The 115,343-nt window shown below is 72.4% G+C and carries 93 protein-coding genes, 2 tRNA genes and 1 pseudogene (2 of these 96 cut by a window edge); 62 read left to right on the top strand and 34 right to left on the bottom strand.

From position 1 onward, the window contains the following. The 3 genes from ACGH52_RS13435 to ACGH52_RS13425 all read right to left on the bottom strand — a co-directional run. Positions 1-3,552, bottom strand: the 5' portion of a protein-coding gene (locus ACGH52_RS13435; protein WP_076974300.1) for a bifunctional glycosyltransferase/CDP-glycerol:glycerophosphate glycerophosphotransferase. It extends 12 nt beyond the left edge of the window; 3,552 of the gene's 3,564 nt are visible here — the first part of the coding sequence; the start codon lies at positions 3,550-3,552; its stop codon lies off the left edge, out of view. A gap of 23 nt (positions 3,553-3,575) precedes the next feature. Then, positions 3,576-5,807, bottom strand: coding sequence for a bifunctional glycosyltransferase family 2 protein/CDP-glycerol:glycerophosphate glycerophosphotransferase (locus tag ACGH52_RS13430; RefSeq protein WP_076974299.1), 2,232 nt, complete (start codon positions 5,805-5,807; stop codon positions 3,576-3,578). 586 nt (positions 5,808-6,393) lie between these two features. Further along, a complete protein-coding gene (locus ACGH52_RS13425; RefSeq protein WP_121702955.1) occupies positions 6,394-8,556 on the bottom strand; it encodes a hypothetical protein in 2,163 nt (720 codons plus the stop codon). A gap of 243 nt (positions 8,557-8,799) precedes the next feature. Here ACGH52_RS13425 and proB point away from each other — a divergent pair, with 243 nt between their 5' ends. The 5 genes from proB to ACGH52_RS13400 all read left to right on the top strand — a co-directional run bounded on the left by proB (position 8,800) and on the right by ACGH52_RS13400 (position 13,758). Beyond that, entirely contained in the window at positions 8,800-9,903 is a 1,104-nt protein-coding gene (gene proB, locus ACGH52_RS13420; RefSeq protein ID WP_059302522.1) for a glutamate 5-kinase, read from the top strand. Between the two features lie 135 nt (positions 9,904-10,038). Further along, positions 10,039-10,551, top strand: coding sequence for a hypothetical protein (locus tag ACGH52_RS13415; RefSeq protein WP_076974654.1), 513 nt, complete (start codon positions 10,039-10,041; stop codon positions 10,549-10,551). A gap of 72 nt (positions 10,552-10,623) precedes the next feature. After that, entirely contained in the window at positions 10,624-11,910 is a 1,287-nt protein-coding gene (locus ACGH52_RS13410; protein WP_399939322.1) for a glutamate-5-semialdehyde dehydrogenase, read from the top strand. A 121-nt stretch (positions 11,911-12,031) separates the two neighbouring features. Beyond that, positions 12,032-12,601: a hypothetical protein gene (locus ACGH52_RS13405; protein ID WP_059302525.1), complete on the top strand. Its 570-nt coding sequence runs from the start codon at positions 12,032-12,034 to the stop codon at positions 12,599-12,601. An 86-nt stretch (positions 12,602-12,687) separates the two neighbouring features. Next, positions 12,688-13,758, top strand: a complete 1,071-nt coding sequence (locus ACGH52_RS13400) for a hypothetical protein (RefSeq protein WP_121702957.1) — start codon at positions 12,688-12,690, stop codon at positions 13,756-13,758. Between the two features lie 13 nt (positions 13,759-13,771). On the opposite strand, the gene ACGH52_RS13395 is transcribed toward ACGH52_RS13400, so the two are convergent. Then, positions 13,772-14,950: a M48 family metallopeptidase gene (locus tag ACGH52_RS13395; RefSeq protein WP_399946738.1), complete on the bottom strand. Its 1,179-nt coding sequence runs from the start codon at positions 14,948-14,950 to the stop codon at positions 13,772-13,774. A 141-nt stretch (positions 14,951-15,091) separates the two neighbouring features. Here ACGH52_RS13395 and ACGH52_RS13390 point away from each other — a divergent pair, with 141 nt between their 5' ends. The 9 genes from ACGH52_RS13390 to ACGH52_RS13350 all read left to right on the top strand — a co-directional run bounded on the left by ACGH52_RS13390 (position 15,092) and on the right by ACGH52_RS13350 (position 20,281). After that, a complete protein-coding gene (locus ACGH52_RS13390) occupies positions 15,092-15,253 on the top strand; it encodes a hypothetical protein (protein ID WP_076974294.1) in 162 nt (53 codons plus the stop codon). Between the two features lie 142 nt (positions 15,254-15,395). After that, positions 15,396-15,563: a hypothetical protein gene (locus ACGH52_RS13385; protein WP_063124446.1), complete on the top strand. Its 168-nt coding sequence runs from the start codon at positions 15,396-15,398 to the stop codon at positions 15,561-15,563. A gap of 59 nt (positions 15,564-15,622) precedes the next feature. After that, the gene (nadD, locus tag ACGH52_RS13380) at positions 15,623-16,327 is read left to right on the top strand and encodes a nicotinate-nucleotide adenylyltransferase (protein WP_076974293.1); all 705 of its coding nucleotides are present in this window, start codon (positions 15,623-15,625) and stop codon (positions 16,325-16,327) included. 16 nt (positions 16,328-16,343) lie between these two features. Continuing rightward, positions 16,344-18,122, top strand: coding sequence for a LytR C-terminal domain-containing protein (locus ACGH52_RS13375; protein WP_399939319.1), 1,779 nt, complete (start codon positions 16,344-16,346; stop codon positions 18,120-18,122). 82 nt (positions 18,123-18,204) lie between these two features. Then, positions 18,205-18,651: a ribosome silencing factor gene (rsfS, locus tag ACGH52_RS13370; protein WP_059302530.1), complete on the top strand. Its 447-nt coding sequence runs from the start codon at positions 18,205-18,207 to the stop codon at positions 18,649-18,651. Beyond that, on the top strand, positions 18,648-19,319 hold the full coding sequence (locus tag ACGH52_RS13365) for a histidine phosphatase family protein (RefSeq protein ID WP_121702960.1): 672 nt from the start codon (positions 18,648-18,650) through the stop codon (positions 19,317-19,319). Before rsfS ends, ACGH52_RS13365 begins: the two co-directional genes overlap by 4 nt. 108 nt (positions 19,320-19,427) lie before the next feature. Then, a tRNA-Ala gene (locus ACGH52_RS13360) sits at positions 19,428-19,500 on the top strand. A 378-nt stretch (positions 19,501-19,878) separates the two neighbouring features. Then, positions 19,879-20,112, top strand: a complete 234-nt coding sequence (locus ACGH52_RS13355; RefSeq protein ID WP_003976229.1) for a hypothetical protein — start codon at positions 19,879-19,881, stop codon at positions 20,110-20,112. Positions 20,113-20,208: 96 nt separating this feature from the next. Continuing rightward, positions 20,209-20,281 (top strand) — tRNA-Ala (locus ACGH52_RS13350). 50 nt (positions 20,282-20,331) lie between these two features. On the opposite strand, the gene ACGH52_RS13345 is transcribed toward ACGH52_RS13350, so the two are convergent. Next, positions 20,332-21,942 carry an NADH-quinone oxidoreductase subunit NuoF family protein gene (locus tag ACGH52_RS13345; RefSeq protein WP_059302532.1) on the bottom strand — a complete coding sequence of 537 codons (1,611 nt, stop codon included), beginning with the start codon at positions 21,940-21,942 and terminating at the stop codon, positions 20,332-20,334. Further along, a complete protein-coding gene (locus ACGH52_RS13340; RefSeq protein ID WP_399939315.1) occupies positions 21,939-23,210 on the bottom strand; it encodes a cytochrome b/b6 domain-containing protein in 1,272 nt (423 codons plus the stop codon). The genes ACGH52_RS13345 and ACGH52_RS13340 overlap by 4 nt, the downstream gene beginning before the upstream one ends. A 536-nt stretch (positions 23,211-23,746) precedes the next feature. Here ACGH52_RS13340 and leuS point away from each other — a divergent pair. The 9 genes and pseudogenes from leuS (at position 23,747) to holA (ending at position 36,269) form a co-directional block, all read left to right on the top strand. Beyond that, positions 23,747-26,656 carry a leucine--tRNA ligase gene (gene leuS, locus ACGH52_RS13335; protein WP_399939312.1) on the top strand — a complete coding sequence of 970 codons (2,910 nt, stop codon included), beginning with the start codon at positions 23,747-23,749 and terminating at the stop codon, positions 26,654-26,656. A 163-nt stretch (positions 26,657-26,819) separates the two neighbouring features. Continuing rightward, entirely contained in the window at positions 26,820-27,581 is a 762-nt protein-coding gene (locus tag ACGH52_RS13330) for a hypothetical protein (protein WP_399939310.1), read from the top strand. Between the two features lie 105 nt (positions 27,582-27,686). Then, positions 27,687-28,532 carry a DegV family protein gene (locus tag ACGH52_RS13325; RefSeq protein ID WP_399939307.1) on the top strand — a complete coding sequence of 282 codons (846 nt, stop codon included), beginning with the start codon at positions 27,687-27,689 and terminating at the stop codon, positions 28,530-28,532. Positions 28,533-28,643: 111 nt separating this feature from the next. After that, positions 28,644-29,705, top strand: coding sequence for a helix-hairpin-helix domain-containing protein (locus ACGH52_RS13320; RefSeq protein ID WP_399939304.1), 1,062 nt, complete (start codon positions 28,644-28,646; stop codon positions 29,703-29,705). Positions 29,706-29,905: 200 nt separating this feature from the next. Beyond that, positions 29,906-32,392 (top strand): ComEC/Rec2 family competence protein, encoded by a 2,487-nt coding sequence (locus ACGH52_RS13315; protein ID WP_399946735.1) that lies wholly within the window; start codon positions 29,906-29,908, stop codon positions 32,390-32,392. Between the two features lie 424 nt (positions 32,393-32,816). Then, a pseudogene (locus ACGH52_RS13310) lies at positions 32,817-33,389 on the top strand (N-acetylmuramoyl-L-alanine amidase); the annotation flags it as partial. Positions 33,390-34,017: 628 nt separating this feature from the next. Beyond that, positions 34,018-34,899: a YceI family protein gene (locus tag ACGH52_RS13305; protein ID WP_399939301.1), complete on the top strand. Its 882-nt coding sequence runs from the start codon at positions 34,018-34,020 to the stop codon at positions 34,897-34,899. A 47-nt stretch (positions 34,900-34,946) separates the two neighbouring features. After that, complete coding sequence (locus tag ACGH52_RS13300; RefSeq protein ID WP_121701375.1) at positions 34,947-35,192, top strand: hypothetical protein; 246 nt, start codon at positions 34,947-34,949, stop codon at positions 35,190-35,192. A gap of 87 nt (positions 35,193-35,279) precedes the next feature. After that, positions 35,280-36,269, top strand: coding sequence for a DNA polymerase III subunit delta (gene holA, locus ACGH52_RS13295; protein WP_399939297.1), 990 nt, complete (start codon positions 35,280-35,282; stop codon positions 36,267-36,269). A gap of 273 nt (positions 36,270-36,542) precedes the next feature. Here holA and rpsT read toward each other — a convergent pair whose 3' ends face one another. Continuing rightward, positions 36,543-36,809 carry a 30S ribosomal protein S20 gene (rpsT, locus tag ACGH52_RS13290; protein WP_030180898.1) on the bottom strand — a complete coding sequence of 89 codons (267 nt, stop codon included), beginning with the start codon at positions 36,807-36,809 and terminating at the stop codon, positions 36,543-36,545. A 237-nt stretch (positions 36,810-37,046) separates the two neighbouring features. Here rpsT and lepA point away from each other — a divergent pair, with 237 nt between their 5' ends. From lepA to hemW, 4 genes are all read left to right on the top strand, one after another. Further along, entirely contained in the window at positions 37,047-38,915 is a 1,869-nt protein-coding gene (gene lepA / locus ACGH52_RS13285) for a translation elongation factor 4 (protein WP_121701372.1), read from the top strand. Positions 38,916-39,222: 307 nt separating this feature from the next. Further along, positions 39,223-41,100: an AMP-dependent synthetase/ligase gene (locus ACGH52_RS13280; RefSeq protein WP_399939294.1), complete on the top strand. Its 1,878-nt coding sequence runs from the start codon at positions 39,223-39,225 to the stop codon at positions 41,098-41,100. A 205-nt stretch (positions 41,101-41,305) separates the two neighbouring features. After that, positions 41,306-43,540 (top strand): SpoIIE family protein phosphatase, encoded by a 2,235-nt coding sequence (locus ACGH52_RS13275; protein ID WP_399939291.1) that lies wholly within the window; start codon positions 41,306-41,308, stop codon positions 43,538-43,540. 62 nt (positions 43,541-43,602) lie between these two features. Beyond that, positions 43,603-44,835, top strand: a complete 1,233-nt coding sequence (hemW, locus tag ACGH52_RS13270; protein WP_399939288.1) for a radical SAM family heme chaperone HemW — start codon at positions 43,603-43,605, stop codon at positions 44,833-44,835. 101 nt (positions 44,836-44,936) lie between these two features. Here the strand turns inward: hemW and ACGH52_RS13265 are convergent, their stop codons facing one another. After that, positions 44,937-45,746 (bottom strand): DUF3097 domain-containing protein, encoded by an 810-nt coding sequence (locus tag ACGH52_RS13265; RefSeq protein WP_399939285.1) that lies wholly within the window; start codon positions 45,744-45,746, stop codon positions 44,937-44,939. 33 nt (positions 45,747-45,779) lie between these two features. Further along, positions 45,780-46,523, bottom strand: a complete 744-nt coding sequence (locus ACGH52_RS13260; RefSeq protein WP_399939282.1) for an MBL fold metallo-hydrolase — start codon at positions 46,521-46,523, stop codon at positions 45,780-45,782. A gap of 149 nt (positions 46,524-46,672) precedes the next feature. Between ACGH52_RS13260 and hrcA the strand changes: the two genes are divergently transcribed. The 9 genes from hrcA to ACGH52_RS13215 all read left to right on the top strand — a co-directional run bounded on the left by hrcA (position 46,673) and on the right by ACGH52_RS13215 (position 57,546). Continuing rightward, positions 46,673-47,689 carry a heat-inducible transcriptional repressor HrcA gene (gene hrcA, locus ACGH52_RS13255; protein WP_059302545.1) on the top strand — a complete coding sequence of 339 codons (1,017 nt, stop codon included), beginning with the start codon at positions 46,673-46,675 and terminating at the stop codon, positions 47,687-47,689. Continuing rightward, positions 47,690-48,829, top strand: a complete 1,140-nt coding sequence (gene dnaJ, locus ACGH52_RS13250) for a molecular chaperone DnaJ (RefSeq protein WP_076974280.1) — start codon at positions 47,690-47,692, stop codon at positions 48,827-48,829. Positions 48,830-48,935: 106 nt separating this feature from the next. Next, the gene (locus ACGH52_RS13245) at positions 48,936-50,030 is read left to right on the top strand and encodes a nitronate monooxygenase (protein ID WP_076974279.1); all 1,095 of its coding nucleotides are present in this window, start codon (positions 48,936-48,938) and stop codon (positions 50,028-50,030) included. After that, positions 50,027-50,776: a 16S rRNA (uracil(1498)-N(3))-methyltransferase gene (locus ACGH52_RS13240; protein ID WP_210975590.1), complete on the top strand. Its 750-nt coding sequence runs from the start codon at positions 50,027-50,029 to the stop codon at positions 50,774-50,776. Before ACGH52_RS13245 ends, ACGH52_RS13240 begins: the two co-directional genes overlap by 4 nt. 486 nt (positions 50,777-51,262) lie before the next feature. Further along, the gene (locus ACGH52_RS13235; protein ID WP_171987165.1) at positions 51,263-51,751 is read left to right on the top strand and encodes a hypothetical protein; all 489 of its coding nucleotides are present in this window, start codon (positions 51,263-51,265) and stop codon (positions 51,749-51,751) included. Between the two features lie 82 nt (positions 51,752-51,833). Further along, positions 51,834-55,037 carry a S41 family peptidase gene (locus tag ACGH52_RS13230; protein WP_399939277.1) on the top strand — a complete coding sequence of 1,068 codons (3,204 nt, stop codon included), beginning with the start codon at positions 51,834-51,836 and terminating at the stop codon, positions 55,035-55,037. Positions 55,038-55,252: 215 nt separating this feature from the next. Then, positions 55,253-55,606, top strand: coding sequence for a histidine triad nucleotide-binding protein (locus tag ACGH52_RS13225; protein ID WP_076974275.1), 354 nt, complete (start codon positions 55,253-55,255; stop codon positions 55,604-55,606). A gap of 15 nt (positions 55,607-55,621) precedes the next feature. Further along, the gene (locus ACGH52_RS13220) at positions 55,622-56,527 is read left to right on the top strand and encodes a ribonuclease Z (RefSeq protein ID WP_399939274.1); all 906 of its coding nucleotides are present in this window, start codon (positions 55,622-55,624) and stop codon (positions 56,525-56,527) included. Between the two features lie 20 nt (positions 56,528-56,547). Beyond that, positions 56,548-57,546, top strand: coding sequence for an adenosine deaminase (locus ACGH52_RS13215; protein WP_399939271.1), 999 nt, complete (start codon positions 56,548-56,550; stop codon positions 57,544-57,546). A 3-nt stretch (positions 57,547-57,549) separates the two neighbouring features. Here ACGH52_RS13215 and ACGH52_RS13210 read toward each other — a convergent pair whose 3' ends face one another. Beyond that, positions 57,550-58,899, bottom strand: coding sequence for an MFS transporter (locus ACGH52_RS13210; protein ID WP_399939268.1), 1,350 nt, complete (start codon positions 58,897-58,899; stop codon positions 57,550-57,552). A 371-nt stretch (positions 58,900-59,270) separates the two neighbouring features. Between ACGH52_RS13210 and ACGH52_RS13205 the strand changes: the two genes are divergently transcribed. Both ACGH52_RS13205 and ACGH52_RS13200 read left to right on the top strand, forming a co-directional pair. Beyond that, positions 59,271-60,572, top strand: coding sequence for a glucarate dehydratase family protein (locus ACGH52_RS13205; protein WP_121704706.1), 1,302 nt, complete (start codon positions 59,271-59,273; stop codon positions 60,570-60,572). A gap of 129 nt (positions 60,573-60,701) precedes the next feature. Further along, positions 60,702-61,844 (top strand): carbohydrate kinase family protein, encoded by a 1,143-nt coding sequence (locus ACGH52_RS13200; protein WP_238697026.1) that lies wholly within the window; start codon positions 60,702-60,704, stop codon positions 61,842-61,844. A gap of 207 nt (positions 61,845-62,051) precedes the next feature. Here ACGH52_RS13200 and era read toward each other — a convergent pair whose 3' ends face one another. The 9 genes from era to ACGH52_RS13155 all read right to left on the bottom strand — a co-directional run bounded on the left by era (position 62,052) and on the right by ACGH52_RS13155 (position 69,608). Further along, entirely contained in the window at positions 62,052-63,005 is a 954-nt protein-coding gene (era, locus tag ACGH52_RS13195) for a GTPase Era (protein ID WP_059302590.1), read from the bottom strand. Positions 63,006-63,070: 65 nt separating this feature from the next. Further along, complete coding sequence (locus tag ACGH52_RS13190; RefSeq protein ID WP_059302591.1) at positions 63,071-63,424, bottom strand: cytidine deaminase; 354 nt, start codon at positions 63,422-63,424, stop codon at positions 63,071-63,073. A 59-nt stretch (positions 63,425-63,483) separates the two neighbouring features. Further along, entirely contained in the window at positions 63,484-63,855 is a 372-nt protein-coding gene (locus tag ACGH52_RS13185) for an MmcQ/YjbR family DNA-binding protein (protein WP_059302556.1), read from the bottom strand. Then, on the bottom strand, positions 63,852-65,156 hold the full coding sequence (locus ACGH52_RS13180) for a hemolysin family protein (protein ID WP_121704705.1): 1,305 nt from the start codon (positions 65,154-65,156) through the stop codon (positions 63,852-63,854). Before ACGH52_RS13180 ends, ACGH52_RS13185 begins: the two co-directional genes overlap by 4 nt. Next, a complete protein-coding gene (ybeY, locus tag ACGH52_RS13175) occupies positions 65,153-65,650 on the bottom strand; it encodes an rRNA maturation RNase YbeY (RefSeq protein ID WP_059302558.1) in 498 nt (165 codons plus the stop codon). Before ybeY ends, ACGH52_RS13180 begins: the two co-directional genes overlap by 4 nt. A gap of 12 nt (positions 65,651-65,662) precedes the next feature. Then, positions 65,663-66,742, bottom strand: coding sequence for a PhoH family protein (locus ACGH52_RS13170; protein WP_121704704.1), 1,080 nt, complete (start codon positions 66,740-66,742; stop codon positions 65,663-65,665). A gap of 106 nt (positions 66,743-66,848) precedes the next feature. Continuing rightward, on the bottom strand, positions 66,849-68,192 hold the full coding sequence (locus ACGH52_RS13165) for a GH1 family beta-glucosidase (RefSeq protein WP_399939262.1): 1,344 nt from the start codon (positions 68,190-68,192) through the stop codon (positions 66,849-66,851). A gap of 57 nt (positions 68,193-68,249) precedes the next feature. Then, positions 68,250-68,516, bottom strand: coding sequence for a protealysin inhibitor emfourin (locus ACGH52_RS13160; protein ID WP_030181000.1), 267 nt, complete (start codon positions 68,514-68,516; stop codon positions 68,250-68,252). Between the two features lie 21 nt (positions 68,517-68,537). Then, positions 68,538-69,608: a M4 family metallopeptidase gene (locus ACGH52_RS13155; protein ID WP_059302561.1), complete on the bottom strand. Its 1,071-nt coding sequence runs from the start codon at positions 69,606-69,608 to the stop codon at positions 68,538-68,540. A 352-nt stretch (positions 69,609-69,960) separates the two neighbouring features. Between ACGH52_RS13155 and leuA the strand changes: the two genes are divergently transcribed. Continuing rightward, entirely contained in the window at positions 69,961-71,682 is a 1,722-nt protein-coding gene (gene leuA, locus ACGH52_RS13150; RefSeq protein ID WP_399939258.1) for a 2-isopropylmalate synthase, read from the top strand. Between the two features lie 184 nt (positions 71,683-71,866). Further along, on the top strand, positions 71,867-72,562 hold the full coding sequence (locus ACGH52_RS13145; RefSeq protein ID WP_059302563.1) for a TerB family tellurite resistance protein: 696 nt from the start codon (positions 71,867-71,869) through the stop codon (positions 72,560-72,562). 15 nt (positions 72,563-72,577) lie between these two features. Here ACGH52_RS13145 and ACGH52_RS13140 read toward each other — a convergent pair whose 3' ends face one another. Then, on the bottom strand, positions 72,578-73,123 hold the full coding sequence (locus ACGH52_RS13140) for an N-acetyltransferase (RefSeq protein ID WP_076974267.1): 546 nt from the start codon (positions 73,121-73,123) through the stop codon (positions 72,578-72,580). 252 nt (positions 73,124-73,375) lie between these two features. On the opposite strand from ACGH52_RS13140, the gene ACGH52_RS13135 reads away from it, so the two are divergent. The 9 genes from ACGH52_RS13135 (at position 73,376) to ACGH52_RS13095 (ending at position 84,410) form a co-directional block, all read left to right on the top strand. After that, complete coding sequence (locus tag ACGH52_RS13135) at positions 73,376-74,149, top strand: SCO2525 family SAM-dependent methyltransferase (protein ID WP_059302565.1); 774 nt, start codon at positions 73,376-73,378, stop codon at positions 74,147-74,149. 83 nt (positions 74,150-74,232) lie between these two features. Then, positions 74,233-76,077, top strand: coding sequence for an SCO2524 family protein (locus tag ACGH52_RS13130; RefSeq protein WP_059302566.1), 1,845 nt, complete (start codon positions 74,233-74,235; stop codon positions 76,075-76,077). A 2-nt stretch (positions 76,078-76,079) separates the two neighbouring features. Beyond that, positions 76,080-76,997, top strand: coding sequence for an SCO2523 family variant P-loop protein (locus tag ACGH52_RS13125; protein ID WP_399946731.1), 918 nt, complete (start codon positions 76,080-76,082; stop codon positions 76,995-76,997). Then, positions 76,994-77,959 (top strand): SCO2522 family protein, encoded by a 966-nt coding sequence (locus ACGH52_RS13120; protein WP_193777923.1) that lies wholly within the window; start codon positions 76,994-76,996, stop codon positions 77,957-77,959. The genes ACGH52_RS13125 and ACGH52_RS13120 overlap by 4 nt, the downstream gene beginning before the upstream one ends. A gap of 1 nt (position 77,960) precedes the next feature. Further along, positions 77,961-78,941 carry an SCO2521 family protein gene (locus tag ACGH52_RS13115; protein WP_121704702.1) on the top strand — a complete coding sequence of 327 codons (981 nt, stop codon included), beginning with the start codon at positions 77,961-77,963 and terminating at the stop codon, positions 78,939-78,941. A 99-nt stretch (positions 78,942-79,040) separates the two neighbouring features. After that, entirely contained in the window at positions 79,041-80,174 is a 1,134-nt protein-coding gene (locus tag ACGH52_RS13110) for a hypothetical protein (protein ID WP_121704701.1), read from the top strand. A gap of 147 nt (positions 80,175-80,321) precedes the next feature. Then, positions 80,322-82,400 (top strand): MMPL family transporter, encoded by a 2,079-nt coding sequence (locus ACGH52_RS13105; RefSeq protein ID WP_399939251.1) that lies wholly within the window; start codon positions 80,322-80,324, stop codon positions 82,398-82,400. Positions 82,401-82,467: 67 nt separating this feature from the next. Next, a complete protein-coding gene (locus ACGH52_RS13100) occupies positions 82,468-83,736 on the top strand; it encodes a sensor histidine kinase (protein ID WP_059302572.1) in 1,269 nt (422 codons plus the stop codon). After that, positions 83,733-84,410, top strand: coding sequence for a response regulator transcription factor (locus ACGH52_RS13095; protein ID WP_171987162.1), 678 nt, complete (start codon positions 83,733-83,735; stop codon positions 84,408-84,410). Before ACGH52_RS13100 ends, ACGH52_RS13095 begins: the two co-directional genes overlap by 4 nt. Here ACGH52_RS13095 and ACGH52_RS13090 read toward each other — a convergent pair. The 4 genes from ACGH52_RS13090 to ACGH52_RS13075 all read right to left on the bottom strand — a co-directional run bounded on the left by ACGH52_RS13090 (position 84,398) and on the right by ACGH52_RS13075 (position 87,544). Continuing rightward, positions 84,398-85,897 carry an alpha/beta hydrolase gene (locus ACGH52_RS13090; RefSeq protein ID WP_399939247.1) on the bottom strand — a complete coding sequence of 500 codons (1,500 nt, stop codon included), beginning with the start codon at positions 85,895-85,897 and terminating at the stop codon, positions 84,398-84,400. The genes ACGH52_RS13095 and ACGH52_RS13090 overlap by 13 nt on opposite strands. An 84-nt stretch (positions 85,898-85,981) precedes the next feature. Then, positions 85,982-86,491, bottom strand: coding sequence for a hypothetical protein (locus ACGH52_RS13085; protein WP_399939244.1), 510 nt, complete (start codon positions 86,489-86,491; stop codon positions 85,982-85,984). Positions 86,492-86,519: 28 nt separating this feature from the next. Then, positions 86,520-86,732 carry a DUF397 domain-containing protein gene (locus ACGH52_RS13080; protein WP_210975601.1) on the bottom strand — a complete coding sequence of 71 codons (213 nt, stop codon included), beginning with the start codon at positions 86,730-86,732 and terminating at the stop codon, positions 86,520-86,522. Further along, positions 86,714-87,544, bottom strand: coding sequence for a helix-turn-helix domain-containing protein (locus ACGH52_RS13075; protein ID WP_399939239.1), 831 nt, complete (start codon positions 87,542-87,544; stop codon positions 86,714-86,716). The genes ACGH52_RS13080 and ACGH52_RS13075 overlap by 19 nt, the downstream gene beginning before the upstream one ends. Before the next feature lie 114 nt (positions 87,545-87,658). On the opposite strand from ACGH52_RS13075, the gene ACGH52_RS13070 reads away from it, so the two are divergent. The 4 genes from ACGH52_RS13070 to ACGH52_RS13055 are packed head-to-tail and all read left to right on the top strand — an operon-like array spanning position 87,659 to position 89,698. Further along, a complete protein-coding gene (locus ACGH52_RS13070; protein WP_076974259.1) occupies positions 87,659-87,865 on the top strand; it encodes a hypothetical protein in 207 nt (68 codons plus the stop codon). Next, positions 87,862-88,083, top strand: coding sequence for a hypothetical protein (locus tag ACGH52_RS13065; RefSeq protein ID WP_076974258.1), 222 nt, complete (start codon positions 87,862-87,864; stop codon positions 88,081-88,083). The genes ACGH52_RS13070 and ACGH52_RS13065 overlap by 4 nt, the downstream gene beginning before the upstream one ends. Positions 88,084-88,105: 22 nt before the next feature. Then, complete coding sequence (gene recO / locus ACGH52_RS13060; protein WP_059302592.1) at positions 88,106-88,852, top strand: DNA repair protein RecO; 747 nt, start codon at positions 88,106-88,108, stop codon at positions 88,850-88,852. Between the two features lie 12 nt (positions 88,853-88,864). Continuing rightward, positions 88,865-89,698 (top strand): isoprenyl transferase, encoded by an 834-nt coding sequence (locus tag ACGH52_RS13055; RefSeq protein WP_121704696.1) that lies wholly within the window; start codon positions 88,865-88,867, stop codon positions 89,696-89,698. Positions 89,699-89,714: 16 nt separating this feature from the next. Here the strand turns inward: ACGH52_RS13055 and ACGH52_RS13050 are convergent, their stop codons facing one another. The 4 genes from ACGH52_RS13050 to ACGH52_RS13035 all read right to left on the bottom strand — a co-directional run bounded on the left by ACGH52_RS13050 (position 89,715) and on the right by ACGH52_RS13035 (position 92,899). Then, the gene (locus ACGH52_RS13050; RefSeq protein WP_121704695.1) at positions 89,715-90,128 is read right to left on the bottom strand and encodes a Fur family transcriptional regulator; all 414 of its coding nucleotides are present in this window, start codon (positions 90,126-90,128) and stop codon (positions 89,715-89,717) included. Positions 90,129-90,190: 62 nt separating this feature from the next. Beyond that, positions 90,191-91,093 carry a metal ABC transporter permease gene (locus ACGH52_RS13045; RefSeq protein ID WP_399939234.1) on the bottom strand — a complete coding sequence of 301 codons (903 nt, stop codon included), beginning with the start codon at positions 91,091-91,093 and terminating at the stop codon, positions 90,191-90,193. A gap of 10 nt (positions 91,094-91,103) precedes the next feature. Next, complete coding sequence (locus ACGH52_RS13040; protein WP_399939231.1) at positions 91,104-91,874, bottom strand: metal ABC transporter ATP-binding protein; 771 nt, start codon at positions 91,872-91,874, stop codon at positions 91,104-91,106. Between the two features lie 38 nt (positions 91,875-91,912). After that, positions 91,913-92,899, bottom strand: coding sequence for a zinc ABC transporter substrate-binding protein (locus ACGH52_RS13035; protein WP_399939228.1), 987 nt, complete (start codon positions 92,897-92,899; stop codon positions 91,913-91,915). 216 nt (positions 92,900-93,115) lie between these two features. Here ACGH52_RS13035 and ACGH52_RS13030 point away from each other — a divergent pair, with 216 nt between their 5' ends. Beyond that, entirely contained in the window at positions 93,116-94,498 is a 1,383-nt protein-coding gene (locus ACGH52_RS13030) for a glycine--tRNA ligase (RefSeq protein ID WP_121704691.1), read from the top strand. Between the two features lie 103 nt (positions 94,499-94,601). Here ACGH52_RS13030 and ACGH52_RS13025 read toward each other — a convergent pair whose 3' ends face one another. Both ACGH52_RS13025 and ACGH52_RS13020 read right to left on the bottom strand, forming a co-directional pair. Beyond that, complete coding sequence (locus ACGH52_RS13025; RefSeq protein WP_399939225.1) at positions 94,602-95,678, bottom strand: chitinase; 1,077 nt, start codon at positions 95,676-95,678, stop codon at positions 94,602-94,604. Positions 95,679-95,810: 132 nt separating this feature from the next. Next, a complete protein-coding gene (locus tag ACGH52_RS13020) occupies positions 95,811-97,241 on the bottom strand; it encodes an MFS transporter (RefSeq protein WP_076974252.1) in 1,431 nt (476 codons plus the stop codon). A gap of 110 nt (positions 97,242-97,351) precedes the next feature. Here ACGH52_RS13020 and ACGH52_RS13015 point away from each other — a divergent pair, with 110 nt between their 5' ends. From ACGH52_RS13015 to ACGH52_RS13000, 4 genes are all read left to right on the top strand, one after another. Continuing rightward, positions 97,352-98,248: a helix-turn-helix domain-containing protein gene (locus tag ACGH52_RS13015; RefSeq protein ID WP_059302593.1), complete on the top strand. Its 897-nt coding sequence runs from the start codon at positions 97,352-97,354 to the stop codon at positions 98,246-98,248. A 109-nt stretch (positions 98,249-98,357) separates the two neighbouring features. Continuing rightward, positions 98,358-99,062, top strand: coding sequence for a hypothetical protein (locus tag ACGH52_RS13010; RefSeq protein ID WP_399939222.1), 705 nt, complete (start codon positions 98,358-98,360; stop codon positions 99,060-99,062). 9 nt (positions 99,063-99,071) lie between these two features. Beyond that, on the top strand, positions 99,072-103,478 hold the full coding sequence (locus ACGH52_RS13005) for an HAD-IC family P-type ATPase (RefSeq protein WP_399939219.1): 4,407 nt from the start codon (positions 99,072-99,074) through the stop codon (positions 103,476-103,478). A 37-nt stretch (positions 103,479-103,515) separates the two neighbouring features. Next, complete coding sequence (locus tag ACGH52_RS13000; protein ID WP_399939216.1) at positions 103,516-104,085, top strand: hypothetical protein; 570 nt, start codon at positions 103,516-103,518, stop codon at positions 104,083-104,085. 7 nt (positions 104,086-104,092) lie between these two features. Here the strand turns inward: ACGH52_RS13000 and ACGH52_RS12995 are convergent, their stop codons facing one another. After that, positions 104,093-105,538 (bottom strand): MFS transporter, encoded by a 1,446-nt coding sequence (locus tag ACGH52_RS12995; protein ID WP_399939213.1) that lies wholly within the window; start codon positions 105,536-105,538, stop codon positions 104,093-104,095. 82 nt (positions 105,539-105,620) lie between these two features. On the opposite strand from ACGH52_RS12995, the gene dusB reads away from it, so the two are divergent. Continuing rightward, entirely contained in the window at positions 105,621-106,787 is a 1,167-nt protein-coding gene (dusB, locus tag ACGH52_RS12990; protein ID WP_059299173.1) for a tRNA dihydrouridine synthase DusB, read from the top strand. Here the strand turns inward: dusB and ACGH52_RS12985 are convergent, their stop codons facing one another. Continuing rightward, on the bottom strand, positions 106,788-108,578 hold the full coding sequence (locus ACGH52_RS12985; RefSeq protein ID WP_399939209.1) for a CDP-alcohol phosphatidyltransferase: 1,791 nt from the start codon (positions 108,576-108,578) through the stop codon (positions 106,788-106,790). It abuts the gene before it with no gap. 482 nt (positions 108,579-109,060) lie between these two features. Between ACGH52_RS12985 and ppdK the strand changes: the two genes are divergently transcribed. Next, positions 109,061-111,790: a pyruvate, phosphate dikinase gene (gene ppdK, locus ACGH52_RS12980; RefSeq protein WP_121704683.1), complete on the top strand. Its 2,730-nt coding sequence runs from the start codon at positions 109,061-109,063 to the stop codon at positions 111,788-111,790. 226 nt (positions 111,791-112,016) lie between these two features. After that, complete coding sequence (locus ACGH52_RS12975) at positions 112,017-113,225, top strand: acyltransferase (protein ID WP_121704682.1); 1,209 nt, start codon at positions 112,017-112,019, stop codon at positions 113,223-113,225. 31 nt (positions 113,226-113,256) lie between these two features. Here ACGH52_RS12975 and ACGH52_RS12970 read toward each other — a convergent pair whose 3' ends face one another. Next, positions 113,257-113,730, bottom strand: a complete 474-nt coding sequence (locus ACGH52_RS12970; RefSeq protein ID WP_399939206.1) for an LAETG motif-containing sortase-dependent surface protein — start codon at positions 113,728-113,730, stop codon at positions 113,257-113,259. Between the two features lie 183 nt (positions 113,731-113,913). On the opposite strand from ACGH52_RS12970, the gene ACGH52_RS12965 reads away from it, so the two are divergent. Next, positions 113,914-114,846, top strand: coding sequence for an oxidoreductase (locus ACGH52_RS12965; RefSeq protein WP_399939203.1), 933 nt, complete (start codon positions 113,914-113,916; stop codon positions 114,844-114,846). Between the two features lie 10 nt (positions 114,847-114,856). On the opposite strand, the gene ACGH52_RS12960 is transcribed toward ACGH52_RS12965, so the two are convergent. After that, positions 114,857-115,343: the 3' portion of an SDR family NAD(P)-dependent oxidoreductase gene (locus ACGH52_RS12960; RefSeq protein ID WP_399939200.1), read on the bottom strand. It continues 281 nt past the right edge of the window; the window shows 487 of its 768 coding nt (coding positions 282-768); its start codon lies beyond the right edge, outside the window; the stop codon is at positions 114,857-114,859.

The raw sequence follows: 115,343 nt of genomic DNA, 5'->3' as shown, positions 1-115,343 counted from the left end.
CGCCTGCTCGATCATCCGGTCGACGACCCGCGCGGACGCGTTGCCGTCGTCCAGGTCGCAGAACAGGTGGTGGAAGCGGTCGAACCGCTCCTGGTACTTCTCCCGCACCTGGTCGATGTCACGGATCGCGTCGACCAGTTCCTTGGAGTTGTCGATCAGCGGACCGGGGGAGTCCTGCTCGAAGTCGAAGTAGAACCCGCGCAGCGTGTCCCGGTAGTGCTCCAGGTCGTACGTGAAGAACAGCATCGGCCGCTTCAGGTGCGCGTAGTCGAACATCACCGACGAGTAGTCCGTGATCATGATGTCCGCCGCGATGTAGAGGTCGACGATGTCCGGGTACTCCGAGGCGTCCCACACGAATCCGTTGCCCGCGCCCGGCACCGCGTCCACCACGTTGGAGTGGCGGCGGATCAGCAGCACGTGGTCGTCGCCGAGGCGGCGCTGGGCGTCCTCGAGGTCGATGCGCAGGTCGAACAGGTACTGTCCGGCGCTGTGCGACTGGTCGTCGCGCCAGGTCGGCGCGTACAGGACGACCTTCTTGCCCTCGGGCAGGCCGAGCGCCTCCTTCACCCGCGCGGTGATCGCGTCCCGGTCGGCGGAGTACAGGTAGTCGTTGCGGGGGTAGCCCGCCTCCTGGATCTCACCGTCGTAGGAGAACGCCCGCTTCAGGATCGGCGTGCTGAAGCGGTTGGAGGACACCAGCAGGCTCCACTGCTTGGCCTCCAGCGCCAGCTTCTCCTGGTAGCGCCGGTCGAAGTGCAGGGTGTCGATGTCGTGCCCGATCTTCTTCAGCATCGTGCCGTGCCAGGTCTGCACGATCGACTGGCCCGGCCGGCGCACGATCCAGTCGGGAAGGTGGGCGTTGGTGACGATGTAGCGGCTGGAGGCCAGCGCCTCGTACCACTCCTTGCCCCACATGCGGACCTTCTCGACCCCGTCCGGCAGGTTGACCTGGCCGTCGCGGACCGCCCACAGGTGCTTCAGGTCCGAGCCGCGCCGCACCAGCTCCTCGTACATCGCGCGCGGGCTGTCGGAGAACTGCTTGCCGTTGTAGCTCAGGTAGAAGACCTGGTCCTTGAGCGGCTGCTGGAACAGCGGCTCGTACACCGTCTGGCGCAGCTCCTTCTGGCGGTACGGGCCGCGCTCCAGGTCGCTCAGCTCGGAACGGGCGTTCAGCTGCGGGAAGTCGCCCCAGCGGTTCTCCAGCCAGTAGCGGCGGCCGCCGAGTTCGGCCTGGACCGGGAACGAGTCGGCGGCCAGCCGGTCGGTCACGAAGGGCACGTCGGGCACGCCCTCCTCGTCGGGCCGCAGGAAGAGGTTCCAGCGGCCGGCCCGCAGCGGCAGGTCGCCCTTGCCGCCGAGGCGGGAGGGGTCGAAGGACACCTCGAAGCGTCCGCCGTCGAGCCACCGGGTCTCGACGAAGCGCTCCTCGTAGCGGTTGCGCGGCTTGAGCAGGAAGCGGGAGCCGGACAGGCGCGGGTCGGCGTGGCCGGTCAGGGCGATCGCGCCGTCGCGCACCGTGGCGGTGTCGATCACCGCGCGGCGGGTGCGGCCGGAGAACTTCAGGTACCCGGTGTGCCCCGCCACGACGGCCAGCTCCACCAGGTGCGACTGGCTGCCGAGGGAGGTGGGCAGCGCGAACGCGGCGTCGCTCAGGCCCTCCTGCATCACGGTGCCGAAGCGGCGCTCCGTGCCCGTCGGGCCGGTCGCGACCAGCACCGTGGACCAGGTCCGCTTCTCCGGCTGCGCCTTCTCGTCGACGCCCTCGTGGAAGATCAGCGCCACGTCCGCGACCGGCACCTCGACCGAGAAGGCCTGCCCGGAGCCCGTGCGCTCCACGGTGACGGGGTACTCGAGGGTCTCGGCGCCCTTCTGGTTCTTGACCCGCAGGACCACCTTCTCGTCCGCGGCGAGGGGCTCGCGGATCTCACCGGTGACCTTGATCCGGTCGCCCTCAAGGGTGCGGCCGGTGATCAGGGCGCGGACCTTCTCGATCCGCAGCTTCAGCGCCCCGCGCTCCACGGCGGGCAGCATCCGGAAGTCCGGGCTCAGCCAGTGGTACGGCGGGAAGTTGCAGGCCGCGCCGCCGCTGGAGTGGACCGCGTGGCGCCGCACCAGGCCGGAGGCGAAGATGCCCAGGCCCACGTGCCACACGGCCTCCTGCCACTCGCCGCCCTTGCGGAGCCGGGCGGGGTCGATGGTGACCTCCCAGCCGGCCCACTCGTAGTTGTAGCGGTCCTGGCCGGAGTCGGTGGTGACCGCGGGGCGCGGCAGGTTGCGGGCCGGCAGCAGGATGCGGCGCCGCGAGCGGTCCTTGCGCAGCTGGAGCACCTTGACCGAGGCCTTGCGGGTGGGCAGGTCGATCTTGTCGATCCAGGCGTTGCCCGACAGCACGAGCTTGCCGCCGGACCAGCTGACCTCCTGCAGCGGGGCGCGCATGTTGAGGTGCTGGTCGATGCGCAGCGCCCCCTTGGGCAGGTGCAGATCCGCACCCTCCAGGGAGGGGAAGGAGGCGTACTTGCGGACCAGGCCGCTGACCTCGGGGGTCTCCCGGCGGCGCTGGCCGGCCAGCAGGGCGATCAGCTCCTCCATCTGGTGCTTGCGCACCAGCAGCCACTGCACGCGCAGCTCGGCCGGGAGGTCCATGACGACCTTGGGGTCGATGCTGTCGAGGAAGCGGTTGGCCGACCGCAGGAACTCGGCCCGGTACTCCTCGTCGCCGTCCGGCACCACGTTGAGGAAGAGCCGCAGGTCGTCGCGGAGGACCCGGGTGTCGTACTCGCGCTTGAGGCGGGCGTAGGTCTCGCCCGGCTGCTCGGCGAGGAAGGCGCTGATCTCCATCACGGAGGTGACCCGGTCGCGCACGCCCGCCGGGTCGGTGCGCCGCTGGGTGATCGACGGGGCGGACTCGCCCTCGCGCAGCCGCCAGTAGTAGCAGGGCTCCGAGATGACGTCGACGCTCTCGGCCAGGTAGTGGGCCCGCATGGTGACCGGGGTGTCCTCGTACAGCCGGCCCTCGGGGAAGGCGAAGCCGTGCTTCTCCCAGAAGGTGCGCCGGAAGACCTTGTTGCAGGCGATGCGGTCGGCGACGAGCTTGGCGTAGCGGGATATGTGGGTGCCCAGCCGGGCCTCTCCGGCCAGCATCCGCATCAGCGGCACCTGCCAGGACTTCTCGCCCTTGAGGTGGTAGACGTTGCCGGTGGCGAAGTCCGAGCCGCTCTCGTCGAGGCTGCCGACCATGAGCCGGTAGGCGTCCGGCGGGATCAGGTCGTCGCTGTCGACGAAGGTCAGGAACTCGGACTCGGGCGCCAGGTGGGTCATGCCCGTGTTGCGGGCGGCGCCGAGACCGCCGTTCTCCTTGCGTATGAGCTTGAAGCGCGGGTCGCGGGAGGCGTACTCCTCGGCGATGGCGGCGGAGCCGTCGGGTGAACCGTCGTCCACCATCAGGACCTCGAAGTCACGGAAGGTCTGTGCCGCGAGCGAGTCCAGACAGGCGGGGAGGTAACGCTCCACGTCGTAGATGGGGACGATGACACTGAGCCGAGGGGCCATGGCTTGGTGATCTCCTTTCGGGGTCAGGCCCGCTCGACCAGTTCGAGCGCCTGGGCGGGGGTCGGGGCGTGGTGGCGTTCGTCGAACGGAACGATGGGCGGCAGGCTCTCTTCACCGAGGAAGACGCGTCGCACCACCCGTTCGGCTGCGTGTCCGTCGTCGAATTCGCAGAAACGCCGACGGAAGGTGTCCCGGCGCTCGGTCGTCTCCGGGCTGTCGTACGCGCCGGAGGCGAGCAGCCGCAGCAGCTCCGTCTGCGTGGTGGCCACCGCGCCGGGCGGTTCCTGGAGCAGGTCGAAGTAGGTGCCGCGCACCGCGGAGTAGACGTCCCAGTCGGGGACGTAGCTGATGATCGGGCGGTCGAGGACGGCGTAGTCGAACATCGCCGAGGAGTAGTCCGTGATCAGGGCGTCGGCCGCGAGGTACAGCTCCTCCACCCGGGCGTGCCCGGAGACGTCGACGACGCGGCCGGTGCGGCGCAGTTCGTTGACGTGCGGGGAGTTGCCGTAGAAGTAGTGGCCGCGCACCAGCAGGGTCGCGTCGGGCCCGAGTTCGCGGGCGAACCGGCCCAGGTCCAGGGGCGGGGTGAAGCCCGGCTGGTACTCGCGGTGCGTCGGCATGTACAGGAACACCTTGGCGCCGTCGGCCAGCCCGAGCGCGGCGCGGGCCGCGCGCACCTCCTCGGAACCGGCGTTGACGAGGACGTCGTTGCGCGGGTAGCCGGTCTCCAGCGTGGTGTACGAGCAGGGGTAGACCCGCTCCCAGATCACGGTCGAGAACTGGTTGGCGCTGATGCTGTAGTCCCAGCGGTCGCACCGCTCCAGGAGCTTCTCGAAGTCCATGTCGGTGGAGGCCGGGAACTTCTGCTGGTCCAGGCCCATCGTCTTCAGCGGTGTGCCGTGGTGGGTCTGCACGTGGATCTGGCCCTCGCGCTTGACCACGGAGTCCGCGAAGTTCACGTTGTTCACGAGGTACTTGGCGCGGGCCAGGGCCGACCAGTAGTCCCGCGAGCCCACGCGGACGACCTGCACGCCCTTGGGCACCCGGTCCGCGTTGTCCGCGCGGACCGCCCAGACCCGACGCATGTGCGGGGCCAGCCGGGCCAGTTCGGCGTCGATCGCGGCGGGGTTGCAGGAGACGCTGCGGCTCCAGTAGGCGGAGAACAGCACCAGGTTGTCGTCCAGCGGCAGCCGCAGCTGCGACTGGTAGAAGGCGCCCATCGCACCGCGCTTGGAGCGGTTGAGCGCGGTGCGGGTGCCGGTCCTGACCCGCTGGCGGAACTTCACCGCCGCCAGGGCGCTCACCATGGTGGTGTAGGCGTCGCGCTCCAGCATCCCGTACTTGTGGCCGCGGCCGCCGCCGGGACGGGTGAAGCCCTTGGGCACCCGGGCGCGGTAGTCGGCCGAGGCCCGGTGGAAGAACTCCGCCCGCGCGTCCTGCGGCAGGCGGCCGGGACGCTCCAGGATGGTCAGGTAGTGGTCGACCATCTTGCGGAACAACGGGCCGCGCCACTCGGTGAGTTCCTCGTGCGCGTCGAGGTAGTCGAAGACCCGCCGGTACTGGTCGAAGACGTCGAAGTGCTTGCGGCTGACCGTCTTGAGGATGTTGCCGCCCTCGCGCCGCTGCCGGTAGTGCACGCAGACCCGGTCGAGGACGGCGATCCGCTCGGTGCTGATCAGGGAGCAGAACGTCCAGGGGGCGTCCTCGTAGTACCCGGGCGGGAAGGTGAGTCCGGTCCGGGTGACGAAGTCGCGCCGGTAGGCCTTGTTCCACACGATCTGGAGCAGGTCGAGCAACTGGGGGCGCTCGGCGAGCGAGAAGGTGTCCGGCCCCTTCTCCTTCAGCAGGTCGGCCCGCAGGTTCGGGCGGACGCGGCCGTCCCAGTAGGTGCGCGCGTAGTCGAAGATCAGGATCTCGGGATCGCCCGTGGCCTCGATCCGGTCCCGAATGGCCGAAAGGGCACCGGCGGACAACGTGTCGTCACTGTCCAGGAACAACACGTAATCGCCGGTGGCCTTTTCCAGTCCGGCGTTGCGTGCGCGTCCCAGGCCCACGTTTTCCGTGAGGTGAATCACATGAATCCGGTCGTCGCGTTTCGCGTACTCGTCGAGAATGGCCCCTGACCCGTCCGGCGAGCAGTCGTCGACCGCGATGATCTCGAAGTCCGTGCAGTCCTGCCCGAGTATGGAGTCAAGGCACTCGGGCAGATAGCCCTGCACCTTGTACACGGGGACAACGAGAGAGAGCTTGGGCATCCTTACAACCTGTTCCGAGAACTGACCACGGGACCGCGGGCTGGGACCGGAACGCGCTCCGGGCACCGCTCGGGCCTGGAGCGCGCCGCCGCATCAGCGTAAAGGATTCACGCGGTGTTTCCGCGGGCACGGTAGCCGGACACTCTGTGGCCCGCCACAGCGGGAAATGGCCGGACCGGCCGCCCTAATGGGCCGTGTGGAAGCGGCTGGAGAACTTCCTCACATTCGGACCCCCTGTCCTCTTTACCGACTTGCGTCGCTTTCCGCCCCATGTGCCCGACTCGATCTCCGCGGTGCGGGAAAGGGGCGGCGGCGGGTGTCGCGGGCCCGTACGGGACGGGGGCGAGCTGGCTGGTCACGGGCGGCGCCGTGGTGCGAGGTGCGGGGGTGTCCCGGGGCGGCGCAGGCGTGGGAGTGCATGCCGCGGGGTCCGCGACGTGCGGGACCTGCCCGGCGCGCGGCACCGGCCGTGTGTCCGGTCCGGTGCCGTCGGTGACCGGCGGCGTGCTCAACCGCCCCTCCCCAAGGGCGTGATTCGTGACCATGCTGTGACAGGCGTGGTGCACGCCACGGCCTGGCAGGGGGCTCAGGCGTGGCCGCGCGGTTCCGGGGCCGCGGAGGGGACGGACGGCCGGGCGGGTTCGCGGCGCGGGCCGGGGACGGGGCACTCCGCGGCGAGCCGCTCCGCCATCCTGGCCCGGTGCCGGCCCGCCGCCGCGCACAGGTCCCGTACCGCACCGGCGAAGCGCTCCCGGGACGGCGGCTCGGCCGGACCCAGCAGCCGCAGCGCCAACGCGGCGCGCTCCCCGGCGAGTTCGTCCCGCTCCGGATGGCGCACCGCGTGGAGGAGCGCGGGCACCCCGGACGCGTCCGGGGTCAGCACGGTCGCCGCCGCCACCGTCGGGAACGACTTGCGGAACACGTCCTCGGCCAGCGTGCTGGTGTTGGCGACCGCGTACGGCTTGCCGCTCGCCAGGAAGTCGCTGATCACGCTCGACACATCGCTGATCAGCAGATCGGCCCGGTTGAAGCAGGCGTAGAGCGAGGGCCGGGCCTCCGTGACGACCCGGTGCTCCCACGCGGGCAGCGACGCCCAGTACGCCTCCTCCCACGCGAGGGCCGCCCGCCGCACCGCCTCCGCCCGACCGGGCCGCGGCGCGGGCTGCCGCAGCATCCGCTCCGCCTGGTCCGCCGCCGACCGGAATCCGGCCGCGGTGAGCCGGTCCAGCTCCGCCGCCCGCCGGGCCAGCGCGGTGGCCGCCGCCGCGTCCGGCCGGGGCCCGCCCCGCTCCCGGTTCGCCGCCCGCACCAGCTCGCGGATGCGCAGGTCGGCGGCCCGGGCCCGCGCGTCCACCGACCCCGTCAACGGGTGCGGCTTGTACAGCAGCCGTACGCCCGGGTCCGCGAGCAGCGCCCGCACCAGGTTCTCCCCGGCCTCGACCACCGACGTGTTGCCGGGGTTGCCGTCCCAGCCCTCCCAGGTCGGCGCGTACAGGACGGTCGTGAACGCCCCGGGCGCGGGCGGCCCCGCGTACGGCCGTACGGCGTCCAGCTGCGGGCGGCCGATCTCCACCACGTCCCTGTCGTCGACGCCGACCTCCGCCAGCGCGTACCGCTCGCGCGCCGCGGGTCCCGCCACCCACACCTCGTCGTACGCCTTCGCGTACGGGTTGCACGAGGACAGCTTGTCGCTCTCCCCGTGGTTGACGAAGGCGTGCTTGATGGTCGGGATGCGCAGGACCTGCGAGGTCTTCCCGGAGTTGGAGGGGTGCAGGAGGACACGGAGCGTCGAGTGCTCCAGGCGCATCAGCGTCGACACCTTCGGCAGGCACACCACCGGGATGTCGGTCGCCGCGATCCGCTGCACCATGTGCCGCTCCCGCAGCACGATCACCGGCCGCCCGTCCAGCCGCGCCAGCGGCTCCAGCCACATGTTCGCCTGGTACGCCGAGGAGGCCCCGCCCGAGAAGTACAGGCCGACCGTCGGCCGGTACCGGGTCAGCCACGCCTCGAACCAGTCGAGCACCTCCTGCTCACCGGCGGGCCTGCGCCCCGGCAGCAGCCGCAGCAGCAGCGCGCCCAGACCCGTCAGTGCCAGCGCCAGGGACAGCGCGAGCCCGCCCGCCCCGTACTCCGGCGCGTCGGTCGCCGCCGTCGCCAGCAGCCCGGCCGTCGCGGGCAGCCCGAAGGCCGCCAGCCGGTGCCCGGGGCGACGCAGCAGCACAGGGGGCGCCGGGGTCAGCCGCAGCGCGGAGGCGTCGATGTTCCGGGTCACCACGGGCAGCGTCCGGGTGCGCCGGACCAGGACGGACACCGCCTGGATCGCCCAGTGCACCGCGTAGAAGAGGAGCAGCCCCGCGACCAGCGGCGCGTACGCCCCCTCGCGGTGCTGCTCGCCCAGGCGCAGCAGGCCCACCACCAGCAGCAGGTCGCGCAGCACGTGCCGGACGGTGACATCGGCGTGCGACTTGGCGAACAGCGACACCATGCCCCGCTGCCACCGGTACAGCGCCGCCTCGGCGGCCAGCGAGGCGGCGCTCGCCGCGAGCAGCAGCGGCACGTGCGGCAGCAGCGCACCGAGGGCCTGGGCGGCGAAGGCCGCCGCCAGCACGCCCAGGACCAGCAGCTTCACGGCGGTCCGCCGCCCCGGCAGGCGGAAGCGGGGACCACGGGGCCGCCGGGAGGGCCGGGGCAGACGGCGGCGGGGCAGGGATAGGGGCACTGCGGTCGCTCCAGGCTCGTCACGCATCGGACAACCGGGTTAACGCCCAGTGACCGTCCGACGACACGCGCGTGTTGACGCCGGGCCTTGACGCGACGCGGACCCGGCGGGCCCCGGGCCCGCCGTCCGCAGCGTGAACTCCGGTGCGGCGCGTGTTCGCCTTCGCGTAGATTGCCTGGCGAGCGCAGGGATCGGCGCGTGTCGACGGGAGAGGCGGACGGGGCCGTGGCAGGGGCGAGGCCGGGAACAGGGCCGGAGGCAAGGCAGGCGGTGGGCGAGGCCCGCAGGATCGTCGTCAAGGTCGGTTCCTCCTCGCTGACCACCGCCGCGGGCGGCCTGGACGCCGACCGGGTCGACGCGCTCGTCGACGTGCTGGCCAAGGTGCGCGGGACCGACAAAGAGATCGTCCTCGTCTCCTCCGGCGCCATCGCCGCCGGGCTCGCCCCGCTGGGCCTGCCCCGCCGCCCGAGGGACCTGGCCCGCCAGCAGGCCGCCGCCAGCGTCGGCCAGGGGCTCCTGGTCGCCCGCTACACCGCCTCCTTCGCCCGCTACGGCGTCCGCGTCGGCCAGGTGCTGCTGACCAGCGACGACATGAGCCGCCGCGCCCACCACCGCAACGCCTCCCGCACCCTGGACAAGCTGCTGGCGATGGGCGCCTTCCCGATCGTCAACGAGAACGACACCGTCGCCACCGACGAGATCCGCTTCGGCGACAACGACCGCCTCGCCGCCCTCGTCGCCCACCTGGTCCGCGCCGACCTGCTGGTGCTGCTGTCCGACGTGGACGGCGTCTACGACGGCGACCCGAGCAGGCCCGGCACCTCGCGGCTGGCCGAGGTGCGGGACATGGCCGACCTCGCGGGCGTCGACATCGGCAGCGCGGGCAAGGCCGGGGTCGGCACCGGCGGCATGGTCACCAAGGTCGAGGCGGCCCGGATCGCCGCCGCCGCCGGCATCCCCGTGGTGCTGACCAGCGCGGTGCACGCGGCCGACGCCCTGACCGGCGGCGACACCGGCACCTACTTCCACGCCACCGGCAGGCGCTCCGCCGACCGGCTGCTGTGGCTCCAGCACGCCTCCACCCCGCGGGGAGCGCTCGTCCTCGACGACGGGGCGGTGCGGGCGGTCGTCGAGGGCCGCAAATCGCTGCTGCCGGCCGGGATCGCGGGCGTCGAGGGCGAGTTCGCCGCGGGCGACCCCGTCGAGCTGCGGGACGGCACCGGCCGGGCGGTGGCCCGGGGGGTGGTCAACTTCGACGCCAAGGAGATGCCCCGGCTGATCGGCCGCTCCACCCGGGAACTGGCGCGCGAACTCGGACCCGCGTACGAACGTGAGGTCGTACACAGGGACGATCTGGTGATCCTGCACCCGTAATGGGTCGAAACGTCCCCGAATCGGTGGTGGACGTTCCGCAAAACCGCCCCGCGATCTCGCGCGGCCTGCTCAACTTTCCTCAGGGACAAGCCCGGCCGACCACCGGGCCGAGCCGTGTGCGTGAAGGAGGCCGTCGTGAGCGGAGTACGCCCTGGGACGGCGGCACCCCGCGGTGGTACCGCCTCCCGCGGCGGCACGGGCGCGCGCCCCGGCGGCGCCCGGGGCGCGAACCGCGCGGGCGGCGAGGAGCGCGCCCTGACCAGCGTCGCGGCCGGGGACCGCTTCCACGGCGAGGAGCCCGAGCACACCCCGCGCCTGTGGCACGTCACCCTCAGCGTCTCCGGCGCCCGCGCCCCGCTCACCGAGGTGCGCCGGGCGCTCGAACAGCTCGCTCACGACCACCCCTTCCTGCTGACCAGCCGCTACGCCGACGACCACGCGGAGATCCGGTACTGGGAGGAGGCCCGCGACCTGCACGACGCCGCCGCCGTCGCCCTGCGCCTGTGGGGCGAGCACCGGCAGACCGCCGGGCTGCCGCCCTGGGAGATCGTCGGCCTGGAGGTCATCGACCGGGCCACCTACCACCAGCGCATCGCCGCGGGGTACGGTCCCGCCCCCGCGACGCCCGTCGGTGTTCACCCGTTCTGACCCTTCCCCCGGCCCATCTCGCGGGATGGGACGACGGGTGGCCGCCCGGAGCGCGCGCACTACCCTTCCCCCATGACCACGCTCTCGCCGTACGACTCGATGTCACCGGTCACCCGGGCCGCCTACCGGGCCAAGTCCGCCGCGGCCGACCTCGCGCCGCTGCCGCGGGCCGCCAAGGACGACGCGCTGCTCGCCGTCGCGGACGCGCTGGAGGTCCGCACGAGCGAGATCGTCGAGGCCAACGCCCAGGACGTGGCCAAGGCCCGCGCCGCCGGGACCAGCGAGGCCATCATCGACCGCCTCACCCTGACTCCCGAGCGGGTCCGCGCCATCGCCTCCGACGTGCGCGACGTCGTCGCGCTGCCCGACCCGGTCGGCGAGGTCGTGCGCGGCTCCACCCTCCCCAACGGCATCGACCTGCGCCAGGTCCGGGTGCCGCTCGGCGTGGTCGGCATCATCTACGAGGGCCGGCCCAACGTCACGGTCGACGCCGCCGCCCTGTGCCTGAAGTCCGGCAACGCGGTGCTGCTGCGCGGCTCCTCCTCGGCCTACCAGTCGAACACCGCCCTGGTCCGGGTGGTCCGGGACGCCGTGGGCGGGGCCGGGCTGCCCGCCGACGCCGTGCAGCTGGTGCCCGGCGAGAGCCGCGAGAGCGTGCGCGAGCTGATGCGGGCCCGCGGGCTGGTCGACGTGCTGATCCCGCGCGGCGGCGCCTCGCTGATCAACACGGTCGTCCAGGAGTCCACCGTCCCCGTCATCGAGACCGGCACCGGCAACTGCCACGTCTACGTCGATGCCCAGGCCGACCTCGACATGGCCGTCGACATCCTGGTCAACTCCAAGGCCCAGCGCGTCAGCGTCTGCAACGCCGCCGAGACCCTCCTGGTCCACCAGGACATCGCCGCCGAGTTCCTGCCCCGAGCACTGGCCGCGCTCGCCGAGGCCGGGGTCACCGTGCACGCCGACGAGCGGGTGATGGCGTACGCCAAGGACTCCAAGGTGACAGCCGTCGAGGCCACACCGGAGGACTGGGAGACGGAGTACCTCTCCTACGACATCGCGGCGGCCGTCGTCGACTCCCTCGACAAGGCCGTCGAGCACATCCGGCTGTGGACCTCGGGCCACACCGAGGCCATCGTGACCACCTCGCAGCAGGCCGCCCGGCGCTTCACCCAACTGGTCGACTCCACCACCGTCGCGGTGAACACCTCCACCCGCTTCACCGACGGCGGCCAGTTCGGCTTCGGCGCCGAGATCGGCATCTCCACGCAGAAGCTGCACGCCCGGGGCCCCATGGGGCTGCCGGAGCTGACCAGCACGAAGTACATCGTCACCGGCGACGGGCACGTACGGCGCTGAAGGCGGGCGCGCCCAGGGCGACCGCGGGCGCACGGCGGGCGCACCGATCGGGGCATCTCACCCACTGGATGAATTTCCCCGCCGTCTGCCCAAAACGACCCCCCAGGTCTACTCTGGAGCCGTGCCGGAGGACGTGGGGGGCACGCCGTTCCCGGACGGCAGGGAGCCCGACGACGACCACGACCGCGGGGTGTCGGACGAAGAGTTCGCCTCCGTGGTCTTCGACGAGGCCTTCGTACAGGCGGCCGCGGTGCACGAGCCGACCGCCGTCGAACGCCTCCTGGCCGCCGCGCAGGCCAGAGCCGAGGCCACCGAGGCCGAAGCGGCCCGCCGCGGCCGCAGCAGAGCCGAGCGCTTCGACGACGGATACGGCGATTTCGGCCATGATCCCGACCTGGACGACCCGGACGACGACCGCGACCTCCTCGACCGCCCCTACGGCGCTCCCGCGGCCTACGGCAAGCAGGTCCGCTGGCACCGCCCCGTCGCCTGGCTGCTCGCCCTGGCGATGGGGATCGGCATGGTCGCGCTGGCCTTCGTGGCCGTCTACCGGGGCGCGTCCTCCGGCGGCGGCACGCAGCAGGTGCCGCCTCCCGCCTCCACCGGCCCGGAGCAGGGCGGCGCCGCGCCCCCCTCGGCCTCCGCCGACTACTCCCGGCCGGCCGTCTCGGTGCTCCCGCGCAGCCCCTGACCTGCCCCGGGGGACGGCGCCAAGCTGTCCCAACTTGACCTGTGGCAGCGCGTTTACGCGCCCGTCCCGAGACTCACTCTGAAGGTATGGCAGGGCTTGGCGGTCCGCCCGGAGGAAGGCCCGAGGGCGCTCCCGGAGGCGGAGAGGACGAGTACCGATCCGTCGTCTTCGACGAATCGTTCGTGCGCGCTGCCCGGCTCCAGGAGTTCTCCGCCCAGGAGCGCATCACCGACCACGCGCCCGCCGTGCGCCGCCGGCCGCCCCTGCGCCGGGCCGGACTGTCCCGGCAGGCGCTGATCCTCGTCCTGCTGATCGCCGTCGCCTTCGGCACCGCCATCTACATGGGCGTACGGCACCCCTACCAGAGCCCCGCCGGGCAGCGGGCCGCCGAGCCGGTGCGGATGACCGTCGTCCCGCTCGCCCCCCGGGACCGGGTGCCCGGCGCCGACGACGCCGCGTTCCTGTACGCGCACAGTCCCGCCGCGCACTTCAGGACCGCGGCGCAGGGCATCCCGATGCCGGGGGCCCGGCGTACGGCGCACTTCTCCGAGGACCAGGTGTTCAGCGCGCTCACCACCGCCAAGAACTACATCGTCCGATCGGCGCTCGACCCTGACGTGCTCGACGGCGGGGAGGTCCGCTCGGTGCGGGTGCTGCTGGACCCGGACCAGCTCCACCAGTTCGACGAGAGCTTCGAGAGGCCCGCCGCGGACGGCCGGCACGCCCCCACCGGGTGGTTGATCCGCTTCGACCCGGCCCGGGCGGAGCTGGCCGACCCGGAGATCCGGGTGGACGGCAGCCTGCGCGTCGTGGAGAGCGACGCGTCCACGCTGGAGGTCACCGCCGACCACACCATGGTGTACGCGCTGCGGCCGGCCGACGACGCCCGGGCCGAGGCGTCGCTGTTCACCGTCCGGCGCGAGCTGCACTTCCGCTTCGACCGGGACGCCCTGCGGCTGCACCAGACCCGGCTCGTCGCCTCCTACGTGCAGGCCGGGCCGCTGTCCTGCGCCGACGACTCGGCGAACCACCTCCGCCCGCTGCTGGCCGGGCAGCGGGCCGGGGCCGGTGTCCCGGCCGGCACCGACCCGTACACGTCGGACAACGCCACGGCCCTGTGCGGCAGCCTGGCGACGGGCGCCCAGCCGAAGGCCTGAGCGGGGCGGAAGGTCAGGCGCCGTCGCGCGGTGAGCCGTCCCGCGGAGCCTGCGGACCGTCGCCACCGCGGCCCTCGGGCCCCTCTCCGGGCGTCTCGGGGCCGGGGCCCTTCCCCGGCCCGTCCCCGTCCCCGTCCTCGGGCGGCCTCGGCTGGGAGCCGGTGAAGCCGCCGAAGCCGCGGCGCATCCGGTCGCCGAGGTCACCGGCGCCGCCCGCGATGTCGTTGACCAGCTTCATCAGCGGGTCCTTCGAGCTGCGCACATGCGTGGCGTAGTGGGACGCCGACTCGCGGAAGGAGTCCCGCACCGAGGTGTCCTTGTCCTCGTCCCGCCGCGGGTAGTGGCCGTCCATGATCCGCTGGTGGTCCCGGGAGGCCGCCCACTTCTTCAGCTCGGCGGCCCGCACCGTGGTGAACGGGTGCGAGCGGGGCAGCACGTTCAGGATCTTCAGCACCGAGTCGCGCAGGTCGCCGCCCGCCTCGTACTCCTCGGCCTGCTCCAGGAACGCGTCCACGTTCATCTCGTGCAGGTGGTTGCCGCCCGCGATCTTCATCAGGCCCCGCATGGACGCCTGCGGGTCCTGGCCGACCAGCAGGCCCGCGCGGTCGGCGGACAGCTCCGACTTGCGGAACCACTCGCGCAGCGCGGTCACGATCGCCATGATCGCCACGTTCCCCAGCGGGATCCAGGCGACCCGGACGGCGAGGGATGTCAGGAAGAGCAGGACGGTCCGGTACACCGCGTGCCCGGACAGGGCGTGCCCCACCTCGTGCCCGACGACCGCCCGCATCTCCTCCTCGTCGAGCAGCTCGACCAGGCCCGTGGTGACGACGATGATCGGCTCGTCCAGGCCGATGCACATCGCGTTCGGCGTCGGGTCCTGGTTGACGTACATCGGCGGGACCTTCTCCAGGTCCAGGATGTAGCAGGCGTCGCGCAGCATGACGTTCAGGTGGGCGAACTGCCGGTCCGAGACGCGCACCGAGTCGGACAGGAACAGCAGCCTGAGACTCCGCTCGGGCAGCAGACCGCTGAGCGCCTTGAAGACCGTGTCGAAGCCGCTCAGCTTGCGCAGCGCCACCAGGGCGCTGCGGTCGGCCGGATGCTCGTACGCACGCGAGGAGATCCCGGGGAAGCGCCTGCGCTGCCTGCTCGGCACGTGCTCGTGCCCGTTGTGGTGGCCGTCGGACATCTCTTCCCCCATGCGCGTATGTGTGACCCGGACGTACGTATGGTTTTTACGAACCCTTGTGCGGCCCTTTGCGCCCCCCGAGCCGGGCCCAGCCTAGGCGGAGCTACCGTGGACGGGCAGCACGTCTAAGGAGTCCGCGCCATGCAGCACACCCCCCACCCCGACTGGCTCGCCGGGGCCGCGACCGCCGCCGAGCAGCAGGGGCCGGGGAATCTGCTCCGGATCGTCCTGATCGTCATGGTGGTGGGCTGTGTGCTGACCGCGTGGTTCCTGCTGCGGGGGTACAAGCAGAAGGACGACTGAGGAGATCCGAAGGTTCCCCCGGACCCGCCGCACCCGGTCGTCGCCCGTCCCCAACGGCGGAGTCGGCGTGATCGCCCGCGGGGCGCCCGCATACGATGAGCGGACGTCCAGTCCCGCCCACACCGGATAGGTCCTGCCGAAGATGAGCCTTCCCCTCAGCGCCGCACAGTTCGTCACCCTCGCCGCCGAGGGCGGCGAGGAGCACGGCGGCAACCACGAGAGCCTCAGCCCCTACGTCACCGGCATCGGCGCGTTCGTCATCCTGATGCTCCTGCTGTGGATCACCACCCGGTTCAACCGCGACCGCTGAGCCCGCGGCCCAGTGGGCGCGACCGGGTCGCTCCGGGCGGGCCGGTAGGGTCTGCTCGCATGGGAGAGCACGACACGCCTACCGGCCCGGCGCACGCGCCGGCGCGCGGCACGCAGAACGCGGTGCCCGCCCGCGCCGCCGGACCGGTCAACGGTCCGGGCGACGGCCCGTCGCCGGGCAAGCGACGCCTGGGCGTCATGGGCGGCACCTTCGACCCGATCCACCACGGCCACCTCGTGGCCGCCAGCGAGGTCGCCGCGCAGTTCCAGCTCGACGAGGTGGTGTTCGTACCGACCGGGCAGCCGTGGCAGAAGAGCGACCGCGCGGTCTCCGCCGCCGAGGACCGCTATCTGATGACGGTCGTCGCCACCGTCGAGAACCCGCAGTTCTCCGTCAGCCGCATCGACATCGACCGCGGCGGCCCCACCTACACCGTGGACACCCTGCGCGACCTGCGCGCCCTCAACCCGGACGCGGACCTGTTCTTCATCACCGGGGCCGACGCCCTCGCCCAGATCCTCACCTGGCGCGACAGCGAGGAACTGTTCTCCCTCGCCCACTTCATCGGCGTCACCCGGCCGGGACACACCCTCACGGACGCCGGGCTCCCCAAGGGCGGCGTCTCGCTCGTCGAGGTGCCCGCCCTCGCCATCTCCTCGACGGACTGCCGTGCGAGAGTCGCCAAGGGCGATCCCGTCTGGTACCTGGTGCCCGACGGAGTCGTGCGCTATATCGACAAACGCCACCTGTACCGCGGCGAGTGAGCCGAGAGGGGCACCGGTGAACGACGGATACGACGCGGGACACGGCGACGACCAGTACGAACTCGTCGGCTACGACGAGTACGGCCGCCCCGTGTACCGCCACGCCCAGGGGCAGGCGCAGGGCCAGGGCCACGCCCAGCCCGGCCCCCAGCAGCAGTACGACCCCTACGCGCAGCAGCAGTACGGGCAGCAGGGCTACGGCTACGACCCGTACGCCACGGGCACCCAGCAGCCCGTCCAGCAGCCCTACGACCCCTACGGCTCCCAGGGCGGCTACGACACCGGTCAGCAGCCGGCGCAGCCGCCCGCGCCCGACTACGGCGGCGGCTACGGCGGCCATCCCTCCGGCCCGCACGGGGGCGCCCCGGCCCCGCAGCCGCCGTACGACCCGTACGGGCAGGCCGCGACCAGCGGGCCGCAGCCCCGGGTCGCCGAGCAGACCGCCCACATTCCGCAGCAGGCGGGCCCGCCCGAGGAGCGGGAATACCCGGACACCGCGGGGGCCCATGAAGCCGGCGGGGACTACCGCACCGAGCAGTTCGCCTTCGTCGAGGAGCCGACCGGCGACTCCGAGGACGTCATCGACTGGATGAAGTTCACGGAGAACCGCACCGAGCGCCGCGAGGAGGCCCGGCGGCGCGCCCGCTCGCGCGTCGTCGCCCTGGTCGTCGTCCTGGCGCTGGTCGCGGTCGGCGGCGTCGGTTACCTCTGGTACGCCGGGAAGCTGCCCGGGCTCTCCTCCTCCGACGACAAGACCGGCGCCGCGACGACGGCGGGCGCCCAGAAGCGCGACGTGATCGCCGTCCACCTGCACGACACCAAGGGCGGCGGCACCTCCACCGCGCTGCTCGTGAACAACACCACCACCAAGCAGGGCACCGCCGTGCTGGTGCCCAACGCGCTGGCCCTGAGCGGCGACGACGGCAGCACCACCACGCTCGCCAAGTCCGTCGACGACGAGGGCCCCGACGCGACCCGCACCGCCCTCGACTCCGCCCTGGGCACCGACATCGAGGGCACCTGGCGGCTGGACACGCCCTACCTCCAGATCCTCGTCGACCTGGTCGGCAACATCGACGTCGACACCGACGCCGACGTCCCCGACCCGGAGTCCAAGGACAAGGGCGCCGCGCCCCTCGTGCGCAAGGGCGAGGGCCAGACCCTCAGCGGCAAGATGGCCGTCGCCTACGCCACCTACGGCGCCAAGGGCGAGGACGCGAACGCCCAGCTCCAGCGGTTCGGGCAGGTCATGCAGGGGGTGCTGCGCAAGCTGTCCTCCGACCCGCAGGCCGCGACGACCACCGTCCAGACCATGGGGATGATCCTCGACCCGCCGCTGACCGAGAAGGACCTCGGCACCTTCCTCGCCGGGCTCTCCGACCGCGCCAAGGGCGGCGACTTCAAGACCGCGCTGCTGCCCGTCCAGGACGACGGCGGGCTCAGCGCCGAGACCAGCGACAGCGTCGTCAAGGACGTCCTCGGCGGCACGGCCAAGAGCCCCGACAAGGACGCGGCCGTCAGCGTCTCCGTCCGCAACGCCACCGGCGAGGAGGACCGCACCGGCAAGGCCCGCGTCGTCCTCCTCAACGGCGGCTTCACCTTCGTGTCGGGCGGCACCGCCTCCGGCACCGAGGCCACCTCGGAGGTCGTCTACGCGGAGGCCGCCGACAAGGAGAATGCCGTCCAGGTCGCCAAGACCCTGGGTCTGCCCACCGACGCCGTCTCCCAGGGGAAGGTCTCCGCGAACGCGCGGGTCTCGGTGGTGCTCGGCCAGGACTACAAACCGGCGTCGTAGGGGCGGGGGAATTCCGCGTGGGCCCGTGTCGGCGGTCGTGAGACCCTTGAGGTCAACCGACCGCCGACCCGAAAGCCAGGCAGTGACCGCGACCGACCGCTCCATCGAACTCATCAACGCAGCCGCCCAGGCGGCGGCCGACAAGCTCGCGCACGACATCATCGCCTACGACGTCAGCGACGTGCTGTCGATCACGGACGCCTTCCTGCTGGCGTCCGCGCCCAACGACCGCCAGGTCAAGTCGATCGTCGACGAGATCGAGGAGCGGCTGAACAAGGATCTGGGCGCCAAGCCGGTGCGCCGCGAGGGCGACCGCGAGGCCCGCTGGGTCCTGCTCGACTACGTCGACATCGTCGTCCACGTCCAGCACAGCGAGGAGCGCGTCTTCTACGCCCTGGAGCGGCTGTGGAAGGACTGCCCCGAGCTGGAGCTGCCCGCGGACGCCAAGGAGACCCGCGGCAAGGCGGAGGAGCACGCGAAGCTCCAGGCCGCCGAGGAGGCGACGCGCACCGACGAGGACTGGCGTTGAGCGCCACCGGAGAGGTGACGGCGGGCAGGCCGGGCCGCGGCCGCCGCGTCATCCTGTGGCGGCACGGCCAGACCGCGTGGAACGTGGAGCGCCGCTTCCAGGGCAGCACGGACGTCGAGCTGACCGAGACCGGCGTCGCCCAGGCCCGCCGCGCTGCCGGGCTGCTCGTGCACCTGCGGCCCGACGCGATCGTCGCCTCCGACCTCGTGCGCGCCGCGAACACGGCCGCCGAGCTGTCCGTGCTCACCGGCCTCGAGGTGACCCTGGAGGAGGGCCTGCGGGAGACCTACGCGGGCGTCTGGCAGGGCCTGACCCACGAGGAGATCATCGCCCGGCACGGCGACGAGTACGCGGCCTGGAAGCGCGGCGAGCCGGTGCGCCGGGGCGGTGGCGAGCTGGAGACCGAGGTCGCCGACCGCGCCGCCCCCGTGGTGCTGCGGCACGCCGAGAAGCTCCCCGAGGACGGCACCCTCGTCGTGGTCAGCCACGGCGGCACGATCCGCACCACCATCGGACGTCTGCTGGGCCTGGAGCCGCACAGCTGGGAGAGCCTCGGCGGCCTGACCAACTGCTGCTGGTCGGTCCTCGGCGAGGGCGCCCGCGGCTGGCGCCTGCTGGAGCACAACGCCGGCACCCTGCCGGAACCGGTGATCGGCGACGACGTCTGAACCGCGATTTCACTTTCCGGCAGGTCGCAGGCTAAAGTTCTTCTTGTTCGCCCCGCCGAGCGGAGCGGACGAAGAGCAGGACCATGCGGCTCGGGTCGCGTGGCACCAGGGGCTATAGCTCAGTTGGTAGAGCGCCTGCATGGCATGCAGGAGGTCAGGAGTTCAATTCTCCTTAGCTCCACAGCCCACGGACGAATCCCGTCCCCTTCGGGGGGCGGGATTTTTCGTCTGCGTCCGCTTGAGCAACAGGCGTCCCACAGGCGTATACGTCGGTGGGATTCCGTGTCCGGACCGGTACTGAGGCGTCGCTGACCGGGTCGGCCCGGCCGTGGCAGAATCAAACGGCCGGAAGGGGACCGCGGCCCGACGGGAGGGAGTGGCGATGCCTGGGAGCATCCTCGAGGAGGTCGGTCACCTCCTCGGCGGAGCGGTGGCACGGAACACGGTCACCCGCCTCAGCTGCCCTTCCTGCGGTTCCGGACATGTGGCCCAAGTCCTCGGCGACAACGGCGGGATCTCTTACGTGTGCACGGCCTGCGGCCACAGCTGGAGCTGATCGATGGGTGCACACAGGCGGAAGTGCGACTGGTGCGGCAGCGGCACGCCCATCGTGCGCGACATGGAACCGGTCAACCCCGACTACCAGTACTGGTGCGAGGAATGCGCGCGGGCGCTGATCATAAAAGGCGACCCCATCGAGACGTACCGCGAACTCGAGGGTGAGCCGATCTACGGCCGGCTCCTGGAGGAGCACTGCACGCTCAAGCGCTTCTACTCATTCGTGACGGCATAGGGCGAACCGGACGGAACGGAAACGATTTGGCGTTCGCCCCGGTGGAGCGTGTAATGTTGGCGTCGCCGCCGGGGAGACCGGGCGGACGAAGGGCAAGGGGCTATAGCTCAGTTGGTAGAGCGCCTGCATGGCATGCAGGAGGTCAGGAGTTCAATTCTCCTTAGCTCCACACTTCACAGACAAACCCCCGGATCATCGATCCGGGGGTTTGTTCGTGCCTCAGCGGCCCAGCGCCCGGCGGCCGCGGCCCTGGGACAGCACCGGCAGATTCCCGCGCGAGGACGGCACCTGCCCGCGGGTGTCCTCCTCGATGCGCAGCGCCAGCGCCGGGCAGCGGCGCACCGCGCGCACCGCCTTGGCCTCCGCGAACCGCGGCACCTCGGCCTGCGCGACGGTCGGGAAGCCGTCGGCGCCGAGCTGGAAGACCTCCGGGAGGATGTCCGCGCACAGCCCGTGCCCCCGGCACAGCGTCCAGTCGACGTAGATCTTCTGGCGGCTGGGGCCGTTCTCCTCCCCGCCGCCCGGGACGCCGGTCGGGGTCCTGCCCCCCTCGAAGAGCGGCAGGACGCCCTCCACGGGCCGTCCGCAGCCGTTGCCGAGGACATGGGCGGCCAGGTCGTCCGTGAACGCCTTGACGGTGGACTCCAGGAACATCGCCGAGCCGTCCGGGTGCGAGCAGGCACCGCGCCGCTTCACGTTCTGCGCGACCTGCTTGACCGCCTCCAGGGCCGCCGGGCCACCGCCGTTGAGGATGTCCTCCAGGCCCCGCGCGGCGGCCGGCAGGCCCAGGTAACAGGGCCCGCACTGGCCGGCGCTCTCCTCGGCCAGCCACTGCGCCACCCGCAGCGACTCGCCCAGCGCGCAGGTGTCCTGACTGATCGGCAGGATGGCGCCCGCGCCGAGCGAGCCGCCCACCTGCTGCAGCGAGTTGCGGGAGACGATCGCCTCGTCGACGGTCGCCGCGTCGATCCACTTGCCGTGGTAGCCGCCGGTCAGTACGCCCTGCGGCATCGGCGGGGCGCCCGCCAGCTGGAGCACGTAGCGCAGCGGCACGCCCGTCGGGACCTCGATCACCATCGGGCGGGCCACCGCGCCGGAGACCGTGAGCAGCACGGTGCCCGGCTCGTCGTACAGGCCGGTGTTGCCGTAGCGCTCGGGGCCGATGCGGGCGGCGATGGCCAGCTGGGCGAAGGTCTCGGCGTTGGACAGCAGGGTCGGCGCGCCGCCGACGCCGCTCCTGGAGGCGCTGACCTTGCGGCCGGGCGGGATCGCGGGGCCGCCGTCGATGGAGCGGATCAGCGAGGCCGCCGCGCCGGTGACCATGCGCACCGGGTTGCGCTGCACGCGCGCGCGGAGGGCGGAGCGGCGGCCGTTGCTCAGCCCGCGTTCGGCCAGGGCGGCCTCCATGGAGCGCTGCGTGGACTCTCGGGTGACCCCGATGACCAGCGTGCGGGCGCCCATCGCCTCGGCGCACAGCAGCGCGCCGTCCAGGATCAGGTGCGGGGCGCGGTTGATCAGCACCGTGTCCTTGCGGCAGGCCGGTTCGTCCTCGCTGCCGTTGACGACCACGACCGGGCGTACGCCGCGCTTGATGGCCGCCTCGGCGACCGAGCGCAGCTTCTTGTGGAAGGGGAAGCCCGCGCCGCCGCGGCCCTTCAGGTTGATGCGTTCGGAGAGCTGCGCGAGCTGCTCCCCGCCCATCGGTTCGAGCGGACCGTGCACCTTGAGGTGCATCGGCAGATCCAGGCGCTCGACAAGGTCGAAGCCCGACGTGAGCTGGGGAAGCCCGACCACGCGGACCTCTGGGACGTCGGGCAGGGCCTCGTTCAATTCAAGCCTCCGGAAGGCGTGTTCCAAGGTTCACCGGAACCCGGTGCGTCGAAGTCGTGGGACGGCGACGGCACACCGGGGGTTGGTTCGGGGGCGGGACCGCTGTTGTAGGTGTCGCTGGGGTAGTACGTGTCGTAGACCGCGTTCGTCTCACGGGTGTCGTACACGTCACTCGAGCCGTAGCCGGAGGCGGGGGACGCCGAGTACCGCGCGGAGTAGTCCGCGGCGTCCGTGCCGCCGTAGACCGGGATGGTGTGACCCGTGTCGTTGAGCGGGTCGTAGACCGACGGGGGCGCCTCGCCGACCGGGGGCGGCGACGGTACGGGCCAGCTGCCCGAGGTGCTGCCGCCGCCGTCCATGACCGGCATCGCCCCGGTGGGCCGCAGGTCCGGCGGCAGCTGGGCGGACGCGGCCGGGTCGGCCGTCAGCGGCGCCCGGCGCGTGCCCGAGGGGCCGGACACGGCGCGGTAGGCCGCCGCGAAGCCGCCCGCGGGCTCCGGCGGAGTGAGGCGTTCCGCGGGTTCGTACAGCGGGGCGGACGGGGAGCGGCCCGCGCGCGAGGACGACGCCCCGGCGCGCTCGTAGCCGGGCAGGGCCGCGGTGTCCCCAGGCCGGCTCTCCGCCTGCTCCTCGCGCGCGGGCCGCTCCCCGGTCCCGAGGAGTCCGGCGATCCGGTCGGCGACCTTCCGCTTGACCGGCCGGGGCGCCGCGCGCAGCGCCAGGGCCGCCATGACGCCGACCAGGGACAGCGCGTACAGCACCAGGAAGACCGGCTTCGCCGCGCGACCCGCGTAGAGCCCGTGCAGCAGGGCCAGGCACCACGCCGGGTAGGCCAGCATGTGCATGGCCCGCCAGCGGGCCGCCACGGGGGCCGGGGAGGCGAAGCGGTTGCGCAGGGCTCCGGTGACCCCCACGAAGATCATGAGCATGCTGGCCAGGGTGCCGAAGCCGATGAGGACGGCCCGGCCGCCGAACTCCTCGTCGTCCGTGGCCAGGAGTCCGAACGGGAGGACCGCGGCGACCCAGGTGGTGTGGTCCAGGGCCAGCTTGACCACGATGTGCACCAGCAGGAAGACGACCGAGGCGACCGCGGTGGTCCGGTGCACCGCCTGGGCCAGGATCCGCTGCCGGGTGTCGAGGACGATCCGGTCCTGGGCGAGCAGACCCCAGATCACCGAGCAGCTGAGGAAGACGAGGGAGAGCACGCCCGCGCCGAAGTCCAGGAACTGGGCGAAGGTGTCGTCCACCGTGCTGTCGTTCGTCACCACGGCAGTGCTCCCCACGCCAGGGACGTGAGGGGAGGCGGCGAGCTGGTGTCGCGAGGGTGGATCGGGGGAGGGTTCATGGGGGCAACTCCGGAGCGGTTCGGGAAAGCGGTCCCGCTGCCGCACTCTAAGTGGCGCCATACCCGTGGGTAGGAGGTTTGAGTTATTGCGTTGTTATCAAATGACAGCGCGCTCGTGCTGGTGCCCCTTAGTGGTCGTTACGCGAAGTAACCTTTGACCTTGGTTCAGGTTCGCCTCCGGTCTCCGGATCGCGGGCCCCGGATTCCGGTCGGCCGCACGCCGGCCCGAAGCCCGTCGCGGCCCGATCGGCGACTGCGGTACCCTGACGCCATGCGTGCCGTACGCCTTCTGCTTAGCGAGCCGCGCTGATCAGTCCCGACCCCGGTCGAAGTCCGGTGGCCGGAATCGGCGCGGCGTCCCCTCCTGTGCGAGGGGATTTTTCATTTCCCGGCAATCGCAGCCGCTGGTCATGAATGTCGCAGCCGCTGGCAGAGACGATCGATGGAGCTTTGAGGATCATGAGCGAGACGAACCCCGCGGCGACCGCCCCTGTGTCGGCGGACGCCGCGCCGCACCGCTACACGGCTGCCATGGCCGCCGAGATCGAGGCACGCTGGCAGGACTTCTGGGACGCCGAGGGGACGTACGCCGCGCCGAACCCCAAGGGTGACCTGGCGGGCGACCCGGAGCTGGTCGCCAAGCCCAAGAAGTTCATCATGGACATGTTCCCCTACCCGTCCGGCGCGGGCCTGCACGTCGGCCACCCCCTGGGCTACATCGCCACCGACGTCTTCGCCCGCTTCCAGCGGATGACCGGCCACAACGTCCTGCACACCCTGGGCTTCGACGCCTTCGGCCTGCCCGCCGAGCAGTACGCCGTGCAGACCGGCACGCACCCGCGCGTGTCCACCGAAGCCAACATGAAGAACATGCAGAGCCAGCTGCGGCGGCTGGGCCTGGGCCACGACAAGCGCCGGTCGTTCGCCACGATCGACCCCGAGTACTACAAGTGGACCCAGTGGATCTTCCTGCAGATCTTCAACTCCTGGTACGACGACGAGGCGAGGAAGGCCCGCCCGATCGCCGAGCTGGTCGCGCAGTTCGCCTCCGGTGAGCGGGCGGTCCCGGGCCACCCCGGGCGCGCGTGGAGCACCCTGAGCGAGGCCGAGCGCGCCGACGTCCTGGGCGGGTTCCGGCTGGCCTACGCCTCCGACGCGCCGGTCAACTGGTGCCCCGGGCTGGGCACCGTGCTGGCCAACGAGGAGGTCACCGCCGACGGCCGCTCCGAGCGCGGCAACTTCCCCGTCTTCAAGTCCAAGCTGCGCCAGTGGAACATGCGCATCACGGCCTACGCCGACCGGCTGCTGGACGACCTGGACCAGCTGGACTGGCCCGAGGCCATCAAGCTGCAGCAGCGCAATTGGATCGGCCGCTCCGAGGGCGCCCGCGTCGACTTCCCCGTCGACGGCGAGCGCATCACCGTCTTCACCACCCGCCCCGACACGCTGTTCGGCGCGACCTACATGGTGCTGGCGCCCGAGCACCCGCTGGTCGAGAAGTTCACCCCGGCCGCCTGGCCCAAGGGCACGCACGACGTGTGGACCGGCGGCCACGCCACGCCGACCGAGGCCGTCGCCGCGTACCGCGCGCAGGCCGCGTCCAAGTCCGACGTCGAGCGGCAGGCCGAGGCCAAGGACAAGACCGGCGTCTTCATTGGCGCGTACGCCACCAACCCGGTCAACGGCGAGCAGGTCCCGGTCTTCATCGCCGACTACGTGCTGATGGGCTACGGCACCGGCGCGATCATGGCCGTCCCGGCGGGCGACCAGCGCGACTTCGAGTTCGCCCGCGCCTTCGAGCTGCCGATCCGCTGCATCGTCGAGCCGACCGACGGCCGCGGCACCGACACCTCGACGTGGGAGGACGCCTTCTCCTCCTACGACGCGAAGATCATGAACTCGTCCAGCACCGACTCCTCGGGCAACGGGGTCTGTCTGGACGGCCTGTCCGTCGTCGAGGCCAAGGAGCGCATCACCGAGTGGCTGGAGCGCACCGGCGCCGGTGAGGGCACCGTCAACTTCCGCCTGCGCGACTGGCTGTTCAGCCGCCAGCGCTACTGGGGCGAGCCCTTCCCGATCGTCTACGACGAGGACGGCATCGCCCACGCGCTGCCCGAGTCGATGCTGCCGCTGGAGCTGCCCGAGGTCGAGGACTACTCCCCGCGCACCTTCGACCCGGACGACGCCGACACCAAGCCCGAGACCCCGCTGTCCCGCAACGAGGACTGGGTCAACGTCACCCTGGACCTGGGCGACGGGCCGAAGAAGTACCGCCGCGAGACCAACACGATGCCCAACTGGGCCGGTTCCTGCTGGTACGAGCTGCGTTACCTGGACCCGCACAACAGCGAGCAGCTGGTCGACCCCGAGATCGAGCAGTACTGGATGGGCCCGCGCGAGGGCCTGCCGCACGGCGGCGTCGACCTGTACGTCGGCGGCGCCGAGCACGCCGTGCTGCACCTGCTGTACGCCCGCTTCTGGTCCAAGGTCCTGTTCGACCTGGGGCACGTCTCCTCGGCCGAGCCGTTCCACAAGCTGTTCAACCAGGGCATGATCCAGGCCTACGTCTACCGGGACAGCCGCGGCATCGCCGTGCCGGCCGCCGAGGTGGAGGAGCGCGACGGCGCCTGGTTCTACCAGGGCGAGAAGGTCTCCCGGCTGCTGGGCAAGATGGGCAAGTCCCTGAAGAACGCCGTCACCCCCGACGAGATCTGCGCCGAGTACGGCGCCGACACGCTGCGCCTGTACGAGATGGCGATGGGCCCGCTGGACGTGTCCCGGCCGTGGGACACCCGCGCGGTGGTCGGCCAGTTCCGGCTGCTGCAGCGGCTGTGGCGCAACGTGGTCGACGAGGACACCGGCGAGCTGTCCGTGGCCGACGTCGCGGAGAGCGACATCGACGCCGACACCCTGCGCGCCCTGCACAAGGCCGTCGACGGCGTGCGGCAGGACCTGGAGGGCATGCGGTTCAACACCGCCATCGCCAAGGTCACCGAGCTGAACAACCACCTGACCAAGGCCGGAGGCCCGGTCCCGCGGTCGGTCGCCGAGCGCCTGGTGCTGCTGGTCGCGCCGCTGGCCCCGCACGTCGCCGAGGAGCTGTGGCGCAAGCTGGGGCACACCGATTCGGTGGTGCACCAGGACTTCCCGGTGGCCGACCCGGCGTACGTGGTCGACGAGACGGTGACCTGCGTCGTCCAGATCAAGGGCAAGGTCAAGGCGCGGCTGGAGGTCGCCCCCTCCATCTCCGACGACGACCTGGAGAAGGCCGCGCTGGCCGACGAGAAGGTCGTGGCCGCGCTGGGCGGAGCCGGGATCCGCAAGGTGATCGTGCGGGCGCCGAAGCTGGTGAACATCGTGCCCGCGTAAGCGGTGACCGGGGCGCCCCGGGCGCCCCCTACGGGATGGGTACGGGCAGGTTCGGGGTTCTCGCGGAACCCTGGGCCTGCCCGTTGCGTTTACCGTGGAAGAGCGGCGCGACCCGCGCCGTGGACCGCCGGTGCGCGGGCCGGACGTCCGAAGGAGGAGCCTCGTGGAAGCAGCGCTCACAGTGTTCGCCCTGCTCTTCCTGCTTGCCGTGGTGCTGGGCGTCTACGCCACGGTGAAGGCCGTCGGCGCCGCCAAGCGCAGCGTGGACCGCGGCATCACCCAGGCCCGCCGCACCGTCGAGGACCACACCCTGCGGGCCAAGTCCCTCGTCCAGGTGGGTCCGGCGGGCGAGCTGGCGCAGCTGCGGCTGAAGCTGCGCACCTCCATGCGGGCCACCCAGGACGCGCTGCACGCGCGCGTGGCCGAGGACGAGTCCCTCAAGGAGTCCCTCGCCCTCTTCGAGCGGCTCAGCGCGCACGGTTTCGAGCTGGACGGCGAGCTGCGGCGGCTGGAGTCCGAGCCGGACCGCGCCACCCTCGCCGAGCGCCTGCCCGGGCTGCGTGAGCGCACCGAGCGCGTCATCCGGTCGGCGGACGCCCTGCGCTGGGCGGCCCGCGACCGCGCCCGCCGCTTCGCGGACGACGACCTGGACTCGCTGAGCGCGCAGATCGACGTGGAGGCCGGTGCGCTGCGGCACTGGACGGAGACGGAGCCCGGAGCGGGGCTGGGGGCGGAGCCGGCCGCCGCGCCGCCGTCCTGGCCCGAGGCCCCGTCCGCCGGGGCCCCGTCCACCCGGCAGACCTGGCCGGATCCGCCCGCTCAGGGCCCGGCGGAGGAGGACGCCACGCGTCCCGCCATCACCCCGCCGGCCGCGAGCCCCGTGTACCCCTGGCAGAAGAAGGCCCGCCCGGAGAGCACGACCTGACTTGACCTGCCCCTCGCTGCCCTGCCGAACGGGTCCAGCCCTGTGAACGCCCGGCCGTCGGGGCCGGACTGCCGTACGGGCACTACGCCAGGTAACCTCCAGCTCATGTCCCGCCATGTCGCTATCGTCACGGATTCAACGGCCTACCTTCCGGCCCGGACGATGGAGCGGCACGGCATCACCGCGGTACCCCTGACCGTCGTCCTGGGCGACCGGGCGCTGGAGGAGGGCACCGAGATCTCGACCCGGTCCCTGGCCCAGGCGCTGCAGAAACGGCGGCCGGTCACCACTTCGCGCCCCGGCCCCGAGGTCTTCGCCGAGGCCTACCGCAGGATCGCCGAGTCCGGGGCGGACGGCATCGTCTCCCTCCACCTGTCCGCCGAACTCTCCGGCACCCACGACGCGGCCGTCGTCGCGGCGCGGGAGGCCGCCGTCCCGGTCAGGGTCGTGGACACCGGGATGATCGCGATGGCCCTCGGATTCTGCGCGCTCGCCGCCGCGGAGACGGCGGAGGCGGGCGGCACGGTCGACGAGGCGGTCACGGCCGCGGAGAAGCGCGCCGCGGACACCTCCGCCTACTTCTACGTCGACACCCTCGACTATCTGCGCCGCGGCGGCCGGATCGGGGCGGCCCAGGCGCTGTTCGGCTCCGCGCTCGCCGTGAAGCCGCTGCTGCAGCTGGAGGGCGGCCGCATCGAACCCCTGGAGAAGGTCCGGACGGCGTCCAAGGCCATCGCCCGGCTGGAGGAGATCGCCGCCGACCGGGCGGGCAGCGCGCCCGTCGACATCGCCGTCCACCATCTCGCCGCCCCCGAGCGGGCGTCGGCCTTGGCGGACCGCCTGCGGGACCGGGTGCCCGGGCTGGCCGACCTGCACGTGAGCGAGGTCGGTGCGGTGATCGGCGCGCACACGGGGCCGGGGCTGCTGGGGGTCGTGGTCTCGTCGCGGTGAGGGCGGGCCGGGTAGCCCGTGAGGGGGTCGGAGTTATCCACAACCCGGGGGTAGTCCCCGGGGATTGACCATGATCATCGCGAGGGTGTCGAGATGCCCGATCCTCGTCGCATGGCTCTTCGATCACGCTCACGCACCACGTCCGCGACCAGCGGCCCGGGCCGCGCCCCGGCCTCCGACGGACGCCTCGCGCACCGCCGCGCACCCGGCTCCCGTGCCCACGCCCGCCCGCGCTCCCACGCCCGGCAGGGGCGCCGGCACCCGCCCCCGGAGGAGCTGCGGCGGAGGGCGGAGGCGCTGTTCGCCGAGCGCGCCGAGGGAATCGGCGGCCGGGCCGGACACGAGGGGGCGCGGGGGGAGGCGGGCAAGGGACCGCCGTTGCCCGGTCCTGAGGCTCCCGGCGACGCGGACACCGGTGACTCCGGCGGCACCGCACCGACCTGGCGGGAGCGGAGCGGCCAGGCGCTGCGGGAGCGGATGCCGGTGTGGCTGCAGACGCGATGCGGCCTGGAGCGGCGCAGCGTCGCCGCGCTCTCGGTGCTGCTCGTCCTGGCGGCGGTCTTCGCGGTGCAGCACTTCTGGTCCGGCCGCACCCAGCCGGTGGCGGCGCCCGAGGTGGTGCGGGAGGCGGCGGCGTACGGAGCCGGGGAACCGGAGCCGACGGCCACGGGCCGCGCGACGACGGGCGAGCCCCGGTCCGAGGCCGCGGCCACCAGCACGGCGGGACCCGAGATCGTGGTGGACGTCGGGGGCAAGGTCCGCGAACCCGGCATCCACAGCCTCCCGGCCGGTTCACGTGTCGCGGACGCCCTGCGCGCCGCCGGAGGGGTGCGGCCCGGCACGAAGACCGACGGGCTGAACCGGGCCCGCTTCCTGGTGGACGGCGAACAGGTGATCGTCGGGGCGCCCGCGCCCGCGCCCGCACCGGGACCTGGTCCCGCCCCGGGTGGGTCGACGGGGGCGGCGGGGGCGGGGCCCGCGGCACCGGTCTCCCTCAACACGGCGACCACCGACCAGCTCGACACCCTCCCGGGCGTCGGCCCGGTCCTCGCCCAGCACATCATCGACTACCGCACCCAGCACGGCGGCTTCCGCTCGGTGGACGAACTGCGCGAGGTCAACGGCATCGGCGAGCGCCGCTTCGCGGACCTGCGGGACCTCGTGCGGCCATGAACACGGACGTGACGGGAGCGAACCGGCCGGACGTGACGGGAGCGAACCGGCCGGACGTGACGGTAGCGAACCGGCCGGAGCGGCCGAACCGGTCAGAGGAACTCGACGGACCAGACGGGCTCGACGAGCCGGACGGGCTGGGCGGGGGCGGCGGGCTCGGCGGGCCGGAGGACCGTGGCGCGGGGCCCTCGCGGTCCGCCGTGCACGCCGCCTCCGGACACCGGCTGGGCGCGTCCCACCCCCGGCAGGAGGGCCCCGCGGACCTGCGTCTGGTCCCGCCCGCCCTGGCGGCCTGGGCGACGGCGGCGCTGGTGCTGGACGTGCCGGCCGGCTGGGCGGTGGGCGTGGTGACGAGCGCTTTGCTCCTGGCGGGGGCACTGCTGCTGGGGCCGACGCGCGGACGGACCCACGCGCCGGTGGCCGCCGCTGTGCTCCTCTGCGTCGCCGCGTCCGCCACCTCGGCCGCGCTGTACGGCGCGGACTCGCGCCGGGGACCCGTGCCGGAGCTGGCGCGGCGGTACGCCACGGTCACCGCGGAGGTGGAGGTCACGGCCGATCCCCGCCTCACCCGGCCGCGGGTCCGGGGCAACCGTGCCGTGCCGCCCACGGTGCTGATCGAGGCCGACGTGCGGCGGCTGAGCGAGTCGGGCGGGACGGCGGTGACGACCCGAACGCCGGTGCTCGTCCTCGTCGACGTCGGTGAGGAGGGCAGGCAGTCCCTGGCACGGGCCGCACCCTCCCGCTGGCTGAAGCTCCTGCCGACCGCGAGGTTCCGCGTCACCGCCCGGCTGTCACCCCCACGGGAGGGCGGTGACCGGATCGCCGCGGTGCTGCGCGTTCGGGCGGGGCGACAGCCTCCGGAGTCGCTGGCGGAGCCTACGGCGGCGCAACGGCTGGCGGGACGGCTGCGGGACGGACTGCGCGAGGCGACCGATGACCTGTCGGCGGACGCGCGGGCGCTGCTGCCCGGCCTGGTGGTGGGGGACACCTCGCGCGTCACGCCCGAGCTGGAGGAGGCGTTCAAGGAGACCGACCTGACACACACGCTGGCCGTTTCGGGCGCCAACTTCACGATCGTGCTCGCGCTGCTCCTCGGCCCGCCGGGTCTGGCCCAGCGCAGTGAGCGCCGGGGACTGGCGCCCCGCCTCGGCCTGCACCTGCGGACGACCGCGCTGCTCGGCGGGCTGCTCGCGCTCGCCTTCGTCGTCGTGTGCAGACCCGACCCGAGCGTGCTGCGGGCGGCGGCCTTCGGTTCCGTCGCCCTGCTCGCCCTCGCCACCGGCCGCCGCAGATCACTGCTCCCGGCCCTGGCGACGACGGTCCTGCTCCTGGTGCTCTACGACCCCTGGCTGGCCCGCAGTTACGGCTTCCTGCTCTCCGTGCTGGCCACAGGGGCGCTGCTCACGATCGCCCCACGGTGGAGCGCGGCGTTGCGCAGGCGCCGGGTACCGCCCCGGCTCGCGGAGGCGCTGGCCGCCGCGGCTGCCGCGCAGGCCCTGTGCGCGCCGGTCGTCGTCGTGCTGTCGCAGCGGGTGAGTCTGGTGGGGGTGCCGTGCAACCTGTTGGCGGAGTTCGCGGTGGCCCCGGCCACGGTGCTCGGCTTCGCGGCGCTGGCGACGGCGCCCGCGGCGATGCCGCTGGCCAAGAGCCTGGCATGGTGCGGGGGCTGGCCGGCCGGGTGGATCGCGGGGATCGCCCGCGCCGGGGCCGCGCTGCCCGGCGCGGGAGTGGACTGGCCGGGCGGCTGGGCCGGGGCGGCGCTGCTCGCCCTGGTCACGGTGGCGGTGCTGCTCGCCGGCCGACGCCTGTTGCGGCACCCGTGGTGGTGCGGGGCCTGCGCCCTGCTGCTGCTCCTTGTCGTGACGCAGCCGCCCCCGCTGGCGCGGGTGATCAAGGGGTGGCCCCCGCCGGGCTGGCGGATGGTGATGTGCGACGTGGGCCAGGGCGACGCGCTGGTGCTCGCGGCGGGAGAGGGGACGGCCGTGGTCGTGGACGCGGGTCCCGATCCCACCCTGGTCGACCACTGCCTACGGACCCTCGGCATCACCCGCGTGCCCCTCGTCCTGCTGACCCATCTGCACGCCGACCACGTGGCCGGGCTGCCCGGGGTGCTGCGGGGCCGCTCGGTGGGCGCGATCGAGACAACCGCCCTCCAAGAACCGGCCGACCAGGCTGAGTTCGTCCACCGGCAGGCAGCGACCCGGCACATCCCTCTGCGGCACGCCGCCGCCGGAGAACGGCGACGCTCCGGCCCGCTGTCCTGGCAGGTGGTGTGGCCCCCGGCGAGCCCGCCGGCCACCACCGCACCGGGCACCGAAGGCGGCCCCAACGACGCCAGCGTCACCCTCCTGGTCCGGACGGCCGGCATACGCCTGCTCCTCCTCGGCGACCTGGAGCCCCCGGCCCAGCGGGAGCTGGCCCGCTCCCCGGCGGCGGCACGGCTGGAGGGCGTCGACGTGGTGAAGGTGGCCCACCACGGCTCCGCCCACCAGGACTTCGCCTTCCTGCGGAAGGTCGCCCCGCGTCTCGCGCTCATCAGTTGCGGCGAGGACAACACCTACGGGCACCCGGCACCCGGCACCGTCGCGGCACTGCGCGCCCAGGGGGCGACGGTGCTGCGCACGGACCGGGACGGGGCGGTGGCGGTCGCCGGTACGGGGAGGGAGTTGCGGGTGGCGGGGGAGTGAGGACGGGTGGCGGGGGAGTGAGGACGGGTGGCGGGGGGAGTGGGGATGGGAGGCGGGGAGTGAGGACGGGAGGCGGTGTCACGGCCACGAGCACGTCGTCGGCGTCGGCCGTGCCGGTACCCAGGGTGCGGCAGGGGACCCCGTACTGGCCGGATCGTGAGTGGTTCCCGTCCCCGCTGTGCCCTGGGAGGCGTAGCACGGGCGGGCACCGGGAACTTCCAGACCAGCGCGGAAGACGCCACCGTGTCGTGCAGCCGACGCCTCCGCCCACGGTCGGTCGGTCACCCCACACCGAAGGAGAGACCATGCCCCGAACCCCCAGGCCGGGTCACCCCGTTGTGCACCGGCGCGGCGAGGACGATCCGACGCACACCGCCCACCGGCCCGGCCGGTCGTGGCAGGAGTGTGCCTGATGGCCACCCCCATGACCGCGGGCAGCTTCCTCAAGGCGCTGAGGGCGGAGGGGCTCACCGTCGTCGAGGTCGGCGACTGGCGGAACCACAACCGCAACCACAAGGGCGCCTGGGGCCCCGTCAACGGCGTGATGATCCACCACACCGTGACCCGGGGCAGCGCCGCCACCGTCGAGATCTGCCGCAAGGGCTACGCGGGCCTGCCCGGCCCCCTGTGCCACGGCGTCATCACCAAGGACGGCCGCGTGCACCTGGTCGGCTACGGCCGCGCCAACCACGCCGGCCTGGGCGACGACGACGTCCTGCGCGCAGTGATCGCGGAGCAGGCCCTGCCCCGGGACAACGAGGCGAACACCGACGGCAACCGGCACTTCTACGGCTTCGAGTGCGAGAACCTCGGCGACGGCGACGACCCATGGCCCGCAGCCCAACTGGACGCGATCGAGCGGGCCGCCGCGGCCCTGTGCCGCCACCACGGCTGGAACGAGCGCTCGGTGATCGGGCACCTGGAGTGGCAGCCCGGAAAGATCGACCCGCGCGGGTTCACGATGGCGTCGATGCGCGCCCGGGTCGAAGAACGCCTCACCCACCCCGCCGGCTGGACACCCGGCGACTCCGAGGAGGAAGACATGCCGCGAGCGATCAGCCGGTCCGACAGCGACGATCAGCGGATCACGCCCCGGCAGTGGACGACGCTCAGCGTGGACGGCGTGGACCTGCTGACCGGCGCGTCCCACTACCAGGCCACGGCCTACCTCCAGGCCGTCGTGCCACCCGGCTCCACGCTCCAGGGCCGCTTCTACCACCTTCGCCGGGACGGAAGCCGATGGACCGGCCCGACCGTCGAACGGGTGGGCACCGACGGCAGCAGCTTCCCGGACTTCGGGAACAGCGGCTCGATCGTCGCGGACGAACGACTGCGCTTCGAGTTCATCTACTACCCGCCCGACTCCGGCGACCAGGCCCCGATCTCGGTCACGGGGGCGAAGGTCCGCGGCCTGTACTGGGGGCGATGACGAGGCGGAGAACACGCCCGGTGCGCCGATATCGGCCCACACGGGACGACACGTGGCCACACGGGGCCACTCCTGACCACTCCCGGCACATGCGACGGTTTCCCGTGATGTGGTCCCGTGTTGCCTCGAAAGCCACATCGGTGATCGAATGTTTTTCCGTCAACTAGTTTTCGATGTCGTGCAGAGGGTGTCGCAAATGATCGGCCGCTTGCTGGGAAGCCGAACGAAGCGGATGCAAGGGACCGGTCCCCTGGCGGCGGTGCGCACCCCGCCGAACGCCGGAGTGCTGAGCTGCCGCGTCCTCGACCCCGTCAACGACCCGGTGCCGGGTGCGGAGTTCACGGTCAGCGACGCCATGGGGCGCAGGGTGGTCGGCGGCGGTACGGACCCCTTCGGATCGTTCGTGGCGACGGTGCCCGCGGGGGAGTACCGGCTCGCCGTGTCCGCCGAGGGGTACACCCCCTACCGCGCCTCCGCCACGGTCGTCGAGGACGCGCTGGCCTCGCTCGGCGACGTGACGCTTCAGGTGGCCCAGCCGCCGGAGCTGCCCGCGCCGGGTGACTGGGAGATCGAGCCGGCGCACTCCTCGATCGCCTTCACCGCGCGGCACATCGGGCTGGCCCGGATCCACGGCCGGTTCAACTCCTTCGCGGGCGCGGTGCGGATCGCCGACGACATGCAGCACTCCGCGATGCACGTCGTGATCGACGCGGCGTCCATCGACACCAACGTGAAGATGCGCGACGACCACCTGCGCTCGGCCGACTTCCTGGACGTGGAGCGGTTTCCGACCCTGGAGTTCTACAGCGACCGCTTCACGCACCGCGGCGGCAACCGGTGGGCCGTCACCGGGGCGCTGTCCCTGCACGGCGTGACGCGCACGGTCACGCTGGAGACCGAGTACCTCGGACTCGGCAACGGCATGGAGGGCGAGACGCGGGCGGCCTGCCGCGCCACCACCGAGCTGCACCGCGACGACTTCACGGTGAGCTGGCAGACGATGCTGGCCCGCGGCATCGCCGTGGTCGGCCCCAGCATCCGCATCGACCTCGACGTGCAGACCGTGCCCAAGGGCTGACCGTGCCCCGGGACCGACCGTGCCCGGGGCTGACCGACAATGGCACCGTGAGCGACGTGAGACATGTGCTGGTGCTGCCCGACCGCGACGCCGCGGAGGAGGCCGCCCGGGAGCTGGGGGAGCGGTTCGGGATCGACGAGGAACCGCGGATCCTGAGGGACGCCCTGGCCGGCGAGGACGACGCCGAGGACGCCCAGTGGCTCGTCGTGCTGCGCGACGAACGGGAAGCGCTGGACCCCGGTGAGCTGGACGCGTTCGCCGGGGAGTGGGAGGGCTGGCGCGAGGAGCCGTAGCCCGCGTCCGGCAGCGCCCGTCCGGTAGCCGCGCGCGTCCGGCAGTCCCGTCCGGCGTTGTCAGTGGTGCGTGCGATGCTTGTCGCGATGGCCAGGAAGACTGCGAACGACGACCCTCTCGCCCCGGTGACCCTTGCCGTGGGCCAGGAGGACCTCCTGCTCGACCGTGCCGTGCAGGAGGTGGTGGCCGCCGTCAAGGCCACCGACGCCGACACGGACGTACGCGACCTCACCCCCGAGCAGCTGCAGCCCGGCACCCTCGCCGAGCTGACCAGCCCCTCGCTCTTCGCCGAGCGCAAAGTCGTGGTCGTACGCAATGCGCAGGACCTGTCCGCCGACACGGTCAAGGACGTCAAGGCCTACCTCGGCGCCCCCGCCGAGGAGATCACCCTCGTCCTGCTGCACGCGGGCGGCGCCAAGGGCAAGGGCGTGCTCGACGCGGCCCGCAAGGCGGGGGCGCGCGAGGTGGCCTGTCCGAAGATGACGAAGCCCGCCGACCGGCTGGCCTTCGTGCGCGCGGAGTTCCGGACGGCCGGGCGCTCGGCCACCCCGGAGGCCTGCCAGGCCCTCGTCGACGCGATCGGCAGCGACCTGCGGGAGCTGGCCTCGGCGGTGTCCCAGCTGACCGCCGACATCGAGGGGACCATCGACGAAGCGGTCGTCGGGCGGTACTACACCGGACGGGCGGAGGCCTCCAGCTTCACGGTCGCCGACCGGGCGGTCGAGGGACGTGCGGCAGAAGCCTTGGAGGCACTGCGCTGGTCGCTGGCGACCGGAGTGGCACCGGTGCTGATCACCAGCGCGCTGGCGCAGGGCGTACGGGCCATCGGCAAGCTGTCCTCCGCCCGCGGCGGACGCCCCGCCGACCTCGCCCGCGAGCTGGGGATGCCGCCCTGGAAGATCGACCGGGTCCGGCAGCAGATGCGCGGCTGGACCCCGGACGGCGTCTCCGTGGCGCTGCGCGCGGTGGCCGAGGCGGACGCGGGGGTGAAGGGCGCCGGGGACGACCCCGAGTACGCCCTGGAGAAGGCCGTGGTGACCATCGCGCGGGCGGCGCGTTCACGAGGACGGTCGTAAGCTCCACCGGCCTGTAAATCCACCGGCCTGTAAACCCACCGGCCGGTAGGCCCACCGGGCTCGGCCCCGCATCCGGAACACCGCACCCCGGGACACACCGAAGGCCCCGGCGTCCGTCCTGGGGAAGGACGGGCGCCGGGGCCTTCGGATCAAGCTCGCGGATCCATGCCCGCGTGGCGAACGCAGGCCGCGCATGGATCCTGGGTGCCGGACGGGAGCGGATGAGAGAGGGCCCGCTCTGGGTCCTTCCGGCGATCAGACCAGATAAGGGGTTCAGCCCTTGAGGGCGCCGACCTTCTGCGCCAGCGCCGACTTCTTGTTGGCGGCCTGGTTCTTGTGGATGACGCCCTTGGAGACGGCCTTGTCGAGCTGGCGCGAAGCGACGCGCTGGTACTCGGTGGCCTTCTCGACGTCACCCGCGGCAGCGGCCTCACGGGCCTTGCGGATCGCGGTCTTCAGAGAGGACTTGACGGCCTTGTTGCGCAGCCGGGCCTTCTCGTTGGTCTTGTTCCGCTTGATCTGGGACTTGATGTTCGCCACGAATGAGCCTTTGCAGGTTCAGGCACGAGGCCGCGAGGGTCCCGTGCCGGTGATTTCTTGAAGGAGTGCCTCGTGCTGAGAGGGCAAGAGACACAGCCACCCACACTAGCAGCGGGTCGTCGAGGGTCCCAAACCCATACCGGCTCCCCACCCGTGGGACCATGGAGGCTACGTATCGATCCGACCCGAGACCCGAGACCGCAGACACTGCGGACGCCTCAAGAATCAGGACCCTGCGTGCCCGCGATCCCCAGCCATGTGCCCGAGCCGAGCCGTACCGACCCGGCGCTGATCCGCAACTTCTGCATCATCGCGCACATCGACCACGGCAAGTCCACGCTCGCCGACCGGATGCTCCAGCTGACCGGTGTGGTCGAGCAGCGGCAGATGCGCGCCCAGTACCTCGACCGCATGGACATCGAGCGCGAGCGCGGCATCACGATCAAGTCCCAGGCGGTGCGGTTGCCGTGGGCCCCGTCCCACGACAAGGGCGCCACGCACATCCTCAACATGATCGACACCCCGGGGCACGTCGACTTCACCTACGAGGTGTCGCGGTCGCTGGCCGCGTGCGAGGGCACCATCCTCCTCGTCGACGCCGCCCAGGGCATCGAGGCCCAGACCCTCGCCAACCTGTACCTGGCGATGGAGAACGACCTCACGATCATCCCCGTGCTGAACAAGATCGACCTGCCGGCCGCGCAGCCCGAGAAGTTCGCCGAGGAGCTGGCCAACCTGGTCGGCTGCGACCCCGACGACGTGCTCAAGGTCTCCGCCAAGACCGGCCTCGGCGTCGACGTGCTGCTCGACAAGGTCGTCGCCGAGGTCCCGGCCCCGGTCGGTGTCGAGGACGCCCCCGCCCGCGCGATGATCTTCGACTCCGTCTACGACTCCTACCGCGGTGTCGTGACGTACGTCCGTGTCATCGACGGCCAGCTCAACAAGCGCGAGCGGATCCGGATGATGTCCACCGGCGCCACCCACGAGCTGCTGGAGATCGGCACCAACTCGCCGGAGATGCTCTCCGCCGACGGTCTCGGTGTCGGCGAGGTGGGCTACCTGATCACCGGCGTGAAGGACGTCCGCCAGTCCAAGGTCGGTGACACGGTCACCAGCCAGCACAAGGGTGCCGAGGAGGCGCTCGGCGGCTACAAGGACCCCAGGCCCATGGTCTTCTCCGGCCTGTATCCGCTGGACGGCTCCGACTACCCCCTGCTGCGCGAGGCGCTGGACAAGCTCCAGCTCAACGACGCCGCCCTGGTCTACGAACCGGAGACCTCCGCCGCCCTCGGCTTCGGCTTCCGCGTCGGCTTCCTCGGCCTGCTCCACCTCGACGTGATCCGCGAGCGGCTGGAGCGCGAGTTCAACCTCGACCTGATCGCCACCGCCCCCAACGTGGTCTACCGCGTGATCATGGAGGACGGCACCGAGCACACGGTCACCAACCCGAGCGAGTTCCCCGAAGGCAAGATCGACGAGGTCTACGAGCCGGTCGTGCGCGCCACGATCCTCGCGCCGACCGAGTTCATCGGCTCGATCATGGAGCTGTGCCAGACCCGGCGCGGCACCCTGCTCGGCATGGACTACCTCTCCGAGGACCGGGTGGAGATCCGCTACACCCTCCCGCTCGCGGAGATCGTCTTCGACTTCTTCGACCAGCTGAAGTCGAAGACGCGCGGCTACGCCTCGCTGGACTACGAGCCCACCGGCGAGCAGACCTCCAGCCTGGTCAAGGTCGACATCCTGCTGCACGGCGACAAGGTGGACGCCTTCTCCGCGATCACCCACAAGGACGCGGCCTACGCGTACGGCGTGCGGCTCGTCGCCAAGCTGCGCGAGCTGATCCCGCGGCAGGCCTTCGAGGTGCCCATCCAGGCCGCCATCGGCTCCCGGGTCATCGCCCGCGAGACCATCCGCGCCATCCGCAAGGACGTCCTCGCCAAGTGCTACGGCGGTGACATCTCCCGCAAGCGGAAGCTGCTGGAGAAGCAGAAGGAAGGCAAGAAGCGGATGAAGATGGTGGGTTCCGTGGAGGTTCCGCAGGAGGCCTTCATCGCGGTCCTGTCCAGCGATGACAGCGCGGGGTCGGGCAAGGGCAAGAAGTAACCGCCACGCCGCACGCCAAGTCCGGGCGAAACGGACACCGAGGGGCCCGTCGTACGAAAGTGCGGCGGGTCCCTTCGCATGTCACGGGCGCGCATCTGTAGGAAGTGACAGGGCGCGGACTCTTACGCGGGGGCCGGTCGCCCTTTACCCTGATGCCTGCCCCGTAGTTACTCGTGAGTTAAACAAGTGATCGGACAACGGTCCGCGTCACCGCCTCAGCACCGTTGAACACCGCCCGAGAGTGAACCAGCCGCACCTGAGCCAGCCGCAACGAGCCAGCCGCACCGTCGCGGGCCCGGAGGACGTCGTGAGCGACACACAGACACTGATCGAGAACCGTCCGCCCTCCGTGGCGGGACTCTTCCTGGAGCGGGTGGCCGCCACGCCGGACGCCGAGGCGTACCGCTACCCGGTGCCGTCGGCCGCGGGCGAGGGCCCCGACGACTGGAAGTCGCTGACCTGGGCGCAGGCCGCCGAGCGGGTCTACGCGATCGCGGCCGGCCTGATCGAGCTGGGCGTGCTGCCGGAGCAGCGCGTGGCCCTGGCCTCCGCCACCCGCCTGGAGTGGATCCTCGCCGACCTCGGCATCATGTGCGCGGGCGCGGCGACCACCACCGTCTACCCGCAGACCAACGCCGAGGAATCGGCGTACATCCTCTCCGACTCCGAGAGCCGGGTGCTGATCGCGGAGGACGCCGCGCAGCTCGCCAAGGCCAAGGAGAAGAAGGCGGAGCTGCCCGACCTCACCCACGTGGTCGTGGTCGACGCGACCGGCGCGGACACCTCCGAGGACTGGGTCCTCACCCTCGACGAGCTGGAGCGCCGGGGCGCGGCCCGCCTGGAGCAGGACCCCCAGCTGATCAAGGAGCGGGTCGGCGCGCTCACCAAGGACCAGCTCGCCACCCTCATCTACACCTCCGGCACCACCGGCCGCCCCAAGGGCGTCCGGCTCCCGCACGACTGCTGGTCGTACATGGCCAAGGCGATCGCCGCGACCGGCCTGGTCACCAAGGACGACGTCCAGTACCTGTGGCTGCCGCTCGCGCACGTCTTCGGCAAGGTGCTGACCTCCGGGCAGATCGAGGCCGGTCACGTCACCGCCGTCGACGGCCGGGTCGACAAGATCATCGAGAACCTGCCGGTCGTCCAGCCCACCTACATGGCAGCCGTCCCGCGCATCTTCGAGAAGGTCTACAACGGCGTCGCCGCCAAGGCCCGCGCGGGCGGCGGGGCCAAGTACAAGATCTTCCAGTGGGCCGCCGGGATCGCCCGCGAGTACGCCAAGGTCACCCAGGACAACTTCAAGCGCACCGGCACCGCCAGCGCCCCCGCGGGGCTGCGCACCAAGCACGCCGTCGCCGACAAGCTCGTCTACGCCAAGATCCGCGAGGCGTTCGGTGGCAACCTGCGGGCCTGCGTGTCCGGATCGGCCGCCCTCGCGCCGGAGATCGGTTACTTCTTCGCCGGGGCCGGCATCCACATCCTGGAGGGCTACGGCCTCACCGAGTCCTCCGCCGCCTCCTTCGTCAACCCCGGCGAGGCCTACCGCACCGGCACGGTCGGCAAGCCGCTGCCCGGCACCGAGGTGCGCATCGCGGAGGACGGCGAGATCCTGCTGCGCGGCCCGGGCATCATGGAGGGCTACCACAAGCTGCCCGAGAAGACCGCCGAGGTGCTGGAGGCCGACGGCTGGTTCCACACCGGCGACATCGGCGAACTGTCGCCCGACGGCTACCTGCGCATCACCGACCGCAAGAAGGACCTCATCAAGACGTCCGGCGGCAAGTACATCGCGCCGGCCGAGGTCGAGGGCCAGTTCAAGGCGGTCTGCCCCTACGTCTCCAACATCCTGGTGCACGGCGCCGACCGGAACTTCTGCACCGCGCTCATCGCCCTCGACGAGATCGCGATCACCGAGTGGGCCAAGGAGAACGGCCTGGAGGGCAAGCCGTACGCCGAGATCGTCGCGGCGCCCGTGACCGTCGAGATGGTCGACGGCTACGTCCAGCAGCTCAACGAGGGCCTCCAGCGCTGGCAGACCATCAAGAAGTTCCGCCTGCTGCCCCGCGACCTGGACGTCGAGCACGGCGAGATCACCCCGAGCCTGAAGCTGAAGCGGCCGGTGGTGGAGCGGGAGTACAAGCACCTGATCGAGGAGATGTACGAGGGCTCGCGCGAGGCGTAGGGCCCGAGGCGGCGCTCTCCGTGCCGCTGATGTTCGAAGACGGCCGGTTTCCGTTCGGCTTCCGGCCGTCTTCGAACGTTCGCCTAGCACGGTTCTCACCCATCGCGGCCCACTTCGGTAACTCCGTGCTTATGGGCGGGGCCGGTCTGTCACTCTGTCGGCATCGACTGCGAGGAACTCGCACGAACTGCCCGGGGAGACGTCCATGGGGGCCATTCCGACGCAGCGGGAGACCGCCTACCGCGCCGGCGCGGAGCCTGCGCACACCGCCCAGGCGCCCGTCCGGGAAAGCGCGCGGGCGCGTGTGAGCCTGCTCGGCAGCTCCCTGGCGCCGGGCGCCGCCCGCGCGATGGCGCGAGCCGCGCTCGCCGACTGGTCCGCGCTCTGCCTGCCCGGCACGGAACGGCTGACGGAGCACCTCGCCGCGGACGCCCTGGTCGTCGTCAGCGAACTGGTCACCAACGCCGTGGTGCACGCCGGTACCGACGTCGACGTGGTCCTGCGGATGGAGGAGACGGGCGCGCTCGTCGTCGAGGCCACGGACCAGCACCCGTCCCGCGCGCCGAGGAGCACCGACCCCGAGCCGCCGCACGATTGCGCGGAGTACGGGCGCGGCCTGCGACTGGTCGCCGCGCTCGCGGAGGCGTGGGGCATCACGTACCGCCCGGGCGTCAAGACGGTGTGGGCGCGGTTGTCGGCCCCGGGCACGGACACCACCGGACCGACCGAGGCGTACGCCGACGCCGTGGCAGGTGAGGCCGGTGCGTCCCGCGAAGACATGCGGACCGGTCGGGGCGACCGGACGGGTCACATGCCCCAGGGCGGTCAGGGCGGCCAATGCGGCCAGGGCGCCGGTCAGGACGGCTCGCGGACCTCGGACGCCGCGGACGCGGGCGGCCCCGGACGGCCGGAGGACCCGGCCCCGGGTCCGGACCGTCGGCCGGTCGCCGCCGGGCGTGGAGTCGGCCCGGACGCGGACCGGAGTGCCCACCACGACGTGCACGTGAACCGTGGCGGTGGGGAATCCCCCGGCCGGTCGGGGCAACCGCGGTGGCCCGACGCGTGGGACGGCGCGGACGGCACCGCCCGGCGCGGCGTCCGGGACCGCGAGTGGCTGGGACGCGGTGCGCTGTCCTTCCTCGCCGAGGCCTCCGACCTCCTGGCCGGGCAGCTCGACGAGGACCTGGTCGCCTCCCTCACCGGCCAGCTGATCGTGCCCCGGCTCGCCGACTGGTGCGGGGTGTGGCTGGAGGACGAGTCCCTGGGCCGGGGCGCCTGGACCGACGACACCGGGGCGTCCGTGGGCGCCCGGCTGGCCCGCGTGTGGCACGCGGGCGAGGGGCACCTGGACGAGCTGCGCGCCGCCCTGGAGAAGGACCCGCCCCGCCCGCGCGACCCGTGGCGCTCCGGCCCCGTCGGCCACCCCTGGCCCGGCGACGCGCTCGGCCCGGACGGCACGCACGGCACCGCGCTCGCCTACCGCCTGGTCGCCGGAGGCAGGCCACTGGGCACCCTGGTCATCGGCCGGGCCGACAGCCCGGACGCTCCCGGCGCGCGCGGCTTCCCCGACGAGATCACCGGTCTGGTCGAGGATCTCAGCCGCCGGGTGGCGCTCGCCATCGGCGCCGCCCGCCAGTACGCCCGGCAGGCCACCATCAGCGCCGTACTCCAGCGCGGGCTGCTGCCCGGCGCCGTCGCGGAGATCCCGGGCGTGCGCAGCGCCCTCGTCTACGAACCGCGCGACAAGGGCGGCCCCAGCGGCGACTTCTACGACCTCTTCCCGGCCGGTGACGGCCGCTGGTGCTTCGCCGTCGGCGACGTCCAGGGCAAGGGTCCCGAGGCCGCCGTCGTCATCGGGCTCGCCCGGCCCTGGCTGCGCCTGCTGGCCCGCGAGCAGTACGGCGTCCCCGACGTCCTCGACCGCCTCAACCAGCTCCTCCTCGACGACGCCACCGAGGCCGCGGACGCCGCCGCCCGCGCGCTGGTCGCCGCGGGCGGCCCACCGGTTGCCCCGGGCGACGGACCGCAGACCCGCTTCCTCTCCCTGCTCTACGGCGAACTGGTCCCCTTCGACGGCGGGGTCCGCTGCACCCTCGCGTCCGCCGGACACCCGCTGCCGCTGCTCCTCGGGCCCGACGGCACGGTGTCCGCCGTCGCGTGCCCGCAGACCCTGCTCGGCGTCGTCGAGGACGCGACGTACGTCAGCGAGACCTTCGAGCTGCGCTCCGGCGACACCCTGCTGTGCGTCACGGACGGGGTCACGGAGCGGCGCAGCGGCTCCCGCCAGTTCGACGACGGCGACGGGCTCGCCACGGCGCTGGCCGGGTGCACGGGCCTGGACGCCGAGCTGGTCGCCGAGCGCATCAGACGGCTGGTGCACGAGTTCGGCCCTCGGCCCCCGGAGGACGACCTCGCGCTGCTGGTGCTCCAGGCCGAGTAGGCCGAGTAGCGCCCGGTGGCCGGGCGACCGGGCAACCGCGGCCGTACGGGACAATGGAACGCATGCCCTCCGCACTCCCCGACGGCGAGCCCGTCCCCGCCGACGGCGCCCTGCCCGCGTCCGCGCTCGCCGGGGCCGCCGACCGCCCCCTCGGTTTCTACCTGCACGTCCCGTACTGCGCGACCCGCTGCGGCTACTGCGACTTCAACACCTACACCGCGACCGAGCTGCGCGGCACCGGAGGCGTCCTCGCCTCCCGCGACAACTACGCCGACACCCTCGTCGACGAGGTCCGCCTGGCCCGCAAGGTGCTCGGCGACGACCCCCGCGAGGTCCGCACGGTCTTCGTCGGCGGCGGTACGCCCACTCTGCTGGCCGCCGGGGACCTGGTACGGATGCTGCGCGCGATCCGCGACGAGTTCGGCCTGGCGCCGGACGCGGAGATCACCACGGAGGCCAACCCCGAGTCGGTCGACCCGGCGTACCTCGCGGCTCTCCGCGCGGGCGGCTTCAACCGGATCTCCTTCGGCATGCAGAGCGCGAAGCAGCACGTCCTGAAGATCCTGGACCGCACCCACACCCCCGGCCGGCCCGAGGCCTGCGTCGCCGAGGCCCGCGCGGCCGGTTTCGACCACGTCAACCTCGACCTGATCTACGGCACCCCCGGCGAGTCCGACGACGACTGGCGGGCCTCGCTGGACGCCGCGCTCGGCGCCGGGCCCGACCACGTCTCGGCGTACGCCCTGATCGTCGAGGAGGGCACCCAGCTGGCCCGGCGCATCCGGCGCGGCGAGGTCCCGATGACCGACGACGACGTGCACGCCGACCGGTACCTGATCGCCGAGGAGACCCTGTCCGCGGCGGGCTACGACTGGTACGAGGTGTCGAACTGGGCCACCTCCGACGCGGGGCGCTGCCTGCACAACGAGCTGTACTGGCGGGGTGCCGACTGGTGGGGCGCGGGGCCGGGCGCGCACTCCCACGTGGGGGGCGTGCGGTGGTGGAACGTGAAGCATCCGGGGGCGTACGCGGGGGCGCTGGCGGCGGGGAAGTCGCCGGGTGCCGGGCGTGAGGTCCTGACGGACGAGGACCGGCGGGTGGAGCGCGTGCTGCTGGAGCTGCGGCTGCGGGAGGGTGTGCCGCTGGCGCTGCTGCGGGAGGCGGGGCTCGCGGCGGCGCGGCGGGCGCTGTCGGAGGGGCTGCTGGAGGAGGGGCCGTACGAGGCGGGGAGTGCGGTGCTGACGCTGCGCGGGCGATTGCTGGCGGACGCGGTGGTGCGGGACCTGGTGGACTGACGGGAGTTCCTCGCCCCCGCCGCCCCTTCCCGTCCCGACCCCGGGGGCGCTGCCCCCGGACCCCCGCTCCTCAAACGCCGGAGGGGCTGAATCGTGGGCCCCTACGCCGTCACGAAGTCGATCAGCTCCTCAACCCGCCCCAGCAACTCCGGCTCCAGGTCCTTGTAAGACCCGACCCGCGCCAGGATCGCCTGCCACACCGCGCCCGTGTTCTCCGACGGCCAGCCCAGCGCCCGGCACACCCCGGTCTTCCAGTCCTGACCGCGCGGCACCCGGGGCCAGCCCTCGATCCCCAGCGAGGACGGCTTCACCGCCTCCCAGATGTCGATGTACGGGTGGCCCACCACCAGCGCGTGCTCGCTCGTCACCGCCTCCGCGATCCGCCACTCCTTCGAACCCGGGACCAGGTGGTCCACCAGGACGCCCAGCCGTGCGTCCGGGCCCGGGGCGAAGTCGGCGACGATCGACGGGAGGTCGTCCACGCCGCCCAGGTACTCCACGACCACGCCCTCGATGCGCAGGTCGTCGCCCCAGACCTTCTCGACCAGCTCGGCGTCGTGCCGCCCCTCGACGTAGATGCGCCCGGCGCGCGCCACCCGTGCGCGGGCGCCGGGGACGGCGACCGAACCGGACGCCGTACGGGAGGGGGCGGACCGCGCCGGACCGGAGGAGGACGGGCGGACCAGCGTCACCACGCGCCCCTCCAGCAGGAAGCCGCGCGGTTCCATCGGGAAGACCCGGTGCTTGCCGAAGCGGTCCTCCAGGGTCACCGTGCCCGCCTCGCAGCCGATCACGGCGCCGCAGAAACCGGTGCCGGGCTCCTCGACCACCAGGCCGGGATCGGCCGGTACCTCGGGAACGGGCTGCGGTTTCTTCCACGGAGGGGTCAGGTCGGCGGAGTACTGGCGCATTCTGCCGAAGATACGAGGAACGCCCGCCCGTGATCAGCGCGACACGCCGAACCGGGCGGCCAGCGCGTCCCGTTGGGCCCGGACGAAGGCCGCGTCCACCACCGCTCCGTGACCGGGGACGTACAGCGCGTCGTCGCCGCCCAGGTCCAGCAGCCGGTCCAGGGCGGCCGGCCAGCGCGCCGGTACGGCGTCGGGGCCCGCCTGCGGCTCGCCGGACTCCTCGACCAGGTCGCCGCAGAAGACGACCGCCGGGGCGCCCGGCACCAGCACCGCGAGGTCGTGCCCGGTGTGTCCCGGGCCCACGTCGGCCAGCCGGACCCGCCGTCCGCCGCCCAGGTCGAGCCCGCACTCGCCGCGGACCTCGTGCCGGACGGGGACGAGCGCGTCGGCCGCTGCCGCCGCGCGCCGCGCGTCCAGGCCCTCCGCCACCGCGTCCGCGCGCAGCGCCTCGCGCCCCTGTCCGCCCGGCGCGAACAACGCGTCGGTGCCCACCGCGCCGTACGCGCCGTACACCTCCGCGTCCGGGAAGGCCGCCGCGCCGAAGACGTGGTCGAAGTGCGGGTGGGTCAGCGCGAGATGTGTCACACGGCGGCCGGTCAGCCGCTGCGCCTCCTCGCGCAGCCGGGCGCCCTCCTCCAGGCTCGACCCGGCGTCCACCATCAGCGTCGCGTCCGGGCCGAGCACCAGCCCCGCCGTGCAGTCCCACCCCGGCAGCCGGCACCGCCCCACCCCGTCCGCCAGTCGCTCCCAGCCCAGCTCTTCCCAAGTCACCGTCACGGCGACGACGCTAACGGCTTGGTCCCGGCCTTGCCGGGGGCGTACCCCACGGCCGTACACTGGGCCGGGGAAGTCTGGCACTCGCGAGCCATGAGTGCCAGGACAGACAGGCCGGAAACGGGCGGACGGACAGCTGGAGGTGCGCGCCGATGCTCAGTGAACGCAGGCTGAAGGTGCTGCGCGCCATCGTCCAGGACTACGTCGGCACCGAGGAACCGGTCGGTTCCAAGGCCCTCACCGAGCGGCACAACCTCGGCGTCTCCCCGGCCACCGTGCGCAATGACATGGCGGCCCTGGAGGACGAGGGGTTCATCGCCCAGCCGCACACCAGCGCGGGGCGCATCCCGACCGACAAGGGCTACCGGCTCTTCGTCGACAAGCTGGCCGGCGTCAAGCCGATGACCGCGCCCGAGCGGCGTGCCATCCAGAACTTCCTGGAGGGCGCCGTCGACCTCGACGACGTGGTGGCCCGCACGGTGCGGCTGCTCGCGCAGCTCACCCGGCAGGTCGCCGTGGTGCAGTACCCGTCGCTGACCCGCTCGACCGTGCGGCACGTGGAGCTGCTCTCGCTCGCGCCCGCGCGGCTGATGCTCGTGCTGATCACGGACACCGGCCGGGTCGAGCAGCGGATGGTCGACTGCCCGGCGCCGTTCGGCGAGGCGTCGCTGGCCGATCTGCGGGCGCGGCTCAACAGCCGGGTCGCGGGGCGCCGTTTCACGGATGTGCCGTCTTTGGTGGAAGATCTGGCGGAGCCCTTCGAGGCCGAGGATCGCGGTACGGTCTCCACCGTGCTCTCCACTCTCCTGGAGACGCTGGTCGAGGAGAACGAGGAGCGGTTGATGATCGGCGGCACCGCCAATCTGACCCGCTTCGGGCACGACTTCCCCTTGGTGATCCGGCCGGTGCTGGAGGCGCTGGAGGAGCAGGTCGTGCTCCTCAAGCTGCTCGGCGAGGCGAAGGATCCGGGCGTGACCGTACGGATCGGTCATGAGAACGCCCACGAGGGACTCAACTCAACGTCCGTCGTGTCGGTCGGCTACGGTTCGGGCGGCGAGGCGGTTGCCAAGCTCGGCGTGGTCGGACCGACCCGCATGGACTACCCGGGAACGATGGGAGCGGTACGCGCAGTGGCACGGTACGTCGGACAGATCCTGGCGGAGTCGTAGGTGGCCACGGACTACTACGCCGTACTCGGCGTGCGCCGCGACGCTTCCCAGGACGAGATCAAGAAGGCGTTCCGGAGGCTCGCCCGCGAGCTGCACCCGGACGTCAACCCCGATCCGAAGACCCAGGAGCGGTTCAAGGAGATCAACGCCGCCTACGAGGTGTTGTCGGACCCGCAGAAGAAGCAGGTCTACGACCTCGGCGGCGACCCCCTGTCGCAGGCCGCCGGCGGTGGCGCGGGCGGCTTCGGCGCGGGTGGCTTCGGGAACTTCTCGGACATCATGGACGCGTTCTTCGGTACGGCGTCGCAGCGCGGGCCGCGCTCGCGCACCCGCCGGGGCCAGGACGCGATGATCCGCATCGAGGTGGAGCTGGACGAGGCCGCGTTCGGCACGACCAAGGACATCCAGGTCGACACCGCGGTCGTCTGCAACACCTGCAACGGTGAGGGCGCGGCGCCCGGCACGTCGGCCCAGACGTGTGACATGTGCCGCGGCCGCGGTGAGGTCTCGCAGGTCACCCGGTCCTTCCTGGGCCAGGTCATGACCTCGCGCCCCTGCCCGCAGTGCCAGGGCTTCGGCACCGTGGTCCCGACCCCGTGCCCGGAGTGCGCGGGCGACGGCCGGGTCCGCTCCCGGCGCACCCTGACCGTGAAGATCCCGGCCGGTGTCGACAACGGCACCCGGATCCAGCTCGCGGGCGAGGGCGAGGTCGGCCCCGGCGGCGGCCCCGCCGGTGACCTGTACGTCGAGATCCACGAGCTGCCCCACTCGACCTTCCAGCGCCGCGGCGACGACCTGCACTGCACGGTCACCATCCCGATGACGGCGGCGGCCCTCGGCACGAAGGTGCCGTTGGAGACCCTCGACGGCATGGAGGAGGTCGACATCCGCCCGGGCACCCAGTCCGGCCAGTCGATCCCGAAGCACGGCCGGGGCGTCACCCACCTGCGCGGCGGCGGCCGAGGCGACCTCATCGTCCACGTCGAGGTCACCACCCCGGGCAAGCTCGACCCCGAACAGGAACGCCTCCTGCGCGAGCTGGCCAAACTCCGCGGCGAGGAACGCCCGACGGGTCAGTTCCAGCCGGGGCAGCAGGGCTTGTTCTCCCGGCTGAAGGACGCGTTCAACGGGCGGACCTGACGCCTTCGCCGGGCGCTGAGGCCCTTCTGGGGACGCGGATGCTCCTGGCGTATGCCGACGGAAGCCCGGATTCGGACTTGTGTGGAGGACGTGACAACATGCCGTCATGTCCTCCGCACTGACCGATCTCTTCCCCTACCCGATCGTGCAGGCGCCCATGGCGGGCGGCGTCTCCGTGCCACGGCTCGCGGCCGCGGTGTCCGAGGCGGGCGGGCTGGGCTTCCTGGCCGCCGGGTACAAGACCGCGGACGGGATGTACCAGGAGATCAAACAGCTGCGGGGACTGACGAGCCGCCCCTTCGGCGTCAACCTCTTCCTCCCGCAGACGGAGGCGGCCGACCTCGCCGCCGTCGACGTCTACGCCCACCAGCTGGCCGGCGAGGCCGCCTGGTACGAGACGGAGCTGGGCGACCCGGACTGCGGCCGCGACGACGGCTACGACACCAAGCTCGCCGTACTGCTGGACAACCCCGTACCGGTGGTCTCCTTCCACTTCGGCGTCCCGAGCCGTGAGGCCGTCGACTCCCTGCACCGCGTGGGCACCTTCGCGCTGGTGAGCGCGACCACCGTGGACGAGGCCCGGGCCGTCGAGCAGTCCGGCGCCGACGCGGTGATCGCCCAGGGCGTCGAGGCCGGCGGCCACCAGGGCACCCACCGGGACAACCCGGAGACCGGCGGCCTGGGCACCGGCCTGCTGTCGCTGGTCGCCCAGGTCCGGGAGGCGGTGAGCCTGCCGATCGTCGCCGCGGGAGGCATCATGCGCGGCACCCAGATCGCCGCGGTCCTCGCGGCCGGCGCGAGCGCGGCCCAGCTCGGCACCGCCTTCCTCGCCACTCCGGAGTCCGGCGCGCACGACCTGCACAAGCAGGCGCTGACCAACCCCCTGTTCGTCCGCACCGAACTCACCCGGGCCTTCTCCGGCCGCCCCGCCCGCGCCCTGGTCAACCGCTTCCTGCGCGAGCACGGTCCCTACGCCCCCGCCGCCTACCCCGAGGTGCACCACCTCACCGCGCCGGTGCGCAAGGCGTCGGCGAAGGCGGGCGACGCGCAGGGCATGGCCCTGTGGGCGGGACAGGGCCACCGGATGGCCCGGGAACTGCCCGCCGGACAGCTGGTGGAGGTGCTGGCGGCCGAACTCGCCGCCGCCGGGACAGCGTTGTCGGGGTTGTCGGGCTACGCGACGGGAGGCGGCGCCCGATGACGGCACCGGTGTTCGTGGCCGACTCCCTGCGGCCGGAGGACCTGACCGCGGGGGAGTACGTCCTCGACGGCCCGGAGGGGCGGCACGCCGTCTCCGTGAAGCGGCTGCGGGCGGGCGAGGACGTCGTCCTCACCGACGGCAGCGGCCGCTGGGCCGAGGGCGTCGTGCGGGCCGCCGAGGGCAAGGACCGCCTGGTCGTCACCCTCGTGGGCGGCGTGCGCGAGGAGCCCGCCGAGCAGCCCCGCATCACCGTCGTCCAGGCCCTGCCCAAGGGTGACCGCGGTGAGCTGGCCGTCGAGACGATGACCGAGGTCGGGGTCGACGCGATCGTGCCCTGGGCGGCGTCCCGGTGCATCACGCAGTGGAAGGGCGAGCGCGGTCTGAAGGCGCTCGGCAAGTGGCGGGCGACGGCCCGCGAGGCGGGCAAGCAGTCCCGCCGGGTCCGCTTCCCGGACGTCGCGGACGCGGCGACGAGCAAGCAGGTTGCCTCACTTCTGGCCGAGGCCGACTTCGCCGCCGTACTCCACGAGAGCGGCGAGGAACCCCTGTCCGCCGTCGAACTCCCCGCCACCGGTCACATCGTGCTCGTCGTCGGCCCCGAAGGCGGCGTGTCCCCCGAGGAGTTGGCCCTGTTCGCCGAGGCCGGCGCGGCGCCCTACCGGCTGGGCCGCAGCGTCCTGCGCACCTCCACCGCGGGCACCGCCGCGACCGCCGTACTCCTGGCCCGCACCGGCCGCTGGTCCTGACCCGCCCGGTCGGCCGTCGACGGCGGCGGCCACGGCCGCGAACAGGCCCCAGCCGTCCAGTTCCACCGGCCCGCCCCCGCGCCCGGGCAGCAGTCCGCGCCGCCCGGCCTCCGCCACCAGCGCCCGTACGACACCGGGTTCGCGCAGGTTGAGCAGGTTGCCGCGGCCGTCGGCCACGCAGCCCTCGAACCAGAGGTGGCCCTCCGTGGTGCAGCGGCCCGAGCCCGCGGGGCCTGCGAGGAACACGAACCGCACCCGCACGCCGTCGCGGTACAGCGTCAGCGCGTCCCGCCAGATGCCGTCGCGCCCGCGTTTCTGCCGGTGGCTCCACAGCCAGGTGGTGTGTTCGTCCACCACGAGCCTGCGCTGCCTGCGGTCGTTGCCCATGGCGCCCACGGTAGTGAGGAGTGGCCGTATGCGCCCTACCGCTGGTCCCGGTGCGGTGGCAGGCTGCCCTCCATGGGGGCTTTGAGACGGATTCGGCGCATGATTCCGGTGGCCGTCGGCTCGGCGGTGGCCGTCGGTGGTCTCGTCGCGTGCGACCCGGGCGGGCTCAGCTCCGCTTCGGTGGCGTACACGACCGACCAGACCGTCACCCGGGAACTGGAGCGGCAGAAGGCGAAGGTGCGGTGGCTCACCTGCACCGCCTCCTTCGGGGACAAGGGCACCACCGCCTCGGCCTCCGAGGACGCCGTCGCTTCCGTCGACTGCGAGGGCAGGACGGACACCGGCCAGGACATCACCGTCGACGGCAAGGTGACCCGGGTCGTCAACGGCGCCTGTGTGCGCGGGAACCTGACCGCGAAGGTGGACGGCAAGGAGTGGTTCCGGGTCAAGGGACTGGGCGACTGCGACGCCACCAGCGCCCCGCCCGCGAACCGGCCCTCCCAGAACGGGCCCGGGCCCACCGTGACCGTCACCCGGACCATCTGGTGCCCGGACGACCCGCACTGCCGGCCGGTGCAGGGCAAGTAGCCCACCGCCGCTCGGTCATGGGCGGCCGGCGGCCGGGAAGTGATCCAAACCTCTGTCGGCGGGCGGCGCCCCTGCATAGGGTATGGGGGTGACTCAGCCCGCAGCGCCTGCCTACCTCCGCTTTCCGCACCCGCACGGCGAGTTGGTCGCCTTCACCGCCGAGGACGACGTGTGGCTCGCCCCGCTCGACGGCGGCCGGGCCTGGCGGGTCAGCGCCGACAACGTGCCGGTGAACCACCCGCGCATCTCGCCCGACGGCACCACGGTCGCCTGGACCTCCACCCGCGACGGCGCCCCCGAGGTGCACGTCGCGCCCGTCGACGGCGGCCGCGCCGAGCGCCTCACCCACTGGGGCAGCATCAGGACCCAGGTACGCGGCTGGACCGACGACGGCCGCGTCCTCGCCCTGAGCACCTACGGCCAGGCCAGCCTGCGCCGCAGCTGGGCCCGCGCCGTCCCGCTCGACGGCGGACCGGCGGACACCCTGCCCTACGGGCCCGTCGGCGACGTCGCCCAGGGTCCGCACACCGTGCTGCTGTCCGCGCCGATGGGCCGCGAGGCCGCCTGGTGGAAGCGCTACCGGGGTGGCACGGCGGGCAAGCTGTGGATCGACCGCGAGGACGACGGCGAGTTCGTCCGCCTGCACGCCGACCTCGACGGCAACATCGAGTACCCCTTCTGGGTCGGCGACCGGATCGCCTTCCTCTCCGACCACGAGGGCACCGGCGCCCTGTACTCCTCCCTCGCCGACGGCTCCGACCTGCGCCGGCACACGCCTGTCGACGGCTTCTACGCCCGGCACGCCGCCACCGACGGCACCCGCGTCGTCTACTCCTCCGCCGGTGAACTGTGGACGCTGGACGACCTGGACGGCGCCGAGCCGCGACGGCTCGACATCCGGCTCGGCGGCGCCCGCGTCGACCTCCAGCCGTACCCGGTCAACGCCGCCCGCTGGTTCGGCTCCGCGTCCCCCGACCACACCGCGCGCGGCAGCGCCGTCGCCGTGCGCGGCGGCGTGCACTGGGTCACCCACCGCTCCGGTCCCGCCCGCGCGCTCGCGGCCACCCCCGGGGTCCGCAACCGGCTGCCGCGCACCTTCCGCGCCGACGGCGAGGAGTGGGTGGTATGGGTGACGGACGCCGAGGGCGACGACGCCCTGGAGTTCGCGCCCGCCACCGGGCTCGCCCCCGGCGCCACCGCACGGCGCCTGGCCGCCGGACAGCTCGGCCGGGTGCTGAACCTCGCCGTGGCCCCCGACGGCAGCCGCGTCGCCGTCGCCTCGCACGACGGGCGGGTGCTGCTCGTCGAGCGCGAGAGCGGCGAGGTCCGCGAGGTCGACCGCAGCGAGGACGGCGACGCGTCCGGCCTGGTCTTCTCGCCGGACTCGGCCTGGCTCGCCTGGTCCCACCCCGGCCCCGACCCGCTGCGCCAGCTCAAGCTCGCCAACACCACCGACCTGTCGGTGAGCGAGGCGACCCCGCTGCGCTTCAAGGACTACTCGCCCGCCTTCACCCTGGACGGCAAGCACCTCGCCTTCCTCTCCACCCGCTCCTTCGACCCGGTCTACGACGAGCACGTCTTCGACCTGGCCTTCGTCGAGGGCGCCCGGCCCTACCTGATCACCCTCGCCGCGACCACGCCCTCGCCCTTCGGCCCGCAGCGCCACGGCCGCCCCTTCGAGACGCCGGACCGCGAGGAGACCCCCGACAGCGAGGGCACCCCCACCACCCGGATCGACATCGAGGGCCTCGCCGACCGCATCGTGCCCTTCCCGGTGGAGGCCGCCCGCTACTCCCGGCTGCGCGCCGCCAAGGACGGCGTCCTGTGGCTGCGCCACCCGCTCACCGGTGTCCTCGGCGCCTCCCGCGCCACCCCGGAGGACCCCGACCCCCACACCGAGCTGGAGCGGTACGACCTCGCCCAGCAGCGCGTCGAGCACCTCGGCGGCGACGCCGACCACTACGAGGTCAGCGGCGACGGCAAGCGGGTGCTGCTGTGGACCGACGGCCGGCTCAAGGTCGTGCCCAGCGACCGGCGGGCCTCCGGCGACGAGGACAGCGACACCAACGTCACCGTCGACCTGGGCCGGGTCCGCCAGACCGTGGAACCGGCCGCGGAGTGGCGGCAGATGTTCGACGAGACCGGCCGCATCATGCGGGACCACTTCTGGCGGGCCGACATGAACGGCGTCGACTGGGACGGCGTCCTGGACCGCTACCGGCCCGTCCTGGACCGCGTCGCCACCCACGACGACCTGGTCGACCTCCTGTGGGAGGTGCACGGCGAACTCGGCACCTCGCACGCCTACGTCACCCCGCGCGGCGGTCACGGCTCCGGCGCCCGGCAGGGCCTGCTCGGCGCCGACCTCTCCCGGCACGAGGACGGCACCTGGCGCATCGACCGCGTGCTGCCCTCGGAGACCTCCGACCCCGACGCCCGCTCCCCGCTCGCCGCGCCCGGCGTCGCCGTGCGCGCCGGGGACGCGATCGTCGCGGTCGCGGGACAGGCCGTGGACCCGGTCACCGGCCCCGGACCGCTGCTCGTCGGCACGGCGGGCAAACCGGTCGAGCTGACCGTCTCCCCGTCGGGCGGCGGCGAGGTGCGGCACGCCGTCGTCGTCCCGCTCGCCGACGAGGAGCCGCTGCGCTACCACGCCTGGGTCGCCGACCGGCGCGCCTACGTCCACGAGCACTCCGGCGGGCGGCTCGGCTACCTGCACGTCCCGGACATGCAGGCCCCCGGCTGGGCCCAGATCCACCGCGACCTGCGCGTCGAGGTGGCCCGGGAGGGCCTGGTCGTCGACGTCCGGGAGAACCGCGGCGGGCACACCTCCCAGCTGGTGGTGGAGAAGCTGGCCCGGCGCATCGTCGGCTGGGACCTGCCGCGCGGCATGCGGCCGACCAGCTATCCGCTGGACGCGCCCCGCGGACCGGTCGTCGCCGTCGCCAACGAGTTCTCCGGCTCGGACGGGGACATCGTCAACGCGGCGATCAAGGCGCTGGGGATCGGGCCGGTCGTCGGCGTCCGTACCTGGGGCGGCGTCATCGGCATCGACAGCCGCTACCGGCTGGTGGACGGGACGCTGATCACGCAGCCGAAGTACGCGTTCTGGCTGGAGGGGTACGGGTGGGGCGTGGAGAACCACGGCGTCGACCCGGACGTGGAGGTCCCGCAGCGTCCGCAGGACCACGCGGCGGGCCGCGATCCCCAACTGGACGAGGCGATCGCGCTGGCGCTGGCGGCGCTGGAGGAGACTCCGGCGAAGACGCCGCCGAGCCTGCCGTAGTCGGCTGGAGACGGATGTCGCGGCCCGGCGTAGCGGGGTGCCTCCCCCACTCTCGGCTTCGCTCGAGCGGGAGGTACCCCCACCGCCCACCCGTGCCGCCCTGGGGGTACCTCCCAGGCCGTTCAGGCACTGGGGGAGGCACGACTGCCCGCAGCTGGGGCGGCTGGGGCGGATACGATGCCCTCTCAGAAGATCACCGGTGTGAGGAGAGCCAAGTGGCCGGCGAACCCCAGGACGACTGTCTGTTCTGCAAGATCGTCGCAGGGCAGATTCCCGCGACGATCGTCCGTGAGTCGGAGACGACCGTCGCGTTCCGGGACATCAACCCGCAGGCGCCCACCCACGTCCTGGTGATCCCCAAGGCCCACCACAAGGACGCCGCCGCCCTCGCCGCCGAGGCCCCGCAGCTCGCCGCCGACGTGCTGCGCGAGACCCAGGCCGTCGCCGACGACGAGAAGCTGGACAGCTACCGCACCGTCTTCAACACCGGCAGCGGCGCCGGACAGACCGTCTGGCACGCGCACGCCCACGTGCTCGGCGGCCGCGGCCTCGAATGGCCCCCCGGATAGGCCCGGACAGGCACCGTGTCCGTACGTGAACTCGTCGTCCTCGGCACCGCCAGCCAGGTCCCGACCCGGCACCGCAACCACAACGGCTACCTGCTCCGCTGGGACGGCGAGGGCATCCTGTTCGACCCCGGCGAGGGCACGCAGCGCCAGATGCTGCGCGCCGGGGTCGCCGCCCACGACCTGAACCGGATCTGCGTCACGCACTTCCACGGCGACCACAGCCTGGGCCTCGCCGGGGTGATCCAGCGCATCAACCTGGACCAGGTGCCGCACGAGATCACCGCCCACTACCCGCGCGCCGGGCAGCGTTTCTTCGAGCGCCTGCGGTACGCCACCGCCTACCGCGAGACCGTCGCCCTCACCGAGGCCCCGGTCGACACGGACGGCGCCCTCGCGGTCACCCCCGCCTACACCCTGGACGCCCGCAGGCTCTCCCACCCCGTCGAGTCGTACGGCTACCGGCTCACCGAGCCCGACGGCCGCCGCATGCTGCCCGACCGCCTGGCCGCACACGGCATCAAGGGCCCCGACGTCGGCCGCATCCAGCGCGAGGGCTCGCTGAACGGCGTCGCGCTCGACGAGGTCAGCGAGGTCCGCCGCGGCCAGCGGTTCGCGTTCGTCATGGACACCCGGCTCTGCGCGGGCGTGCACGCGCTCGCCGAGGGCTCGGACCTGCTGGTGATCGAGTCCACCTTCCTCGACGAGGACGAGACCCTCGCCACCGACCACGGCCACCTCACCGCCGGTCAGGCCGCGCGGGTCGCCCGGGACGCGGGCGTACGGCACCTGGTCCTCACCCACTTCAGCCAGCGCTACTCCGACCCCGGGGAATTCGAGCGGCAGGCGCGCGCGGCCGGTTACGAGGGCGAGCTGACCGTGGCCCGCGACCTCACCCGCGTACCGGTTCCGAAACGTCGGTGAAACCGCCGTACGATGCTCTGATGCCCCTGCCCAAAGCTGAACTGCACCTCCACATCGAAGGAACCCTGGAACCCGAGCTGGCCTTCGCGCTGGCCGCCCGCAACGGCGTGTCCCTGCCGTACGCGGACGAGGACGCGCTGCGTGAGGCGTACCGCTTCGAGGACCTCCAGTCCTTCCTGAACCTGTACTACGAACTGATGGCCGTCCTGCGCACCGAGCGGGACTTCGAGGACCTGGCCAACGCCTACCTCGCCCGCGCCGCCGCCCAGGGCGTCCGGCACGCCGAGATCTTCTTCGACCCGCAGGCCCACCTCGCCCGGGGCGTGGAGATGGGCACGGTCGTGGAGGGGCTGTGGCGGGCGCTGGGCGCCAGTCGCGAGAACCACGGCGTGTCCACGAGGCTGATCCTCTGCTTCCTGCGCGACGAGTCCGCCGAGTCGGCCCTCGCGACGCTGGACGCGGCCAAGCCGTACCTGGACCGCATCACCGGCGTCGGCCTGGACTCCGCCGAGGTCGGCCACCCGCCCGTGAAGTTCCGCGAGGTGTACGAGGCCGCCGCCGCCCTCGGGCTGCGCCGGGTCGCGCACGCGGGCGAGGAGGGGCCGCCCGCGTACGTCGTCGAGGCCCTCGACGTCCTCGGCGTCGAGCGGATCGACCACGGGCTGCGTTCCGTGGAGGACCCGGCGCTGGTCGAGCGGCTGGTGCGCGAGCGCGTCCCGCTCACCCTGTGCCCGCTCTCCAACGTCCGCCTGCGCACCGTCGACACCCTCGCCGACCACCCGCTGCCCGCGATGCTCGACGCCGGACTGATGTGCACGGTCAACTCCGACGACCCGGCCTACTTCGGCGGCTACGCGGGCGACAACTTCGACGCCGTGCGCGAGGCCCTCGGCCTCACCGAGGAGCGGCTGCGGGAGCTGGCCCGCAACTCCTTCCTCGCCTCCTTCCTGGAGGACGAGGAGGAACTGCGGGCGCGGTACCTCGCGGAGGTCGAGGCGTACGCGTTCCCGACGGCGTAGGGCTCAGCCCGTCCCGGACCCCGGTGTGGCCGCCGCCTGCCGGGGTCCCGCCGTGTCGTAGGCGCCCTGGACGGCCACCGCCGGGGCCGCCATGTCGATCTCCACGACCGGCTGCTCCACGGCACCGACCTCCGGCACCGCACCGCTCGGCGTCCCCGTGGCGGCGGCGACCAGCGCGGCCGGGGTGCCGCCGCGACGGCGGATCGCGCCGGGCAGCAGCGGACGTCCCGCGGTGTGCAGCGCGACGGCGGTCATCGGCGCGGCGACCACCAGCAGCCCGGCGGCCAGCACCAGCCCCATGCCCGCGTAACCGGCCTGCGCCGACAGGACACTGCCGGCCAGCGGCCCGGCCGCCGTGCCCAGCGAGGACGCCGAGCCGACCAGCACCGCCCACCGGCCACGCGCGTCGAGCGAGGCGGCGAGGCCGATGAGGTACGACAGCACGACCGGGTAGACGGTGTTCCAGGCGATCTCCCCGGTAGCGAAGGTCGCCGGGGTCGTCGCCGACGCGCTCACCGCGATGCAGCCCGCGATGAGCACCGTGCCCGCGCCGACGGGCATCGCCCGCCCCAGCCGCGGCCCGAGGGCGCCGGCCACCAGCACCCCGACCAGCCCCGCGCCCAGCGCGACGGCGAAGACCACCCCGAGGGTGGCGTCGCCCAGGCCCGCCTGCGTCAGCCCGATCCGGCCGCTGACGCCCCACAGGGAGTTCTGCGCGAGGGACCAGCACAGCACCGTGAGGGCCAGGACGAGGCCCGAACGGCGGTGGGGGAGCGGGGCGGTGGTGCCGGTGCCGGGCGCGGCGGGGGAGTCGGCCTCCCCGCCCGGCAGGCGGCCGGTCAGCGGCCACACCATCAGTGCCGTCAGGGCGATCGCGGCCAGCGGCAGCCCGTGCCCCCGGCCGAGGTGGGGCACCGTCAGATACACCGCGCCGGCCAGCGCGGACACGCTCAGCAGGCCCATCGTGGAGGCGCGGTGCGGGTCCTTCTCGGCGGCGATCCGGGTCGCGGCGACCGTGGTGGCCGTCCCCGATCCGAAACCGCCCACGACCGCGCCGACGACGACGGCCGGGACGGCGGTGGTGAGCGCGGCGGCGCCGTAACCGAGGACGGCCAGCGCGAGCCCGCAGCGGGCCAGCGTGCGGGCACCGACCCGCTGCACCCGGGAGGCCAGCAGGAAGCCCGCGGTCGCCGAACTCAGCAGCAGCGCGCTGCCGACGGCGCCCGCCTGGGTGGCGGACAGCGCGAGGCCGGTGTCGAGTCTGCCGACGGTGGTGGGCAGCAGGTACGGAGGCAGGTACCCGGCCGTGAAAAGGGCGACGAGGGGCCAGGGGGTGGTGCGGGGGGCGAACACGGGCGTTCCCAGGGCATGCGAAAGGGACGGGAGGGGGAGAGGGGGCGACGACCGTCGACTGACAGGAACGCGCGGGCAATTTGTATCAAGCACGAGGAGGCTCGAAACAGGCGAGGGGGTGTGTTCTGAGTCACATACCCGTTTGGGGGTTTCGGGGCTGGGTAGCAGCGGGCGCCAACGTCGGCGAACCAAGCCGTTTCCACCCGGAATCGTCGCTTGAAGACCTCGTACGGTGCCTCCCGCCGACCCATTGACGCCCCGAGGTCGTCTCTCCGATCATCTTCATACGTGGATGACATCTACATACAGAGACAAGGGGTGCGCGCCCGACCCTGCTCGACCGCCGGACTCGACCTCGTAGGAGCCGCCCTGTGACCCGCGACCGCGACCTCACCCTCACGGCCGTCCGCCTGACGCCGATCCTGGTCGCCGACCCGCCGCTGCTCAACACCCAGGGCGTGCACCAGCCGTACACCCCCCGCCTGATCGTCGAGGTGGAGACCGCCGACGGCGTCACCGGGGTCGGCGAGACCTACGGCGACGCCAAGTACCTGGAGCTGGCCCGTCCGTTCGCCGACAAGCTGGTCGGCCGTCAGGTCTCGGACCTCAACGGTCTGTTCGCCCTAGCCGACGAGGTCGCCGTCGACTCCTCCCGGGTCTCCGGACAGGTCGACGTCGGCGGGCTGCGGGGCGTCCAGACCGCCGACAAGCTGCGGCTGTCCGTCGTCTCCGGCTTCGAGGTCGCCTGCCTCGACGCCCTCGGCAAGGCGCTCGGCCTGCCCGTGCACGCCCTGCTCGGCGGCAAGGTCCGCGACGCCGTCGAGTACAGCGCCTACCTCTTCTACAAGTGGGCCGGCCACCCCGAGGGCGTGGCGGCCGAGAAGGACGACTGGGGCGCCGCCCTCGACCCGGCCGGAGTCGTCGCCCAGGCCCGCGCCTTCACCGAGCGGTACGGCTTCACCTCCTTCAAGCTCAAGGGCGGCGTCTTCCCGCCCAAGGAGGAGATCGCCGCGATCAGGGCCCTCGCCGAGGCGTTCCCCGGCCACCCGCTGCGCCTGGACCCCAACGGCGCCTGGTCCGTGGCGACCTCCCTCGAGGTCGCGGCGGAACTCGGGGACGTCCTGGAGTACCTGGAGGACCCCGCGCTCGGCACCCCGGCGATGGCCGAGGTCGCCGCCAGGACCGGGGTGCCGCTGGCGACCAACATGTGTGTGACGACGTTCGCCGAGATCCAGGAGGCGTTCACCCGGGGCGCCGTGCAGGTCGTGCTCTCCGACCACCACTACTGGGGCGGACTGCGCAACACCCAGCAACTGGCCGCCGTATGCCGCACCTTCGGCGTCGGCGTCTCCATGCACTCCAACACCCACCTGGGCATCAGCCTCGCCGCCATGACCCACGTGGCGGCCACCGTGCCGAACCTCCACCACGCCTGCGACTCCCACTACCCCTGGCAGTCCGAGGACGTGCTCACCGAACGCCTCACCTTCGACGGCGGCAAGGTCGCCGTCTCCGACGCCCCCGGCCTCGGCGTCGAACTCGACCGCGAGCGCCTGGCGTTCCTGCACCGGCGCTGGCTCGACGACGACGGCACGCTCCGCGACCGCGACGACGCGGCGGCGATGCGGGTCGCCGAGCCGGAATGGGTCACTCCGTCCGTGCCGCGCTGGTGAACCGCCGCGCCCGTGGCGGGTAGCGGCCCGTGTCGTCGGTGGCTTGGTGCACACTGGCGGGGTCCGCACCATGCCAGGGAGCACACCGTGACAGCGTCCGACGTGCCCGACGCGACCGACGTGCCCGTCATGCCGGCCGACGAGAGAACGCACCGCCACGTCCCGCCCGAGGGATCGCACCGCCAGCCCCAGGTCGATCCCCTCGCCGGTCTGCGCACGTCGCAGGACCCGCCCTGGGACGTGTATCTGACCGGCACCGTCTTCCTCGACGTGATCTTCACCGGGCTCGACTCCGCCCCGGTGCGCGGGACCGAGTCCTGGGCCCGGGGGATGGGATCGAGCCCGGGCGGCATCGCCAACATGGCGACCGCGCTGGCCCGTCTCGGCCTGCGCACCTCGCTGGCCGCCGCGTTCGGCGACGACCACTACGGCGACTACTGCTGGGACGCCCTGTCCCGGGGCGAGGGCATCGACCTGACCTCCTCGCGCACCGTGCCCGGCTGGCACTCGCCGGTGACGGTCTCCATGGCGTACGAGGGGGAGCGCACGATGGTCTCGCACGGCCACGAGCCGCCGCCCGAGGAGCCGTCCCCCGACTGCCCGCCCGGCGCCCGCGCCGCCGTCGCCTCCCTCGCGCCCGGCGTCAGCGCCCCCTGGATCGCCCGGGCCGCCGCCCGCGGCACCCGGGTCTTCGCCGACGTCGGCTGGGACGACACCGGCGCCTGGGACCTGGCCGCGCTGCCCGACCTGGCGCACTGCGAGGCGTTCCTGCCCAACGCGGAGGAGGCCATGCGCTACACCGGCGCCACCTGCCCCCGCGCCGCCGCGCACGCCCTGACCGAGCACGTGCCGCTCGCCGTGGTCACCCTCGGCGCGGACGGCGCCTACGCGGTGGACCGGCGTACGGGGGAGAGCGCCGAGGTCCCGGCGATCGAGGTCGAGGCCCTGGACCCGACCGGCGCCGGGGACGTGTTCGTCGCCGGGTTCGTCACCGGCACCCTGGCCGGCTGGCCGCTCGCCGACCGCCTGGCCTTCGCCGGGCTGACCGCCGCCCTCTCCGTCCAGGAGTTCGGCGGCTCGCTGTCGGCGCCGGGCTGGTGCGAGATCGCCACCTGGTGGCGCGAGGTCCGGTCCCTGGAGGACCAGGACCCGGCGGCCCTCAGCCGCTACGCCTTCCTGGCCGGTCTCGTCCCGGACGACCTGGTGTCCCCGGCACCGTGGCCCCTGCGCCGCGCGGTCCCCACCATCGGTTTCCGCCCCCCGAAGCCCTGACGCCGCCCCTCAGAACCCGAGCCGCCGCAGCTGCTTGGGGTCGCGCTGCCAGTCCTTGGCGACCTTGTCGTGCAGGTCGAGGCTGTGCCGATGTGCGGCTACCGCCGCGGGGCCGGGGTGCGGGCGGGGCGTGGGTGTGCCGACCGGTCGGGCGGCCGTTTCACGGGCGCCGCCGCGCGGGGCCGGGGCCCTTGGACCCGGGCGTGGTCAGAACCCGAGCCGTCGCAGTTGCTTGGGGTCGCGCTGCCAGTCCTTGGCGACCTTCACGTGCAGGTCCAGGAAGACCGGGGTACCGAGGAGTGCCTCGATCTGTTTGCGGGACTTGATGCCGACGTCCTTCAGGCGCTTGCCCTTGGGGCCGATGATGATGCCCTTCTGGCTGGGGCGCTCGATGTAGACGTTGGCGTGGATGTCCAGGAGCGGCTTGTCCGCGGGGCGGTCCTCGCGCGGGAGCATCTCCTCCACGACCACCGCGATGGAGTGCGGCAGCTCGTCCCGTACGCCCTCCAGCGCCGCCTCCCGGATCAGCTCGGCGACCATGACCTGCTCGGGCTCGTCGGTCAGGTCGCCCTCGGGGTAGAGCGCCGGGCCCTCGGGCAGCAGCGGGGTGAGGAGGTCGGCGAGCAGGTCCACCTGCTGGTTCGCCGTGGCGGACACCGGGACGATCTCCGCCCAGGTGATCCCCAGCTCCTTGCCCAGCTGGTCGACCGCGATCAGCTGCTCGGCCAGCGTCTTGGAATCCACCAGGTCGGTCTTGGTGACGATCGCGACCTTCGGGGTCTTCCTGATCCCGGCCAGCTCCTTGGCGATGAAGCGGTCGCCGGGGCCCAGCTTCTCGTTCGCCGGCAGGCAGAAGCCGATCACGTCCACCTCGGCCCACGTGGTGCGCACCACGTCGTTCAGCCGCTCGCCCAGCAGCGTGCGCGGCTTGTGCAGCCCCGGGGTGTCCACCAGGATCAGCTGGGCGTCCTCGCGGTGCACGATGCCCCGCACGGTGTGCCGGGTGGTCTGGGGGCGGTTCGAGGTGATCGCCACCTTCTGCCCGACCAGAGCGTTCGTGAGGGTGGACTTGCCCGCGTTGGGACGGCCCACGAAGCAGGCGAAGCCGGCCCGGTGAACAGCCTCGGCCGGTTCTTCGGATGACTGGGTACGAACGCTCATGGCGCCCATTCTCCCTGATCCCCGGAGCCCCGCCGTACCACCGTCGCCCACCGGGCCCGCGAACGTCAGCCCGCGCTCACCGTGGCCCGCACCGTCCCGTCGGGCGAGGCCACCAGCACCGGGGTCCCCGGCCCGCCCAGGTCCCGCACCGCCGCCCGGTCCTCCGCCGACGCCGACCCGGACTCGGTCACCACGGCCGCCGCCTCCAGCGACTTCGCGCCGGACGCCACCGCCATCGCCACCGCCGTACGCAGCGCGCTGAGCTTCAGGGAGTCCAGGGCGACCGTACCGGCGACGTACGTACGGCCGGTCTCGTCGCGTACGGCCGCGCCCTCGGGCACGCCGTTGCGGGCGCGGGCCGAGCGGGCCAGGGTGACGATCTTGCGGTCCTCGGGGTCGAGGTCGGGAGTTTCGGTCATGGGGGTGAGCATACGGAGCCCCACCGGACGCCGTGGGGCCCCGGGTGCCCCGGGCGGGCTCAGGGGCGGTCGAGGCGGAGCCGCTCCGCGCGCGGCAGACCGGCGACGACCAGGTCGTACGAGTCCTCGACCAGCTCCCGGACGACGCGGTCCGGCAGCTCGCCGCCGGGTCCGCCGGCCACCGTCACCGTGTTCCAGTGCCGCTTGTTCATGTGCCAGCCCGGCACGATCAGCTCGGGATGCTCGCGGCGCAGCCGGATCGCGTCGTCCGGGTCGCACTTGAGGTTGACGGTGAGCGGGCGCCCGTCCAGCGAGGTCAGCGCGAACATCTTGCCCAGCACCTTGAAGACCGAGATCTCCGGGCTGAAGGGGAAGTCCTCCACCGCGGCGTTGAAGGACAGACACAGGCCGCGCAGCTCCCCGGGGGTCATTCCGGTACCGCCTCCTCGGCCGGCTTCGCCGCGGCGACCGGCTCCACCAGCACTGTCACGATCTTGTTCCGGCGGCCCGCGGCGGCCTCCGCCGTCAGCCGCAGCTCCCGGCCGTCCGGAAGCTCCACGATCGACGAGGCCCCGGCGATCGGGACGCGGCCCAGCGCCTTCGCCAGCAGGCCGCCCACCGTCTCCACATCCTCGTCGTCGTACTCGTCCAGGCCGTACAGCTCGCCCAGGTCGCCGATGTCCAGGCGCGCGGTGACCCGGAAACGGTCCTCGCCCAGCTCCTCCACCGGCGGCAGCTCCCGGTCGTACTCGTCGGTGATCTCGCCGACGATCTCCTCCAGGATGTCCTCGATGGTGACGATGCCGGCCGTGCCGCCGTACTCGTCGATGACGACGGCGACGTGGTTGCGTTCCTTCTGCATCTCGCGCAGCAGGTCACCGGCGTTCTTGGTGTCCGGCACGAAGGACGCGGGACGCATCGCGGTGGAGACCAGGTCGCTCTCCGCGTCCCGGCTGATGTGCGTCCTGCGGACCAGGTCCTTCAGGTACACGATGCCGACGATGTCGTCCTCGCTGTCGCCGGTGACCGGGATGCGGGAGAAACCGGAGCGCAGGGCGAGGGTGAGGGCCTGCCGGATGGTCTTGTAGCGCTCGATGACGACCAGGTCGGTGCGCGGCACCATGACCTCCCGCACGAGCGTGTCGCCCAGCTCGAACACCGAGTGCACCATGCGGCGCTCCTCGGCCTCGATCAGCGACTCCTTCTCGGCGTAGTCCACCAGCGCCCGCAGCTCCGCCTCGGAGGCGAAGGGACCGCGGCGAAAGCCCTTGCCGGGGGTGAGCGCGTTGCCGATGAGGATCAGCAGCGACGGGATCGGGCCCATGATCCGGGCCAGCGGCAGCAGCACGTACGCCGCCGCGGTCGCCGTGTTCAGCGGGTGCTGGCGGCCGATGGTGCGCGGGGAGACGCCGACCGCGACGTACGAGACGAGCACCATCACCGCGATCGCGACGAGCAGGGCCTCGGTGGTGTTCGCGAACTCCTTCAGACAGGCGTACGTGACCAGCGCGGCGGCCGCCATCTCGCAGGCGACGCGGACCAGCAGCGCCACGTTGAGGTAGCGCGTCGGGTCGGCGGCGACCTGCGCGAGCTTCTCGCCGCCCCGGCGCCCGGACCGGACCGCCTCCTCGGCACGGAAGCTGGAGACCCTCGCGAGCCCCGCCTCCGCGCACGCGGCCAGCCAGGCGACCACCACCAGGGCGACGGCACCGGCGACGAGCGGGAAACTCATGAGACCGTCGGGGCCGGAGACGGGCCGGTCAGGCCCCGCTCCGCACGCCAGCCGTCCACGATGGCGGCCTGCAGACCGAACATCTCGGCCTTCTCGTCCGGCTCCTCGTGGTCGTACCCGAGCAGGTGCAGCACCCCGTGGACGGTCAGGAGCTGCAGCTCCTCGTCCATGGAGTGCTGCGTCGGCGCCTCGGTGCCCTGCTTGGCGGCGACCTCCGGACAGAGCACGATGTCGCCGAGCAGCCCCTGCGGCGCCTCCTCCTCGTCCTTGGACGGCGGGCGCAGCTCGTCCATCGGGAAGGACATCACGTCGGTGGGACCCGGCAGGTCCATCCACTGGATGTGCAGCTGCTCCATGGCACCGGCGTCCACGACGATCACCGACAGTTCGGAGAGCGGGTGGATGCGCATCCGCGCGAGTGCGTAGCGGGCGATGTCGAGGATCGCCTGCTCGTCGACCTCGGTTCCGGACTCGTTGTTGACGTCGATCGACATGGTCGTGCTGGTCTACTTCCCCTTGGCCTTGGCACCGTGTCTCGGTGTCCGGCCGCCGTTGTGGCCGCCGTTCTCGGTGCCGTTCCTGCTGTCGTACTGCTCGTAGGCGTCGACGATACGGCCCACCAGCTTGTGCCGGACGACGTCGTGCGACGTGAGCCGGGAGAAGTGGACGTCCTCGACGCCCTCCAGGATCTCCTGCACCTGCCGCAGACCCGACTTCGTGCCGCCCGGCAGGTCGACCTGGGTCACGTCACCCGTGATCACGATCTTCGATTCGAAGCCGAGCCGGGTGAGGAACATCTTCATCTGCTCGGGGCTGGTGTTCTGGGCCTCGTCCAGGATGATGAAGGCGTCGTTCAGCGTGCGGCCGCGCATGTACGCCAGCGGCGCGACCTCGATCGTGCCCGCCGCCATCAGCCGCGGGATCGAGTCGGGGTCGAGCATGTCGTGCAGCGCGTCGTACAGCGGGCGCAGATACGGGTCGATCTTCTCGTAGAGCGTGCCCGGCAGGAAGCCGAGGCGCTCACCGGCCTCGACCGCGGGGCGGGTCAGGATGATGCGGTTGACCTGCTTGGACTGCAGGGCCTGCACCGCCTTGGCCATCGCCAGGTAGGTCTTGCCGGTGCCCGCCGGGCCGATGCCGAAGACGATGGTGTGCTTGTCGATCGCGTCGACGTACCGCTTCTGGTTCAGCGTCTTGGGGCGGATGGTGCGGCCTCGCGAGGACAGGATGTTCTGCGTGAGCACCTCGGCCGGGGTCTCCTGGCCGTCGCTCTCCCCGTTCTCGCTCGCCTTGAGCATGGCGATCGAGCGTTCCACTGCGTCCTCCGTCATCGGCTGCCCGGTGCGCAGCACCAGCATCATCTCGTCGAACACGCGCTGTACGAGGGCCACCTCATGGGTGTCGCCGACGGCGCTGATCTCATTGCCCCGGACGTGGATGTCGGCCGCCGGGAAGGCCTTCTCGATCACGCGCAGGAGGGAGTCTCCGGAGCCCAGTACGGTCACCATGGGGTGCTGGGCGGGGACGCTGATCCGTGCGCTCGCCTGCCCCTGCGCGGGGGCTTGGCCTGAGGGTGTCTGAGTCATGGGCCGGCGCTCTAGGCCTGCTCGTCCTCCTCTGCGGCGTGGCGCCGCGTGACGGGTGTGTCTGCTGTCTCCAGCGTACGACTCCCCGCCGACAGCACCGAGGGGTTTATCCGACCGGTGTCCGCCGCTGCCCGGCGAGCAGGTCCCGGAACCAGCCGTAGGACGCCTTGGGCGTGCGCGCGAGCGTCGTGAAGTCCACGTGGACCAGTCCGAAGCGGCGGGCGTACCCCTCGGCCCACTCGAAGTTGTCCAGGAGCGACCACACGAAGTAACCGCGCACGTCCACGCCCGCCTCGAGAGCCCGGTGCAGGGCGCGCACGTGCCCGTCGAGGTAGGCGATGCGGTCCCGGTCGTCGAGGCCGTCGTAGGAGCAGCCGTTCTCCGTGATCACGACCGGCGGGAGGCGGTCGCCGTAGCGGTCGCGGAAGCCGGTGAGCAGCTCCGTCAGCCCTTCCGGGACCACGGGCCAGCCGAAGTCCGTCAGCGGCCTGCCTTCGATCTCGCGCACCGAGAAGGGCAGTTCGGCCGGGAGTGTCACCCCGCCGAACTCGATCTCCGCGCCCTGCGGGGCGCCCACCCGGGTCGGCGCGTAGTAGTTCACGCCGTACCAGTCCAGCGGCTCGGCGATGATCTCCAGGTCGGCCTCGACCCTTTCGGCGGAGCCGGGCATCAGCTCACCGATGCCCTCTGGGTACCGCCCGGTGAGGACCGGGTCGGCGAACATCCGGTTCAGCAGGAGGTCGTAGAAGTCCGCCGCCTCCCGGTCGGCCGGGTCGTCCGAGGCGGGCCAGGTCGGGCCGTGCGAGTTGGCGATCCCGACGTCCGTGGCCCCGGACGCGCGCAGCGCCCGTACGGCCAGGCCGTGCGCGAGCAGCTGGTGGTGGGCGGCCGGGAGGGCGTCGAACAGCAGCTCGCGCCCGGGGGCGTGGACGCCCAGGGCGTGGCCGAGCAGGGTGTGCTCGGCGGGCTCGTTGAGGGTGATCCACTTGCCGACCCGGTCGCCGAGGCGCCCCGCGACGACCGACACGTACTGGGCGAACCGGGCGGCCGTGTCCCGCTCCAGCCAGTCCAGGCCCGCCGGCAGGTCCCAGTGGAAGAGCGTCGGCACCGGCCGCACGCCCGCCGCGCACAGCTCGTCCACCAGGCGGTCGTAGAAGTCCAGGCCGCCGGGGGAGTCCACCCGGGGCCAGGAGACCGAGAAGCGGTAGGCGTCCACGCCGAGGTCCGCGAGGAGGGCGACGTCCTCGCGGTAGCGGTGGTAGTGGTCGCAGGCCACCGCCGCCGTCGAGCCGTCCTTCACCCGCCCGGGCCCGGCCGTGAAGGCGTCCCACACGGACGGCCCCCGCAGCTCGGCCGCACCCTCGATCTGGTGCGCGGACGTGGACACGCCCCACAGGAAGCCGTCCGGGAACCGCGGCATCGGGTTCGACGGCATCGCGTCAGTGGCCATGCGCGGATCATCCGCACCCCCGGTGAGGGAAGTCAACGCCCTTGCACCCGGGCGGCGTTAAGCCCCTTCCTTCAGCACCCGCGAGATCAGCCTGCGCTGCTCGTCGGTGAGCCGGGGATCGGCGGCGTACACCGTCCTCCCGTCCACGGTGAGCTGGTAGCTGAACCCGTCCGGCACCCCGACCGGCGGCGTGCTCCGGCCGTCGGCGACCGCCCGCTCGGCCAGGGCGTGCCACTCGTCCGCGTCGGGGCGTCCCGCGGTCTCGACCTCCGCGTGGCGTTCGATGCCCGCGAAGCCTCCTGTGCGCCTCACCTGAATCCGCATGGACCCGTGTCTAGTACGGAACTACGACGTCCGCACCCCGACCCGCTCCCAGGCCTTGCGGACCGCCTCCAGCTCGTCCGCGTCGCCGTAGCGCTCCCGGGCGGCCTTCAGCGTCAGCGTCGCGAAGTCCGTGAACAGCGCGTCCTCGGCCAGCTCGCCGCCGGTCAGCACGTCGTACCAGATCTGCCCGGCCCGCTCCCAGGCGTGCCCGCCGAGGGCGGTGGCGAGGAGGTAGAAGGCGTGGTTGGGGATGCCGGAGTTGATGTGCACGCCGCCGTTGTCGCGGCCGGTGCGCACGAAGTCGTCCATCGTCGCGGGCTGCGGGTCCTTGCCGAGCACGTCGTCGTCGTAGGCCGTGCCCGGCGCCTTCATGGAGCGCAGCGCCTCGCCCGTCACGCGCGGGGCGAGCAGCCCGGCGCCGATCAGCCAGTCGGCCTCGGCGGCGGTCTGGCCCAGCGAGTACTGCTTGATGAGCGAGCCGAAGACGTCCGACACCGACTCGTTGAGGGCGCCCGGCTGGCCGTAGTAGGTCAGGTTGGCGGTGTGCTGGGTGACGCCGTGGGTCAGCTCGTGGCCGATCACGTCCAGAGCGATGGTGAAGTCGAGGAAGATTTCCCCGTCCCCGTCACCGAAGACCATCTGCTCGCCGTTCCAGAACGCGTTGTTGTACTCGCGGTCGTAGTGCACGGTCGCGTCCAGCGGCAGGCCGGCGCCGTCGATGGAGTCGCGCCGGTACACCTTGAGGTAGTGCTCGAAGGTGGCGCCCAGGCCCGCGTAGGCGCGGTTCACGGTGGCGTCCTGGCCGGGCTCCTCGCCCTCGGCGCGCACCTGGCGGCCGGGCAGGTCGGTGCCGTGCCGGGCGTCGTAGATCGTGCGCTGCGGCTTCTCGGCCTCGGCGCCCGCGCGCGGGGCCACGGAGGGGGCGCCGATGACCGTGGTCAGACCGCGGCGGGTGCGTTCGAGGGCGTCGCGCTGGAGGGTGCGGCGGGCCGGACCGGCGAGCACCGGGTCCGTGTTCCGGGCGAGCCGGTCGAGGACGTGGGGCGGCACGATGGTGCAGAAGACGGGCTGGAAGCCCCCGTATGTCGTCATGTCCGGCACTTTCGCACTGCGTGACCGTACTGTCACTACTCGCGACCACGATGGGTGCAAAGCGGTGCCAAGCTGCCCCCACGACCCGGCCGGAAGTGGTATACGGCACTTTTTGTCCCGGTTCTCCCCTCGGTCCCGCATACTGATACGGACCCGCGTGACCCGCGTGACTCGGCTAAGGTGCTGGGCATCATGCGATTCGGGCTGCTTCTCCTTAGCTGCCGCGGCGAGGGCCTGTAGAGGCCGACTCCCTCCCCGCGGAGCTTGGTGGTGCCGTCGGCCGTCCTTCCGGACACGCGGACGTCGCGGACACCGCCGAGATTCGCGGACATCACGAGGAGCCCACGCCATCATGGCCAACCGCCAGCAGCCCAGCCCCATGCCGACCGCCAAGTACCGAGGCTACGAGCAGGTCGACATCGCCGACCGCACCTGGCCGAACCAGCGGATCACCACCGCTCCCCGCTGGCTCTCCACCGACCTGCGCGACGGCAACCAGGCCCTGATCGACCCCATGTCGCCGGTCCGCAAGCGCGCCATGTTCGACCTGCTGGTCAAGATGGGCTACAAGGAGATCGAGGTCGGCTTCCCGGCCTCCGGCCAGACCGACTTCGACTTCGTACGCTCCATCATCGAGGAGCCCGGCGCCATCCCGGACGACGTCACCATCTCCGTCCTGACCCAGGCCCGCGAGGACCTGATCGAGCGCACGGTGGAGTCCCTGAAGGGCGCCAAGCGGGCCACCGTCCACCTGTACAACGCGACCGCCCCCGTCTTCCGCCGGGTCGTCTTCCGCGGCTCGCGCGACGACATCAAGCAGATCGCGGTCGACGGCACCCGCCTGGTCATGGAGTACGCCGAGAAACTGCTGGGCCCCGAGACGGAGTTCGGCTACCAGTACAGCCCCGAGATCTTCACCGACACCGAGCTGGACTTCGCCCTGGAGGTCTGCGAGGCGGTGATGGACACCTACCAGCCCGGTCCCGGCCGCGAGATCATCCTCAACCTGCCCGCCACCGTGGAGCGTTCGACGCCGTCCACGCACGCCGACCGCTTCGAGTGGATGTGCCGCAACCTGTCCCGCCGCGAGCACGTCTGCCTGTCCGTCCACCCGCACAACGACCGCGGTACGGCGGTGGCGGCGGCCGAGCTGGCGGTCATGGCCGGCGCGGACCGCGTCGAGGGCTGCCTGTTCGGGCAGGGCGAGCGCACCGGCAACGTCGACCTGGTCACCCTGGGCATGAACCTGTTCTCCCAGGGCGTCGACCCGCAGATCGACTTCTCCGACATCGACGAGATCCGTCGCACGTGGGAGTACTGCAACCAGATGGAGGTCCACCCGCGCCACCCGTACGTGGGCGACCTGGTCTACACGTCCTTCTCCGGCTCCCACCAGGACGCCATCAAGAAGGGCTTCGACGCCATGGAGGCCGACGCGAAGGCCAAGGGCGTCACCGTCGACGACATCGAGTGGGCGGTCCCGTACCTGCCGATCGACCCCAAGGACGTCGGCCGCTCCTACGAGGCCGTCATCCGCGTCAACTCGCAGTCCGGCAAGGGCGGCATCGCCTACGTCCTGAAGAACGACCACAGCCTGGACCTGCCGCGCCGGATGCAGATCGAGTTCTCGAAGCTCATCCAGGCCAAGACCGACGCCGAGGGCGGCGAGATCACGCCGACCGCGATCTGGGACGTCTTCCAGGACGAGTACCTGCCCAACCCGGACAACCCCTGGGGCCGCATCCAGGTCGCCAACGGGCAGACCACGACCGACCGCGACGGCGTCGACACCCTCACCGTCGAGGCCACGGTCGACGGCACGGAGACCACCCTGGTCGGCACCGGCAACGGCCCGATCTCGGCGTTCTTCCACGCGCTGCAGGGCGTCGGCATCGACGTACGGCTGCTGGACTACCAGGAGCACACGATGAGCGAGGGCGCCTCCGCGCAGGCCGCCTCCTACATCGAGTGCGCCATCGGCGACAAGGTGCTGTGGGGCATCGGAATCGACGCGAACACCACGCGCGCCTCGCTGAAGGCCATCGTCTCCGCCGTCAACCGCGCGGCTCGCTGACCAGCCGAATCAGCGGTTTGAGGTCCCGCCCACCGGAAATCGGTGGGCGGGACCCCGTCATATACCGGCCATATATCTGTGATGGTCACGGAAAGGTCTCGTCCTGGGTACTGACTCCACGTCGGTGATGTGGCTAACATCACGCCAGCGCGACGATGCTGTCGCGCCGTTACGGAGGTGCGACGTGCTGCCTGGACGGGGACGAACCAGCCGAGCTGCCCGGCTGCCACGCATCCTGGGCACCCGCACCGCGTGGACGCCCGTCGGCGACGGCGAGTTCTTCTGCCCCGGCTGCGGCGGCGACCGCAACTACACGCGGCTCACCGGCCGCCGCCGCTTCACCCTGCTCGGCGTGCCCGTGCTGCCCCGCGGCGAGTCCGCGCCGACCGTCGAGTGCGCGGCCTGCCGCCGCCACTACGGCACCGACGTCCTCGACCACCCGACCACCACCCGCTTCTCCGCGATGCTCCGCGACGCCGTCCACACGGTCGCCCTCGCGGTCCTCACCGCGGGCGGCACCTGCTCCCGCACCTCGCTGGAGACCGCGACCGTCGCGGTGCGCGCGGCCGGCTTCGAGGACTGCACCGAGGACCAGCTGAACGCGCTCGTGGAGGCGCTGGAGGCGGACACCGGCCGGGTCCGCGGCGAACCCTGCGTGCCGGGCCTGGCGATAGAACTGCACGAGGCGCTGGACCCGCTGGCACCGCACCTCGCCGCCGTCGGCCGCGAGTCGATCCTGCTCCAGGGTGCCCGCATCGCCCTGGCCGACGGCCCCTACACCCCCGCCGAGCGCGACGCCCTGGCCACCGTCGGCGCGGCCCTGACCCTCTGCTCCGACGACGTCACCCGCCTCCTGGAGTCCGCGGGCACGCCGTCCTAGTCCGGCTGGGTCCGGCTAGTCCGGCGCGAGGTCCAGCCGCATGATCTGGCGGTGCATGCCCGGGCCGAAGTAGTCCGGGCGCAGGCCGCCGTCGGGTTCCTCGGGGCGGAAGCCCAGGGAACGGTAGAGGAAGATGGCGGCGAGGTTGGCGGGTTCCACGGTGAGGCGGACCACCTGTATGCCGTCCCGGCGCAACCGGCTCAGCACCTCCCGCATCAGCTCCCGGCCCAGCCCGTGGCGGCGCCGGTCCTGGGTCACGCACAGCCCGAGTATCCAGCTGTCCGCACCGAGCGTCCGGGTGGCGGCCAGCACGTAGCCGCGCAGCCGGCCCGTGCCGTCGTCGAGGACCAGGAAGTGCTCCTCGTACATGTCGAAGAGCTGGCGCAGCAGGAACCCGGGATAGGCGAAGTCCTGGAAGACCTCCTCGTCCAGCCGCCGCAGTTCCGGCAGATCGGACTCCCGTGCCGTGCGCAGGTCCAGTGGCAGGTCGTCCGGTGGCAGGCCGGGGCGGGTGAGCTGGTCGTGGTGGTCGAGGGAACGTTCCAGCGGTTCGGCGGTCATGCAACCCCCTGGTCAGACTGCGTCAACTCGTGGACACCCGCCCCGCTCACGATCGAGTGACGGACTCATGTGGCGGCCGGTGTCGGCTTCTGGCTAGAGTGAGCGTCCAACTTCCCTCATGCAAGGGCGAGTTCGGGTGTGCGACCATGCGCCCGACGTGCGCCGGGCGGATGAGGATGGCGTATTCACCCACTGTTTCGTAGTGGCCGTGTCACTTACCGTGAACGGTAGTGGGGGTTTGTCCAAAATCGAATGGAACGTGGCAGGGTGACTATGGATCGCAACGCCGACGCACCGTGGTCGAAGTTCGATCCAGAGGTGTACGTCGACAACAACTACCGGACGCCACTCGAAGTGGACCTGCTGATCGTCCGGTTGATGCGCGACTACTTCACCCGCTGCTTCGAGGGAGCCCCCCCGCGCTCCGCGCGCGGCATCGACGTCGGCGCCGGGGCGAACCTGTACCCCGCCCTGTCCATGCTGCCCTGGTGCGAGCGGCTGCTCCTGCTGGAGTACGCCCACCCGAACGTCGAGTACCTGGAGAAGCAGGTCGCCCCGGCCGGGTACGACATCGCCTGGGACCCCTTCTGGGACGTGCTGCGCGAGGTTCCCGCCTACGCCGCCGTGGAGCCCAGGCCGCGGGTCAGCGAGATCGTCGGCGTGGAGCGCGGCAACCTGTTCGACCTGGAGGGCGGGGACCGGCGCTGGTCGCTGGGGACCATGTTCTTCGTCGCCGACTCCATGTCCGAGGCACCCGAGGAGTTCCACCGGGGCGTGCGCTGCTTCATGAACGCGCTCGACGAGGGAGCGCCGTTCGCCGCCGCCTTCATGAAGGAGTCCGTCGGCTACCGCGTCGGCGCACACGACTACCCGGCCTACCGGGTGAACGAGGAAACGGTCCGACTGAGCCTGGAGCCGTTCACCGGGGAGCTGGAGATCCACGATCTGCACCACTCGGTGCGGCCGGGGCACGAGGGAATGCTCCTCGCCCTGGGACGGCGCAATTCGGCGATTGCCGCCCCGTAGGAACGGGGACATGCTCAACGGGGACCATCGCAACGGGGACGTGCCGAACACAGGGCAACGAGGTCTGTACGAGGGGTGCGGGGATGCAGATCAAGCCACGGCAGCACCTGCTGGACATCTGGCAGGCCATGGCCCGTCATTCGTTCGACGACGGGAAGCTCGTCCGGGGGGACACCGACGGACTGAGCAGCGTCGCGGACGCCGAACGCCTGCTCTGCCTGCTGTATCCGGCCACCGAGGTCCCCGCCTTCCGGCTCGACCAGCCGGACACCACCGAACGTGACGTCCTGCGCGCCCTGGACCGGGTCGGCAGCCGGCTGGAGATCCCGCCCAACCTGATCGCCGCGCTGACCCAGTTCATGCGCACCCACACCGGCACGGACGACAGCCCCACCTTCTCCGGCGGCCACTACTTCCGCCCCTCCGAGCCCGACGGCACGGTCAGCCACGCACAGCGCCAGCTGGGCGTGGTCGACTCCTACTCCATGTCCGTCACGCTCTGCCTGGCCACCCTCGGCTTCCTCAAGGTCTACGAGGGCACCACCACCCGGCCCGAGGTCCTGAAGGCCATCGCCGAGCTGCGGGACGCCACCAACGCCCGGCTGACCGCCGCGATGGTCAGCCTGCTGCGGTCCTTCTCCGTGAACGTCTTCGACGCCGAGTCGGAGCAGGGCAAGCGGCTGATCCAGGTCATCGGCCAGGGCGGGCAGTCCGACCGGATCGTCCTCCAGCAGTTCTCCCGCCGGTTACGCCCGCTGCGCGCCACCATCATCGAGAGCCTCTCCAGAGGCATCCAGGTCGACGAGGGCATCCGCGACGAGAGCCAGCTCTTCGAGTGCGGCTGGGCCTGGGGCATCGTCAAGGACGCCCCGAAGATCACCGACCTGACCGCCGACGTCGCCGGCCAGCCCGACGGCATCGCCGACCGGCTGCCCTACGTGTACTTCACCGTCGTCGCCCTCGACGGCATCCAGGACCTGTTCTCCGACCGCACCCTCACCCTCGGCCTGCTCGACGAGGACCAGCAGAAACTCGCCGAGATGCTGCGCCTGCGCTGGGAGCTGAGCCAGCAGTACTGGTCGGCGATCGCCCGCTTCGGCGGCGAGCGCTGGCCCCTGGAGGACCTGCCCTGGCAGACCACCGGCCTGCGCCTGGAGTCCGAGTACTTCTCCCTGACCGTCGCGGCCATCCTCGTCCACGACCTGGTCCGCCGGAAGGCCACCGACGACGACCTCACCCGCACCGTCGCCATCATGGAGCGCCTCGCCGACCGGGGCCGGGTCACCAGCCGCATGACCAAGAACGACCCGACCCTCCTGCTGCACACCCCCGGCGTCACGATGCCGCTCGCCGGGTCCGAGCGCGCCGGCGGCCAACTCCTGTGGCGGATGACCGACTTCTCCGCCCAGCTCCTCAAGCGGATCATCCAGCTCGCCGAACTCTCCCGGAACATCGGCGCCCAGGACCGCCTGCTCCGTCTCGCCGAGCAGTCCTTCGAGCACCTGTGGAAACGGCGCATCGACGAGGAGGAGGGGCTCGGCCTCTGGGACAACATCCAGGCCGTCTACCCCGAAGCCCAGGACGCCGGACTGCGCATGTCCTGGAGCATCACCGAGCGCGTCACCGAATGCCTCGTCGCCGCCCGCATCCTGTACGAGCAGGAGCCCATCCGCAGCCCCGAACTGGCCGAACTGGCCCGGGAACTGCTCAGTGAGGCCACCCACCTGTTCGGCAGGGAGCAGTTGGAGGCGTCCGCCGCCGCCGACGGGGCGAGAGCCAGGGCCATGCGGAGCATCGAGAGCCGTCTCGACCACGCCCGCAGCCTGGTCGACGAACGGCCCGCGACCGCCTTCGCGCTGGCCCTGCCCGTGCTCCAGGAACTCGACACCCTGGCCCAGGCCAGGGGCGCCGCCGCCCAGGAGGTGTGAGCGTGCTGGTCTTCGCCGCCTCCGACAAGGGAGGCACGGGACGCTCGGTGACCAGCGCCAACCTGGCCTACCAGCGCGCCCTCACCGGTGACCACGTGGCCTACGTCGACTTCGACTTCGGCTCACCCACCGCCGCCGCCGTCTTCGACGTGCCCAGTGCCATGCGCGGCACCGAGGAGCGCGGCCTGCACTCCTACCTGGAGGGCGAGACCTCGGAACCGGTCCGCATCGACGTCTGGCGGGAGACCGAGCACCCCCTGCTGCGCGCCCGCCCCAACCAGTCCGGCCGCCTGGTGCTGTTCCCCGGCGACGCGGGCGGCGGCGAGTTCGCCACCGGCGAGGAGGCCCTGGAGCGCTGCGTCGACCTGCTGCTCAAGCTCAACGGCGAGTTCGACGTCACCTTCGTCGACCTCAGCGCGGGCCGCAGCTACGCCGTCGACATGGTCCTCGACGCCACCGCCCACCCCCGGATGCGCAACATCCCCTTCCGCTGGCTGGTCTTCCACCGCTGGACCCGCCAGCACGTCATCGCCGCCTCCGGCCTGGTCCACGCCGAGCACGGCATCATCGGCGGCGGCGTCGACCGCGGCCACGACGAGGACGAGCTGCGCGCCGCGATCCGCTTCGTGCGGGCCGCCGTACCCGACCCCGAGTCGCCCCTGTGGGCCCAGGGCTCGACCGCCCAGGCCACCTGGATGCAGGCGTGCGACGAGGCTTTACGCAGGCTCGCCGCCGAACAGCGCATCGGCGACAGCGTCGTCCTCGGCATCGTGCCGCTGGAGCCCATCCTCCAGTGGCAGGAGCAGCTGATCACCGAGGAAGACGTCCTCTCCACCCAGATAGCGAACAAGGAGACCCTGGAGGCGCTGGAGGAGATCGCCCGGCGCCTGACGGACGACACCCACTGGGGGCGGCTGTGACGGAGCCCGTGTTCCGCGAGACCGCCGCCGAGCCGCGCACCCAGTCCGTGCCGCTGGCCCACCTCTCCGTGGAGCTGGGCCACCTCTACATGGAGGACTTCGAGGCCGGACCCGAACGGCTGCGCGCGCACTTCGCCGAAGTACGGCCCTGGGTGGAGGCGGCCCGCACCGCCGCCACCGCCCGGGCCGGCGGCAAGCGGCCCCGGATCAGCACCTGCTTCCTCATCGACGACTACTTCACCCGCTTCTCCACCCCCGCCGAGGTCGTGCCCATGCTCCTCGCGGAGGCCGAGCGGGCCGGACTGAGCGTCGACTACCTGGCCCGCGAGTCCGGCTGCGCCGTCACCGGCAAGGTGCCCGTCGCCGAGGCGGTCGCCGCCCGCATCGTCGAGTCACCGCCGCCCGGCAGCTACGGCCTGCGCCCGCCCGCCGCGCAGACCGGCTGGCTCGCCAACGGCGAACGCAGCCCCGTCGCCCGCGCCCCGCAGGCCATGAAGCGCGCCGTGGCCTGGCAGCCCCCGCACGAGACCGCGGCCCGCCGCCACTCCGTCTTCCTCGACGTCGAGCTGTGGAGCGACGACGCCGACGGGCAGCGCCTGTGGTCCTGCCCGTTCCTCGCCGCCGTGTGGCAGCTCGCCCGCCTCGGACTCCTGCGCAACGAGGGCGAGGCCGTCCTCGCCCCTCAGCCGCACACCGCCACCGGCTTCCCCGACAAGTGGGACGAGCTGCCCACCCTGCTGAAGCTCAACGAGCGCGCGGACCCCTTCGCCGCCTACCGCACCTGCTCCGTCCTGCCCACCCGGTTCCTCCCCGTCGAGCACGCCGTCCGCGTGATCCTCGACCAGATCGAGGTCGACCCGGGAGCACTGGCGCAGGTCGCCGACCGCTCCGGGAAGGAACGCATGCCCGTCCCCGACTCGGTCGCCGACCGCATCTCCTACGTGTACTACTCGGGGCCCTGACATGGCGCCGCGGCAGAGCACCCCGCCCGCCGTCCTCGCCTGCGGCGAGATCCGCACCTGCCTGCTGCCTGCCCGGCAGGCCCTCGACATCCGCTCCGCCGCCCAGCTCCTCGGCCTGCGTGCCGACGAACGCGTGCTGCTCTCCGAGCGCCCCGGCCTCTACGCGCGTTCCCCCGAGACCCTCACCGGCGTCGACTGCCCGCTGCCCAGCGCCAACGGCGCCCGCGTCCGCGCCGTCGGCACCGTCACCGCGCACGCCTCGCTCACCGAGGGCCGCGTCCTGCAGACCTCCGCGCACTGCCGCCTGCCCGGCACCGGCCCCGACCAGCGGCGGCCCTGGGGCGAGTACCTGGTGCGGCCCGGAGTCGTCGAGCCACTCGGCAAGCTCCCCCGCGAGGCGGTCGCGCAGGGCGTCCTCGGCGGCCCGCGCCACGGCGACCTCGACGTCGGACTCATCGCCGACGGCCTGCTCACCCGGGTCCTGCGCCACCCCCTGCTGGACCAGCGTCCGCCCTTCCGCTCCCGCCCCACCCGGCTGCGCTGGGCGGCCCTGCCCGCGGCCCCGGGCGAGGGCCCCTCGCTGGAACGGTTCACCCTCGCCGAGGACGAACTGCGCACCGTACGCCTGCGCGTGCCCGAGGGCACCACGGGCGCCGAACTCGCCGCGCTCTGTGACGATCTGGCCCTGCACGACTGGCTGCTCACCACCGTCGTCCGCATGCTCGACGGCCTCCGCCTCGGCGCCGGAGCCGCCCACGACGCCGGTGCCGTGGTGCGGACGTTGCGCCCGGCCGTCGACCACCTGCTCCACCTGTGGATGCCCGGCGCCCGGGTCGGCCGCGAACTGGCCGCGCTGTGGGACCCGCTGGAGGAACGCCCCGGCTTCACCCGGCAGTGGCAGGCCCTGGTGCAGCGCATCCGCGACCAGCTCACCCTGCACGCCATCCCCGCAGCCCACCGGGAGGTGGAACCGGCTCCCTGACCGAGCCCCGCCGTCCGGCACGCGCACCACCGCACGCCCGTCACCGCACGCACGTCCCCGCACGATCCGACGCGTATCCCAACGGGGGGAGAGAGCGAGATGAGCACGGCAGAGTCACCCCGACCCGACGACACGCCCCGCACGAGCAACCCGATCGACCCGAGGGGGGAGTCCCCCTGGGCCCGCATGCTGCTGGTCGCCCTGGTCGTCGGCGGCCTGTTCTGGAGTGTCGCGGCCCTGCTCGACCCGGACGACGGCACCCTGCGGCAGTTCGTGGCCGCCGTGCTGTGCGCCGCCGCCGCACTCACCGTCCAGTACGTCCTCGGCCTGGCCCCGCGCCCGGCACCGGACCGGCCGGAGGAGCACACCCGGCTGGAGGAGCACACCCGGCGGGTGGAGGAGGCCCTGGCCGAGAACACCGCCGCCGTACGCGACGGCCTCAGCCGGTACGACACCGAGCTGAAGTCGGGCCTCACCCGGCACACCGAGGACGTCAAGCAGCTGGTCGAGACCCACGTCACCCAGGCCGACCACCGGTCCGCCGAGGCCCCGCGCCCGCTGGACCCGGTCCGCATCGACAGCGTGCCCGACCTGGCCAAGGGGTTCGCCGACGTCCTGCTGCCCAGCCCCTCCATCCTGCACACCTTCGTCCACCTGGAGATGAACCGGGTGGTCGGCCACATGGCGGACCTCACCAACCTGAGCGCCGAGTGCCCCGGCGAGAACCACGACTGGATGCTCACCCTCACCAAGGCGGCCGAGCAGTCCATCCTCGCCACCAGCACCTCCGTCGACCGGGAGTTCTGGACCAGCGAGCCCGCCGGGCGCTACCTCGACGCCCAGCAGGCGGCCATCGACGAACAGGGCGTCGCGGTACGCCGCCTGTTCCTGCTGGAGAGCGCCCGCGAACTCGACGACCGGCTGCTGCGGCTGTGCGAGGAGCAGGAGCTGCGCCGCATCGACGTCCGCGTGGCGGTCCTGCCGGAACTGCCCCCGCACCTCCAGCGCGGCACCACCAACGACTTCATCCTCTACGACGAGGAGGTGTCGTTCGAGATCGAGCAGGACCTGCGGGACGTCAACGTCCGCACCCGGCTCACCGCGCGCCAGGACTACGTGCGCGACCGGCTCAAGCGCTTCAGGGAACTCTGGGACGCCGGCATGGGCCTGCGCGAGCTGGAGGTGCGCGTCGACGACGAGGAGGACGGCAACTGGATGGTCGACCGGGGCTGACCGCCGCCGTACTCCCTGGGGAGTAACGGTGGCCCCGCGTCTCCCCGGGCAGTAGCCCGAGGCTCGCCCTCACGCCCGACGCGTCGCAGCCCCGCCGCCGGAAGTCTGGAGACCGACCCAGACATCCACCGGAGGGAGGCCCGTCAGATGGGGGCCACTACGACAGGCGCGGGGCGGCGGCGGGCCGTGCCCTGGCTGGTGCTCGGACTGTGGATCGCCGTGCTGGCGATCGCCTCGCCGTTCGCGGCGAAACTCGGGGACGTGCAGCGCGACCGCGCCGTCGACTACCTGCCGGCGAGCGCCGACTCGACGCAGGTCGCCAAGATCCAGGAGCGGCTGCCGGGCGGCGAGGCCACCGAGATGGTCCTCGTCTACCACCGCGACGCCGGACTGACCGCCGCCGACCGGGCCACCGCCGCCGAGCAGGTCGCCGAGATCGCCGCCGCGCACGAACTGACCGGCCGCCCGCAGGGCATCCCGTCCAAGGACGGCACGACCCTCATGTACCCGGTGGCCTCCACCGAGCCAGGCACGGACGAGAAGGCCCGCGACGCGCTCGTCAACGACGTACGGGACATCGCCCGAGGGGGCGACGGGCTCGGCGTCGAGGTCGGCGGCTCCGGAGCGCTCGCCACCGACGCCTCCGAGGTCTACAACTCCCTCGACGGCCCGCTGCTCTACACCACCGCCGGCGTGGTCGCCCTCCTCCTGATCCTCATCTACCGCAGCCCCTTCCTGTGGCTGGTGCCGCTCGCCGTCGCCGGACTCGCCGACTACCTCTCCATGGGCGTCGCCTACGGCCTCAACCAGACGTTCGGCACCGCCGTCTCCGGCCAGAGCAGCGGCATCATGACCATCCTCGTCTTCGGCGTCGGCACCGACTACGCGCTGCTGCTGGTCTCCCGCTACCGCGAGGAACTGCGCCGCGTGGAGCGGCCGTACGACGCGATGGTCGCCGCCCTGCGCGGCTGCGGTCCCGCCGTGCTCGCCTCCTCCGGCACCGTCGCCGCCGGGCTGCTGTGCCTGCTCGCCGCCGACCTCAACTCCAGCCGGGGCATGGGCCCGCTCGGCACCGTCGGCGTGCTGTGCGCGCTGGCCGCCATGCTGACCCTGCTGCCCGCGCTGCTGGTGCTGCTCGGACGCCGCGTCTTCTGGCCGCTGGTGCCCCGCTACGGCAGCACCCCCAAGGCCCGCCGCTCGCTGTTCACCGCGATGGGCGGCTCCGCCGAACGCCGGCCCCGCACCGTCCTGGTGGGCGGCGCGGTCCTGCTCGGCGCGCTGGCGCTGGGCGCGTTCGCCCTGCCCGGCAACCTCAAGCAGGAGGACACCTTCACCACCCGCCCCGACGCGATCGCCGCGATGGAGACCCTCGCCGACGCCTACCCGGAGTCCGGCACCCAGCCGATCAGTGTCATCAGCCCCACCGACCGCGCCGAGGCCGCGCTCACCGAGATCCGCGCCACCGAGGGCGTCGAGAGCGTCGAGACAGGACGCAGTGGCGGCGGCTGGACCGAGCTGACCGTACTGGCCTCCGCGCCGCCCCAGTCGGCCGCCGAGACCGCCACCATCGAGTCCCTGCGCGACCAGCTCGACGGTTCCTACGTCGGCGGCCCCAGCGCCGAGCAGATCGACCTGGAGGACACCAACTCCCGGGACACCGCCATCGTCGTACCGATCGTGCTGCTCTCGGTCCTGCTGATCCTCACGGTGCTGCTGCGCTCGCTGGTCGCGCCGCTGATCCTGGTCGCCGCCGTCGTCGCCGTGTGGGGCGCGGCCCTCGGCATCGGCGGACTCGTCTTCGAGCCCCTCTTCGGCTTCGAGGGCACCGACCCCGGGCTCGGTCTGCTCTCCTTCGTCTTCCTGGTCGCCCTCGGCGTCGACTACGGCATCTTCCTGATGCACCGGATGCGCGAGGAGTCCCTGAACGGCGCCGAACCCACCGAGGCCGCCCTGTCCGCGCTGCGCACCACCGGCGGCGTCATCGCCTCGGCCGGGCTGGTCCTCGCGGCCACCTTCGCCGTGCTCACCAGCATGCCGATGGTGCAGCTGGTCGAGCTGGGCTTCGTCATCGCGGTCGGCGTCCTGCTCGACACCTTCCTCGTCCGCACCTACCTGGTCACCAGCGCGAGCGTCGCGCTGCGGCGCCGGGTGTGGTGGCCGGGGCGGCTGTCCCGGGAGCCCGGACGCCCCGCGCCGGACGACCTCCGGGAGCCCGTCGGTGTCTGAGCCGCCCGGCCACCGGAACGCGCCCCTCCCCTCCCGGAGGGGCGCGCCCGTCGCGGAGGATGGACGCGTGCAGGCACCCACCGAGGCAACGTCCCGCCCCCGGGTCGGCGAGCGGATCATGGCCGTCATCAACCGCGATCCCCTCACCGCCCCCCACGGCACCCGCAACGACGCCGTGCTGGCCGCGGTGCTGCTCGGCGTCGCCGTCTGCCTGGCGCTGTTCACCGACGAGGGCCGCCGCCCGGACGCGGTGGGCTGGACGCTGCTGGTCGCCGCGCACGTCCCGATCGTGTGGCGGCGGCGCCGCCCGCTGCTGGTCCTCGCGGCGCTCATGGTCCTGGTCGTGCCCTATCACGCGATGGACAACAACCACACCGCCGTGGGCCCCGCCTCCTACGTGGTGCTGTACACGCTGGCCGTCACCGGCCGTCCCCTGCGCACCGTCCTGACCGGCGTCGTGGTCCTCACCGTGTCCGTGAGCATCATGCTCACCGTCAACACCCACCAGGCCCTCGAACTGATCCGCATCTCCGGCTGGGTCATCGCCGTCCTCTTCTGCGGCATCGACGTCCGCTACTACCGCCAGTACGTCGCCTCCATCGTGGAGCGCGCCGAACGCGCCGAACGCACCCGCGAGGAGGAGGCCCGGCGCCGGGTCGCCGAGGAACGCCTGCGCGTCGCCCGGGATTTGCACGACCTGCTGGCGCACAGCATCACCCTGATCGGTGTGCAGACCTCGGTCGCCGCCCACGTCCTGACCGCCGACCCCGAGCGACTGGACCGGGCGGCGGTCGCCAAGGCCCTCGACGAGATCGCCGAGACCTGCCGCTCCGCGCGCGGGGAACTGCGCACCACCCTCGAAGTGCTCAGGGCGCAGGACGCCGCCGCCGTCCCCGACGCCCGCGGCCCGCTGCCCGGGCTGCGCGGCCTGCCCGACCTGGCTCAGAGCGCCCGGCTCGCCGGAGCACGCGTGGACCTGTCGGTGACCGCCGACGAGGTCCCGCCCGCGGTCGGTGCCGCCGTCTACCGCATCACGCAGGAGGCGCTGACCAACGTCGTCCGGCACGCGGGACCGGAACCCTCCGTCCGCGTCGAGGTGCACGCCGGGCCGGGCGCCCTGCGCCTGTCCGTCACCGACGACGGCACCGGACCCGACCCGGCGGGCACCCCCGGCTTCGGCCTCGTCGGCATGCGGGAGCGGGCCCGCAGCGTGGGCGGCACCCTCGACGCCGGACCGCGCGAGGACGCCGACGGCTTCGAGGTGACGGCCGTACTGCCCACCCCCGCCACGCCCCTGACGACGACCACGACGATCACCTCGGAGAGAGCCGGATGACGATACGCGTGCTGCTGGCGGACGACCAGAACCTCGTCCGGGCGGCGTTCGCCCTGCTGGTGGCGTCGGCCCCCGACATGGAGGTCGTCGGCGAGGCCGGCACCGGCCGCCAGGCCGTGGAACTGGCCCGCACCGAACGCGCGGACCTCGTCGTCATGGACGTACGCATGCCCGACCTGGACGGCATCGAGGCGACCCGGCTGATCGCCGCCGACGAGGACCTCGCCGGGGTCCGGGTGCTGGTCCTCACCACCTACGACACCGACGAGAACATCGTGGAGGCGCTGCGCGCGGGCGCCTCCGGATTCCTGGTCAAGGACACCAGGCCCGCCGAACTCCTGGACGCCATCCGCACGGTGACCGCGGGCGACGCCCTCCTCTCACCCGGCCCGACGTCCCGCCTGATCGAACGCTTCCTGCGCAGCCCTTCGGCCCTCCACCCGCCCGGGTCCGGCCCCGACTGCCTGTCGGACCGGGAACGCCAGGTCCTCACCCTGGTGGCCCGGGGCCTCAACAACACGGAGATCGCCGAGGCCCTGGGCCTGAGCCCGCTCACCGCGAAGACCCACGTCAGCCGCATCATGGGCAAACTGGAGGCGCGGGACCGGGCCCAACTGGTGATCGTGGCCTACGAGTCGGGCCTGGTGACGCCGGGTGCGGATCAGCGGCAGTAGACGTCCGCACCCGGCCGCTGCCCGGTCGCCAGGAACCGGGAGACCGTGGCGTCCCCGCAGGCGTTGCCGTTGGCCAGGTAGGCGTCGTGGCCGGTGGCGTCCACGGTCACCATGACGGCGCGCCGACCGAGGGCTTCCCGCATCCGGGTCGCGCCGGTCAGCGGGGTGTTGACGTCCCGCTCGTTCTGGACGAGCAGCACGTTGGACGGCCCCCGGTCGGTGATCCGCACCGGCGCCTCGCGCGGGGGGTACGGCCAGGCCGCGCAGAGCATCGCGTTGCGGGGCATCCCGGCGGTGAGCGGGTACCTGGCGCGGCTCTCGGCGACGTCCTTCTCGTACGAGGCCGTCGTGCGGGGCCAGGCGACGTCGTTGCACAGGACACCGGCGCCCACGGCGGCGACGTTCTGCAGTACGGCCTCGGGCGGTGCCTGGGGCGCGGGCGGCACGGTGCCCTCGGCCGCGGCCCGCATCAGCCGGGCGAGCGTCGGGTAGCGGCTGGGGGCGGCGAAGCTGTCCAGCATGGTCTGGCGCAGCACGTTGCCGTTCAGCTCCTCGGGATTGGCGCCGGGCCACGGGATGGGCTCGCGGTCGAGCCGGGCGGCGAGGCGCAGGAACATCGGCCGTACGTCGGCGGCCCGGTCCGCCACGCGGTCGGGGTTGCCGGGCTCCGACGCCCACGCGGCGAAGTGCGGGAAGGTGTCCTCGACCCCCTGCTCGTGCGCCGCCAGCCAGGCGCGGTTGACCCGGGCCGGGTCGGGGTCGTCGACGCTGTCCAGCACGAACCGGTCGGTGCGGTGCGGGAACAGCTGGGCGTACACGGCCCCGACGTACGTCCCGTACGACACGCCCCACGCGGAGATCCGCCGCTCGCCCAGCGCGGCCCGGAGGCGGTCGATGTCGCGGGCCTCGTTGGCGGTGCTGAGGTGTTTGATCAGCTCACCGCCGTTGCGCGCACAGGCGTCGGCCATGCGCTGGGCGGTGGTCATGTTCCCGTCCACCGAGCCGTCGGGGGCGGGCCAGGGGCGGAGTTTGGAGGTGGCGAGGTCGCCGTACTCGAGTCCGCAGTCGACCGGGGTGGACGGGGCGAGCCCGCGCGGTGCGAACCCGATGAGGTCGTGGGTGTCGCGGACGTCCTGAGGGATCTTCTGCCCCTTCTTCGAGGGGTCGTTCAGGCTCGACCCGCCCGGCCCGCCGGCGATGAGCAGCAAGGTCCCGCGGCGGGCCTCCGGCTTCTCGGCGGGGATGCGGGAGACGGCCATCTCGATGCGGGGGCCGTCGGGGTCGGCGTAGTCCATCGGCACGTCGAGGGTGGCGCACTCCTGCCGGGGGTCCAACCCCGTGCCCTGGCAGGCGGACCAGGTGAGGGCTTCGGGTGTACTCCCGCCCGCCGCGGAGGCGGTCACCGGCGCGGTGACGCCGAGTAGGGCGGTGGACACGCCGACGATGGCGGCGTTGCGGATGCTTCTGCTTCGCTTGCGCTGCGTCATGCGACGAGCCTCGCGGAGCGGAGGGGCTCGCCACATCCGGGTAACGACCCGATGTTTACGGGGGTTTACCCCCAAGGGAAGGCGCTAGGCGGAGCTGACGGTGGTCTCGAAGTTGAGCCAGGACAGGGAGGCGAGGGTGCTGAGTGAGGGGCACAGCTCCCGCAGCTTGGCCGCGTCGGTCTTGGGCGGTGTGGAACTCATCCGGTAGCAGCCCAGCTTGCGGACGGTGTTCACCGATTTCACCACCTGGCCCGCGGACTTCTCGACCTCGGTGTACTCACCGCCGGGGAAGTCCCGCTCGACCTTCTCGACCATGGCTGCGGCCAGCTTCCCGACCGCGGTCAGGTCTTCCCCGCACCCGGCGTCGTCCCAGGCGACGTGGCTGCACATCGGGGACCCGTTCACCTCGTAGGCGATCCTGTAGAGCGGCATCGTCTCCGCCGGGGTCCCGGGTTCGTCGGACGCGGTGACGGACGGGGTCCGGGTCGGTTTCCGGTCGTCGGCCGCCTGCCCGTCATCGCCGCCGCAGGCGGACAGCGTCAGGATCGCCGTGACGGCTGCGGACAGGGCGAGGGCGAATCGGCGCGTGAGCATGGGATCACTCAAGCGCCGGACGAGTTGTTCAGACACCCGGTGCGCAGGACTGAACAACGGTCCGCACGAACTCCGTCCAGGCCGCCGATCCGACGACGATCACGGGACCGCCGGCCACCTTGCTGTCCCGGACGGGTATGACGCCGGGGACTCCGTCGGTGACTTCGAGGCAGTTGCCGCCGTCACCGTTGCTGTACGTGCTCTTGCGCCAGCGGGCGTCGCTCAGGTCGTACTCGCGCATCGTCTGAATTCCTCAGCCGCCGATCGGACCAGGGCGAGGGACGCCTCCGGCGACAGTGCGGCGCCCCTGATCAGATCGTAGGCTCGGCGGGCACGGTGCACCACCGCCGGATCGTCCAGCAGGCTTCCTGAAAACGACGTCTCTGTATAGGCGGTTGGCGGGGCGTCCTCGAACTCCATGAGTCTGAGGGACCCACTGTTGGCAGGGGCGCCCGCCGAGAAGGGCAGGACTTGGAGCAGCACCTTGCGCTCGGCGGCCAACACGCTCATGCGCTCCAGCGCCACCGCCGTCACCTCGGGGCCACCGACGGGGACGCGGAGCACGGTCTCGTGCACCACCGCCCAATACACGGGACGTGTAGCGTCGTCGAGGACCCGTGACCGTTCCACGCGGGCGGCAACTCTGTCTTCGATGAACTCGTCGGCCGCGAACGGATGAGTTGCCAGGGTGAGGGCTCTGGCATAGCCGGGTGTCTGGAGGAGCCCGGGGATCACGGTCGGTTCGAAGTCGCCGACCGTCGTGGCCAGCCGCTCCAGCTCGACCACCCCGGCGAAGTAATCCGCGTACCGCGGATCATCAATCAGCTTCCTGCACAGTCGCTCGAAAATACCGTCGGTTTGTAGCGCCTCGTCGATCCGCTGGGCCACATCCAACTGTGGTTTCCGAATTGCCTGTTCGAACTGGCCGATGTAGCCGCCGGAGACGAAAACCCGTGAGCCCAGCTCTACTTGGGTGATTCCGGCGTCCTCCCGCCGTCGTTTCAGTTCCGTTCCGAAGAACTCCCACGCGGCCTGCCGTGAACCATTGGCCATAACCAACCCCCCTGCGCTGACCTGTACTTGTAGTGCATGTACTCCTGCCGAGTGTAGGCACGTCGCGGCATTCTGGGGGCACGAAGAGTGAAACCGTAAAGGGAAGGGAAAGAGATGGAGGCACGGCACTCGGCGCTCTGCGTCGAAGGAGCGGAGGACACGGTGGAAGAATTGCGCGCGGCGCTCGCGGAGGCAGGAATTACTCTCCCCTCACTCGGGCTCGACCCGGTGAGTCTTGCGCGGGAGGCGCCCTGTCCGCTGGTCGAATTGGGCCGGTGTTCCGTGGAGACCGCGCGGCGCCTCGCGGCGGCGCTGCGATGACGACGACGCCGCCCGTCGGGGTCTACGCCGTGGACACCCGCAGTGGCAGGGTCGGGATCGTGATGGGGTACGAGGGGCCGTACGTGCAGCTGCGGCCGTTCGGCGGGGGACGGGAGTGGGACGCCGAGCCGGGTGACGTACGCCACGCCACCCCGTCCGAGCGGCTCAGCGCGGCGACGGCGTACACCAACGCCCGGAGCCGTGGCGAGGTGCCTTGAAGGATGCGCGAGAATGGGCGGCATGAGTCTGTTCCGCGACGACGGCATCGTGCTGCGCACCCAGAAGCTGGGTGAGGCGGACCGGATCATCACCATGCTCACGCGCGGTCACGGGCGCGTACGCGCCGTGGCGCGCGGGGTGCGGCGCACGAAGTCCAAGTTCGGCGCGCGGCTGGAGCCGTTCTCGCACGTGGACGTGCAGTTCTTCGCGAAGAACAGCGAGCTGGTCGGGCGCGGGCTGCCGCTGTGCACGCAGAGTGAGACCATCGCGCCGTACGGTGGCGGGATCGTGACCGACTACGCGCGGTACACCGCGGGGACCGCCATGCTGGAGACGGCCGAGCGGTTCACCGACCACGAGGGTGAGCCGGCGGTGCAGCAGTACCTGCTGCTGGTCGGCGCGCTCAGGACCCTCGCCCGGGGCGAGCACGCGCCCAACCTGGTGCTCGACGCGTTCCTGCTGCGCTCGCTGGCCGTGAACGGGTACGCCCCGACCTTCGGGGACTGCGCGAAGTGCGGCCTGCCCGGTCCGAACCGGTTCTTCTCGGTCGGCTCGGGCGGCTCCGTCTGCGTCGACTGCCGGGTGCCCGGCAGCGTCGTACCCTCGCCGCAGGCCCTGGAACTGCTCGGGGCGCTGCTCGCGGGAGACTGGGGCACGGCGGACGCGGCCGAACCGCGGTACGTGCGGGAGGGGAGCGGACTGGTCTCCGCCTACCTGCACTGGCACCTGGAGCGGGGACTGCGCTCCCTGCGGTACGTCGAGAAGTAGGAGAGAACCGATATGGCCGTACGCGGGATTCTGGGGCGGCAGCGCCGGGAGTACAGGACGCCGGAGCCGCACCCGTCCGGTGCGCGGCCGCCGAAGCTCGGTGACCTGGTCCCGGAGCATGTGGCGATCGTCATGGACGGCAACGGCCGCTGGGCCAAGGAGCGCGGGCTGCCGCGCACCGAGGGGCACAAGGTCGGCGCCGAGCAGGTCATGGACGTGCTCCAGGGCGCGATCGAGATGGGCGTCGGGAACATCTCCCTGTACGCCTTCTCCACCGAGAACTGGAAGCGCTCGCCGGAGGAGGTGCGGTTCCTGATGAACTTCAACCGCGACTTCATCCGCAAGTCCCGCGACACCCTCGACGAGCTGGGGGTGCGGGTGCGCTGGGCGGGGCGGATGCCCAAACTGTGGAAGTCGGTGGCCAAGGAACTCCAGGTCGCGCAGGAGCAGACCAAGGACAACGACCGGCTCACGCTGTATTTCTGCATGAACTACGGCGGGCGGGCCGAGATCGCCGACGCGGCGCAGGCCCTCGCCGAGGACGTACGGGCAGGGAAGCTCGACCCGTCGAAGGTGAACGAGAAGACGCTCGCGAGGTACCTGTACTACCCGGACATGCCGGACGTGGACCTGTTCCTGCGGCCGAGCGGGGAGCAGCGGACGTCGAACTACCTGATCTGGCAGAGCGCGTACGCCGAGATGGTCTTCCAGGACGTCCTGTGGCCGGACTTCGACCGGCGCGACCTGTGGCGGGCCTGCCTGGAGTTCGCCTCCCGCGACCGCCGTTTCGGCGGCGCCATCCCCAACGAGGAACTCCTCGCCATGGAGGGCCGCAGTACCAAGTAAGCCGCGGGTGGCGGCATCAGCCCGTCCGGTGACAGTCGGCGCAGGTGCCGAAGATCTCCACCGTGTGGGCGACGTTGACGTAGCCGTGCTCCGCCGCGATGGCCTCGGCCCACTTCTCCACCGCGGGGCCCTCCACCTCGACGGCCTTGCCGCAGGCGCGGCAGACCAGGTGGTGGTGATGGTCGCCGGAGGAGCACCGGCGGTAGACGGACTCGCCCTCGGCGGTGCGCAGGACGTCGACCTCGCCGGCGTCGGCGAGGGACTGAAGGGTGCGGTAGACCGTGGTGAGCCCGACCGCGTCGCCCTTGTGCTTGAGCATGTCGTGGAGTTCCTGAGCGCTGCGGAACTCCTCGACCTCCTGAAGGGCGGCCGACACGGCAGCCCGCTGCCGGGTGGCGCGGCCCTTCACGGGCGGTCCAGCGGTGGTCACTGGATTCCTCCTCACGTCTTCGCGGCTTGCCGGGCCATTGTGCCAGCCCGGTTCACCCGCGGTCAGACGCCGACCTCGTCGGCGGCCCCCCTGGTGGCCGGAATCTTGCACTCCGCCGGATCCGCGGCGGGCTGCGCGGCGGCGAGTGCCCGCGCGCGTCGCCGGGCCAGCGGGGCGGCCAGCACGCTCAGCAGGATGAACGCGCCGATGGTGAGCAGCACGATCGTCGCGCCGGGCGGCACGTCCTGGTAGTACGAGGTGACCGTGCCGCCGATGGTCACGCTCACGCCGAGCGCGACGGAGATCGCGAAGGTGGCGGCGAAGCTGCGGGTGAGCTGCTGCGCGGCGGCCACCGGGACCACCATCAGCGCCGACACCAGCAGCAGGCCGACGACGCGCATCGCGACGGTCACCGTGACCGCCGCCGTGATGGCCGTCAGCAGGTTCAGCGCGCGCACCGGCAGGCCCGTGACCCGGGCGAACTCCTCGTCCTGGCTGACGGCGAACAGCTGGCGGCGCAGACCGACGGTGACGAGGACCACGAAGGCGGCCAGCACGCAGATCGCGGTCACGTCGGACTCGGAGACCGTCGACAGGGAGCCGAAGAGGTACGAGGTGAGGTTGGCGTTGGAGCCGCCCGGCGCGAGGTTGATGAACATCACGCCGCCCGCCATGCCGCCGTAGAAGAGCATGGCGAGGGCGATGTCGCCGCGGGTCTTGCCGTACCAGCGGATCAGCTCCATGAGGACCGCGCCGAGGACGGAGACCAGGGTCGCCATCCACACCGGGGACCAGGAGAGCAGGAAGCCGAGGCCGACGCCGGTCATCGCGACGTGGCCGATGCCGTCGCCCATGAGGGCCTGGCGGCGCTGGACCAGGTAGATGCCGATGGCCGGGGCGGTGATGCCGACCAGGACGGCGGCGAGCAGCGCCCGCTGCATGAAGGCGTAGTTCAGGATTTCCATGGGTGCCTTCTCAGCTCAGCAGTCCGGTGCGGACCGGCTCGGCGCCGGCCGGTGCGTGCGGGTGGACGTGGTCGTGGCCGGGCAGCGCGTGCTGGCCGACGGCCTCGGGCGGCGGCCCGTCGTGCAGGACGCAGCCGTCGCGGAGCACCACGGCCCGGTCGATCAGCGGCTCCAGGGGGCCCAGCTCGTGCAGGACGACGAGGACGGTCGTCCCGGCCGCCACCTGCCCCCGCAGCGTCTCGGCCAGCACCTCCTGGGATGCCAGGTCGACGCCCGCCATCGGCTCGTCCATGATCAGCAGTTCGGGTTCGGCGGCGAGCGCGCGGGCGATCAGCACCCGCTGGTGCTGGCCGCCGGAGAGGGCGTTCACCGAGTCCTTGGCGCGGTCCGCCATGCCGACCAGGTCGAGGGCGCGGCGTACGGCCTCGTGGTCGGCCCTCCGCAGGACGCCGAAGCGGGCCCGGGAGAGCCGGCCCGAGGAGACCACCTCGGTCACCGTCGCGGGGACGCCGCCCGCGGCCGTGGTGCGCTGCGGGACGTAGCCCACGCGCGCCCAGTCGCGGAAGCGGCGCCTGGGGGTGCCGAACAGCTCGATCTCCCCGGCCGTGACCGGCACCTGGCCGATGATCGTGCGCACGGCCGTGGACTTGCCCGAGCCGTTGGCGCCGAGCAGCGCGACCACCTGGCCGCGCCGCACGGTGAGGTCGATGCCACGCAGGACGGGGCGTGAGCCCAGCTCGGCGCGGACGCCGCGCAGGGATATGACGGACTCGTCGCTCACGATGTCCTCCGTAACGATCGAACTGCGGGTGGTACTGCTTACTTGGCGCCGAGGGCGGTTTCCAGCGCCTTGAGGTTGGACTCCATGACCCCGAGGTAGTCCTCGCCCTTGGACTTGTCGGTGATGCCCTCCAGCGGATCGAGGACGTCCGTCTTCAGGCCCGCGTCCTTGGCGAGGGTCTTCGCGGTCTTGTCGGACACCAGTGTCTCGTAGAAGACGGTGGTGACGCCGTCGGCCTTGGCCTCCTGCTGGAGCTCCTTGATCCGGGCGGGGCTGGGCTCGCTCTCCGGGTCGAGGCCGTTGATGGCCTCCTGGGTGAGTCCGTAGCGCTCGGCGAGGTAGCCGAAGGCGGCGTGGTTGGTGAAGAAGACCTTGGTGTCGGTCTTCGCCAGACCGTCCTTGTACGCCGTGTTCAGGTCGGCCAGCTTCTTCGCCAGCGCGTCGGCGTTCTTGCGGTAGTCGGCGGCGTTGTCCGGGTCGGCCTTCTCGAAGGACTTGGCGACACCCTCGGCGATCTCGGCGTACTTCACCGGGTCCAGCCAGACGTGCGGGTCGAGCGGGTGCTCCCCGCCCTCGGCGTGCTCCTCCTCGGCGTGCTCGTCCGCGTGCTCCTCGCCGCCGTGGTCGTGGTCGTGCTCGACGTTGCCGTGGTCCTCCAGCTTCGTCAGCGAGGCGGCGTCGATCTTCGTCTTCACGTCGGACTGGCCGATGGCCTCGTCCACGGCGGGCTGGAGGGACTTGAGGTAGAGCACCGCGTCCGCCTCGCCCATCTGGGCGGTCTGCTTGGCGCTCAGCTCCAGGTCGTGCGGCTCCTGGCCGGGCTCGGTGAGCGTGGTGACGTTCACGTGGTCCCCGCCGATCTGCTCGGCGAGGTACTCCATGGGGTAGAACGACGCGACGACGTCGAACTTGTCGGTGTTGCCGGCCGCCGAGCTGTCGCTGGAGCAGGCGGAGAGGGTCCCGAGGCCGAGCGCGGTGGCCGCGGTGACTGCTATGCCGGATATACGGCGTCGTCGTACGTTCATGACACTCATTTTCAACAAATATGGAAACGGTTGTCAACAAGCACCCGATTCCGCAGATGGGAGGCCCCGATTTGGCCGAGGGGCGGCCCACGCCGGTAACCTGAAGCATTCTCTGGAAGCATCTCGCTTCGCCCGCCCGTCTCCCGACCACCACCCCCCATCGAGGCGCTTCGCGCCGCACCAGTCAGTCACCGTCGTCGTAATGAAGAGAGCACCGTGGCCGCCGACAAGATCGACACCATCGTCAGCCTGAGCAAGCGCCGTGGCTTCGTATTCCCCTGCAGTGAGATCTACGGCGGTCAGCGCGCCGCCTGGGACTACGGTCCGCTGGGTGTCGAGCTCAAGGAGAACCTCAAGCGCCAGTGGTGGCGCTACATGGTCACCTCGCGCGAGGACGTCGTCGGTCTCGACTCCTCCGTGATCCTGGCCCCCGAGGTCTGGGTGGCCTCCGGTCACGTCGCCACCTTCACGGACCCGCTGACCGAGTGCACCTCCTGCCACAAGCGGTTCCGCGCGGACCACCTGGAGGAGGCGTACGAGGAGAAGAAGGGCCACGCCCCGGAGAACGGCCTGGCCGACCTCAACTGCCCCAACTGCGGCAACAAGGGCACCTTCACCGAGCCCAAGCAGTTCTCCGGTCTGCTCTCCACCCACCTCGGCCCGACCCAGGACAGCGGCTCCGTCGCCTACCTGCGGCCCGAGACCGCCCAGGGCATCTTCACCAACTTCGCCCAGGTGCAGACCACTTCGCGCCGCAAGCCGCCGTTCGGCATCGCCCAGATGGGCAAGTCCTTCCGTAACGAGATCACGCCCGGCAACTTCATCTTCCGCACCCGCGAGTTCGAGCAGATGGAGATGGAATTCTTCGTCAAGCCGGGCGAGGACGAGAAGTGGCAGGAGTACTGGATGGAGCAGCGCTGGAACTGGTACACCGGTCTCGGCTTGCGCGAGGAGAACATGCGGTGGTACGAGCACCCCGCCGAGAAGCTCTCCCACTACTCCAAGCGCACCGCCGACATCGAGTACCGCTTCCAGTTCGGCGGCAGTGAGTGGGGCGAGCTGGAGGGTGTCGCCAACCGGACCGACTACGACCTCTCCTCGCACGCCAAGGCATCCGGCCAGGACCTCTCCTACTACGACCAGGAGGCCCAGGAGCGCTGGACGCCGTACGTCATCGAGCCGGCGGCCGGTGTCGGGCGCGCCATGCTCGCCTTCCTGCTCGACGCGTACATCGAGGACGAGGCGCCGAACGCCAAGGGCAAGCTGGAGAAGCGGACCGTGCTGCGGCTCGACCCGCGGCTGTCGCCGGTGAAGGTCGCCGTGCTGCCGCTGTCCCGCAACCCCGACCTGTCGCCGAAGGCGAAGGGGCTGGCGCAGGCGCTGCGGCAGAACTGGAACATCGAGTTCGACGACGCGGGCGCGATCGGGCGGCGCTACCGGCGTCAGGACGAGATCGGGACGCCGTTCTGTGTGACCGTCGACTTCGACACGCTGGACGACAACGCGGTGACTGTTCGCGAGCGGGACACGATGAAGCAGGAGCGCGTGTCGCTGGACCAGATCGAGGGGTACCTCGCCTCTCGGCTGGTTGGCTGCTGAACGTCCGTTTGCGTTGAGGTACCAGGGGGCTCCGCCCCCTGGACCCCCGGCCTTTGCCCACCCACCACCCGACTCGGTCGGCTGGTGGGTGGGCGTTTTTGCGTCAGCGGCCCTGGAGTGCCTTCACGTTGTTGCCGAAGGTCCAGTTCTTCGAGCCGTCCCAGTTGAGGGACCAGGTCATCAGGCCCTTGAGGGTGCCGTTGTAGTGGTTCCAGGCCTGGGAGACCAGGGACGGGGGCATGTGGCCGCCGCCCGCGCCGGGCTGGGCGGGCAGGCCCGGGACCTGCTTGTCGTAGGGCACCCGGATCGTCGTGCCCTGGATGACCAGGCCCTTGTTCAGGCAGTCGGTCTGGGCGGTGAAGCCCTGCACGGTGCCGGCCGAGTAGGAGTCGCCGGAACAGCCGTACATGCTGCCGTTGTAGTACTGCATGTTCAGCCACCACAGGCGGCCGTTGTCCGCGTACTTCTTGATGATCGGCAGGTACGCGCCCCAGATCGAGCCGTAGACGACGCTGCCGCCGGTGACGTACGCCGTCTCCGGGGCCATCGTCAGGCCGAAGTTGGCGGGCATGCGGGCCAGGACGCCGTCGATGATGCGGATCAGGTTGGCCTGGGAGGCGGAGAGCTGGTTGATGTTGCCGCTGCCGGTCAGGCCCGTCTCGATGTCGATGTCGATGCCGTCGAAGTTGTACTTCTTGAGGATCGGCACGATCGTGTCGACGAAACGGTCCGCGACCGCGGTCGAGTTGAGGTCGATGCCGGCCGTCGCGCCGCCGATGGAGAGCAGCAGCGTCTGCCCGGACGCCTTGGCCGCGCACATCTCGGCGGGCGTCGCCACCTTCACGCCCGTGTCCATGCCGTCCTCCCACAGGGCCGTCCCGTCGGAGAGGATCACCGGGAAGGCCGCGTTGAGGACGTTGTAGCCGTGGGCGGCGATCTGGGGGTTGGTGATCGGGGTCCAGCCGAAGGGCGGGTGGACGCCGTTGGCGGCGCCGTCCCAGTTCTCCCAGTAGCCCTGGAGGACCTTGCCCGCGGGCTTGGACTTCACGGCGCAGGTGTCGGCGGCCGGGGCTGGTGGGGCAGCCTTCCCGGGAGTCGCCGACGCGGTGGCGCCGGTCAGCGGGACCAGGACGGTGGCCGCCAGTGCGGCGGCCAGTAGACGGAACGTGCGGCGGATCATGCCGGGCCTCCCGGTGGGGGTTCGGTGAGGGAGAGTCGACTCGTGTCGTAGGCATGACAGTGGTTTGGTCCAGACCTTTCGTCAAGAGGTCTGGACCAAGTATCCAAGGAGCGGGTGTGGATCGGGTGGTCGTCAGGCGATCGTCCGGGGCAGGCGCAGGCTCAGCAGGCCGGTCAGCGCCACCCCGGCCAACTGGACCAGCAGCGTCGTCACCAGCGCGTCCCGCATGCCCATGCCCGGGACCAGGGAGAGGAACAGCGTGCCCAGCGTGGCCACGCCCAGGGCCAGGGACGCCTGCTGGGTGGTGACCATGACGCCACCGCCCACGCCGGCCCGTACGGCGGGCACCTCCGACAGGACCACCCGCAGGACGACCGGGAGCTGGAGCGCCTGGCCCGCGCCCGCGACCGCCGCGCCCGGCAGGAGTTCGACCAGGCCGAGGTCGGGCCAGGAACGCCAGGCGGCCAGCGTCATCAGGACCAGGCCCACCCCCTGGAGGGCGGCGCCGACGGGCACCACGCGGGTGCCGTAGCGGGCGACCAGGCGGGGACCGGCGAGGGAGAAGAGGAAGAACACCACCGCGAGCGGCGCCAGCGCCAGACCCGCGGCCACCGGGCCCAGGCCCGCGCCCTGCTGCAAGGCCACCGCGATGACGAACATGAAGCCGCTGAAGCCGATCGAGAACGGCACGATGAGCAGCAGGCCGCGGCGCAGCGAGACGATCGCGAACAGGCTCGGCGGGACCAGTGGCGTACGGCCCGCGCGGTCCGCCCGGCGCTCCACCGCGAAGAACGCCGCCGCCGCGAACGGGAACGCCGCCAGCGACAGCCACGTCCACAGCGGCCAGCCCGCCGCCCGGCCCTCGGTCAGCGGGACCAGCAGGGTCAGGATCGAGGCGGCCAGCAGGAAGGTGCCGGGGACGTCCACCGGCTCGGGGTGCGCGGAGCGGGTCTCCGGGACCGCGCGGGCGGCGAGGAACAGGCCCACGAGGACGACCGGGACGTTCACCAGGAAGACGGAACGCCAGCCGGTGCCCGCGATGTCCGCCGCCACCAGGACGCCGCCCAGGATCTGTCCGGCCACCATCGACAGGCCGGCGGTCGCCCCGTACAGGCTCATGGCCTTCGCGCGCCGGGGACCGGTCGTGGTCGCCTGGATGGTCGCCAGCACCTGTGGCAGCATCGCGGCGGCCGAGGCGCCCTGCGCCACCCGTGCCGCCACCAGCGACCAGGCGTCCGGAGCGAGACCGCAGGCCAGCGAGGTCAGCCCGAAGGCCGCCATGCCGCCCAGGAACAGGCGGCGCCGGCCGAAGAGGTCGCCGAGCCGGCCGCCCAGGACCAGCAGGACGGCGTACGCCACCCCGTATCCGGCGACGACGAGTTCCAGGACCGCCTCGTCCGCGGAGAGGTCCGCGCCGATGGTGGGCAGGGCGACGTTGACGATGAAGAAGTCGACGAGCGGGAGTGCCGCACCCAGCAGCACCGTGAAGAGTCCGAGGCCGCCGAGCGCGGGTGACGCCGAGGGGCCCGTACGGACGGGACGTGAAGTGATGGTTTCGGTCACGTGGTCGAGCCTGCGACGGTTTCCAGGGTGGTACCAGAGTCTCCTTATGCTGGTAGTGGGAGTACCTGGCAACAGGGTCGCGGGCGCGGCATCCTGGAGGCATGACGACGATGACGGGTCGGGAGACGGCCGTCCAGTCCCCGCCCCGGGACACCGGCTCGGAGATCCGGCGGCACGAACTCGCCGCCTTCCTGCGCAGCCGCCGTGAGCGCATCGCGCCCGAGCAGGTCGGGCTGCCCCGCGGACGCCGGCGCCGGACCCCTGGGCTGCGGCGCGAGGAGGTCGCCCAGCTCTCGGCCGTCGGCGTCACCTGGTACACCTGGCTGGAGCAGGCCCGGGACATCCAGGTTTCCGTGCAGGTCCTCGACGCCCTCGCCCGCGCCCTGCTGCTCGACCCCACCGAGCGCGCCCACCTCTTCCAGCTGGCCGGGGCCGTCGACCCGACGCCCGCGAGGGTGTGCCCGGCCATCACACCGGCGGTGCGCGCCCTGCTGGAGCAGTTCGAGCCGTACCCCGCCTGTGTGCAGAACAGCCGGTACGACATCCTCGCGCACAACCGGACCTACGGGCTGCTGCTGTGCGACCTGGACGCGGTGCCGCCCGAGGACCGCAACTGCATGATCCTCTGCTTCACCAACGAGGACTGGCGGTCCTCGATCCCCCACCTGGAGGAGACCCAGCGGCTGATGGCGGCGCGGTTCCGCGCCACGATGGCCGGTCATCTCGCCGAGCCCGCCTGGAAGATGCTGCTCAAGCGGCTGCGCACCCAGTCGCCGGACTTCCGCGAGGCCTGGGAGCGCTACGAGGTCGACGCGCAGCGCGGCAAGCGCAAGGAGTTCCTCAACCGGTACGTCGGCCGGATCCGCGTCGACCACGCCGACCTGTGGCTCGGACCGGAACCCGGGCCCCGGATGGTGACGTACGCACCCGCCGACGAGGTCTCCCGGGAGCGGCTGGAGAAGCTGCACGCGATCGCCCTGGAGCGCGGAGCGGCATCGTCCGGATGAGTGCCCGAAGTGCGGGAACCCGGAGATGTGCGGAAGGTGATGTTCCCGGGGTTTCCACGGCCCGGGGGCCGGGGTTCCCACAGCACGGACAGGGCGAGGACGAAGAGTCATGGCTGAGCAGAAGTCGGCGCGGACACTTCCGCGGCCGTTGCACGCGGCCGCTTCGGCGGTGCGCAAGGTGCCGGGTGCCGAGACGGTGGGCAGGGCCGCAGAAGGCGCGCTGGACAGGATCGGAGCGGTGTCGCCGCGCGGGCGGCGCGTGCTCGTCTACACGGGCGCCGGGGTGCTGGGCGTCGCCGGACTGGTGGAGTGGCCGGTGGCGGCCACCGGAGCGGCGGTGGCCTGGCTGACGCAGTCGCGCGGGCAGGACCGGAACGGGAGCGCGGGCCAGGGCGGCGGCGCGGACACGAAGTCCGACCGGACGCAGGCCCGGAAGACCACCGCCAGGGCGGGCACGGGGAAGACGGGTACGGCGACGACGGACACCGCGAAGACGGGTACGGCCAAGGCGGCCGGGACGAAGACGGCCGCGGCGAAGCGGACCACCGGCGCCAAGAAGACCGCCGCCAAGTCCACGGCGAGCAAGTCCACGGCGAGCAAGACCTCCGCCGCGAAGAAGGCCTCCACCGCGAAGAAGGCCTCCACCGCGAAGAAGACCACCGCGAAGAAGACCGCCGCCGCGAAGAAGACCGCGTCCCCCACTCGGGCCAAGAGCCAGTCCGGGTCCAAGGCGTCGTCGAGCCGGCCCTCCGCCTCCCGCGGGAGCCGGAGCCGCAAGACGGCCGCCGGGTCGCGCACCCGCACGTCCGGCTGAGGGAGAGCCATGGTCGGTGGACTGCTGACGCGCTCCCAGGGCGCCGTCACGGGGCTGGTGCTGGCCGGTCCCCGGCTGCTCGCGCGCGGTACCGCGCCCGCCGTGGGTGCCGCGGCCGGAGCGGCGGCGGGCACCGCGCGGGCCGGTGTGCGCGGCGCCGACTTCGCCGCGCGGGCGGCGCGGGTGGCGCGCGCCGCACTGCCCGGCGGTCCGCGGGACTGGCGGGCCGGACCCCGGGCCCACCTCGCGCTGCGGCCGGCCGCCACGGACCAGGTACGCAAGGCGGGCGGTACGGAGCGGGTGGCGCGGCGGGTGGCGGCGGCCCTGGCCGAGCACCCCGACGTCCTGCTCGCCTACTGGGACACCGGTCTCGCCAGGCTCGTGGTGACCGCGACCGAGGACACGCTCACCGACCGCGTCGTGGACCACGCCGCCGACCTCGCCGAACGCCACGGACTCACCCGGGTGGACCAGAGCGCCGCCGCGGGCCCGGACGACCCGGTGGACGAGACGGACCACCCCGGCGACCCGGCCCCGGTGCGGGTGGCGGCGACCGCGCTCGGCGCCGACGTACTGGGCATCGCCGCCGCCGTGACCGGCGCCCGGTTGCGGCTGCCGCCCACGCCCCGCCTGGTCACCGCCGTGGCGACGCTGCTGCGCGAGAACCCGGCCTTCCGCGCCTGGCTGCGCGAGCGGCTCGGCGACCACCGCATGGAGGTGGCGCTGGCCGCCGCCAACGCAGCCGTCCACGGCGCCGGGCAGAGCCCCACCTCGCTGGTGCTCGACGGGGCGCTGCGCGCCTGCCAGTTGGCGGAGGCGGTGGCGCGCGGGGCCGCCTTCGAGGTCGTGCACGACCAGCTGTGCGTCCCCGGCCGGGGCAGCCTGCCCGCCGTACCCGCCCTGCGCCCGGCGCCGCGCACCTCACCGGCCCAGGACTACGCCGCCCACGCCTCGGCGGGCAGTGTGGCGGGCGCCGCCGCGACCCTGCTGGTCAAGCACGCCGTGTCCGAGGCGGCGGAGGCGGTGCTCGCCGGTTCGCCCAAGGCCGCGCGCTACGGGCCCGCCGCCTTCCACGCCGTACTGAGCGCCGCGCTGTCCCGCACCGGTGTGCTCGTGCGCGACCCCGGGCGGCTGCGGCAGCTGGAGATGGCCCGCACGGTCGTGCTGCACCCCAGCGCGCTGCGGGTGCCGGACGCGGGCGCCGACCCGTGGACCGAGGACGTGCTGGACGCGGCACGGCGCGCGGGACTGCGCGTGGTCATGGTCGAGGACCCGGCCCTGGCCGACTTCACCGGCCTCGCCGACCAGGTCGTCGCCGCCCGGCGCCCGCTCGCGGACGTCGTGGCCGAGCTGCGCGCCGAGGGCGGCGTCATCACCGTCGTACGGCCACTGCCCGGCGACGACGGCTCCGTCGCGGCCGGGCTGCTCGCCGGGGACGTGGCGGTCGCGCTGGCCGACGCGGACTGCCCGGTGGCCTGGGGCGCGGACGTGCTCGCACCGCAGGGTCTCGCCGACGTGTGGCGGGTGCTGCGGGCGGTGCCGGTGTCCCGCGCGGTCGGGAGCCGGTCGCAGACGCTGGCCCGGTCCGGGGCCGCGCTGTCCGGACTGCTGGTGGCGGTCGGCGAGGCGCGCGGCAGGAGCCGGGGCGGCGCGTCGTCGCTGCTGGGGATGCGGCACGCGCCGGTGGACGCGGGCGCGGCGGTGGCCCTGCTGTCCGGGACGCGGGCCGCGATCGGCGTGGCGATGGCCCGCGCCCCGCACCCCCGGGCCCGGGTGGCGTGGCACGCGCTGGACCCGGACGACGTACGGGAGCGGCTGGAGCGGGAGAGCGAGCCGGAGCCGACCGCCGTGGAGCAGGCCACCGCCCGGCTGCGCGCCGCCGCCGACCGGGCGGGCCGGGTGCCCGTGCTGGCGCCGGTCCGCTGGTCGTGGCAGCTGGCCCGCGCCGTACGCGGGGAGCTGGACGATCCGCTCACCCCCGTGCTCGCGGTGGGCTCGGCCGCCTCCGCGATCCTCGGGTCGGTCGTCGACGCGCTGCTCGTCGTCGGCGCCCTCGACCTGAACGCGCTGGTCGGCGGCTTCCAGCGGCTGCGCGCCGAGCGGGCGCTGTCCGGGCTGCTGGCGGAGCAGAAGCAGAAGGCCCGGGTCACCGAGGAGCAACTCGGCCCGGACAGCGCGGAGTTCGCGGCGGAAGGCGAGCCGCGGATCGTGGACGCGGCCAAGCTGCATCCCGGCCACGTGATCGAGCTGAAGGCGGACGACGTGGTGCCCGCCGACGCCCGGCTGCTGTGGGAGGACGGCCTGGAGGTGGACGAGTCCGCGCTGACCGGTGAGTCGCTGCCGGTGGACAAGTGCGTGGACCCGGTGCCCCGCGCCCCCGTCGCGGAGCGGTACTGCATGGTCTTCGAGGGCACGACCGTGGTGGCCGGGCGGGCCCGCGCCGTCGTCGTCGACACCGGCGACCACACCGAGGCGGCGCGGGCGGTCGCGCTGGCGGCCCGCACACCGTCGGCGGCCGGGGTGCAGGCCAGGCTCCAGGAGCTGACCCGCAAGGCGCTGCCGCTCACCCTGGCGGGCGGGGCCGCGGTGACCGGGCTCTCGCTGCTGCGCGGGGCGCCGATCCGGCAGGCCGTCGCCGGTGGCGTGTCGGTGGCGGTGGCCGCCGTGCCCGAGGGGCTGCCGCTGGTCGCGACGGTGGCCCAGCTCGCCGCGGCCCGCCGCCTCAGCCGCCGGGGCGTCCTGGTGCGCACCCCGCGCACCCTGGAGGCGCTCGGCCGGATGGACACCATCTGCTTCGACAAGACGGGCACCCTCACCGAGAACAAGCTGCGGCTGTCGCGGGTCGCGGGCACTGACGGCACGGTCCGCCGGGTGGGCGAGGCGGAGACCGCCGACGCCGTACGGGTCGCCGCGCGCGCCTGCCCCCGGCTGAACGGCGACGGCGCCCGCCCCACCCACGCCACCGACGAGGCCGTCCTGGACGCGGCCGGGGACGACCCCGACTGGCGGCAGGAGGAGGGCCTGCCCTTCGAGACCTCCCGCGGCTACGCCGCCGCCGTCGGACGCGAGGGCGGGCGAGGCCCCGCCGTGCTGGTGGTCAAGGGCGCCCCGGAGACGGTGCTGCCCGCCTGCGCCGACCTGCCGGCGCACACCTCGGAGGTGGCGCAGCGCCTCGCCGGTGCCGGACTGCGCATCATCGCGGTGGCGCGGCGGACCCTGGCCAAGGGCGAGAAGGCGGCCGACGTCCTCGAACAGCCGCCGTCGGAGCTGGAGTTCACCGGACTGCTCGCGCTGGCCGACGTGCCCCGCGAGACCTCCCCGGCGCTGGTGCGCGGGCTGCGCGAGGCGGGCGTACGGCCCGTGGTGCTGACCGGCGACCATCCGCAGACCGCCCACGCCATCGCCGTCGACCTGGGCTGGCCCGAGGACGCGGTCGTGGTCACCGGCGACGAACTCGCCGCCGCCGACCGCACCGCCCGCTCCCGGATGCTGCGCGACGCGGACGTGGTGGCCCGGGTGGCGCCCGAGCAGAAGCTCCTGGTCGTGGAGTCGCTGCGGGACGCCGGGCGGGTCGTCGGCATGGTCGGCGACGGCGCCAACGACGCCGCCGCGATCCGGGCCGCCGACATCGGCGTCGGCATCAGCGCCCGCGGCTCGGCCGCCGCCCGCAACGCCGCCGACCTGGTGGTGACGGGCGACGACCTGCTGGTGCTGGTGGAGGCGGTGCGGGAGGGCCGGGCGCTGTGGCACAGCGTCGCCGACGCCATCGCCATCCTGATCGGCGGCAACGCGGGCGAGGTCGGCTTCGGCATCCTCGGCACGGTGCTGGGCGGCGCCGCGCCGCTGTCCACCCGCCAGATGCTGCTGGTCAACCTGTTCACCGACCTGTTCCCGGCGATGGCGGTCGCGGTGACCAAGACGGGGGACCCGGAGCAGGAGGCCGCCGACGCGGGCGCGCCGCTCGGCACGGCGGTGCTGGGCGAGCCCCTCATCCGGCAGATCCGGCACCGGGCGCTGACCACGGCGCTGGGGGCGACCGCGGCCTGGCTCCTCGGCCGCTTCACGCCGGGCACGCAGCGCCGCTCGACGACCATGGCCCTGTGCGCGGTCGTCGGCACGCAACTCGCCCAGACGCTCGCCGACCGCCGGGACAGCCGCCTGGTCCAGGTCACCTCCCTGGGCTCCGCCGCCGCCCTGGTCGCCCTGGTCCAGACCCCGGGCGCCAGCCGCCTCTTCGGCTGCACCCCACTGGGGCCGGTCGCGTGGACGGGCGTGGCCGCGGCGATCGCGCTGGCGCTGGCGGGGCAGCAGGCGCTGCCGGGCGTCGAGGACGCGATCGTGAAGTACTGGCCGCAGGTGGCGGAGCGGCTGCCGGTGGCGAAATCGAGTGCGGGGCCGCAGGGCGCGAGGGGATGATGCGCGGGTCCGCCGTCGTCGGCCGAAAGGCGTGTGCGTGCTTCCCCTGGACGAGATCCGGACGCTGCTGAGCGCACACGACGACCCGGACCACCGGGAACGGCCCCGGGACTTCGACCCGCGGGCCGCGGTGCGGCGCTTCGATCTGCTCACGGGCGCGCTCAGGCGGCGTTTCGGGCCGTCCGTCCGGGCGGGGCTCTACCAGGACTCCAGCGCGTGCGGAGGGTGCTCGGTCCCCGCGGACGGCACCGGCCCCGCCGGGGGACTGTGGGTCGAGCTGAGCAACTTCGGCGGCTTCGTCACCGCCGGGACGGGCGCCCACTGGACCGCGGACTCCGCTACGGGCCTGAGCGGGGAGTTCGTGACGTGGCTGGACGAGGTGTGCACGGCGGCGGGGTGCGTCCTCGTCCCGCTCGACGTGCTGATGGAGCCGTACGACGGCCCGACCCCGACCCTGGTGGACGAGGACCGGGTCTTCGTGGAGACACTCGCCGCGCTCGGACACGACGACGAGGACGACGAGGACGACGAGGACGCGGACGACGAGGGCGACGCGGACGACGACCTGCGGGCGGTCTGGGCCGACCGGTACTTCGACTACGTCTGAGGCGCCGTCACGCCTGCGTCCGCGCCGCCTCCCGCACCTCGGGCGACTGAAGGCGCTCGGCCGTGCGCTCCGCCGTGCCACGGGCCCAGCGGCCGCTCGTGACGGCGCCCAGGACGAGGACCGCGAGGCCGCAGGCGGCCAGGATCCACCAGCCGGGGCGGGCGGCGGCGACGAACGTGTCGCGGTACGACGACGCGCCCACGCCCGCCGCCAGCACCGCGCCGATCACCGCCACGCCGAGCGTCTGGCCCAGCTGGCGGCTGGTCGAGGCGACGGCCGCCGCGACCCCGGCCTGGGAGCGCGGCATGCCGGACACCGCGGTGTTGGTGATGGGCGCGTTGACGAAGCCGAAGCCGATGCCGAACAGGACGTAGCCGACGAAGAGCGTGACGTCGGAGGTCTCGGCCTCGAAGGCGGCGAACAGCGTCCCGCTCACGGTCAGCGCGCCGCCCGCGATCAGCAGGGGCAGGCGCGGCCCCCGGCTGCCGACCAGTCGGCCGGAGAGCGGGGCGCACAGGAAGGTCGGGACGGCCATCGGCAGCATCCACAGGCCGGCCTCCAGGGCGCTCAGCCCGCGCACGTTCTGCAGGTAGAGCGTGGACAGGAACAGGAAGCCGCCCAGCGCGGCGAACGCGCTGACCGCGATCACGGTGGCCCCGCTGAACGGCGCCGACCGGAAGAAGCGCAGCTCGACGAGAGGGTCGGTGCGACGGGGCTCGTGGACGAGCAGGCCGATCAGCGCGGCGAGCGCCAGCACGGCGAAGGGCAGCACGGTCGTGAACCCGGCGTTCGGCGCCTCGATGATCGCGTACGTCAGGGAGCCGAACAGCACGATCACCATCAGCTGGCCCAGCGGTTCGGGGCGGCGGGCCTTGGGCGCGCGGGACTCGGGGACGAAGCGGAGGGTGAGCAGGAGGGCGGCGAGGCCCACCGGCAGGTTGACCCAGAAGATCGAGCGCCAGCCGACCGACTCCACGAGCACCCCGCCCACCAGCGGCCCCGCGGCCATGGATATGCCGACCACCGCGCCCCAGACGCCGATCGCGCGGGCGCGCTCGCGCGGGTCGGTGAAGGTGTTGGTGATGATCGACATCGCGACCGGGTTGAGCATCGAACCGCCCACCGCCTGCATCATCCGGAAGACGATCAGCGAGGACAGGTCCGGGGCCAGCGAGCACAGCAGCGAACCGAGGGTGAAGAGCACCAGGCCGGTCATGAAGACCCGCTTGCGGCCGATCCGGTCGGCGGTGGAGCCGGCCAGCATCAGCAGCGCGGCCAGCACCAGCGTGTACGCGTCGATCGCCCACTGCAGGCCCGACGTGCTCGCGTGCAGGTCGCGCTGCATGGACGGGAGGGCGACGTTGAGGATCGTGTTGTCGATACTCACGATCAGCAGGCTCATGCAGCAGATGGCGAGCACGAGCATGCGGCGGCGATGGGTCGGCTCGGGCATGACCTCCATCGTACGCGCGTTTCGATAGTGCGGTTAACTAATGACTGATACATGATCTCCCCGCGTGCGTGACAATGGGGGAATGTCCACGCTCACCACGCCCGCCCCCGACCACACCGCCGCGCCCCTGCGGATCGGCCCGCACACCGTCGCGCCGCCCGTGGTGCTGGCCCCGATGGCCGGAATCACCAACGCGCCCTTCCGCACCCTGTGCAGGGAGTTCAGCGGGGGCAAGGGCCTGTTCGTGAGCGAGATGATCACCACCCGGGCACTGGTCGAGCGCAACGAGAAGACCATGCAGCTGATCCACTTCGACGCGACCGAGACCCCGCGCTCGATCCAGCTGTACGGCGTCGACCCGGTGACCGTCGGCAAGGCCGTCCGCATGATCGCGGAGGAGGACCTGGCCGACCACATCGACCTGAACTTCGGCTGCCCGGTGCCGAAGGTGACCCGCAAGGGCGGCGGCTCGGCGCTGCCGTACAAGCGGAACCTGCTGCGCGCCATCGTCCGGGAGGCCGTCACCGGCGCCGGTGACCTGCCCGTCACCATGAAGATGCGCAAGGGCATCGACGACGACCACCTCACCTTCCTCGACGCCGGCCGCATCGCCGTCGAGGAGGGCGTGAGCGCCATCGCCCTGCACGGGCGCACCACCGCCCAGCACTACGGCGGCACCGCCGACTGGGACGCCATCGCCCGCCTCAAGGAGCACGTCCCGGAGATCCCCGTCCTCGGCAACGGCGACATCTGGTGTGCCGAGGACGCGCTGCGCATGGTGCGGGAGACCGGCTGCGACGGCGTCGTGGTCGGACGCGGCTGCCTGGGGCGGCCCTGGCTCTTCGCCGACCTGGTCGCCGCCTTCGAGGGCCGTACCGACGCCTTCGTACGGCCCACCCTGCGCGAGGTGGCCGACGTGATGGTCCGGCACGCCACGCTGCTCGGGGAGTGGATCGGCGACGAGGCGCGGGGCGTCATCGACTTCCGCAAGCACGTCGCCTGGTACCTCAAGGGCTTCGCCGTCGGCTCCGAGATGCGCAAGCGACTCGCGATCACCTCCTCCCTTCAGGCGCTGCGCGCCGGGCTCGACGAACTCGACCTGGACCAGCCCTGGCCCACCGGCGCCGACGGCCCCCGCGGCCGCACCTCCGGCAACAACCGGGTGGTCCTGCCGGACGGCTGGCTCAAGGACCCCTACGACTGCGCGGGCATCGGCGAGGACGCGGAGCTGGACACCTCCGGCGGCTGATCAGCCCCGCGTGGGGTGCGGTGTCGAGCCGTACGCCGTCAGGAAGCGGTCGCGGAAGGCGCTCATCCGCCACACCGGGGCGTCCTTCGCCGGTTCGAGCCCCTCGGTCCAGTCCCAGTCGTCGATCGCGTCGAGCACCTTCGGGTCCTTGGCGACGACCGACACCGGGACGTCCCGGCTCGCGTGGTCGCCGCTGACGCGGGCGAGCGGCTGGTGGTCGCCGAGGAAGACGAGGACGGTGTCGTCGGTGCCGTAGCGCTCCAGCCACTGGGTGAGGCTGGTGAGCGAGTACTGGATCGACTTGCCGTACTCCTCCTTCGAGCGGGCGGAGTCGGTGATGACCTCGGACGCCTTCACGCCCGACGCCTCGATCCCCTCGTACACCGAACCGTCGCCGACCTCGTCCCAGCCGACCATCCTCGGGACCGGCGCCCAGGGCTGGTGGCTGGAGGTGAGGATGACCTCCGCCATCAGCGGCCTGTCGCGCTTCCTGCCGTGCTCCAGGCGCTGGAACGCCTCCAGCGCGTACTGGTCGGGCATCGTCGACCAGCTGAACTTCGGCCCCCGGTAGCCCACGTCGAAGGCGTCGTAGACCTTGTCCAGGCCGTACCAGTCCGCCTCCGGCCAGGCCTTCTGCACCCCCGGCATGACCCCGACCGTGTCCCAGTCGCCGGTCTTCGCGAACGCCTTGGTGAGGGTCAGGTGGTCGCCGGACGTGACGGTGCGGTAGCGCTGCTGGTTGTCCACCCACAGGCCGGACAGGAAGGTGGAGTGGCCGAGCCAGCTGCTGCCGCCGTACGTCGCCGAGGTGAGCCAGCCGCTGCGGGCGTGGAAGCCCGCCTTCGCGAGCGACGCGGTGCCCGCGTCCAGCGTCCGGCCGACACCCGGTGCCATTACCGGGTCCTCGATCGCGCTGCGGCCGTAGCTCTCGATGAACGTGAAGACCACGTCCTTGCCGCGCAGATCCGGCACCAGCTCGGCGCCGGGCGTGGCGCCGAAGCGGTCCGCCTTCGCCTCCTTCGCGAAGGCCGCCTCGTCCCGCAGCGTGTCCACCACCCGGTGCGCCTGCGCCTCGGCGGCCCGGGAGGCGCTCGTGGTGGCGACCGGCACGCCGAAGGTCTGCACGCCCAGCGCCACACAGGTCATCCACACGGTGGCCGCCATCAGCGCGCCCCGTGCCGCCCGCTCCCGGTGTGCGGCGAGCAGCTCGCCGAGCCGGACCGCCGCCAGCGCCATGACCACCAGCAGCGAGACGGCCAGCACCACGGCGCCCACCGCGGCCCAGGCCGCCGCCGCCCCGCCCATCGAGTCCGCCACGAACGACTGCGCGTCGTCCAGCAGACCCCAGTCCAGGACCAGGTTGAAGCTCCGGCCCAGGTACTCGGTGAAGCCCATGTCGAGCAGGTTCAGCACGGTCAGCGCCCCGAGGGCGGTCCCGAACAGCGCCGCCGCCACCAGGCGCGGCACCCGGGGCAGGCAGAGCAGCAGCACCGCCGCGACGACCGCCTCCGCCGGGATCCGCGCGAAGCGGCTGGGCTCCAGGGCGACGAGGGTGTTGGGCAGCAGGAGGGCCCCGAGAACCAGAATGGCCGAAAGGGCCGTGGTGACCCGGCGGACGGCGAGCGCGGCGCGCGGGTGCCGGGTGCGCCATGCGCGCAGGCGAGTGAGGCGGGTCCGGAGGGTCCTGAGGGCGTCGAGCGGGGCCGGACCGGCTGTGCCGGGGGTGTCGGGGCCGCCGGGAGCGTCGTCGGGGGGCCGTGGCGGCCGGCGGAAAGGCGTGATGACGGGCACCCGAAGGTCCTTCCGTGCGAAACCCGGTGGACGGCGGGCCCCGGCGAGGGGGCCGGGACCCGCCGGACTCTCGTACGTCCGCCGCGGGCCGTCCGTTCACCGGTCCGCATGGTGAAATCCGCCGGCCTGTGAAAGCGTGATTCTCGCCACCTCTGATAGGAGTGGTGCTCAGATGAGCGGATCTTGGGCGACTCCACTTCTCCAAGGTGTGGCACTGAGTGCCATACCTTGATCGTTCATCGATCGAACTCAAAGGTGGGGAAGGGTGCTCATGTGAGCGATAGGAGCCGGGTAGGCGAGTTCATTCGTTCAAGAAGTGAAAACACAAGCGGTCGGTCGCTTGCCAAGCCTTGACTTTCGATCCGCTGGCGGACGAGTGGTTACGGGCGCACGACGCGCAAGTGGACGTACCCAGACGCCTTTGATCTGGGTACATTCCTCGCCGTCAGGGCAGCCACCGCGTCCTCGAGGAGTCGAGACCCGTGTCGGAAAACAAAGATCCCCAGGTAGCGAACGCAGCGAAGTTCGTTTACGACTTCACCGAGGGCAACAAGGACCTCAAGGACCTCCTCGGTGGCAAGGGCGCCAACCTCGCCGAGATGACCAACCTGGGTCTCCCGGTCCCTCCGGGCTTCACGATCACCACCGAGGCCTGCAAGACCTACCTCGACAGCGGCGAGGAGCCCGCGGCGCTGCGTGACGAGGTGAGTGCGCACCTCGACGCCCTCGAAGCGAAGATGGGCAAGAAGCTCGGCCAGGCCGACGACCCCCTCCTCGTGTCGGTGCGCTCCGGGGCCAAGTTCTCCATGCCCGGCATGATGGACACCGTCCTCAACATCGGCCTCTCCGACAAGTCGGTGCAGGGCCTGGCCAAGCAGGCCGGGGACGAGCGCTTCGCCTGGGACTCCTACCGGCGCCTGATCCAGATGTTCGGCAAGACCGTCCTCGGCGTCGACGGCGACCTCTTCGAGGAGGCGCTGGAGGCGGCGAAGACGGCCAAGAAGGTCGCGGTCGACACCGAGCTGGAGGCCGCCGACCTCAAGAAGCTCGTCACCAAGTTCAAGAAGATCGTCAAGACCGAGGCCGGCCGGGACTTCCCGCAGGACCCGCGCGAGCAGATGGACCTCGCCATCAAGGCGGTCTTCGACTCCTGGAACGGCGAGCGCGCCAAGCTCTACCGCCGCCAGGAGCGCATCCCGCACGACCTCGGCACCGCCGTCAACGTCTGCTCCATGGTCTTCGGCAACCTCGGCCCCGACTCCGGCACCGGCGTCGCCTTCACCCGCGACCCCGCCTCCGGACACCAGGGCGTCTACGGCGACTACCTCCAGAACGCCCAGGGCGAGGACGTCGTCGCCGGTATCCGCAACACCGTCGCGCTGGCGGACCTGGAGCAGATCGACAAGAAGTCGTACGACCAGCTGATGCAGATCATGGAGACGCTGGAGAACCACTACCTGGACCTGTGCGACATCGAGTTCACCATCGAGCGCGGCCAGCTGTGGATGCTCCAGACCCGCGTCGGCAAGCGCACCGCGGGCGCCGCCTTCCGGATCGCCACCCAGCTCGTCGACCAGGGCCTGATCGACGAGGCGGAGGCCCTCCAGCGGGTCAACGGCGCCCAGCTCGCGCAGCTGATGTTCCCGCGCTTCGACGAGGACGCCAAGGTCGAGAAGGTCGGCCGGGGCATCGCGGCCTCGCCGGGCGCGGCGGTCGGCAAGGCGGTCTTCGACTCGTACACCGCGGTGAAGTGGTCCCGCTCGGGCGAGAAGGTCATCCTGGTCCGCCGGGAGACCAACCCCGACGACCTGGACGGCATGATCGCCGCCGAGGGCATCCTGACCTCGCGCGGCGGCAAGACCTCCCACGCGGCCGTCGTCGCGCGCGGCATGGGCAAGACCTGTGTCTGCGGCGCCGAGGAGCTGGAGGTCGACACCAAGCGCCGCCGGATGACCGTGCCCGGCGGGCACGTCGTCGAGGAGGGCGACGTCATCTCCATCGACGGCTCCTCCGGCAAGGTCTACCTCGGTGAGGTGCCGGTCGTGCCCTCCCCGGTCGTCGAGTACTTCGAGGGCCGGATGCACGCGGGCGCGGAGGACGCCGACGAGCTGGTCGAGGCCGTGCACAGGATCATGGCCTTCGCCGACCGCAAGCGCCGCCTTCGGGTGCGCGCCAACGCCGACAACGCCGAGGACGCGCTGCGCGCCCGCCGCTTCGGCGCCCAGGGCATCGGCCTGTGCCGCACCGAGCACATGTTCCTCGGCGACCGGCGCGAGCTGGTGGAGCGGCTGATCCTGGCCGACACCGAGGCCGAGCGCGAGGAGTCCCTCAAGGAGCTGCTGCCGCTCCAGAAGCAGGACTTCGTCCAGCTCTTCGAGTCGATGGACGGCCTGCCGGTCACCGTCCGCCTCCTCGACCCGCCGCTGCACGAGTTCCTGCCCGACATCACCGAGCTGTCGGTGCGCGTGGCACTCGCCGAGTCCCGCCAGGAGCCGCACGAGAACGAGCTGCGCCTGCTCCAGGCCGTGCACCGGCTGCACGAGCAGAACCCGATGCTGGGCCTGCGCGGGGTCCGCCTCGGCCTGGTCATCCCCGGCCTGTTCACCATGCAGGTCCGAGCCATCGCCGAGGCCGCCGCCGAGCGCAAGGCCGCCAAGGGCGACCCGCGCGCCGAGATCATGATCCCGCTGGTCGGCACCGTCCAGGAGCTGGAGATCGTCCGCGAGGAGGCCGACCAGGTCATCGCCGAGGTCGAGGCGGCCACCGGCGCGAAGCTGAAGCTGTCGATCGGCACGATGATCGAGCTGCCGCGCGCCGCGCTGACCGCCGGTCAGATCGCCGAGGCCGCGGAGTTCTTCTCCTTCGGCACCAACGACCTGACCCAGACCGTGTGGGGCTTCAGCCGCGACGACGTCGAGGCCAGCTTCTTCACCGCCTACCTGGAGAAGGGCATCTTCGGCGTCTCACCGTTCGAGACCATCGACAAGGACGGCGTCGGCTCCCTGGTCGCCGCCGCCGCGAAGGCCGGCCGCGCCACGCGCCCCGACCTGAAGCTCGGTGTCTGCGGCGAGCACGGCGGCGACCCGGAGTCGGTCCACTTCTTCCACGAGGTGGGTCTGGACTACGTCTCCTGCTCCCCCTTCCGGATCCCGGTGGCCCGTCTTGAGGCGGGCCGGGCGGCGTCGCGGTCGAAGGGCAGCGACCACCGGTAACACCCCGAACGGGGTCAAGGCCCCGGAGCCGCCGTCTGTCACCCGACCACCCTCACCGATCGGCGGCGGCTCCGGTCCACCAGAAAAGGCGGCACCCGTGCGGGGGTGCCGCCTTTTGTGACACGTTCAACGGTGTGAATTCCTGTGTGCTGAGCAGCAGCAAGCTGTCAGCTGAGTTGGAGGGCCCTGGCAGCGGACAGGGGCCGGCACCCGGAACGGTGGTTGGATGACGCAGACGGATCACAGAGAACCGGCCGGCCCGACCACCCGGGACGGGACCGGCGGCAAAGCCGCCGACGCGGTCCCCAGCCCCCGCGGCGGGCCGCGGGAGCAGGTCCCCGAGGCCGGGCCCCCCGTCCGCAGGAACCGGCTCGCGGCCCTGGACGGACTGCGCTTCCTGGCCGCCCTGTCCGTGGTCTTCTTCCACTTCGTCGGCCAGGCGCCCTCCACGATGCAGACCATCTGGGACCGCCCCGTCCAGGACGTCTTCCCCGAGGCCCACGGCTACTTCGCCTACGGCCGTCTCGGCGTCGAACTCTTCTTCCTCATCAGCGGTTTCGTCATCTGCATGAGCGCGTGGGGCCGCACCCCGCGCGACTTCTTCATCTCCCGCGTCACCCGGCTGTACCCGATGTACTGGGCGGCGATCCTGATCAGCGGGTGTGTGATCTTCTTCGCCGACAACCCCTTCGGGCACCCGTCGCCGCGTGTGATCTTCGCCAACCTGACGATGCTCCAGACCCCGCTCGGGGTGGAGCACCTCGACTCCGTCTACTGGACGCTCTGGCCCGAGCTGTGCTTCTACCTCACCTTCGCGGTCGTGGTGTGGAAGGGCCTGACCTACCAGCGCGTGGTGATCTACTGCGGCCTGTGGACGGTCGCCGCGGTGCTGGCCCCCAGCGCCGACATCCACCTGCTCACGCTGCTGACCAACCCGCCGTCCGCCCCGTACTTCATCGCGGGCATGGCCTTCTACCTCATGTACCGCTACCGGCCGACGCCGCTGCTGTGGGGCATCGTCGCCATGTCGTGGCTGGTGGCGCTGCACTACCTGCTGACGCCCGACGGGGGCCGCCTCAACTGGGACTCCTGGCAGCCGGAGCGCGCCTGGCTGGTCGTGGTGATCACGGTGTTCTTCCTGCTGATCGCCGCCGTCGCGCTCGGCTGGACCAGCCGCGTCCGCTGGCGCGGGCTGACCGTCGCGGGCACCCTGACCTTCCCGCTGTACCTGCTGCACGACGCCATCGGCGTCAACGTCCTGCACCGCTTCGGCGACCGGGCCCACCCGTGGGTCGTGGTCTGCCTCACCGTCGTCGCCCTGGTCGCGCTCTCCTACGTCGTGCAGCGGTTCGTGGAGCGTCCGGTGGCCCTGGCCGCACGGCGCTGGCTGAGCAGCGCCGCCTTCAGCCTCAAGACGCCGGAGCCCCGCCGCTGAACCGACGGGGCTCCGCGCGCCGCACGCGGGGTCAGGCCGTGCCGTCGCCCCGGCGCCGCCGCGCGGCCAGCAGCAGTCCGCCGCCCGCGAGCACGACGATCCCGCCGCCCGCCGCGAGGTACGGCGTGTTGTCGTCGCCGCCGGTCTCGGCCAGGTCGGTGCCCTGCTGCCCGGCGGCCGCGTCCCCGCCGCCGGCCTCGCTCCCGGAGTCCTCGCCGCTCCCGGAGCCCGCCGCGTCGTCGGTGCCCTTGTCGTCGGCGTCCTTGTCGTCGGCGGGCACGAAGCCGGACGGCGGCTTGTCGCAGCCGACGCCGTCGTTGTCCCGGTCCAGGTGCTCGCCGTAGTGCTCGTCGCCCTCCTTGATGTTGGAGTACCCGGCGTCGTACGCCTCGGTGCAGTTCTTGAACGGGTGGGCGCCGTCGTGCGCCTGGGCGGCGGCGGCCGGCAGGGCGGCCAGGGCCAGCGCGGCGACGGTCACGGCGGCGGGCTTGCGGAGCAGCTTCATCGAGAGTCCCGGGAATGGTGTGAATGAGCGGATGTGAGGTGACGAAGCTATTGAGGTGACCGAGATGTGGTGGAGATATGAAGGACTCGTGATGGGAACGTGACGTGACCGGACGGTAGCTCTCCGCTCAGGTCCGCCGGACGCGTACGGTGAGAGAGGTCCGGACCAGCGAAGGAGCCGCCGATGACCGGCTGGAGCACGGGCGACATCCCCGACCTGGACGGGCGCGTCGCCGTCGTCACCGGGGCCAACGGCGGCCTCGGCTACGTGATCGCCCGGGAACTGGCGCGCAAGGGGGCGTCCGTCGTGCTCGCCTGCCGCAGCGAGGCGCGGGGGAGCGCGGCCGTGGGGCGCCTGCTCGGCGAGGTGCCCTCCGCCGCCGTGGAGCCGGCGCGGCTGGACCTCGGAGACCTCGCCTCGGTCCGGGAGTTCGCCTACGGACTGCCGTACGAGCGGGTGGATCTCCTCGTCAACAACGCCGGGGTGATGGCGCTGCCGCACGGCACGACGGTGGACGGTTTCGAGACCCAGTTCGGCGTCAACCACCTGGGGCACTTCGCCCTCACCGGGCTGCTGCTGCCCTCCCTGCTGGCCGCGCCCGGCGCCCGGATCGTCACCGTCTCCAGCTTCCTGCACCTGCTGGCCAACGTCGATCCGCGGGACCTCAACAGCGTGCGCCGGTACGGGCGCTGGACCGCCTACGCCCGCTCGAAGTCCGCCAACCTGCTCTTCACCCACGAGCTGGCGCGCCGGCTCGCGGCCCGGGAGGGCGCCTCGGACGTACGCGCGGTCGCCGCCCACCCCGGACACGCCGGGACCGGACTCCACGCCGCCGGGCCCCGGGCCGAGGGGCGCCGCCTCGCCGAGCGGCTGGCGCGGCTCGGGAGCCGGGTCGTCGCCCAGCCCGCCGAGGACGGCGCGCTGCCCGTCCTGTACGCGGCGACCGCGCCCGGCGTGCCCTCCGATTCCTTCACCGGCCCGTCCTTCGCGATGTGGCGCGGGTCGCCCGCACCGTCCCGGCGGGCGTCCTGGACCACCGACGACGCGATGGGGGAGCGGCTGTGGGCCGCCTCCGAGCGGCTCACCGGGGTCGTCTACGAGCCGCTGCTGCCCTGAGCGGCCGGGATCAGGCCGTCTGGCCGCCGTCCACCACCAGGTCGGTGCCCACCACCGACGCCGCGTCGTCCGACGCCAGGTACAGCACGGCCGCCGCGACCTCCGCCACCGCCGAGACCCGGCCCAGCGGCGTCTCCTCGCGCATCCGCTCGGCCCGCGCCGCCTCCGTCTCGCCCGGCCGCAGGGACATGGAGGTCGCCGTGGCGCCGGGGCTGACGGCGTTGATGCGGACCCCGTCCCCGACGTGGTCCAGGGCGGCGCCCCGGGTGAGGGCCGAGACGGCCGCCTTGGTCGCCGCGTAGGCGGCGGCGCCCGGGCTGCGCTTGTGCGCCCCGAAGGTGGAGGCGATGTTCACGATCGTGCCGCCGCCCGGCTGGGCGCGCATCTGCCGGACCTCCGCCCGCAGGGCGAGGAACACGCCGGTGACGTTGATGTCGAGCTGCGCGTGCCAGTCCTCCTCGGGCAGGTCGGCGAGGGGCACTCCGCCGCGGAAGACG

The organism is Streptomyces sp. BBFR25 (genome assembly GCF_044590125.1).
In the GTDB taxonomy this organism is placed as follows: Bacteria; Actinomycetota; Actinomycetes; order Streptomycetales; family Streptomycetaceae; genus Streptomyces; species Streptomyces canus_D.
The sequence above is the reverse complement of the archived record's forward strand: the minus strand, read 5'-3'. Positions and strand labels throughout refer to the sequence as shown.

Bases quoted from the DNA above. Each gene is read 5' to 3' on its own strand.
- ACGH52_RS13185 (WP_059302556.1), bottom strand. From the start codon at position 63,855: ATGACCCCCGGGGAGCTGCGCGGCCTGTGTCTGTCCTTCAACGCCGCG.
- ACGH52_RS13215 (WP_399939271.1), top strand. From the start codon at position 56,548: ATGCCCCTGCCCAAAGCTGAACTGCACCTCCACATCGAAGGAACCCTG.
- ACGH52_RS13170 (WP_121704704.1), bottom strand. From the start codon at position 66,742: ATGACTCAGACACCCTCAGGCCAAGCCCCCGCGCAGGGGCAGGCGAGC.
- ACGH52_RS13400 (WP_121702957.1), top strand. From the start codon at position 12,688: ATGGCAGGGCTTGGCGGTCCGCCCGGAGGAAGGCCCGAGGGCGCTCCC.
- ACGH52_RS13385 (WP_063124446.1), top strand. From the start codon at position 15,396: ATGAGCCTTCCCCTCAGCGCCGCACAGTTCGTCACCCTCGCCGCCGAG.
- ACGH52_RS13240 (WP_210975590.1), top strand. From the start codon at position 50,027: ATGACGGCACCGGTGTTCGTGGCCGACTCCCTGCGGCCGGAGGACCTG.
- recO (WP_059302592.1), top strand. From the start codon at position 88,106: ATGAGTCTGTTCCGCGACGACGGCATCGTGCTGCGCACCCAGAAGCTG.
- ACGH52_RS13010 (WP_399939222.1), top strand. From the start codon at position 98,358: ATGGCTGAGCAGAAGTCGGCGCGGACACTTCCGCGGCCGTTGCACGCG.
- hemW (WP_399939288.1), top strand. From the start codon at position 43,603: ATGCCCTCCGCACTCCCCGACGGCGAGCCCGTCCCCGCCGACGGCGCC.
- ACGH52_RS12995 (WP_399939213.1), bottom strand. From the start codon at position 105,538: ATGCCCGAGCCGACCCATCGCCGCCGCATGCTCGTGCTCGCCATCTGC.
- ACGH52_RS13180 (WP_121704705.1), bottom strand. From the start codon at position 65,156: ATGAGTTTCCCGCTCGTCGCCGGTGCCGTCGCCCTGGTGGTGGTCGCC.
- ACGH52_RS13235 (WP_171987165.1), top strand. From the start codon at position 51,263: ATGATTCCGGTGGCCGTCGGCTCGGCGGTGGCCGTCGGTGGTCTCGTC.
- ACGH52_RS13165 (WP_399939262.1), bottom strand. From the start codon at position 68,192: ATGGCCACTGACGCGATGCCGTCGAACCCGATGCCGCGGTTCCCGGAC.
- holA (WP_399939297.1), top strand. From the start codon at position 35,280: ATGGCCAGGAAGACTGCGAACGACGACCCTCTCGCCCCGGTGACCCTT.
- era (WP_059302590.1), bottom strand. From the start codon at position 63,005: ATGAGCGTTCGTACCCAGTCATCCGAAGAACCGGCCGAGGCTGTTCAC.
- ACGH52_RS13105 (WP_399939251.1), top strand. From the start codon at position 80,322: ATGGGGGCCACTACGACAGGCGCGGGGCGGCGGCGGGCCGTGCCCTGG.
- leuA (WP_399939258.1), top strand. From the start codon at position 69,961: ATGGCCAACCGCCAGCAGCCCAGCCCCATGCCGACCGCCAAGTACCGA.
- ACGH52_RS13155 (WP_059302561.1), bottom strand. From the start codon at position 69,608: ATGACGACATACGGGGGCTTCCAGCCCGTCTTCTGCACCATCGTGCCG.
- ACGH52_RS13110 (WP_121704701.1), top strand. From the start codon at position 79,041: ATGAGCACGGCAGAGTCACCCCGACCCGACGACACGCCCCGCACGAGC.
- nadD (WP_076974293.1), top strand. From the start codon at position 15,623: ATGGGAGAGCACGACACGCCTACCGGCCCGGCGCACGCGCCGGCGCGC.
- ACGH52_RS13135 (WP_059302565.1), top strand. From the start codon at position 73,376: ATGGAACGTGGCAGGGTGACTATGGATCGCAACGCCGACGCACCGTGG.
- ACGH52_RS13390 (WP_076974294.1), top strand. From the start codon at position 15,092: ATGCAGCACACCCCCCACCCCGACTGGCTCGCCGGGGCCGCGACCGCC.
- ACGH52_RS12970 (WP_399939206.1), bottom strand. From the start codon at position 113,730: ATGAAGCTGCTCCGCAAGCCCGCCGCCGTGACCGTCGCCGCGCTGGCC.
- ACGH52_RS13065 (WP_076974258.1), top strand. From the start codon at position 87,862: ATGACGACGACGCCGCCCGTCGGGGTCTACGCCGTGGACACCCGCAGT.
- ACGH52_RS13090 (WP_399939247.1), bottom strand. From the start codon at position 85,897: ATGACGCAGCGCAAGCGAAGCAGAAGCATCCGCAACGCCGCCATCGTC.
- dusB (WP_059299173.1), top strand. From the start codon at position 105,621: ATGTCCACGCTCACCACGCCCGCCCCCGACCACACCGCCGCGCCCCTG.
- ACGH52_RS13245 (WP_076974279.1), top strand. From the start codon at position 48,936: ATGTCCTCCGCACTGACCGATCTCTTCCCCTACCCGATCGTGCAGGCG.
- ACGH52_RS13075 (WP_399939239.1), bottom strand. From the start codon at position 87,544: ATGGCCAATGGTTCACGGCAGGCCGCGTGGGAGTTCTTCGGAACGGAA.
- ACGH52_RS13190 (WP_059302591.1), bottom strand. From the start codon at position 63,424: ATGACCGAAACTCCCGACCTCGACCCCGAGGACCGCAAGATCGTCACC.
- hrcA (WP_059302545.1), top strand. From the start codon at position 46,673: ATGCTCAGTGAACGCAGGCTGAAGGTGCTGCGCGCCATCGTCCAGGAC.
- ACGH52_RS13035 (WP_399939228.1), bottom strand. From the start codon at position 92,899: ATGAACGTACGACGACGCCGTATATCCGGCATAGCAGTCACCGCGGCC.
- ACGH52_RS13430 (WP_076974299.1), bottom strand. From the start codon at position 5,807: ATGCCCAAGCTCTCTCTCGTTGTCCCCGTGTACAAGGTGCAGGGCTAT.
- ACGH52_RS13080 (WP_210975601.1), bottom strand. From the start codon at position 86,732: ATGCGCGAGTACGACCTGAGCGACGCCCGCTGGCGCAAGAGCACGTAC.
- ACGH52_RS13305 (WP_399939301.1), top strand. From the start codon at position 34,018: ATGATCGGCCGCTTGCTGGGAAGCCGAACGAAGCGGATGCAAGGGACC.
- ACGH52_RS13070 (WP_076974259.1), top strand. From the start codon at position 87,659: ATGGAGGCACGGCACTCGGCGCTCTGCGTCGAAGGAGCGGAGGACACG.
- ACGH52_RS13015 (WP_059302593.1), top strand. From the start codon at position 97,352: ATGACGGGTCGGGAGACGGCCGTCCAGTCCCCGCCCCGGGACACCGGC.
- ACGH52_RS13200 (WP_238697026.1), top strand. From the start codon at position 60,702: ATGCCGGCCGACGAGAGAACGCACCGCCACGTCCCGCCCGAGGGATCG.
- ACGH52_RS13005 (WP_399939219.1), top strand. From the start codon at position 99,072: ATGGTCGGTGGACTGCTGACGCGCTCCCAGGGCGCCGTCACGGGGCTG.
- ACGH52_RS13325 (WP_399939307.1), top strand. From the start codon at position 27,687: ATGTCCCGCCATGTCGCTATCGTCACGGATTCAACGGCCTACCTTCCG.
- ACGH52_RS13115 (WP_121704702.1), top strand. From the start codon at position 77,961: ATGGCGCCGCGGCAGAGCACCCCGCCCGCCGTCCTCGCCTGCGGCGAG.
- ACGH52_RS13355 (WP_003976229.1), top strand. From the start codon at position 19,879: ATGGGTGCACACAGGCGGAAGTGCGACTGGTGCGGCAGCGGCACGCCC.
- ACGH52_RS13045 (WP_399939234.1), bottom strand. From the start codon at position 91,093: ATGGAAATCCTGAACTACGCCTTCATGCAGCGGGCGCTGCTCGCCGCC.
- ACGH52_RS13025 (WP_399939225.1), bottom strand. From the start codon at position 95,678: ATGATCCGCCGCACGTTCCGTCTACTGGCCGCCGCACTGGCGGCCACC.
- ACGH52_RS13265 (WP_399939285.1), bottom strand. From the start codon at position 45,746: ATGCGCCAGTACTCCGCCGACCTGACCCCTCCGTGGAAGAAACCGCAG.
- leuS (WP_399939312.1), top strand. From the start codon at position 23,747: ATGAGCGAGACGAACCCCGCGGCGACCGCCCCTGTGTCGGCGGACGCC.
- ACGH52_RS13140 (WP_076974267.1), bottom strand. From the start codon at position 73,123: ATGACCGCCGAACCGCTGGAACGTTCCCTCGACCACCACGACCAGCTC.
- ACGH52_RS13055 (WP_121704696.1), top strand. From the start codon at position 88,865: ATGGCCGTACGCGGGATTCTGGGGCGGCAGCGCCGGGAGTACAGGACG.
- ACGH52_RS13085 (WP_399939244.1), bottom strand. From the start codon at position 86,491: ATGCTCACGCGCCGATTCGCCCTCGCCCTGTCCGCAGCCGTCACGGCG.
- ACGH52_RS13095 (WP_171987162.1), top strand. From the start codon at position 83,733: ATGACGATACGCGTGCTGCTGGCGGACGACCAGAACCTCGTCCGGGCG.
- ACGH52_RS13275 (WP_399939291.1), top strand. From the start codon at position 41,306: ATGGGGGCCATTCCGACGCAGCGGGAGACCGCCTACCGCGCCGGCGCG.
- ACGH52_RS13130 (WP_059302566.1), top strand. From the start codon at position 74,233: ATGCAGATCAAGCCACGGCAGCACCTGCTGGACATCTGGCAGGCCATG.
- ACGH52_RS12965 (WP_399939203.1), top strand. From the start codon at position 113,914: ATGACCGGCTGGAGCACGGGCGACATCCCCGACCTGGACGGGCGCGTC.
- ACGH52_RS13320 (WP_399939304.1), top strand. From the start codon at position 28,644: ATGGCTCTTCGATCACGCTCACGCACCACGTCCGCGACCAGCGGCCCG.
- ACGH52_RS13425 (WP_121702955.1), bottom strand. From the start codon at position 8,556: ATGCGTGACGAGCCTGGAGCGACCGCAGTGCCCCTATCCCTGCCCCGC.
- ACGH52_RS13160 (WP_030181000.1), bottom strand. From the start codon at position 68,516: ATGCGGATTCAGGTGAGGCGCACAGGAGGCTTCGCGGGCATCGAACGC.
- ACGH52_RS12975 (WP_121704682.1), top strand. From the start codon at position 112,017: ATGACGCAGACGGATCACAGAGAACCGGCCGGCCCGACCACCCGGGAC.
- ACGH52_RS13230 (WP_399939277.1), top strand. From the start codon at position 51,834: ATGGGGGTGACTCAGCCCGCAGCGCCTGCCTACCTCCGCTTTCCGCAC.
- ACGH52_RS13395 (WP_399946738.1), bottom strand. From the start codon at position 14,950: ATGTCCGACGGCCACCACAACGGGCACGAGCACGTGCCGAGCAGGCAG.
- ybeY (WP_059302558.1), bottom strand. From the start codon at position 65,650: ATGTCGATCGACGTCAACAACGAGTCCGGAACCGAGGTCGACGAGCAG.
- ACGH52_RS13410 (WP_399939322.1), top strand. From the start codon at position 10,624: ATGACCACGCTCTCGCCGTACGACTCGATGTCACCGGTCACCCGGGCC.